Annotated in this window: 104 protein-coding genes, 5 pseudogenes and 1 riboswitch (2 of these 110 only partly in view); of the genes and pseudogenes, 43 read left to right on the forward strand and 66 right to left on the reverse strand. The window is 69.7% G+C overall.

Annotated features, from left to right (window positions below):
* Together OHA88_RS37280 and OHA88_RS37285 are read right to left on the reverse strand one after the other, a co-directional pair.
* Positions 1–16 carry the 5' end (the start) of a hemolysin family protein gene (locus OHA88_RS37280; protein ID WP_328628744.1) on the reverse strand. The gene continues 1,322 nt to the left of window position 1, outside the view, so only the first 16 of its 1,338 coding nucleotides appear in the window; its start codon is at positions 14–16; its stop codon lies beyond the left edge, outside the window.
* 227 nt (positions 17–243) lie between these two features.
* Entirely contained in the window at positions 244–663 is a 420-nt protein-coding gene (locus OHA88_RS37285) for a GNAT family N-acetyltransferase (protein WP_328628745.1), read from the reverse strand.
* A gap of 117 nt (positions 664–780) precedes the next feature.
* Here OHA88_RS37285 and ligD point away from each other — a divergent pair, with 117 nt between their 5' ends.
* Entirely contained in the window at positions 781–1,749 is a 969-nt protein-coding gene (ligD, locus tag OHA88_RS37290; protein WP_328628746.1) for a non-homologous end-joining DNA ligase, read from the forward strand.
* On the opposite strand, the gene OHA88_RS37295 is transcribed toward ligD, so the two are convergent.
* The 3 genes from OHA88_RS37295 to OHA88_RS37305 all read right to left on the reverse strand — a co-directional run bounded on the left by OHA88_RS37295 (position 1,701) and on the right by OHA88_RS37305 (position 3,547).
* A complete protein-coding gene (locus OHA88_RS37295; RefSeq protein WP_328628747.1) occupies positions 1,701–2,042 on the reverse strand; it encodes a hypothetical protein in 342 nt (113 codons plus the stop codon). The two genes, ligD and OHA88_RS37295, sit on opposite strands and share 49 nt — an antisense overlap.
* Positions 2,043–2,253: 211 nt before the next feature.
* Complete coding sequence (locus OHA88_RS37300; protein WP_267006372.1) at positions 2,254–2,478, reverse strand: hypothetical protein; 225 nt, start codon at positions 2,476–2,478, stop codon at positions 2,254–2,256.
* A gap of 187 nt (positions 2,479–2,665) precedes the next feature.
* Complete coding sequence (locus OHA88_RS37305) at positions 2,666–3,547, reverse strand: TIGR03621 family F420-dependent LLM class oxidoreductase (RefSeq protein WP_328628748.1); 882 nt, start codon at positions 3,545–3,547, stop codon at positions 2,666–2,668.
* A 121-nt stretch (positions 3,548–3,668) separates the two neighbouring features.
* Here OHA88_RS37305 and OHA88_RS37310 point away from each other — a divergent pair, with 121 nt between their 5' ends.
* The 3 genes from OHA88_RS37310 (at position 3,669) to OHA88_RS37320 (ending at position 4,826) form a co-directional block, all read left to right on the forward strand.
* Positions 3,669–3,896: a hypothetical protein gene (locus OHA88_RS37310; RefSeq protein WP_030921856.1), complete on the forward strand. Its 228-nt coding sequence runs from the start codon at positions 3,669–3,671 to the stop codon at positions 3,894–3,896.
* Positions 3,893–4,264 (forward strand): fic family toxin-antitoxin system, toxin component, encoded by a 372-nt coding sequence (locus OHA88_RS37315; RefSeq protein WP_267006375.1) that lies wholly within the window; start codon positions 3,893–3,895, stop codon positions 4,262–4,264. Before OHA88_RS37310 ends, OHA88_RS37315 begins: the two co-directional genes overlap by 4 nt.
* A 64-nt stretch (positions 4,265–4,328) precedes the next feature.
* Positions 4,329–4,826 (forward strand): hypothetical protein, encoded by a 498-nt coding sequence (locus OHA88_RS37320; protein WP_328628749.1) that lies wholly within the window; start codon positions 4,329–4,331, stop codon positions 4,824–4,826.
* 4 nt (positions 4,827–4,830) lie between these two features.
* Here OHA88_RS37320 and OHA88_RS37325 read toward each other — a convergent pair whose 3' ends face one another.
* From OHA88_RS37325 to bioB, 4 genes are all read right to left on the reverse strand, one after another.
* Positions 4,831–5,508: a class I SAM-dependent methyltransferase gene (locus OHA88_RS37325; RefSeq protein ID WP_326602325.1), complete on the reverse strand. Its 678-nt coding sequence runs from the start codon at positions 5,506–5,508 to the stop codon at positions 4,831–4,833.
* A 194-nt stretch (positions 5,509–5,702) separates the two neighbouring features.
* Positions 5,703–6,398 (reverse strand): dethiobiotin synthase, encoded by a 696-nt coding sequence (bioD, locus tag OHA88_RS37330; RefSeq protein ID WP_267006378.1) that lies wholly within the window; start codon positions 6,396–6,398, stop codon positions 5,703–5,705.
* Between the two features lies 1 nt (position 6,399).
* Entirely contained in the window at positions 6,400–7,704 is a 1,305-nt protein-coding gene (locus tag OHA88_RS37335; RefSeq protein ID WP_328628750.1) for an adenosylmethionine--8-amino-7-oxononanoate transaminase, read from the reverse strand.
* On the reverse strand, positions 7,697–8,881 hold the full coding sequence (gene bioB, locus OHA88_RS37340; RefSeq protein ID WP_328628751.1) for a biotin synthase BioB: 1,185 nt from the start codon (positions 8,879–8,881) through the stop codon (positions 7,697–7,699). The genes OHA88_RS37335 and bioB overlap by 8 nt, the downstream gene beginning before the upstream one ends.
* A gap of 144 nt (positions 8,882–9,025) precedes the next feature.
* On the opposite strand from bioB, the gene OHA88_RS37345 reads away from it, so the two are divergent.
* Entirely contained in the window at positions 9,026–10,168 is a 1,143-nt protein-coding gene (locus OHA88_RS37345; RefSeq protein WP_328628752.1) for an 8-amino-7-oxononanoate synthase, read from the forward strand.
* Between the two features lie 21 nt (positions 10,169–10,189).
* On the opposite strand, the gene OHA88_RS37350 is transcribed toward OHA88_RS37345, so the two are convergent.
* Positions 10,190–10,396 carry a DUF397 domain-containing protein gene (locus OHA88_RS37350; protein ID WP_267006382.1) on the reverse strand — a complete coding sequence of 69 codons (207 nt, stop codon included), beginning with the start codon at positions 10,394–10,396 and terminating at the stop codon, positions 10,190–10,192.
* Positions 10,397–10,423: 27 nt separating this feature from the next.
* Entirely contained in the window at positions 10,424–11,281 is an 858-nt protein-coding gene (locus OHA88_RS37355; protein WP_326602319.1) for a helix-turn-helix domain-containing protein, read from the reverse strand.
* Positions 11,282–11,485: 204 nt separating this feature from the next.
* Between OHA88_RS37355 and OHA88_RS37360 the strand changes: the two genes are divergently transcribed.
* Both OHA88_RS37360 and OHA88_RS37365 read left to right on the forward strand, forming a co-directional pair.
* A complete protein-coding gene (locus tag OHA88_RS37360; RefSeq protein ID WP_328628753.1) occupies positions 11,486–11,917 on the forward strand; it encodes an ATP-binding protein in 432 nt (143 codons plus the stop codon).
* Positions 11,918–12,085: 168 nt separating this feature from the next.
* Positions 12,086–12,343 (forward strand): annotated as a pseudogene (locus OHA88_RS37365) (LysE family translocator); the annotation flags it as partial.
* Between the two features lie 52 nt (positions 12,344–12,395).
* Here the strand turns inward: OHA88_RS37365 and OHA88_RS37370 are convergent.
* The 3 genes from OHA88_RS37370 to OHA88_RS37380 all read right to left on the reverse strand — a co-directional run bounded on the left by OHA88_RS37370 (position 12,396) and on the right by OHA88_RS37380 (position 14,325).
* Positions 12,396–12,869, reverse strand: coding sequence for a C40 family peptidase (locus OHA88_RS37370; protein WP_328628754.1), 474 nt, complete (start codon positions 12,867–12,869; stop codon positions 12,396–12,398).
* A gap of 3 nt (positions 12,870–12,872) precedes the next feature.
* Positions 12,873–13,045, reverse strand: a riboswitch (cyclic di-AMP (ydaO/yuaA leader).
* A 328-nt stretch (positions 13,046–13,373) separates the two neighbouring features.
* Positions 13,374–13,682, reverse strand: coding sequence for a hypothetical protein (locus tag OHA88_RS37375; protein WP_267006386.1), 309 nt, complete (start codon positions 13,680–13,682; stop codon positions 13,374–13,376).
* A gap of 7 nt (positions 13,683–13,689) precedes the next feature.
* Complete coding sequence (locus tag OHA88_RS37380; RefSeq protein WP_267006387.1) at positions 13,690–14,325, reverse strand: ATP-dependent Clp protease proteolytic subunit; 636 nt, start codon at positions 14,323–14,325, stop codon at positions 13,690–13,692.
* Positions 14,326–14,418: 93 nt separating this feature from the next.
* Between OHA88_RS37380 and OHA88_RS37385 the strand changes: the two genes are divergently transcribed.
* Positions 14,419–14,703: a type II toxin-antitoxin system Phd/YefM family antitoxin gene (locus OHA88_RS37385; protein ID WP_267006388.1), complete on the forward strand. Its 285-nt coding sequence runs from the start codon at positions 14,419–14,421 to the stop codon at positions 14,701–14,703.
* 113 nt (positions 14,704–14,816) lie between these two features.
* Here OHA88_RS37385 and OHA88_RS37390 read toward each other — a convergent pair.
* Positions 14,817–15,179 (reverse strand): annotated as a pseudogene (locus OHA88_RS37390) (ABC transporter permease); the annotation flags it as partial.
* Between OHA88_RS37390 and OHA88_RS37395 the strand changes: the two are divergent.
* From OHA88_RS37395 to OHA88_RS37430, 8 genes and pseudogenes are all read left to right on the forward strand, one after another.
* Positions 15,163–15,584, forward strand: a pseudogene (locus OHA88_RS37395) (TetR/AcrR family transcriptional regulator). The pseudogenes OHA88_RS37390 and OHA88_RS37395 sit on opposite strands and share 17 nt — an antisense overlap.
* A gap of 139 nt (positions 15,585–15,723) precedes the next feature.
* The gene (locus tag OHA88_RS37400; protein WP_176902329.1) at positions 15,724–16,026 is read left to right on the forward strand and encodes an urease subunit gamma; all 303 of its coding nucleotides are present in this window, start codon (positions 15,724–15,726) and stop codon (positions 16,024–16,026) included.
* A 13-nt stretch (positions 16,027–16,039) separates the two neighbouring features.
* Positions 16,040–16,351, forward strand: coding sequence for an urease subunit beta (locus OHA88_RS37405; protein ID WP_267008179.1), 312 nt, complete (start codon positions 16,040–16,042; stop codon positions 16,349–16,351).
* On the forward strand, positions 16,344–18,065 hold the full coding sequence (locus OHA88_RS37410; RefSeq protein WP_328628755.1) for an urease subunit alpha: 1,722 nt from the start codon (positions 16,344–16,346) through the stop codon (positions 18,063–18,065). Before OHA88_RS37405 ends, OHA88_RS37410 begins: the two co-directional genes overlap by 8 nt.
* A 13-nt stretch (positions 18,066–18,078) precedes the next feature.
* Positions 18,079–18,741, forward strand: a complete 663-nt coding sequence (locus OHA88_RS37415; protein WP_328628756.1) for an urease accessory protein UreF — start codon at positions 18,079–18,081, stop codon at positions 18,739–18,741.
* 36 nt (positions 18,742–18,777) lie between these two features.
* On the forward strand, positions 18,778–19,455 hold the full coding sequence (gene ureG / locus OHA88_RS37420) for an urease accessory protein UreG (protein ID WP_267006392.1): 678 nt from the start codon (positions 18,778–18,780) through the stop codon (positions 19,453–19,455).
* Positions 19,452–20,216, forward strand: a complete 765-nt coding sequence (locus tag OHA88_RS37425) for an urease accessory protein UreD (RefSeq protein WP_328628757.1) — start codon at positions 19,452–19,454, stop codon at positions 20,214–20,216. Before ureG ends, OHA88_RS37425 begins: the two co-directional genes overlap by 4 nt.
* A gap of 168 nt (positions 20,217–20,384) precedes the next feature.
* On the forward strand, positions 20,385–21,962 hold the full coding sequence (locus OHA88_RS37430; RefSeq protein WP_328628758.1) for an alpha/beta hydrolase: 1,578 nt from the start codon (positions 20,385–20,387) through the stop codon (positions 21,960–21,962).
* Positions 21,963–22,046: 84 nt separating this feature from the next.
* Here OHA88_RS37430 and OHA88_RS37435 read toward each other — a convergent pair whose 3' ends face one another.
* Entirely contained in the window at positions 22,047–23,105 is a 1,059-nt protein-coding gene (locus OHA88_RS37435; RefSeq protein ID WP_328628759.1) for an NAD-dependent epimerase/dehydratase family protein, read from the reverse strand.
* Positions 23,106–23,170: 65 nt separating this feature from the next.
* The gene (locus OHA88_RS37440; RefSeq protein ID WP_328628760.1) at positions 23,171–23,881 is read right to left on the reverse strand and encodes a lysophospholipid acyltransferase family protein; all 711 of its coding nucleotides are present in this window, start codon (positions 23,879–23,881) and stop codon (positions 23,171–23,173) included.
* 331 nt (positions 23,882–24,212) lie between these two features.
* Between OHA88_RS37440 and OHA88_RS37445 the strand changes: the two genes are divergently transcribed.
* Together OHA88_RS37445 and fusA are read left to right on the forward strand one after the other, a co-directional pair.
* Positions 24,213–25,403, forward strand: a complete 1,191-nt coding sequence (locus OHA88_RS37445; RefSeq protein ID WP_328628761.1) for an SUKH-4 family immunity protein — start codon at positions 24,213–24,215, stop codon at positions 25,401–25,403.
* A gap of 467 nt (positions 25,404–25,870) precedes the next feature.
* Positions 25,871–27,970, forward strand: a complete 2,100-nt coding sequence (fusA, locus tag OHA88_RS37450; protein ID WP_328628762.1) for an elongation factor G — start codon at positions 25,871–25,873, stop codon at positions 27,968–27,970.
* A 117-nt stretch (positions 27,971–28,087) separates the two neighbouring features.
* Here the strand turns inward: fusA and OHA88_RS37455 are convergent, their stop codons facing one another.
* The 5 genes from OHA88_RS37455 to OHA88_RS37475 form a co-directional block, all read right to left on the reverse strand.
* Positions 28,088–28,246, reverse strand: coding sequence for a hypothetical protein (locus OHA88_RS37455; RefSeq protein WP_037822362.1), 159 nt, complete (start codon positions 28,244–28,246; stop codon positions 28,088–28,090).
* A gap of 66 nt (positions 28,247–28,312) precedes the next feature.
* Positions 28,313–29,263 (reverse strand): cytochrome c oxidase assembly protein, encoded by a 951-nt coding sequence (locus tag OHA88_RS37460; protein ID WP_328628763.1) that lies wholly within the window; start codon positions 29,261–29,263, stop codon positions 28,313–28,315.
* Between the two features lie 111 nt (positions 29,264–29,374).
* Positions 29,375–30,400, reverse strand: coding sequence for a 6-phosphofructokinase (locus OHA88_RS37465; protein ID WP_030921961.1), 1,026 nt, complete (start codon positions 30,398–30,400; stop codon positions 29,375–29,377).
* Between the two features lie 140 nt (positions 30,401–30,540).
* Complete coding sequence (locus OHA88_RS37470) at positions 30,541–31,269, reverse strand: type 1 glutamine amidotransferase (RefSeq protein ID WP_267006400.1); 729 nt, start codon at positions 31,267–31,269, stop codon at positions 30,541–30,543.
* A gap of 34 nt (positions 31,270–31,303) precedes the next feature.
* Complete coding sequence (locus tag OHA88_RS37475) at positions 31,304–32,542, reverse strand: Mur ligase family protein (RefSeq protein ID WP_267006401.1); 1,239 nt, start codon at positions 32,540–32,542, stop codon at positions 31,304–31,306.
* Positions 32,543–32,656: 114 nt separating this feature from the next.
* Here OHA88_RS37475 and def point away from each other — a divergent pair, with 114 nt between their 5' ends.
* Entirely contained in the window at positions 32,657–33,202 is a 546-nt protein-coding gene (gene def, locus OHA88_RS37480; RefSeq protein ID WP_328628764.1) for a peptide deformylase, read from the forward strand.
* Positions 33,203–33,241: 39 nt separating this feature from the next.
* Here def and OHA88_RS37485 read toward each other — a convergent pair whose 3' ends face one another.
* Positions 33,242–33,892, reverse strand: coding sequence for a TetR family transcriptional regulator (locus tag OHA88_RS37485; RefSeq protein WP_030976491.1), 651 nt, complete (start codon positions 33,890–33,892; stop codon positions 33,242–33,244).
* A 185-nt stretch (positions 33,893–34,077) separates the two neighbouring features.
* On the opposite strand from OHA88_RS37485, the gene OHA88_RS37490 reads away from it, so the two are divergent.
* Entirely contained in the window at positions 34,078–35,304 is a 1,227-nt protein-coding gene (locus OHA88_RS37490) for an acyl-CoA dehydrogenase family protein (RefSeq protein WP_326602301.1), read from the forward strand.
* A gap of 158 nt (positions 35,305–35,462) precedes the next feature.
* Here the strand turns inward: OHA88_RS37490 and OHA88_RS37495 are convergent, their stop codons facing one another.
* From OHA88_RS37495 to OHA88_RS37505, 3 genes are all read right to left on the reverse strand, one after another.
* On the reverse strand, positions 35,463–35,951 hold the full coding sequence (locus tag OHA88_RS37495) for a glutathione peroxidase (RefSeq protein WP_328628765.1): 489 nt from the start codon (positions 35,949–35,951) through the stop codon (positions 35,463–35,465).
* 67 nt (positions 35,952–36,018) lie between these two features.
* Entirely contained in the window at positions 36,019–36,600 is a 582-nt protein-coding gene (locus OHA88_RS37500; protein ID WP_328628766.1) for a GNAT family N-acetyltransferase, read from the reverse strand.
* Positions 36,601–36,614: 14 nt separating this feature from the next.
* Entirely contained in the window at positions 36,615–37,196 is a 582-nt protein-coding gene (locus OHA88_RS37505; protein ID WP_328628767.1) for a helix-turn-helix domain-containing protein, read from the reverse strand.
* Between the two features lie 150 nt (positions 37,197–37,346).
* Here OHA88_RS37505 and OHA88_RS37510 point away from each other — a divergent pair, with 150 nt between their 5' ends.
* From OHA88_RS37510 to OHA88_RS37520, 3 genes are all read left to right on the forward strand, one after another.
* A complete protein-coding gene (locus tag OHA88_RS37510; protein ID WP_443044322.1) occupies positions 37,347–37,793 on the forward strand; it encodes a DUF7144 family membrane protein in 447 nt (148 codons plus the stop codon).
* 137 nt (positions 37,794–37,930) lie between these two features.
* Positions 37,931–39,415, forward strand: coding sequence for an MFS transporter (locus tag OHA88_RS37515; protein WP_443044390.1), 1,485 nt, complete (start codon positions 37,931–37,933; stop codon positions 39,413–39,415).
* The gene (locus OHA88_RS37520; protein WP_328628769.1) at positions 39,393–40,382 is read left to right on the forward strand and encodes a glutathione S-transferase family protein; all 990 of its coding nucleotides are present in this window, start codon (positions 39,393–39,395) and stop codon (positions 40,380–40,382) included. The genes OHA88_RS37515 and OHA88_RS37520 overlap by 23 nt, the downstream gene beginning before the upstream one ends.
* 60 nt (positions 40,383–40,442) lie before the next feature.
* Here the strand turns inward: OHA88_RS37520 and OHA88_RS37525 are convergent, their stop codons facing one another.
* The 3 genes from OHA88_RS37525 to OHA88_RS37535 form a co-directional block, all read right to left on the reverse strand.
* Positions 40,443–41,033 carry a hypothetical protein gene (locus tag OHA88_RS37525; protein WP_328628770.1) on the reverse strand — a complete coding sequence of 197 codons (591 nt, stop codon included), beginning with the start codon at positions 41,031–41,033 and terminating at the stop codon, positions 40,443–40,445.
* Entirely contained in the window at positions 41,030–42,481 is a 1,452-nt protein-coding gene (locus OHA88_RS37530; protein ID WP_328628771.1) for a sensor histidine kinase, read from the reverse strand. Before OHA88_RS37530 ends, OHA88_RS37525 begins: the two co-directional genes overlap by 4 nt.
* Positions 42,482–42,624: 143 nt before the next feature.
* Positions 42,625–43,314 carry a response regulator transcription factor gene (locus tag OHA88_RS37535; RefSeq protein WP_267006410.1) on the reverse strand — a complete coding sequence of 230 codons (690 nt, stop codon included), beginning with the start codon at positions 43,312–43,314 and terminating at the stop codon, positions 42,625–42,627.
* Between the two features lie 260 nt (positions 43,315–43,574).
* On the opposite strand from OHA88_RS37535, the gene OHA88_RS37540 reads away from it, so the two are divergent.
* Positions 43,575–44,450 (forward strand): DUF3152 domain-containing protein, encoded by an 876-nt coding sequence (locus tag OHA88_RS37540; RefSeq protein WP_328628772.1) that lies wholly within the window; start codon positions 43,575–43,577, stop codon positions 44,448–44,450.
* Between the two features lie 904 nt (positions 44,451–45,354).
* Positions 45,355–46,197 carry a hypothetical protein gene (locus OHA88_RS37545; protein ID WP_328628773.1) on the forward strand — a complete coding sequence of 281 codons (843 nt, stop codon included), beginning with the start codon at positions 45,355–45,357 and terminating at the stop codon, positions 46,195–46,197.
* A 166-nt stretch (positions 46,198–46,363) separates the two neighbouring features.
* Here OHA88_RS37545 and OHA88_RS37550 read toward each other — a convergent pair whose 3' ends face one another.
* From OHA88_RS37550 to OHA88_RS37590, 9 genes are all read right to left on the reverse strand, one after another.
* The gene (locus OHA88_RS37550) at positions 46,364–47,749 is read right to left on the reverse strand and encodes a diacylglycerol/lipid kinase family protein (RefSeq protein ID WP_328629886.1); all 1,386 of its coding nucleotides are present in this window, start codon (positions 47,747–47,749) and stop codon (positions 46,364–46,366) included.
* 266 nt (positions 47,750–48,015) lie between these two features.
* Positions 48,016–48,480 (reverse strand): SHOCT domain-containing protein, encoded by a 465-nt coding sequence (locus OHA88_RS37555; protein WP_267006412.1) that lies wholly within the window; start codon positions 48,478–48,480, stop codon positions 48,016–48,018.
* A gap of 502 nt (positions 48,481–48,982) precedes the next feature.
* Positions 48,983–49,645 carry an HdeD family acid-resistance protein gene (locus tag OHA88_RS37560; protein ID WP_328628774.1) on the reverse strand — a complete coding sequence of 221 codons (663 nt, stop codon included), beginning with the start codon at positions 49,643–49,645 and terminating at the stop codon, positions 48,983–48,985.
* A gap of 385 nt (positions 49,646–50,030) precedes the next feature.
* Positions 50,031–50,228: a hypothetical protein gene (locus OHA88_RS37565; protein ID WP_030980061.1), complete on the reverse strand. Its 198-nt coding sequence runs from the start codon at positions 50,226–50,228 to the stop codon at positions 50,031–50,033.
* Positions 50,229–50,353: 125 nt separating this feature from the next.
* On the reverse strand, positions 50,354–50,875 hold the full coding sequence (locus OHA88_RS37570; protein ID WP_328629887.1) for a hypothetical protein: 522 nt from the start codon (positions 50,873–50,875) through the stop codon (positions 50,354–50,356).
* Between the two features lie 19 nt (positions 50,876–50,894).
* On the reverse strand, positions 50,895–52,532 hold the full coding sequence (locus OHA88_RS37575; protein WP_326602284.1) for an MFS transporter: 1,638 nt from the start codon (positions 52,530–52,532) through the stop codon (positions 50,895–50,897).
* A 222-nt stretch (positions 52,533–52,754) separates the two neighbouring features.
* A complete protein-coding gene (locus tag OHA88_RS37580; RefSeq protein WP_328628775.1) occupies positions 52,755–55,409 on the reverse strand; it encodes a helix-turn-helix transcriptional regulator in 2,655 nt (884 codons plus the stop codon).
* 349 nt (positions 55,410–55,758) lie between these two features.
* Positions 55,759–57,195, reverse strand: a complete 1,437-nt coding sequence (locus OHA88_RS37585; RefSeq protein WP_328628776.1) for a DUF2252 domain-containing protein — start codon at positions 57,193–57,195, stop codon at positions 55,759–55,761.
* Between the two features lie 120 nt (positions 57,196–57,315).
* Positions 57,316–58,002, reverse strand: a complete 687-nt coding sequence (locus tag OHA88_RS37590; protein WP_328628777.1) for a hypothetical protein — start codon at positions 58,000–58,002, stop codon at positions 57,316–57,318.
* A 79-nt stretch (positions 58,003–58,081) separates the two neighbouring features.
* Here OHA88_RS37590 and OHA88_RS37595 point away from each other — a divergent pair, with 79 nt between their 5' ends.
* The gene (locus OHA88_RS37595; protein WP_443044323.1) at positions 58,082–58,312 is read left to right on the forward strand and encodes a DUF6011 domain-containing protein; all 231 of its coding nucleotides are present in this window, start codon (positions 58,082–58,084) and stop codon (positions 58,310–58,312) included.
* 13 nt (positions 58,313–58,325) lie between these two features.
* On the opposite strand, the gene OHA88_RS37600 is transcribed toward OHA88_RS37595, so the two are convergent.
* Positions 58,326–59,198 carry an acyl-CoA thioesterase gene (locus tag OHA88_RS37600; protein ID WP_328628778.1) on the reverse strand — a complete coding sequence of 291 codons (873 nt, stop codon included), beginning with the start codon at positions 59,196–59,198 and terminating at the stop codon, positions 58,326–58,328.
* A gap of 49 nt (positions 59,199–59,247) precedes the next feature.
* Complete coding sequence (locus OHA88_RS37605; RefSeq protein WP_328628779.1) at positions 59,248–61,761, reverse strand: DEAD/DEAH box helicase; 2,514 nt, start codon at positions 61,759–61,761, stop codon at positions 59,248–59,250.
* 138 nt (positions 61,762–61,899) lie between these two features.
* Here OHA88_RS37605 and OHA88_RS37610 point away from each other — a divergent pair, with 138 nt between their 5' ends.
* Complete coding sequence (locus OHA88_RS37610; protein ID WP_267006422.1) at positions 61,900–62,691, forward strand: metal-dependent hydrolase; 792 nt, start codon at positions 61,900–61,902, stop codon at positions 62,689–62,691.
* Positions 62,692–62,864: 173 nt separating this feature from the next.
* Here OHA88_RS37610 and OHA88_RS37615 read toward each other — a convergent pair whose 3' ends face one another.
* The 3 genes from OHA88_RS37615 to OHA88_RS37625 form a co-directional block, all read right to left on the reverse strand.
* Complete coding sequence (locus OHA88_RS37615) at positions 62,865–63,587, reverse strand: N-acyl homoserine lactonase family protein (RefSeq protein ID WP_328628780.1); 723 nt, start codon at positions 63,585–63,587, stop codon at positions 62,865–62,867.
* 92 nt (positions 63,588–63,679) lie between these two features.
* Entirely contained in the window at positions 63,680–65,461 is a 1,782-nt protein-coding gene (locus OHA88_RS37620) for an ABC transporter ATP-binding protein (RefSeq protein WP_328628781.1), read from the reverse strand.
* A complete protein-coding gene (locus tag OHA88_RS37625) occupies positions 65,458–67,308 on the reverse strand; it encodes an ABC transporter ATP-binding protein (RefSeq protein WP_328628782.1) in 1,851 nt (616 codons plus the stop codon). The genes OHA88_RS37620 and OHA88_RS37625 overlap by 4 nt, the downstream gene beginning before the upstream one ends.
* 217 nt (positions 67,309–67,525) lie before the next feature.
* Between OHA88_RS37625 and OHA88_RS37630 the strand changes: the two genes are divergently transcribed.
* Positions 67,526–68,239: a hypothetical protein gene (locus OHA88_RS37630; protein WP_328628783.1), complete on the forward strand. Its 714-nt coding sequence runs from the start codon at positions 67,526–67,528 to the stop codon at positions 68,237–68,239.
* A gap of 85 nt (positions 68,240–68,324) precedes the next feature.
* On the opposite strand, the gene OHA88_RS37635 is transcribed toward OHA88_RS37630, so the two are convergent.
* Together OHA88_RS37635 and OHA88_RS37640 are read right to left on the reverse strand one after the other, a co-directional pair.
* Entirely contained in the window at positions 68,325–71,249 is a 2,925-nt protein-coding gene (locus OHA88_RS37635; RefSeq protein ID WP_328628784.1) for an FAD-binding and (Fe-S)-binding domain-containing protein, read from the reverse strand.
* A 141-nt stretch (positions 71,250–71,390) separates the two neighbouring features.
* Positions 71,391–71,834 (reverse strand): MarR family winged helix-turn-helix transcriptional regulator, encoded by a 444-nt coding sequence (locus OHA88_RS37640; RefSeq protein ID WP_030980048.1) that lies wholly within the window; start codon positions 71,832–71,834, stop codon positions 71,391–71,393.
* A 117-nt stretch (positions 71,835–71,951) separates the two neighbouring features.
* Here OHA88_RS37640 and OHA88_RS37645 point away from each other — a divergent pair, with 117 nt between their 5' ends.
* The 3 genes from OHA88_RS37645 (at position 71,952) to OHA88_RS37655 (ending at position 75,908) form a co-directional block, all read left to right on the forward strand.
* The gene (locus OHA88_RS37645; RefSeq protein WP_328628785.1) at positions 71,952–73,757 is read left to right on the forward strand and encodes an ABC transporter ATP-binding protein; all 1,806 of its coding nucleotides are present in this window, start codon (positions 71,952–71,954) and stop codon (positions 73,755–73,757) included.
* A gap of 68 nt (positions 73,758–73,825) precedes the next feature.
* Entirely contained in the window at positions 73,826–74,434 is a 609-nt protein-coding gene (locus OHA88_RS37650) for a hypothetical protein (protein WP_328628786.1), read from the forward strand.
* 277 nt (positions 74,435–74,711) lie between these two features.
* Positions 74,712–75,908 carry an RNA-guided endonuclease InsQ/TnpB family protein gene (locus tag OHA88_RS37655; RefSeq protein WP_328628787.1) on the forward strand — a complete coding sequence of 399 codons (1,197 nt, stop codon included), beginning with the start codon at positions 74,712–74,714 and terminating at the stop codon, positions 75,906–75,908.
* Positions 75,909–75,970: 62 nt separating this feature from the next.
* Here the strand turns inward: OHA88_RS37655 and OHA88_RS44730 are convergent.
* A pseudogene (locus OHA88_RS44730) lies at positions 75,971–76,099 on the reverse strand (RNA-guided endonuclease TnpB family protein); the annotation flags it as partial.
* Between the two features lie 81 nt (positions 76,100–76,180).
* On the opposite strand from OHA88_RS44730, the gene mltG reads away from it, so the two are divergent.
* Positions 76,181–77,032, forward strand: coding sequence for an endolytic transglycosylase MltG (gene mltG / locus OHA88_RS37660; protein WP_328628788.1), 852 nt, complete (start codon positions 76,181–76,183; stop codon positions 77,030–77,032).
* A 39-nt stretch (positions 77,033–77,071) separates the two neighbouring features.
* Here mltG and OHA88_RS37665 read toward each other — a convergent pair whose 3' ends face one another.
* The 6 genes from OHA88_RS37665 to OHA88_RS44735 all read right to left on the reverse strand — a co-directional run bounded on the left by OHA88_RS37665 (position 77,072) and on the right by OHA88_RS44735 (position 82,471).
* The gene (locus tag OHA88_RS37665) at positions 77,072–78,229 is read right to left on the reverse strand and encodes an NAD(P)-binding domain-containing protein (RefSeq protein WP_328628789.1); all 1,158 of its coding nucleotides are present in this window, start codon (positions 78,227–78,229) and stop codon (positions 77,072–77,074) included.
* A gap of 38 nt (positions 78,230–78,267) precedes the next feature.
* On the reverse strand, positions 78,268–79,476 hold the full coding sequence (locus OHA88_RS37670; RefSeq protein ID WP_328628790.1) for an LLM class flavin-dependent oxidoreductase: 1,209 nt from the start codon (positions 79,474–79,476) through the stop codon (positions 78,268–78,270).
* Entirely contained in the window at positions 79,473–80,501 is a 1,029-nt protein-coding gene (locus OHA88_RS37675) for an ABC transporter substrate-binding protein (RefSeq protein ID WP_328628791.1), read from the reverse strand. The genes OHA88_RS37670 and OHA88_RS37675 overlap by 4 nt, the downstream gene beginning before the upstream one ends.
* Before the next feature lie 62 nt (positions 80,502–80,563).
* The gene (locus tag OHA88_RS37680; RefSeq protein ID WP_328628792.1) at positions 80,564–81,322 is read right to left on the reverse strand and encodes an ABC transporter ATP-binding protein; all 759 of its coding nucleotides are present in this window, start codon (positions 81,320–81,322) and stop codon (positions 80,564–80,566) included.
* Positions 81,295–82,179, reverse strand: coding sequence for an ABC transporter permease (locus OHA88_RS37685; protein ID WP_328628793.1), 885 nt, complete (start codon positions 82,177–82,179; stop codon positions 81,295–81,297). The genes OHA88_RS37680 and OHA88_RS37685 overlap by 28 nt, the downstream gene beginning before the upstream one ends.
* A 208-nt stretch (positions 82,180–82,387) precedes the next feature.
* The gene (locus tag OHA88_RS44735) at positions 82,388–82,471 is read right to left on the reverse strand and encodes a putative leader peptide (protein WP_311307964.1); all 84 of its coding nucleotides are present in this window, start codon (positions 82,469–82,471) and stop codon (positions 82,388–82,390) included.
* Positions 82,472–82,563: 92 nt separating this feature from the next.
* Between OHA88_RS44735 and OHA88_RS37690 the strand changes: the two genes are divergently transcribed.
* The 3 genes from OHA88_RS37690 to qcrB all read left to right on the forward strand — a co-directional run bounded on the left by OHA88_RS37690 (position 82,564) and on the right by qcrB (position 85,714).
* A complete protein-coding gene (locus OHA88_RS37690) occupies positions 82,564–82,986 on the forward strand; it encodes a secondary thiamine-phosphate synthase enzyme YjbQ (protein WP_328628794.1) in 423 nt (140 codons plus the stop codon).
* A gap of 407 nt (positions 82,987–83,393) precedes the next feature.
* A complete protein-coding gene (locus OHA88_RS37695; RefSeq protein ID WP_328628795.1) occupies positions 83,394–83,669 on the forward strand; it encodes a hypothetical protein in 276 nt (91 codons plus the stop codon).
* A 404-nt stretch (positions 83,670–84,073) separates the two neighbouring features.
* Positions 84,074–85,714, forward strand: a complete 1,641-nt coding sequence (gene qcrB / locus OHA88_RS37700) for a cytochrome bc1 complex cytochrome b subunit (RefSeq protein ID WP_328628796.1) — start codon at positions 84,074–84,076, stop codon at positions 85,712–85,714.
* Between the two features lie 9 nt (positions 85,715–85,723).
* On the opposite strand, the gene OHA88_RS37705 is transcribed toward qcrB, so the two are convergent.
* From OHA88_RS37705 to xylA, 8 genes are all read right to left on the reverse strand, one after another.
* A complete protein-coding gene (locus tag OHA88_RS37705) occupies positions 85,724–86,113 on the reverse strand; it encodes a cytochrome c oxidase subunit 4 (protein WP_326602211.1) in 390 nt (129 codons plus the stop codon).
* Positions 86,110–87,819 (reverse strand): aa3-type cytochrome oxidase subunit I, encoded by a 1,710-nt coding sequence (ctaD, locus tag OHA88_RS37710; RefSeq protein ID WP_443044324.1) that lies wholly within the window; start codon positions 87,817–87,819, stop codon positions 86,110–86,112. Before ctaD ends, OHA88_RS37705 begins: the two co-directional genes overlap by 4 nt.
* 222 nt (positions 87,820–88,041) lie before the next feature.
* Positions 88,042–89,535, reverse strand: a complete 1,494-nt coding sequence (locus tag OHA88_RS37715; protein WP_328628797.1) for a hypothetical protein — start codon at positions 89,533–89,535, stop codon at positions 88,042–88,044.
* A 374-nt stretch (positions 89,536–89,909) separates the two neighbouring features.
* Positions 89,910–91,289 carry a GH1 family beta-glucosidase gene (locus OHA88_RS37720; protein WP_328628798.1) on the reverse strand — a complete coding sequence of 460 codons (1,380 nt, stop codon included), beginning with the start codon at positions 91,287–91,289 and terminating at the stop codon, positions 89,910–89,912.
* Positions 91,290–91,297: 8 nt separating this feature from the next.
* Entirely contained in the window at positions 91,298–92,155 is an 858-nt protein-coding gene (locus tag OHA88_RS37725) for a carbohydrate ABC transporter permease (RefSeq protein WP_326602208.1), read from the reverse strand.
* Positions 92,156–92,160: 5 nt separating this feature from the next.
* Complete coding sequence (locus OHA88_RS37730; RefSeq protein WP_267006485.1) at positions 92,161–93,108, reverse strand: carbohydrate ABC transporter permease; 948 nt, start codon at positions 93,106–93,108, stop codon at positions 92,161–92,163.
* Between the two features lie 11 nt (positions 93,109–93,119).
* A complete protein-coding gene (locus OHA88_RS37735; RefSeq protein ID WP_328628799.1) occupies positions 93,120–94,382 on the reverse strand; it encodes a sugar ABC transporter substrate-binding protein in 1,263 nt (420 codons plus the stop codon).
* A gap of 146 nt (positions 94,383–94,528) precedes the next feature.
* A complete protein-coding gene (gene xylA, locus OHA88_RS37740) occupies positions 94,529–95,698 on the reverse strand; it encodes a xylose isomerase (RefSeq protein WP_267006487.1) in 1,170 nt (389 codons plus the stop codon).
* Between the two features lie 609 nt (positions 95,699–96,307).
* On the opposite strand from xylA, the gene yicI reads away from it, so the two are divergent.
* Positions 96,308–98,566 carry an alpha-xylosidase gene (yicI, locus tag OHA88_RS37745; protein WP_328628800.1) on the forward strand — a complete coding sequence of 753 codons (2,259 nt, stop codon included), beginning with the start codon at positions 96,308–96,310 and terminating at the stop codon, positions 98,564–98,566.
* 177 nt (positions 98,567–98,743) lie between these two features.
* Here yicI and OHA88_RS37750 read toward each other — a convergent pair whose 3' ends face one another.
* On the reverse strand, positions 98,744–99,535 hold the full coding sequence (locus OHA88_RS37750) for a hypothetical protein (protein ID WP_328628801.1): 792 nt from the start codon (positions 99,533–99,535) through the stop codon (positions 98,744–98,746).
* Positions 99,536–99,855: 320 nt separating this feature from the next.
* Here OHA88_RS37750 and OHA88_RS37755 point away from each other — a divergent pair, with 320 nt between their 5' ends.
* Both OHA88_RS37755 and OHA88_RS37760 read left to right on the forward strand, forming a co-directional pair.
* A complete protein-coding gene (locus tag OHA88_RS37755) occupies positions 99,856–100,293 on the forward strand; it encodes a cytidine deaminase family protein (protein WP_328628802.1) in 438 nt (145 codons plus the stop codon).
* A gap of 51 nt (positions 100,294–100,344) precedes the next feature.
* Entirely contained in the window at positions 100,345–100,692 is a 348-nt protein-coding gene (locus OHA88_RS37760) for a MazG-like family protein (RefSeq protein WP_328628803.1), read from the forward strand.
* A 239-nt stretch (positions 100,693–100,931) separates the two neighbouring features.
* Here the strand turns inward: OHA88_RS37760 and OHA88_RS37765 are convergent, their stop codons facing one another.
* On the reverse strand, positions 100,932–101,900 hold the full coding sequence (locus OHA88_RS37765; RefSeq protein ID WP_328628804.1) for an alpha/beta hydrolase: 969 nt from the start codon (positions 101,898–101,900) through the stop codon (positions 100,932–100,934).
* Positions 101,901–102,306: 406 nt separating this feature from the next.
* Between OHA88_RS37765 and OHA88_RS37770 the strand changes: the two genes are divergently transcribed.
* Both OHA88_RS37770 and OHA88_RS37775 read left to right on the forward strand, forming a co-directional pair.
* Positions 102,307–102,780: a VOC family protein gene (locus OHA88_RS37770; RefSeq protein ID WP_328628805.1), complete on the forward strand. Its 474-nt coding sequence runs from the start codon at positions 102,307–102,309 to the stop codon at positions 102,778–102,780.
* Positions 102,781–102,962: 182 nt separating this feature from the next.
* Positions 102,963–103,724 (forward strand): SDR family oxidoreductase, encoded by a 762-nt coding sequence (locus OHA88_RS37775; protein ID WP_328628806.1) that lies wholly within the window; start codon positions 102,963–102,965, stop codon positions 103,722–103,724.
* Between the two features lie 56 nt (positions 103,725–103,780).
* Here OHA88_RS37775 and OHA88_RS37780 read toward each other — a convergent pair whose 3' ends face one another.
* From OHA88_RS37780 to OHA88_RS37785, 3 genes and pseudogenes are all read right to left on the reverse strand, one after another.
* Positions 103,781–104,500, reverse strand: a complete 720-nt coding sequence (locus OHA88_RS37780; protein WP_328628807.1) for an SDR family oxidoreductase — start codon at positions 104,498–104,500, stop codon at positions 103,781–103,783.
* 125 nt (positions 104,501–104,625) lie between these two features.
* Positions 104,626–104,751, reverse strand: a pseudogene (locus OHA88_RS44740) (RNA-guided endonuclease TnpB family protein); the annotation flags it as partial.
* A gap of 211 nt (positions 104,752–104,962) precedes the next feature.
* A complete protein-coding gene (locus tag OHA88_RS37785; RefSeq protein ID WP_328628808.1) occupies positions 104,963–106,234 on the reverse strand; it encodes an FAD-dependent oxidoreductase in 1,272 nt (423 codons plus the stop codon).
* Positions 106,235–106,341: 107 nt separating this feature from the next.
* Between OHA88_RS37785 and OHA88_RS37790 the strand changes: the two genes are divergently transcribed.
* Positions 106,342–107,571: a cytochrome P450 family protein gene (locus tag OHA88_RS37790; RefSeq protein ID WP_328628809.1), complete on the forward strand. Its 1,230-nt coding sequence runs from the start codon at positions 106,342–106,344 to the stop codon at positions 107,569–107,571.
* 108 nt (positions 107,572–107,679) lie between these two features.
* Here the strand turns inward: OHA88_RS37790 and OHA88_RS37795 are convergent, their stop codons facing one another.
* Positions 107,680–109,170: a UDP-N-acetylmuramoyl-L-alanyl-D-glutamate--2,6-diaminopimelate ligase gene (locus OHA88_RS37795; protein WP_328628810.1), complete on the reverse strand. Its 1,491-nt coding sequence runs from the start codon at positions 109,168–109,170 to the stop codon at positions 107,680–107,682.
* Positions 109,171–109,927: 757 nt separating this feature from the next.
* Between OHA88_RS37795 and OHA88_RS37800 the strand changes: the two genes are divergently transcribed.
* Together OHA88_RS37800 and OHA88_RS37805 are read left to right on the forward strand one after the other, a co-directional pair.
* Entirely contained in the window at positions 109,928–110,422 is a 495-nt protein-coding gene (locus OHA88_RS37800; protein ID WP_328628811.1) for a lamin tail domain-containing protein, read from the forward strand.
* A 215-nt stretch (positions 110,423–110,637) separates the two neighbouring features.
* Positions 110,638–111,432, forward strand: partial view of a sensor histidine kinase gene (locus OHA88_RS37805; RefSeq protein WP_328628812.1) — the 5' portion only. Its footprint extends 417 nt past the window's final position; the window shows 795 of its 1,212 coding nt (coding positions 1–795); it begins with the start codon at positions 110,638–110,640; the stop codon falls past the right edge of the window.

Raw genomic sequence — 111,432 nt, forward strand, 5'->3', positions numbered from 1 at the left:
GGAGCACTTCGGTCATCGGTTCACCTCCGTCCCATGATCGGGCAGGGAAAGGAGGATCGCTCGATGTCGGCGATGTCGGCTTCTACTGGGAGGCTCGCCCATGGGCGGACGCTCACACCTTTCGGGAGGACGGGTCGACGGTGTACCTATAGTAAAGGGTCGGCAAAGTCGCCTGCCCCGCGGGTCTTCGCCCACCGGCGCTCGGGCTCGCAGGGGCTTGATCCACAACAGTCCTGCCTGTGCCTACAGCGGTTTCACCCAGCGTCGCCAGTGATCCTCGCGGTGGTATCCAGCGGCAGCCCATGTGCGGTGCGCCCGTTCGTTGGCTTCCAGGACCATGGCGTCGACCCGTCGCCCGCCCAGGTCGACGAATCGTTGTTCCGCTGCTTCCAGCAAGGCGGTGGCGATGCCCTGTCGACGGCACTCCGGGTGTACGGCCAGCCGGTAGGCGGAGCATCGCCAACCATCGAAACCGGCTATGACGGTTCCCGCGAGAAGACCGTCACGCTCGGCGAGAAGCAGGGCTTCGGGGTCCCTTGAGATGAGTCGGGCCACCCCGTCGTAGTCGTCGCTGATGCTGGTTCCTTCTGCGGCTTCGCTCCAGAACTGCAGCACGGCGTCGATGTCCGAGAGGCCGGCGCAACGGATGTAGAGATCACTCATTGGGCGAGCCAATCAGAACGCCGGCTCGTTCGGCGAACGTTTTCCGCACTGAGGAATCGAGAGCCGCCGCCCGGACCGGGCCTGCGGAGTCATGTTCGTTGTTCGATCATCGAAGGTATGGCCCCGAATCCCGAGCGCGCCCCTTTCGCGCCTCCGTCGATCGCACCGATGCTGGCCGTGCCGGGTCCGCTGCCGGTGCGCGATGAGGAGTGGGCGTTCGAGGCCAAATGGGATGGTGCCCGCTCCGTCCTGACCAGCGCAGGCGACGGAACCGTGAAGCTGACTTCCCGGGCGGGCAACGACATCACCGTGACCTATCCCGAGCTGCAGGCGCTCGGCGGGATCCTGCGTGGGCGGGGTGTCGTGCTCGACGGTGAGGTCGTGGTCCTGGACGCCCTGGGACGGCCCGACTTCGGCTTGCTCCAGCGCCGGATGGGTGTGGTGAACGCACGCCACGCCACTCGCCTGGCACAGCAGACACCCGTCCAGCTCGTGGTCTTCGACGTGATGTTCCTGGACGGCCGCTCGCTGCTGGCCTCCTCCTACCGCGAGCGCCGCCAGGTCCTGTCAGGACTGGGGCTGGCCGGTCCGCACTGGTCGACGCCGGGATACGTGCACGGACACGGTGCCCGGACGTGGGAAGCCGTGGTGCGCGAGGGCCTGGAAGGCGTGGTCGCCAAGAGGCTTGCCTCCCCGTACACGCCAGGGGCCCGCTCGCCCGACTGGCGCAAGACCAAGAGGGTCGAGACCCTGGACGTGGTCATCGGCGGCTGGACACGGAGGCGGGGCGCGGCGGGGGACGTGCCGGGCGCGGTTCTGGTCGGTGTGGACACGCCGGCCGGCCTGCGGTTCGCGGGATCGGTGGGGTCGGGGATGTCCCAGCGTGAGCTGGCCGAACTTGCCGCGTACCTGGCGGTCATCGCGCGCCCGACGTCACCGTTCACCGGCCCGGTCCGGGTGACTGACGCGCACTGGGTCGAGCCGCGGCTGGTGGCTGAGGTGACCGCCTCGGAGTGGACCGCCGCCGGCCGCCTGCGTCATCCGGTCTGGCAACGGCTAAGGCCGGACCTGACGCGGCTGGACTGAGTACCGGAGGCGACCGATGACGGGGCGCTGTGGCGCCGCTGCCAGGGCAGAGTCGCGTCGACGGCGGCGGCGAGCTCGGGGATCGTGGACCTGGCAGCCGGGTCGGGCCGGAGGCAGCTGTCGATGGCCGCGGCGAGATCGCGAGGGAGGCGTCGGCGGGACCTGGGCGGCGGAGCAGCTTCTTCGAGCTGCGGATACCAATCGTCCTGGCCGCCCGTGCCGTCGCCGTCGTCGGTCCCGTCCATGGTCTCGCCGCTGTCGAACGGCGCGTCGCCGGTGGCGACTTCCGACAAGGGCCCACCGCCTGACCCACCTCACCGGGCTCCCCGATCCGCTCCGATGGCAGGTGGGTTTCGTCATGCCGCTTCGTACAGGTGAGCCCGCCCGCCGATGGCATCGTTGATCGTGACCGCGCGGCCACCGGTCGGTGCACAGCGGTGCGCGACGGTCGGGGGGCTCATCCCCTCGGGATGCGCCCGCCCGGCCGCTCGCGCGTGCCGCGAATCAGGCGGCCTTGTACTGATGCGCTTCGGCGCCCTGCCACTGGACCACGGCTCGGTTGTCGAGGATCCGTTTCGGGTCCGCCAGACCGGCGTCGGCAAGGAACACGATGAGGTCGTGATCGCTGTGCGCGAGTCCGAGTCTCTCGTCGCGATTGTTGACGTGCACGGTTACGGGCCGGGCGCCGGACGGCGTGGGTGCGTGGATGGTGATCGGTGGTGTCGCCATGACTCCAGGGTGGCCCCGCGTGAGGGCGGGCGCATCCGGTCGGCCCGGATATGCGGCCCCGGTCCGGCATGAGGCGCGGAGCGTGACGTTCGGAGTACGTTCGGTGGCCGGCGTCGCACTCGGTCCCGCAGGTGCCTCCCACACCAGGTCGGTCCCGCCCGACCGTCGAACGCACACCGTCATGCGGTCAGCTGCCGGCGAGCTCCTGGACGATCGGGCCGAATGCCTCCATGTTCGGCTCCAGCACCGTCAGGTACGAGAAGCCGTACCGCTCCCGGCGCTCCCTCAGCTGCTCGGCGACCGCCCGCACCGTGCCCATCGCGAGCAGCGGCAGTGCAAGGGCCTGGTCCTCGTCGAGGTGCGGTGTCAGCGGCAGCACCTCGCGCACGGCTGCACGACGGTCGTTGGTCGTCCGGACGAACTGGATGAGCAGATTCAGCTCCGCCGGGCTCTCCCGCGCGGCGGCGAACCGCCGGTAGGCGGCGACGCGCTCGTCGAGCTGCTCGGCGGTGAGGGGCACGAGTCTGCCGGTCCGGACGCTCGCCGCCCCGGTGAACGCCACGATCTCCGCGAAGCGGGCCGCCAGACGCAGGACCCGGTCCCCGTTCCCACCGATCAGCAGTGGTGGCCTGGGGTGCTGCGGGGACCTCGGGACGTGGTTGTCGTCGCGCAGCAGCCGGTCCAGCTCCTCGACCGTACGTCGCAGATGGTCCACCCGTCCGCCGGGGGAGAGGAACTCGATACCCGCCCGGTCGTGCTCCTCGCGTACGTATCCGGCCCCGACCCCCAGCTCCAGGCGCCCCTCGGTCAGCGCATCCGTACCGGCGGCCTCGCGGGCCAGCAGCGTCGGGTTCCAGAAGGCGGCATTGAGCACGAAGGTGCCGACGCGGGGCCGCTCCGTGGCCTCTGCGGCGGCGACCAGTGCCGGGAAGGGGGCCGGCAGGCCCAGGTGGTCGGGGACCAGGATCACGTCGTATCCGAGCTGCTCCGCGCGGCGGCATCGGGTGCGCCAGTCCGTCCCGCCGGCCGGCGTCAGCATGTTCACTCCGAATCGAAACGGCCTTGCCATGGCCTCTCCTCGCGCCGGGTTGGTCGATGGACAGGCCACACACTCTGCCAAGGGAGAGCGTTGTCCGTATGCCGAACCGTCCCCCTTGCCGGTGCTAGCAATCCCGCGCTAGCTTGTTGATGTGCCCAAGACTCAGCTGAACGTACGAGTGGACGAGGCCACCGCCGAGGCCGCGCGGCAGCGCGCGCTGCAGAGGGGGATGAGCGTGAACCGCTACATAGAGGAGCTCGTCAAACAGGATGCGGGCGAAGTCGGACATACTTTTGTCGAAGCCGCTGCCGACTTCATGAAGCAGTACGAGTCGGTCTTCGCCGAGGAGTTCGGCCCGGAGCGCAAAGGCACCCGTTGAACCTCCGGATCGACCTTTCCTGGCTGCTCATGGTCGCCGAGCACAAGACGCCCGGCGATCCACAGGTCGTCGACTGGGGTGCGCTCGTCGCCGCGGTCGCCCGTCATGAGGCGGAGATCTTCGGCAGCCCCGTATACAGCGACCCGCACATCAGGGCCGCCGCACTCCTGCAGTTGCTGCTCCATGTCCCCGCTCTGGAACACTCCAACGCGATGTTCGCCTCCGCCGTCGCCTACGGCTATCTCGTCGCCTCCGGACTGAAGGTCATCACTTCGCCCGAGCAGGTCCGTGACCTGGCCCTGCTGGTGAAGGAGGGCAAGGCCGACGTCCGGGCCATCTCGGACGAGCTCCGCCAATGGAGCCTGTGACTCCTTTTGCGCGGGGTTTCAGGAAGGAGTCCTTCCGCGCTGAACCGTGGCTAATGTCCTGCGCATGACACACGTAGGGAACACGCGTGCGCGACGGATGACAGTGGCGGTTGTCGGCGCTGTGGCCGCCTTGGTGCTCGGCGTCGGCGGGGCGATCGCCGTCGGAGCCCCGGACGACGGCTCGGCCGACCCGACTCCCGTCCCCACCGAAACGTCCGACGGCGGCTCCGTCGGAGGCTCGGGCGGCACGGACGGCGGCACCACCGATGGTGGTGGCACGGGCACGGCCGGGGGCAGCACCGATGGTGGTGGCACGGACGGCGGCAGCGTGAGCGGTTCGGGCGGCGTGGATCCCAGCCCCACCCCGACCGATGCCCCGGACCCCACGGACAGCCCTGACCCCACCGATGGACCCACCCCGTCTCCCACCGGCCCGACGAGCATCGACGACCTGACGAAGCGCATCGACGACCTCGAGAAGAAGGTCGACCAGCTGCCCACGAAGAAGGAGCTGGCCGACGCACTGCGGGCGTTCGCGGACAAGCTGGAGCAGGAGGACTGACGCGTCAGTCCACCACGGTCGTCCGGCGGGCCACGCCCAGCACGCACGCGGAGGTGGGGAGCCGGATCCCCCTCTCCGGCATCTTGACCTTGCGGTACTCCTCCACCACGAACCCGGCCTCCTCGATCGCGGCGAGCGTGTCCCGCGACGTGTGACACCCACCGCACACCAGCGGCCACACCGTCCGGTCCAGTGCCCGCTGGGTCGCCGCCATGGCGCGGTCGTCGGCCCGTACATGCTCGAAGAAGCGCAGCTCCCCGCCGGGGCGCAGCACCCGGAGGATCTCCGCGAGCGACCGTTCCATATTGCGTACGGTGCACAGCACGAGTGACGCGACGGCCCCGTCGAACGCCTCGCTCTTCACCGGCAGCGCCTCCGCGGCAGCCGGTACGACATCCACCGGCATACCGGCACGCAGCGCGGACCGGAGCGCCAACTGTCGTAGGCACCACTCGGGTTCGATCGCCACCACTTCGGACACGGCAGGCGGGTAGTGAGCGAAGTTCAGGCCGTTCCCCGCGCCGATCTCGATGACGCGTCCCGACAGACCCGTGAGCAGATCCGCGCGGATCGCCGCCATGCCGGATCTGGTCTCCGCGGCCACACTCATGCGGGCATAGACCCGGGCGAAGACCGGGTGGTGCACCGCGTCCTTCGGGATCTTCGTGCTCCGCAGGCGCATGACAGACCTCCTCGACAGGACCGGCTCCACCGGGTCGGCTCCACCGGACTGCTCGGCGCGGGCGGGCCGGACCCGCCCGAAACCGACCGGAGGAGCCCGACCGGCACTGTACGGCTACTTAGATTCTCCCCCCGTCCCGCGCCGCTCAGCCGCTCAGTCGGCGGCCGGATTCCCGGCCGGCTCCGCTCCGCGGCTCAGCGGGCGGTCCGGATCCCGCCCAGCTCCGCCGTCAGCCAACTCGTGGCCCGGGCGCGGAAGTCGACCGGCGCCAGCGCCCCCGCCCCGGCGGGCACCACGCCCAGGAGCGGCGCACCCGCCACCACCGGAAGATCGTCGAGATTGCAGCGTGCGGCGAGGTCGGGCTCGGCCGGCATGCTGCCCACCACCACCCCGAGGCACCCGAGCCCCCGCGCCCGCAGGGCCTCCGAGGTGAGCGCGGTCGTGTTGAGCGTGCCGAGCCCGGCAGACGTCACGACCAGAACCGGGGCGGCCAGCAGCCGGGCCGCGTCCGCGAGAGTGGCGCCTTCGTCGTCGAACCGTACGAGCAGCCCGCCCGCACCCTCGACCAGCACCAGATCGTGCTCGGTCGCGAGTTTCTCGGCCGCCTCCGCGATCTGTTCAGGGCGCACGGGCGCCATGCCCGACCGCCGGGCGGCCGTGTCCGGCGCCAACGGTTCGGGGAACCGGCCCAGTTCGAGGCCGGTGACTGCCTCGCCCGCCAGCCGACGCACCTCGAAGACATCGCCCGGTTCTCCCGGCGCGACACCCGTCTGGGCCGGCTTGAGCACGGCCACCGAACGCCCGGCGGCGACCGCCACCGCGGCCACCGCCGCCGTGACGACCGTCTTGCCGATCTCCGTACCCGTGCCGCTCACTACCAGTACCGGCATCTCAGCCCTCCCGCGCTGCGGCGCACACCGCACGGCAGATGCGCGCCAGATCGTCGTCGCCGGTCACATACGGCGGCATCGTGTAGATCAGGTCCCGGAACGGACGCAGCCACACGCCCTCACGGACCGCGGCCTCGGTGGCCGCAGCCATGTTCACGTCGTGATCGAGCTGCACGACGCCGATGGCGCCCAGGACGCGTACGTCCCGCACACCCGCGATCGAACGCGCACCGGCAAGACCGTCCCGCAGCCCCGTCTCCAGGCGCTTGACCTCCTGCTGCCAGTCCTGGCCGAGCAGCAGATCGATCGAGGCAAGGGCCACCGCGGCGGCCAGTGGGTTGCCCATGAACGTCGGCCCGTGCGCCAGCACCGGCACCTCGCCGCGCGAGATGCCGTCCGCCACCCGTGAGGTGCACAGCGTTGCCGCCATCGTGAGGTAGCCGCCGGTCAGCGCCTTGCCGACGCACATGACGTCGGGAGAGATCCCGGCGTGTCCGGCGGCGAACAGCTTCCCCGTACGTCCGAAACCGCTGGCGATCTCGTCGAACACCAGCAGCACGTCATGTGCGTCGCACGCCTCGCGAAGCGCCCGCAGATATGCGGGGGAGTGGAACCGCATCCCGCCCGCACCCTGCACCACCGGCTCCACGATCACCGCGGCCAGCTCATCGGCATGGCGCGCGATCAGGTCCCGGAGATGCTGTACGTACGCCTCGTCCGGCTCCGTGTCGAAACCACCGGGCGGCTCGTCGGCGAAGACCTGCTGGGGCAGCGCGCCCGACCACAGCCCGTGCATGCCGCCCTCGGGGTCGCACACCGACATCGGCTGCCAGGTGTCGCCGTGGTAGCCGCCGCGCCAGGTCAGCAGCCGCTTCTTGGCCGGCCGGCCGGTGGAATGCCAGTACTGCAGGCACATCTTCACCGCGACCTCGACCGACACCGAACCGGAGTCGGCGAGGAAGACATGACGCAGCGGTTCCGGCGTGATCTCGACGAGCCGGGCTGCCAGCCGCACGGCGGGCTCATGGGTGAGGCCGCCGAACATCACATGGCTCATCCGGTCCAGCTGGCCGCGCGCCGCCTCGTTGAGCACCGGATGGTTGTAGCCGTGCACCGCCGACCACCACGACGACATGCCGTCGATCAACTCGTGCTGCCCATGGACGGGTTCGGCGAGACGGAGCCGTACCCCGGACGCGGACTCCACGATCAGCGGCTCCTGCCTGCCCGGCATCGGGCCGTACGGGTGCCAGACGTGGTCCCGGTCCAGGGTCCGCAACTGCGTGGGGGAGAGGGGGTCAGGCATTGGGGGCGAGATCCGTCCCCGCGCCGCGTCGGCGGACCGACACCAGATCCGTGCGCGCGGCCGGAGCCCCGGCGTCGACGGCCGCGGGCTCGTCGACCGCGTCACCACAGGGCCCACAGCCCGCGGAGTGTCCGCCGCAGCCGCCGCCGGTCTCCGGCTCGGCCCCCACCTCTGCACGGTGCCGGGGCAGCGTCGTCGTACCCGCGCCCTCCACCTCGAAACCGGCGTCCGCGATCATGTCCAGATCTGTCTGTCCCGCCTGGCCCTCGCTGGTCAGATAGTCGCCCAGGAAGATCGAGTTGACCAGGTGCAGGGCGAGCGGCTGCATCGAGCGCAGATGCACCTCGCGGCCGCCCGCGAGCCGTACCTCGACATCCGGGCAGACGAACCGGACCATCGCCAGAATGCGCAGGCAGCGCTGCGGGGTGAGGTTCCACTCCTTGGCGAGCGGCGTGCCCTCGAACGGGATCAGGAAGTTCACCGGAACCGAATCCGGGTCCAGCTCGCGCAGCGAGAAGACGACATCGACCAGATCGGTGTCGCTCTCGCCCATCCCGGCGATCAGCCCGGAGCACGCGGAGAGCCCCGCCGCCTGCGCCTGCTGCACGGTCTCCACCCGGTCCGCATAGGTGTGGGTGGTGGTGATGTCCCCATACGTCCCCTCCGACGTATTGAGGTTGTGGTTGTACGCGTCGGCGCCCGCCGATCGCAGCCGGTCGGCCTGCCCCTCGGAGAGCAGACCGAGGCAGGCGCACACCTCGACGCCCTCGTTCTGCTCCTTGATCGCCTCAATCGTCTGCGACACCCGGTCGACGTCCCGGTCGGTCGGACCGCGGCCGCTCGCCACCAGGCACACACGCTTCGCGCCGCCCGCCACCCCGGCGGCGGCGGCCTTCGACGCCTCGTCCGGCTTCAGCCAGGTGTACTTGAGGATCTCGGCCTTCGAGCCGAGCCGCTGCGAGCAGTACGAGCAGTCCTCGGGGCAGAGCCCGGACTTGAGGTTGACCAGATAGTTCAGTTTCACCCGTCGGCCGAACCACTGGCGGCGTACCTTTCCGGCCGCGGCCACCACTTCGAGCAGATCGTCGTCGGAGGTCGCCAGCACGGCGAGCGCTTCTTCTCGGGTCGGCAGCTCGCGCCGCAGCCCCTTGTCCACCAGCGTGTTCAGGAGGTCCATGGCGATGATCCTTGCCTACTCCACCGCCCTCAGCCAAGGAGGAACCGGACAACAGAGCCCGCAGAGGGTGTGTGTATTGCCACACCATGCCCGGCTGCGCCCCCGGTTAGGGTCTGTGAGCTGCCTACAAAAGGGACCGTCGCCATGCCCCTCGCCCCGTTCGACTGGATCGACGACGAGGCCCGCCGCCGTGCGGACGCCGGACTCGTCCGCACGCTCCGCCCCCGGCCCGCCGAACCGGAACTGCTGGACCTCGCGAGCAACGACTACCTGGGCCTCACCCGGCACCCCGAGGTGACCGCGGCCGCCGCCGAGGCCGCGCACCGGTGGGGTGCGGGCGCCACCGGCTCGCGGCTGGTCACCGGCTCCACCGCACTGCACGCCGAACTCGAACGCGAACTGGCCGCATTCTGCGGCTTCGAAGCGGCCCTGGTCCTCTCCTCCGGCTACGCGGCCAATCTCGCCGCGCTCACCGCCCTCACCGGCCGGGGCTCCCTGATCGTCTCCGACGCGGGCAACCACGCCTCCATCGTCGACGGATGCCGGCTCTCCCGGGCCGAGACCGCCGTCGTACCGCATGCCGACCCCGAGGCCGTCGCGAAGGCGCTGTACGCGCACGGCGGTCGCGCCCTGGCCGTCACCGACTCCGTCTTCTCCGTCGACGGTGACGCCGCACCGCTGCCCGAACTGGCCGACGTCTGCCGTGCGCAGGGGGCCGCGCTGCTCGTCGACGACGCGCACGGTCTGGGCGTGCTCGGGGAGGGCGGACGCGGCGCCCTCGCCGCCGCCGGCCTCGCGGGCGGCGAAGGGATCGTCGCCACCGCCACCCTCTCCAAGTCCCTGGGCAGCCAGGGCGGAGCGGTCCTCGGACCGGCCCGGGTGATCGACCATCTGGTCAACGCGGCCCGTACGTTCATCTTCGACACCGGGCTCGCACCGGCCGCTGCGGGCGCCGCCCTCGCGAGCCTGCGTCTGCTGCGCCGCGAGCCGGAACGGGCGGGCAGAGCCGGCGCGGTCGCCACCGCCCTGTACGAACAACTGACCGCCGCGGGGCTGACCGCGGTGCGCCCCGACGCCGCCGTCGTCTCGGTCCGGGCACCTTCGGCGGACGCGGCGGTGCGCTGGGCGACCGACTGCCGCACGGCCGGGATCGCGGTGGGCTGCTTCCGCCCGCCGTCGGTCCCGGACGGCATCTCGCGGCTGCGGCTCACTGCCCGCGCCGATCTGACAGAAGGGGAGATCGCGAACGCGGTGGAGACCGTCCTGCGGACGGCTCCAGCGGCCTGACCGGACCCGCTGACGGGCCGGTCAGCCGGCCGGCCCGTCGGTCAGGGCGGCGACGAACGACTTCCAGGCCGCCGCCGAGAACCGCAGCGGAGGCCTGGACACGTCCTTGGAGTCCCGCACGGCCAGCTGTTCCGGGCCGAACGGCGCTGCTTCCACGCAGTTGTTCATCCCCGTGCTGCGGCTGCTGCGCCGCCACCGTAACGCGTGCTCTGCGAGGCAATCGGACATCGGGCCCCCTCGGGCAGTCTGAGGTTCCTAGCCGTCGCGGTCGATCGCGGCGATCAGGTCCAACGAGTGCTCCGGCGACAGCGCGTGTGCCTGCATGGTGCAGAAGGCCGAGCTGTACGCCTCAAGGTCTTCTTTCCGTTCCAGATAGAGGCTACTCGTCAGGTGGTCGAGAACGACCACATCCAGATCAGAAGTGTTCGGAAAAGAGAAGATAACGAACGGCCCGGTGAGACCCATGTACCCACCCACCGAGAAGGGCAGCAACTGCAGTTCGACGTGCGGCAGTTGGGAGACCCGGATCAGATGGCGCAACTGATTGCGCATCACCCGGCGCCCGCCGACCTCGCGCCGCAGTACCGCCTCGTCGAGCACCGCGGTCAGTCGTAGCGGCGGATCGGTCCGCAGCACCCCCTGCCGGGCGAGCCGCACCTCCACCAGCGAGTCCAGCTGACCGGCGGGCAGTCCGTCCAGTGACGCACGGGTCACCGCACGCGCGTAGTCGGCGGTCTGCAGGAGCCCCGGCACCACGGAGGTCTCCAGCGTGCGAGCGGTTCTGGCCTGGGATTCCAGACTGATGAAGTCCCGGTACTGGGGCGGGATGAGACCGCGATAGGCGTGCCACCAGCCGGTACCGCCGCCGCCCGCCGAGCCCGCGAGCGTCTCCAGGAGCGTCCGTAACTGCGGGTCGTCCAGACCGTAGGCATCCAGCAGTCGGCTCACATCGGCCGGTTTCACACCGCTGGTACCGGTCTCGATCCGGCTCACCTTCGACTGATGCCAGCCGAGCAGCTGTGCCGCGTCACGACTAGTCAGTCCGGACGTGTGGCGCAGACTTCGCAGCTCCTCCCCGAGCTTGCGGCGGCGCACCGCGGGACCGTGCTGCATTCGCGGCCTCCCTCCCTCTCGTGCCGAGGGGCCATCTTGCCGCCCATGTGCGGTATTCCGGGCCAGAGTTCACCGCTTCGAGCGACAGATATATGCATAACTTGGTGGATCGCCGTCACGGAGGGCCGCATCAGTGGCAATCTGGCGCGAAGCGCACCCCGGGCCGATCACGGGTCGGTCCGGGCGGGAAAAGGACGGCTCGCCATGGCAGACCATCAAGAAGCAAGCGTCACTCTGCCGAGCGAGCCGCTCTCGGTCTCCTCGGCCCGGAGATACGTGGCGCGAGTGCTCGCCGACTGGGGTCTCCCCGATGACACGGAGACCGCCGACACCATCCGGCTCATCGTCTCCGAGCTCACCACCAACGCCGTCCAGCACACCTTCGGCCAGTCGCCGACCTTCACCGTGGACCTGCGGCTGGAGCGGGAGGAGCAGCTGCATCTCGGGGTGACGGACAGCCACCCCCGCTGGCCCCAGCGACTGCCCGCCGCCGTGCGGCAGGACAACGGGCGCGGCATGGTGATCATTCGCTGTCTGACCAAGGAGTGCGGCGGACGGCTCACGGTCACGCCGACCGCCGAGGGTGGCAAGACCGTCTGGATCGCGCTCCCCTGGACGCTGCCCGTCCAGACTTGACCACCGTCCTCGCGGACCTGGACTCGGCCCGGCCGGGACGTCGCGTCCCCGGCAGTCGGCAGCCCGTCGCCCCGGTGACTCGCACACCATGGCGGGTGTCGCCCCCGCCTCGACCAGGGCGTTCTTCACCCCCTGGCGCGCCGGCCGCTGATCAGCAGCGCGCCGGTCCATCCGGCGCCCGTGCTCCTTCTCAGCCTGCTGCCGCAGTTCGTTCCGGACGGGCGGCCGCCCGTGCCCAGGCCCCTGCTGCCGGCCACCGTCGTCGTGCTGCTCGCGCTGATCTGGTTCCCGACCGTGGCGCTCCTGGTGGACCGCCCGGGCCGGTGGCTGCGCCGGCCGCGTGCCGCCCGCGCCGTCGCGGGCGGCAGCGGCGCGGAGCTCACCGCGCTGGGGCCGGCGCTGGTCACCGGCCCCCTGCTGCACTGACCGGCGGAGGCGACCGGCAGCCGAAAGGCGGATCAGGTGAAAGAGGCGGAGGTCAGCGGACCCGTCCGTACCAGACGCCCCTCGTCCAGATCCTCTCCAGCCGCACCACGGCACCGCTCTTCGGCGAGTGCCAGATCCTGCCCTTACCGGCGTAGATCCCCACGTGGTAGACGCTGCGCCCCCAGTGGAAGAAGACCAGATCGCCGCGTCGCCGCTGCGAGGCCGAGATGTGCCGGGTCTTGTTGTACTGCTGCTGGGCCGTGCGGGGGAGCTTCTTGCCCACCTTTTTGAAGACGTACATCGTCAGACCCGAACAGTCGAAACGGTGGGGGCCCGTGGCCCCGTACCGGTACGGCGATCCCTTCTTCGACGCGGCGATGTTGAGCGCCTTCGCCGAATGAGCCGCGGCCTGGGCTTCGGCCACAGTGCCGGGGGCGATCACGGAGCCGCCGACGGCGGCGAGCGTCAGAACCGTGGCGGTACCTGCCCGAGTGAGCAGCGACGGGACATGAACCTGCGCAGTCATGCGCAACCCTTCGTCAGCCGCCTGTGAAGGATGACCTGTCGGGTTCGGGCTGGCGAAGTTGCCCGGCCGCACTCGGCGGCTTCACCCCGAGGGTCGACCGGATGTCCGGTCGACCCGTTGTGCTCGGGTCCTCCACTCCTGCCGATCCACTTCTGTCGACCAGGCATCCGGGCGGCGGCAGGACTCGGCGTCCGCCCGGACCGCCCCGCCGCGGTGGCGGGGGCTTGTCGTCCCACGGATCTTGACTCACCGAGTGTCGGATTTCAGAAGATAAAGAGCGATATGGACGATTCATTACGATTGACCCGTACGGGTGGGTGCGGTAGTTCTGTGAACGCGGCCGGTCGGCCCCGACCGGTCCCGTACCAGCGGCGGAATGGCAGACTCCGTTCACCGGCCATGCCGGAAGCGCAAGTTGAACAATCCCTCGCGCGGGGGATCTCCTACGCCGAACGAGCGAGGAATTTTGATCAGCCCGCCGGGCGTGTCGCGGAAGGGGGTTGGTCAACTCGTCTGGGCAGGGGGCACGGTGACCCGTCGGGCCCGCCGCTCCCCGTCCAGCACGCGAAGCGCCCGCGCCAAGGTGGCGGCGTGGATCTGTGCTTCACCGCGCTCGTGCATCAACACGAGTGCGTTCCGCAGGGCGACGGCCCGCGAGGCGAGTGCCTGCGCCGCGCGCAGCGCGCCGTAGGTGTCGCTGCCGTGGGCCGGGTTGATCCGGCCCAACTGGTCGAGCACCTCCAGGTAACAGTCGATGAACTCGCCCTCGGCGCGCGTCAGTGCGGGCAGCGGCGGGAACTCCGGTGACTGCATCGGGTGTTCACCTCGCGCTGTTCGGCGGCAGTGACGTCTTGCGGTTCTCCAGAACGTGGTCCACCAGGCCGTACGCCTTGGCGCCCGGGGCGTCGAGGATGAGATCGCGCTCGATGTCCGCGGCGATCCGTTCGGCAGTTCGCCCGGTGTGACGGGCCAGTAGGCGGGTGAGCTGTTCACGGATGCGGACCAGTTCCCGCGCCTCGATCTCCAGATCGGACGGCTGACCCTGCAGCGGCTCGGGAAGCGCGGGCTGCTGCACGACGACCCTGGCCCCGGGGAGGGCGTGCCGCCGGCCGGGGGCGCCCGCGGCGAGCAGCAGGGCTGCGCTGGAACCGGCCTGTCCGAGGCAGAAGGTCTCCATCTCGCAGGTGAGGTACTCCATCGTGTCGTAGATCGCCGCCATGGCGTCGAACGAGCCGCCGGGGGAGTTGATGTAGAGGGAGATGGGGCGGTCGGGCGCGGCGTGTTCCAGGTACATGAACTGCGCGATCAGATCGGTGGCGGCGGTGTCGTCGACCGGGGTGCCGAGGAAGACGATCCGTTCGGCGAGCAGCTTGGAGTACGGGTCGAGGGTGCGGGTCCCGTCGGTCGTGCGCTCGGTGAACTCGGGCAGTACGTAACGGGCGGCAGGGCGGAACATGGTGAAGCCTCTCCTCCGGTGTCTGCGTCTGTGGGGCCTGCACAAGCATCTGTAAAAAATGTACAGGACGTACAGAAGGTTATGATGGGGACTATGGCCTACGAGATTCCGGTGACGCAAGCCCGAGCTGAGCTCGCCGAACTGATCAACCGCGTCGTCTACGGCGGCGAGCGAGTCGTGGTGACCCGGCACGGCAAGCCGCTGGTGGCGCTCGTTTCGGCCGCTGACCTGGAGCGACTCGAGAAGGAAGAAGCGGCTGCCGAGGAGCAGGTGATCAGCTCGGTCTCCTCGATCGGTTCCGCCGCGTCCGCCACGGGCGAACGGCGACGCTTCGGTATCGCGGCGGAACACCGGGGGCAGACCGACCCGGGCAACTGACGGCCTGTGACCGCGTGGTGAGGTCGCCGGACGCACCGCCGCGACGCCACCGTGTACGCCCGGCCCCGGCGGCGTCACCGCGTCACCGGGCGCTGCCGTGACCCGTAACGCAACCCGGCGGCGACACCCGCGATCGCCGGCGGACGGATGCTCGCGCCGAGCGTGCTGCCGCGCGGATCCCCGGCGGGTGCCGCCACCACATCCGTGGCCTGCACCTGGCTGCCGGCCAGGGCCTGGGTGGTGACGGCCTCGCGGAGCGGCTGGGCCACCATCGGGCTCGCCGCCGAGGCGGTCGGCAGCTGCGGCCCCTTCGGTGTGATCACGACCGTGCCGTATACGACCCGGTCCTCGATGGCGGTACGGGCCGCGGCCTCGTCACCGAAGCGGTGGATCTCGAAGGCGTCCCCGTGCTGCTCGAACCGCTGCTGGAGCCGGTCGGCGGCCGGTGCGGAGCCCGCGATGCCCACGGGGAGGTCCCAGGTACACCTCGACGCCCGCCGCCGGCAGGTCCTCGACGGCGCCGCACGCTGCTTCGCGCGGAACGGCTTCCACGGCACCTCCATGCAGGACGCACTGCACGAGGTCGGGCTCTCGGCGGGTGCGGTCCACCGCTACTTCAGTGGCAAGGACGACCTGATCGCGGCCATCGCCGGAGAGGCGGTCGGCAGTGTCCGGCAGGCGTTCGAGGAGGCGGCCCGGGTCAGCCCGCCACCCACCCCCGATGTGCTGATCGGCCGTGTGACGCGGATGTGGCCCGCACCCTGATCGCCACCGCCCAGGGTTTCATCGTGCAGCCGGCGATGTTCGGGGGCGCCACGCCGGAGGTGCTGGAGAACGGCCTGCGCGGCCTGATGTCCATGGACCTGCAAAAGATCAGTTAACGCGCCGGAAAAACTTCCGCCCTAACGTGCAATACCTCGGAGTGAGACACCGGTTCTGAGTTCAACAGTCTGTTGAGCGCAGTTAATGTCTCGCTGCGCCCAGCACCGGTACTGGGCGGAAAACTGTGAGGTGGAAGCGTTGCAACTGACCCCGCACGAGCAAGAACGCCTGCTCATCCATGTGGCCGCCGACGTGGCGGAGAAGCGTCGGGCGCGTGGACTGCGACTCAACCACCCCGAGGCGGTGGCGCTGATCACCGCGCATCTGCTGGAGGGCGCCCGCGACGGCCGTACGGTCTCCGAACTGATGGCGTCCGGGCGGAAGGTACTCACCCGCGACGACGTCATGGACGGGATCCCCGAGATGATCCACGATGTGCAGGTCGAGGCCACATTCCCGGACGGCACCAAGCTGGTCACCGTCCATGATCCGATCGTCTGACGGGGCGCCGCCGATGATCCCCGGAGAGATCCTCTACGCGGACGGGCCCGTGCCGCTCAACCCGGGCCGCCCGGTCACCCGACTCACCGTCCTCAACGCCGCCGACCGGCCCGTCCAGGTCGGCTCGCACTACCACTTCGCGGAGGCCAACCCAGGCCTCGAATTCGACCGTGCGGCCGCCCACGGCCTGCGGCTGAACATCGCCGCCGGGACCGCGGTCCGCTTCGAGCCCGGCATCCCCGTCGACATCGAACTCGTGCCCCTCGCCGGACGGCGCATCGTCCCGGGCCTGCGCGGCGAAACCGGAGGTGCCCTCGATGGCTGAGCTCAACCGCGCCGTGTACGCGGATCTGTTCGGGCCGACCACCGGCGACCGCGTCCGGCTCGCCGACACCGATCTGCTCGTCGAGATCGAGGAGGACCGTTCCGGCGGCCCCGGACTCGCCGGCGACGAAGCGGTGTTCGGCGGTGGAAAGGTGATCCGCGAATCGATGGGCCAGGCGCGCACCACCCGGGCCGAAGGGGCTCCCGACACCGTCATCACGGGCGCCGTCATCATCGACCACTGGGGCATCGTCAAGGCGGACATCGGCATCCGCGACGGCCGGATCACCGGCATCGGCAAGGCAGGCAACCCGGACACGATGGACGGCGTCCACCTCGATCTCGTCATCGGCCCGGAGACCGAAATCATCGCGGGCAACGGCAAGTTCGTGACGGCAGGCGCCGTCGACGCACACGTCCACTTCATCTCGCCGACCATCGTCGACCAGGCGCTCTCCGCCGGTGTCACCACGCTCGTCGGCGGCGGCACCGGACCGGCCGAGGGTACGAAGGCCACCACGGTCACCCCGGGCGCCTGGCACCTTGCCCGGATGTTCGAGTCGCTGGAGGTCCACCCCGTCAACATCGGACTGCTCGGCAAGGGCAACACGATGTCCGGCGACGCTCTGCGGGCCCAACTGCGCGGCGGAGCACTCGGATTCAAGATCCATGAGGACTGGGGGGCCACTCCGGCCGTCATCGACGCCTGTCTGAACGTGTGTGAGGAGAGCGGCGCTCAGCTCGCCATCCACACGGACACTCTCAACGAGGCCGGCTTCGTCGGCGACACCCTAGCCGCGATCGCCGGGCGCTCCATCCACGCGTACCACACCGAAGGCGCCGGCGGCGGCCACGCGCCCGACATCATCACCGTGGTCTCGGAGCCGTACATCCTGCCCAGTTCCACCAATCCCACCCGGCCGCACACCGTCAACACCATCGAGGAACACCTCGACATGCTGATGGTCTGCCACCACCTCAACCCGGCCGTCCCGGAGGACCTGGCGTTCGCCGAATCGCGGATCCGGCCGTCCACCATCGCCGCCGAGGACATCCTCCACGACCTCGGAGCGATCTCGATCATCTCCTCCGACTCCCAGGCGATGGGCCGCGTCGGCGAGGTCGTCCTGCGCACCTGGCAGACCGCCCATGTGATGAAGAAGCGCCGCGGCCCCCTGCCCGGCGACGGGCGGGCCGACAACCACCGAGTGCGTCGCTATGTCGCCAAATACACCATCAACCCGGCCGTCGCCCAGGGCCTCGACCAGGAGATCGGTTCCGTCGAGACCGGCAAACTCGCGGACCTGGTGCTGTGGGACCCGGCCTTCTTCGGCGTCAAGCCGCAGACCGTCATCAAGGGCGGACAGATCGCATACGCGCAGATGGGCGACGCCAACGCGTCCATCCCCACCCCGCAGCCGGTGATGCCCCGGCCGATGTTCGGCGCACTCGGCCGGGCGCCCGCCGCCAACTCGTTCAACTTCGTGGCGAGTGCTGCCATCGAGGACGGGCTGCCGGAACGCCTCGGACTCGGTAAACGCTTCGTGCCGATCACCAGCACCCGGGGGGTCACCAAGGCGGACATGCGGGAGAACGACGCGCTGCCGCGGGTCCAGGTCGATCCGGACAGCTTCGCGGTGACCATCGACGGCGAACCGGTCGAACCCGCGCCCGCCGCCGAACTCCCCATGGCCCAGCGTTACTTCCTCTTCTGAGACAGGTCATGTGATGAGCCGCGCAGCACTGCTCGTCCTCGCCGACGGCCGGTTCCCCGCCGGGGGGCACGCCCACTCGGGTGGCGCCGAACCGGCCGTCGAGGCAGGACGCATCCGTAACGCCGAGGACCTCGCCGCCTTCTGCCGGGGCCGCCTGCACACCACCGGACTCACCTCCGCCGCGCTCGCCGCGGCGGCCGCCCACGGCCTCGACCCGCTCGCGCTCGACGAGGCCGCCGATGCCCGCACACCGTCACCCGCACTGCGCGCGGTCGCGCGCAAGCTCGGCCGTCAGCTGATGCGGGCCGCCCGTGCCACCTGGCCCAGCCCCGAACTCGCCGTACTCGCGGAGGCCCGGCCGCGCGGCGCCCACCAGCCCGTCGTGCTCGGCCTCACCGCACGCGCGGCGGGTCTGGGACCCGAGGACGCGGCGCACTGCGTCGCGTACGAAACGGTCAGCGGACCGGCCACCGCGGCGGTCCGGCTGCTGTCCCTCAACCCCTTCGAGGCCACCGCAGTCCTCGCCCGCCTCGCGCCCGAGCTCGACCGGGTCGCCGAACAGGCCGCCGCCGCCGTTCACCACGGCATCGACGCGCTGCCCGCAGCCTCCGCGCCTCTGCTCGACATCACCGCCGAAGCGCACGCCGCCTGGCCGGTCCGCCTGTTCGCCTCATAGGACCACCCGCACCACACCCCTCAGGAGCCGCACCCCATGCATCTGGACCACTCCCACGACGGCCCGGCAGCCATCAGTGCCGACGCCGCACGCCCCGACGGCACCCGCCGCGCCCTGCGCATCGGTCTCGGCGGCCCGGTCGGCTCCGGCAAGACGGCGACCGTCGCAGCGCTCTGCCGCACGCTGCGCGACCAGGTGTCCATCGCCGTCGTCACCAATGACATCTACACCCGCGAGGACGCCGCGTTCCTGCTGCGCAACGCCGTGCTGCCGCCCGAGCGCATCCAGGCCGTCGAGACCGGCGCCTGCCCGCACACCGCCATCCGCGACGACATCTCCGCCAACCTGGAAGCCGTCGAGGACCTGGAGGACACCGTCGGCCCTCTCGATCTGATCCTCGTCGAGTCCGGCGGCGACAACCTCACCGCCACCTTCTCCAAAGGTCTGGTCGACGCCCAGATCTTCGTCATCGATGTGGCGGGCGGTGACGACATCCCGCGCAAGGGCGGGCCCGGTGTCACCACCTCCGACCTCCTCGTGATCAACAAGACCGACCTTGCGCCGTACGTCGGCTCCGATCTGGACCGGATGGCCCGGGACGCCGCGGAGCAGCGCGGCACACTCCCCGTCGCCTTCACCTCCCTCACCTCCGGCGAGGGCGTCAAGCCCGTCGCGGACTGGGTACGGGCGCAGCTCGCTGCCTGGACCGCATGAGCGTCCACGCGACCGCCCGGATCACCGCCGTCCCCGACGGCCGTGGCGCCACGGCTCTCCCCGTCCTCGAGAGCGACGGGCCGCTCGCCCTGCGCCGGACCAGGGCCACCGTCGCACCGTGCGCCCGGGTCACCGTCGTGGGCGCGATGAGCGGACCGCTGGGCGGCGACCGGCTCGCCATCGAGGCACGGGTCGAGGCAGGAGCCAGGCTCACCGTGGACTCCGCGGCGGCGACCGTGGCGCTGCCCGGCCCTGGACCGGATGTACAACCCGCCACATACGACATCGAGTTGACGGTGGGAGAGAGAGCCGAGCTCAACTGGCTTCCGGAGCAGCTCATTTCGGCGTGCGGCAGCGAGCTGCGCATGACCACCAGGGTCGAACTCGCCGAGACCGCGAGGCTGGTGCTGCGCGAGGAACAGGTCCTCGGCCGCCACAGCGAGACCACCGGCACTCTCACCAGCCGCCTGACCGTCCACCGCGCCGGGCGCCCGCTTCTCGATCAGCAAGTGGCGTACGGGCCGGGGGCACCCGGTGGCTGGGACGGCGGCGCCGTGCTCGGCGGACATCGTGCGGTCGGCCAGCTCCTCGTCGTGGACCCGGCATTCGAGGACAAGTGCCCCGATACGAGGCTGCTGGGGCCGACCGCCGTCCTCACCCGGCTGGTCGGCCCCGCGGTACTGGTGACCGCCGTGGCCCTCGACGCACGACTGCTGCGCACCGTTCTGGACGATGCACTGGACGAGGTGCTGGCCGGCTGACACGGTTGCGCACCGCTCAGCGGGACACGGGTGTCCGGTTATCGATTCGGTAAAGAAGTGCGTGTACGCCCTGTTCTCAGGAACCCCACAGGCGACAGGATCCGCGGGAGGTCTCGATGTGAACTGCGCTGCCAACCGCGGCGCTTCAGACAATGGGGGAGGTTCCACTTGAGACGCACAGCAGTGCTCGGCTCGGCCGGCACTCTGATCGCGGGCACGCTCATAGCGGGCGCGATAGCCGCACCGACGGCCACAGCCGACGGCCGCCACCACAGCGGTTCGGAGGCGCGCGGCGTCCAGATCGCCGCCGCACGGGCGGCCCACACCGGCATCGACTGGAAGGACTGCCCGGCCGACTGGGCCCTGGCCACTCCGATTCAGTGCGGCTGGGTGACCGTACCGCTCGACTACGCCAAGCCCCACGGCAAGCAGATCAAGCTCGCCGTCGACCGGCACGTCAGCACCGGTACGAAGGCGGAGCGGCAGGGCGCGCTGCTCTACAACCCGGGCGGCCCCGGCGGCTCCGGGCTGCGGTTCCCCACCCGGATCACCAACAAGAACCCGCTGTGGACAAAGGCCGCGAAGGCGTACGACTTCGTCGGCTTCGACCCCCGCGGTGTCGGCCACTCGGCGCCGATCTCCTGCGTCGACCCGCAGGAGTTCGTGAAGGCCCCGAAGGTCGACCCGGTACCCGACAGCGAGGCGGACAAGCGCGCCCAGCGCAAGCTCGCCGCCGAGTACGCGGACGGCTGCGCCGAGCGCAGCGGCGACATGCTGCCCCACATGACGACGCCGAACACCGCACGTGACCTGGATGTCATCCGCGCCGCGCTCGGTGAGAAGAAGCTCAACTTCCTGGGCGTCTCCTACGGCACCTACCTGGGGGCGGTCTACGGCACGCTGTTCCCGGACCACGTCCGGCGCATGATCGTCGACAGCGTGGTCAACCCGGCGAAGGACAACATCTGGTACGAGGCCAACCTCAACCAGGACATCGCCTTCCAGAAGCGCTGGGACGACTGGAAGGCATGGGTCGCCCAGAACGACGCGGCCTTCCACATCGGCACCACCCCTGCCCAGGTGGAGCAGGAGTGGCTGAAGCTGCGTGCCTCGGCCAAGAAGAACCCGATCGGCGGGGTCGTCGGACCCGCCGAGCTCATCGGATTCTTCCAGAACGCGCCGTACTACGACTCCACCTGGGCGCTCGTCGCCCGGACCTGGAGCAACTACCGGGCCGGCGACACCCAGGCGCTGGTCGACGCCGCGGGCCCCGACATGTCGGACCTCGCGGGGAACGCCTCCTCCGAGAACGGCAACGCCGTGTACACGGCCGTCGAGTGTGCGGACGCCAAGTGGCCCACCAGCTGGCAGAAGTGGGACCGCGACAACACCCGGCTGCACAAGGACTACCCGTTCATGACCTGGGCCAACGCCTGGATGAACCTGCCCTGTGCGACCTGGTCGGCCAAGCAGCAGACCCCGCTGGAGGTCAAGACCGGCAAGGGCCTGCCGCCCGTCCTGATCGTGCAGTCCACGCGTGACGCCGCCACCCCGTACGAGGGCGCCGTCGAGCTGCACAAGCGGTTCAAGGGTTCGCGTCTGATCACCGAGAAGGACGCCGGTTCGCACGGCGTCACGGGCCTGGTCAACCCCTGCATCAACGAGCGGGTGGACACCTACCTGCTCACCGGACAGACCGACGGGCAGGACGTGACGTGCACCCCGCACGCCACGCCGAAGCCGTAGTCGGCTGAGCGAGGGGGACGGGCGGCCGGAGGATCATCACCGGCCGCCCGTCTCCCGTACGGGACCCGCTCGCCGACCCCGGCCCTACCGCGTCGGCCGTTCCCGGTCGTACCGCGCCAGCCAGGCGTCCTCCGCCTCATAGTCGAACAGGCCCTCGCCGTACGCCCGCAGCATCGCCGGGAAGGCGTCCCGCCAGTCCCGGCCGTCGAGCTGCCCGACGAGCCACTCGACGGTCTCCGGCAGCGACTCCACGTAGCCCGTCACCGGCCGGTAGCCGAGCTCCTTCCCGGCAGCCGTCATGTCGTACACGATGGGATGGGCACTGCTCCACGGCGTCTCGCCGACCTCCCCCACCGGCGGTGCCCCGTCCACCAGCACCGTCTCCGTCTCCCGGCCGAGCACCCCGTCGATGGCCGACGCGATCTCCACGATCGTGGGCGCATGCGGATCAGCCGCGTTGAGCACCCTCGACCCGGGCTGCCCGGCGGCGAGCCGGATCAGCTCGGCCACGTTGGACACGTGGACCGGATGGAAGCGGCTCGTGCCGTTGTACGCGAGCACCCGTCGTCCGCGCCCGTCCAGCAGCCGCTTCACGAAGTACAGCTCGCGCGGCGAGCGGCAGTGCGGGCCATGGATCGCACCGGCCCGCAGCAGCGTCACCGGCAGGGCGTCACCCGCCGCCAGCAGATCCCGCTCCAGCCGGATCTTCCTGGTCCCGTACGTTGCGTCCCCCGGCGCCACCGTGCGCTGTGTCTCCGGGATCGGCACCGGGTACCGCGGGGCCCCGTCGGGCTCGCCCTGGGTGTCGAAGCTGCGGCCGCGATCGTCCTCGTACACCGCACCGCTGGAGATGACGACCGCCGAACCTATCCGGTCCGCGAGCCCGGTCAGCTGCCGGGCGTGCTGCTCGCCGTACGCCACCATGTCGACGAGCACGTCACAGCCGTCGCCCAGCGCCGCGGCGAGCGCCCCATCCTCGTCCCGGTCGAGGGTCGTCGTCCGTACGCCGTCGGCCCATTGCTCGTCCCGCCCGCCGCCGCGCGAGGCCGCCGTCACCTCCCATCCGTCCTCGACGAGCGCCCGCACCGCGGCCCGCCCGATCTGTCCCGTCGCTCCAAGAATCCATGCGTGCCCTTTGCCCATGCGAGGAACGCTAGGCGGAGGCGGCCCCGTTGGGCCATGCGCGTTCGCCGATCGCGGATTCGCGGTCAGCGTCGCAGCCTCGGGAACTTCTTCGCCTGTTCCGCCTGCGCGGCCTTCACCTTGACCGCGTACTCGTCGACGTACTCCTGACCGGAGAGCCCGAGGATCGCGTACATGATCTCGTCGGTGACTGCCCGGATCGCCGCCTTCTGATTCTCCATCCCGGCATAGCGGGAGAAGTCCATCGGCTCACCGAAGCGGATGGTGACCTGCTTGATCCGCGGGACGACCTTGCCGGGAGGCTGGATCTCGAACGTACCGACCATCGCGCACGGCACCACCGGCACCTGCGCCTTGATCGCCATCACCGCGACACCGACCTTGCCCTTGTAGAGCCGCCCGTCGTGCGAACGGGTCCCCTCCGGATAGATCCCGAGCAGCTCGCCCTTGCTCAGCACCCCGAGCCCTTCACGGATCGCGGCCTGTCCCGCATCCTTGCCGGACCGGTCCACCGGGATCTGCCCGGCGCTGTGGAAGAACGCGGCGGTCAGCCGCCCCTTCAGCCCCGGACCGGTGAAGTACTCCGCCTTGGCGAGGAAGGTGATGCGCCGTTTGATGATCGCGGGCATCAGGAAATGATCGGAGAACGACAGATGGTTGCCGGCGACGATCGCCGCGCCCTCCTCCGGAATGTGCTCCAGTCCCTCGATCCTGGGCCGGAACAGCAACCGCAGCAACGGCCCCAGAATGACGTATTTGAGCACGTAGTAGAACACGGTGGCTCTCCCATCCCTACAGGATCGGCTCCGGGGCAGCGTTCTGCCAGGTCACGGTATGAATCTACCGAGTGAATCGATTTCCATGCCTGTTCGACTGCCGTGGGGGCGACCGGACTCGGGCCGGCTCCGGGTCGGCTCACGTGATGGCCCTTCAGATCAGGCCTCTGCGGCCTGGCGCACGCAGACTGCTGAGACGATCGATCGTAGCCCGATCAGTCGTGGAGGGTCTCGCCCGGAACTCATGCGGCCGGGCGCCCTGTCCGGGCAGCCCTTAGGGTCGGGGAGATGGGAGTGCGGGGATCGTCTGTACGTGAAGTCGGGGGCCGGGATGGGAAATGACGGGGCGGCGGTGTGCCGGCGACTGCGGGAGGCCGACCTGCCGGCAGGACTGATGCACACGGAGAGCCGGGAGTTCCTCGTGGTGCAAGGGTTGCCGGAGTCGGCGGCGTTCCTGGACTTCGCGGGGCTGGGGGCCGGCCCGCCGGCGACCCTGGACATCGGTGAGGGGGCGGTCGGTGCCGGCCCCCTGTTCGTCCTGGGGGAGACGGAGTACTGCGGCAGCTGGGTGGTGCTGGACGGCGTGAGCGGGGAGGTCCACCTCGCCGGGCGGGGCGGCGGTGCGCTGCGGCGCGACCTGCTCGCCTCCGATCTGCCCGCCCTGGCCGGGCTGATCCGCGAGACGGAGGCGGTGGCCCTGGCCGCCGAGCAGCGGGACGCGGGTGACGGGCGCCGCGGTGCCGGGGTGGCCGCCGCCGTGATGGGCATCGCCGAGCGGCGGATGCGAGAGGTCGACCCCGGGTTGTTCCGCGCCGCTGCGGAGAACCCGCCCGCGCACTGGGACACCGCACTGCTGGTCGCCTCGCTGGCCTGGGGCGCGTTGCCCGGCACGGAAGCTGACGGTCTCGCCTACGAGTTCGGGGCCGACCTGGTCGAGGAGCTCGCCGCGCTGACCGATGAGGGGCTGGTACGCCGCTACCGGCCCGAGGAGTTGCCCGCCGCGCTGGTCCACGAGCCGACGAGGCGACTGCTGACGGACGTGGGGCTGCCGCTCGGTGGAGAGATGTTCGGGGTCGAGGAGGAGGCTCCCCTGGTCAGCATGGCGGAGGCACACCCGGACTGCTTCCAGGATGCCGACGAGGGGGAGGAGGAGCGCGGGTACCAGCGCGACTACCTCGCGATCGGCTGGTGGCCCCACGACCTTGCAGTCGCGCTGGACGGCTCGAGCGGCCGTCTGGAGCTGCCGACCTGGTACGACGAGGGCCTGCCCGCCGCCTACCTCAACCGGGACCTGTCCGCGCTGCTGTACGCGCTCTGGGCGTACGAGCGGCTGCGCACCGAGTGGCGGCGCTGGGACAACGGGCGCAGGGCCACCGTCTGGTCGGTGTTCGACCCCCATGTGCTGCTGCTCAGCGTGGTCGACAGGTTGGTGGAGGCGGTCGACCCGGAGGCGTTCGCGACGCCTGCGCACTCCTGGCGAATGCTCGCCGAGGACGGGCACACCGGCGGTCTGCTGGCCTGAGGCTCCCTCATGCCCTCCCGGCGGGCGACGAGAGACGGACGTGCTCGATCTGTTGCGCCGCGCCGGGTACCCCCGGGCGGTCGCCGCCTCCCCACTGCCGGAAAACCCGGTGCCCCGCCTGCACGGGGTTCACTACACTCGCCTCGAACCGCGCGCCACAACAACATTCCGGCGCGCGCCGTGACGAGTGAGGGGAGACCGGCCATGCGTTACCGCATCGCTGTTGTTGTTCCCCCGTCACGGTACGAGGTGATCCTGGTGTCTTCGTGCGCCCGGTTCCGGCTGCGCGGCCGGAACCGGATGTCCGTGACGGACAACTGACCCCTGATCGAACGGTGTTGAGCCGCCCGGCGGCCGACTTCCGGTGCGGTGCGCCGCATCAGGGGCTTCTGCGTGGCCTGACTGCAGGCCAGTTCGTCCGGAGATCGCGCCGCCCCGTTCCGGATCACCCCGAAAGGCCATGGGCCGTGCGTACCGACCTGCACCGTCATCTCACCAGTCCGCTGACCGCCGTTCGCAATCTGGGCATCCTCGCCCACGTCGACGCCGGCAAGACCACCCTCACCGAACGGATCCTCTACCTCACCGGCGCCACCCACAAGCGAGGCGAGGTCCATGACGGGACGACCGTCACCGACTTCGATCCCCAGGAACGCGATCGCGGGATCACCATCTTTGCCGCTGCGGTGAGCTGTGCCTGGGACGGCCACCGGATCAATCTGATCGACACCCCCGGCCACGTGGACTTCTCCGACGAGGTGGAGCGTTCGCTACGGGTGCTCGACGGAGCGATCGCGGTGTTCGACGCTGTCGCAGGAGTCGAACCGCAGAGCGAGTCGGTGTGGCGGCAGGCCGATCGGCACGGGGTCCCACGGATCGCCTTCGTCAACAAGCTGGACCGTGCCGGTGCCGACCTCGACACGGCGGTTGCGTCGATACGGGACCGGTTGCACACGGTCCCGCTGGTGGTCCAGCTGCCGATCGGAAAGGAGGACGGGTTCACCGGGGTGGTGGATCTGCTCCGTATGCGGGCGCTGGTCTGGCCCGACGACGGCGGTACGCCCGAGGAGGGCCGGGTGCCGGACGCCCTGCTGGAAGAAGCGCACCGACGCCGACGACTGCTGGAGGAGACGGTGGCGGAACTTCATCCGGTCGCTTTGGAGGAGTTCTGTGCGGGGTCGAAGGTCTCCGCACAGACGCTGGCCGCCGCGCTGCGCGACCTGACCCGGACCGGTGAGGGCGTGGTGGTGCTGTGCGGGACGGCCTACCGCAACCGCGGGATCGAGCCGCTGCTGGAGGCCGTCGTGGCCTATCTGCCCTCGCCGCTGGATGTGCCGGCAGTCCGCGGCACCCTGGACGGTGCGGTGCAGGAGCGGGTCGCCGATCCGGCGGCGCCCTTCGCCGCGCTGGTGTTCAAGGTGAGCTCGACCGCCACGGGGCGGCTGACCTATCTGAGGGTGTATTCGGGAACGATCGGGAAGGGAGACACGGTGCTGGACGTGGGCGCCCGGCGTAACGAGCGCGTCGGCCGGATCCTGCGGGTGCAGGCCGGGCGGCACTCGGACGTGGAACGGGCGGTGGCCGGGGACATCGTCGCGGTGGTCGGGCTCAAAGCTGCCCGCACCGGTGCCACCCTGTGCACACCCGCGGCACCACTGGTTCTCGAACCGCCTTCCGTGGCGGCTCCGGTCGTCTCCGTAGCGGTCGAGGCCCGCAGGAGCATCGATGCCGGCCGCTTGGTGTCGGCGCTGGTGCGGCTGGTCGAGGAGGACCCTTCGCTGTCGGTCCGGACCGATCCCGAGACCGGCCAGACGGTGCTGTCAGGAATGGGGGAACTGCATCTGGAGGTCGCGGTGGAGAAGATCCGTCGTGCTCACGGGCTGGACGTCGGTGTCGGCCGGCCGCAGGTGGCCTACCGGGAGACGGTCGCCCGAGGGGTGTCCGCACTGGTGTACCGGCACGTGAAGCAGGACGGGGGCGCCGGCCAGTTCGCTCACGTCGTACTCGACACGGAGCCGTTGGAAGCTTCCGGTGACAACGACACGGGCCGCGCGGTGGACTTCGTCTTCCGATCGACCGTCGTCGGTGGACGTGTGCCGCAGGAGTACGTCCGGGCGGTGGAGGCCGGCTGCAGGGACGCTCTGGCCGAGGGCCCCCTCGGCGGTCACCCGGTGACCGGACTGCGGGTCACGCTGACCGACGGAGCCACCCATTCCAAGGACTCCTCGGAGATGGCGTTCCGGACGGCCGGGCGGCTCGCGCTTCGGGAGGCACTGCGCAGCAGCGTGATGGTGCTGCTGGAACCGGTGGTGGAGGTCACGGTCACCGTGCCCGGCGACGCCGTGGGCGGTGTGCTCGGTGACCTGGCGGCACGGCGCGGCCGGGTCTCGGGCTCGACCTCGCGGGCAGGTACGGCGGTGATCACGGCGACCGTGCCGCTGGCCGAGCTGTTCGGCTACGCGACCCGACTGCGCAGCCGGACCCAGGGCCGGGGAACGTTCACCACCCGCGCCACCGGTTACGCCCCGGCGCCGGGCGCGGTGCTCAACCGGACACCGCCCCGGTAGCCCCCGAGGATGGCCCCTGCCCGCACGCGGGCAGGGGCCATCACCACAGTCCGGAGTTCGGTCCCGGCCGCAGCTGCGCCGGGAGCCCGTCCGGTGTACCCGAAAGGGCGTATCCGTTCAGGTGTCGCGCGTGGCGGCCATCCCCAGGGTGATCAGCCCGAGCACCACCCAGCCGAACCAGAGCCAGCCGTTGCTCCCCAGCGCCACTGTGTAGGCGGTGACCGCCACCAGGGCCCCGACGGTGAGCATCCCCATCGTCTTCGTGGAACCGGACATGCGCGCACCCTCCTTGTCGGCCGCGCGGCCGTGGACCCCATCGTCACCCGGAAGGTGCGTCCACCGCTACTGTCCGCGCGCCTGCAACGAGGCGAGGTAGGCGTTGTACGCCTTCAGCTCCTGGTCGCCGTCCCGGTCGGCGGCGCGGTCCGCGCGCCTCGCCGTCCGCTGTTCGGACCGGTACCACTGGAAGACCAGCGCGATCAGCACCAGCACCGAAGGGATCTCACTGAACGCCCAGGCGATGCCGCCCGCCCAGTTCTGGTCGCTCAGCGCGTCGATGCCGAGCGAGGCCGGCGGATGCTTGTACGTCTCCACCATCGGCGAGGTCGCCATCATCAGCGCGATGCCGAAGAACGCGTGGAACGGCATTCCCGCGAACAGCTCCAGCATCCGTATCACATAGCCGGGCCGGTGCGGCCCCGGGTCGACGCCCATGATCGGCCAGAAGAAGACCAGGCCGACCGCGAGGAAGTGCACCATCATCGCGAGGTGCCCGGTCTTCGAACCCATCAGGAAGTCGAACAGCGGGGTGAAGTAGAGCGCGTACAGGCTGGCGATGAAGAGCGGGATGGTGAACACCGGATGCGTGATGATCTTCATGTACGGGCTGTGCAGCAGCATGAGCAGCAGCTCGCGCGGGCCCTTCCGGCCGCGGCCCGCGACGGGCAGCGCACGCAGCGCCAGTGTCACCGGGGCGCCCAGCAGCAACAGGATCGGCGACAGCATGCTGATCACCATGTGCTGCACCATGTGCACGCTGAACATGACCATGCCGTAGTCGTTGAGCCTGGTGCACATGACCAGGGCGATGGTCAGCACGCCGATGACGAAGAAGACCATCCGGCCGACCGGCCAGCTGTCGCCGCGTCTGCGCAGCCGCAGCACGCCGTACCCGTACAGGCCGAGCGCCAGGACGCAGCCGATCAGGAAGAACGGGTCCGCGGAGAATGGGAGCCCACGTCCCAGCGTGAACGGCGGCAGATCCATGTTCATGCCGTGCCCGCTGTGATCCATCTGTTCACTCCCGCTGGGGACGTCCCCGTTTCGTGCCGGTTGTCCCGACCAGAGTAGAACTGCCCCCGGCCGCAGCTGCGGCCGGGGGCAGTCGTCAGGATCCGGTGTTGCTCAGAGCACGCACTCGGCCTCGGCGTACCGCTCGGCCGGCACCGTCTTCAGCGTCTCCACGGCCTGGGCCAGCGGCACCATCGTGATGTCCGTGCCGCGCAGCGCCGTCATCATGCCGAACTCGCCGCGGTGCGCCGCCTCGACCGCGTGCCAGCCGAAGCGGGTCGCCAGGACCCTGTCGTACGCGGTCGGGGTGCCGCCGCGCTGCACATGGCCGAGTATCACCGGGCGGGCCTCCTTGCCGAGGCGCTGCTCCAGCTCGATGGAGAGCTGGGTGGCCACCCCTGCGAACCGCTCGTGGCCGTAGATGTCCTTGGTGCCCTGCTCGAACTCCATGGAGCCGGCGCGCGGCTTGGCGCCCTCGGCGACCACGACGATCGCGAACTTCTTGCCCGCCGAGAAACGCTTGCCGACCAGCTCGGTCAGCTCGTCCATGTCGAAGGGGCGCTCCGGCACGACGATGGCGTGCGCACCGGCCGCCATGCCCGAGTGCAGGGCGATCCAGCCGGTGTGGCGGCCCATGACCTCCACGATCAGCACCCGCTGGTGCGATTCGGCGGTGGTCTTCAGCCGGTCGAGGGCCTCGGTGGCGACACCCACCGCGGTGTCGAAGCCGAAGGTCACATCGGTCGACGCGATGTCGTTGTCGATGGTCTTCGGTACGCCGACGATCGGCAGCCCCGCCTCGGAGAGCAGATTGGCCGCCTTCAGCGTGCCCTCGCCACCGATCGGGATGATCGCGTCGAGACCGAGATCGGCGACATGGCCCTTGGCCTGTTCGACGCCGCCCCGCAGATGCGCGGGCTGGACCCGGGAGGAGCCGAGGATCGTACCGCCGCGGGCGAGAATGCCACCGACCGCGTCGAGGTCGAGCTTGCGGTAGTCGCACTCGAGGAGGCCCTTCCACCCGTCGTGGAAGCCGATGACCTCGTCGCCGTGGTCGACCACCGCGCGGTGCACGACGGAACGGATGACGGCATTGAGGCCGGGGCAGTCGCCGCCGGAGGTGAGCACACCAATTCGCATTGCCCGGGAAACCTTTGCAACGTGGGCCGACGACCGGACCACGTCGTCCGGTTGGATCCCCGCCACCCTACCGGCGCAGGGTGGCGGGACCGAACCAGGCGTCCGCCTGCTGGACTCCGCTCAGTTGAGCGAATGGTCCGTCATGCGGGCTGGGTCGCCGAGGCGATGCGCTCGGCGCGCAGCGCCTCGTACCAACGGTCGTCCGTCGGCGGCAGCGCGTTGACGTCGAGGGCCAGCTTCAGCAGCAGGTCCGCGATCATCGGGTTACGGGCCATCACGGGCCCGTGCATGTACGTACCGAAGACCGTGTCGTTGTACGCGCCCTCGGTGCCGTCACCCGTGCCGTTGCCCCGGCCGAACTGCACCCGGGCGAACGGCCGGGCCGTCGGGCCCAGATGGGTGATGCCCTGGTGGTTCTCGAAACCGGTCAGCGGCGGCAGGCCCAGCTGCGGGTCGATGTCGGCCAGTACGTCACCGACGCACCGGGCCCCCTCGCCGCGGGTGGAGACCACGTCGAGCAGCCCCAGACCGGGCTCGCGCTCACCGAGGTCGTTGATGAACTCGTGGCCGAGGATCTGGTAGCCGGCGCAGACCGAGAAGATGATCGCGCCGTTGGACGCGGCCCGGCTGAGACCGCCGTCGCGGCGCAGCCGCTCCGCGGCGAGCCGCTGCGGCCGGTCCTCACCGCCCCCGATCAGATAGATGTCGCCGGACGTCGGGATCGGCTGGTCGCTGCGCACATCGACGCGCTGCACGTCGAGACCGCGCTGCCGGGCCCGGCGTTCCACGACCAGCGCGTTGCCCTGGTCGCCGTAGGTGCTCAGCAGGTCGGGGTAGACCCAGACCAGACGCAGACCGTTGTTGCTCATGCTTCGTCCTCTCCGGAGGTGGCCGGGGCCGGGATCAGTTGCCGACACGGCGGCGCAGGTCCTGGAAGGCGGTGTAGTTGGCGATGACCTCGATACGGCCGGGCGGGGCCTGCTGCACGGCCTCGTCGAGGTTCTCGCAGACCCGGAAGTCGAGGCCGGCCACTTCGAGGCGGACCGCGAGGTCCAGCTTGCGGTCACCGAGCACGAAGATCGGGTGGCCGGCGAGCTGGGTGTAGTCGACGTCCCACAGCCACGAGGTGTCCGTGCCGTCCGCGCCACGGGCGTTGACGGAGAGGATCACCGGCGTGGGCGGCGGGTCGATGAGGGAAAACGTTTCGAGCCAGCCCGCCGGGTTCTTCGCCAGCAGGAGCCGCAGCTCACGGCCGAGGAAGGTGACCACGTCGTAGCGGCCAGCGACGGCCTGCACCTGATACATGCGCTCCAGCGCGACCTGCGGAGGCACCCCGAAGACGGCGGCGACTGCGGCCGAGCTGGTGGCGTTCGCCTTGTTCGCGCGGCCGGGCAGCTGCAGGTGGATCGGCCATGCCGAACCGTGCGGGTCCAGGACGTAGTCGCCGTGCAGCACCCAGCTCGGCGCGGGGCGGCGGAAACCGCACTCGCCGCAGAACCAGTCGTCGCCGGGGCGCTGCATCACACCGCCGCAGGACGGGCAGGACCAGGCGTCGTCCTTCCACGCCTGACCGGCCGCGACCCACACCACGTTGGGGGAGGAGGACGCCGCCCAGACAATCAGCGGGTCGTCGGCGTTGGCGACGATCACGGCCTTCGAGCCGGACAGTCCCTCACGCCACTTCTCGGCCAGCATCCGGGTCTCCGCGGCGCGGTCCAGCTGGTCGCGCGAGAGGTTGAGCAGCGCGATCACCTTGGGGGTCGTGTCCCGTGCGACACCGGCGAGGTACTTCTCGTCGACCTCGATCACGCCGTACTTCGCGTCCGAGCCACCGGCCAGGGCGGAGGTGATGCCCGCGGGCATGTTGGCGCCGAGCGCGTTCGACACAACCGGGCCCGCGGCCCGCAGCGCCTCGGCGATCAGCCGGGTCGTCGTCGTCTTGCCGTTCGTCGCCGACACGAGGATCACGTCCAGGTGCTGCGCCAGTCGCCCCAGCAGGTCGGGGTCGAGCTTGAGCGCCACCCGGCCGCCGATCACCGATCCGCTGCCGCGCCCCGCAGCGCGCGACACCGCCGCAGCGGCCTTGCCCGCCGTCACCGCCAGCTTGGCGCGCGGCGACAACGGCTCCGTGTTGCCTGCCATCGTCCTAGATCCTCCTTGCATCGGTCCGCGCCCAGCCTATCGATGTCCGGCACGGCGACCGCACCGCGGCACCGCCAGGAACGTGGAGGTCACGTGGAACGTACTCTTACGGCCATGCGAAACCGCCCGATCCCCGGCAGTTCCGGACTCGTCCGTGCCATGACCCTGCTCGGCGACCCGGTGCTCCACGGTGCCTGCGAGGAGGTCACCGACTTCGGGCCCTCGCTCGCCCGGCTGGTCGAGGACATGTTCGCCACGATGTACGCGGCGCAGGGGGTCGGGCTCGCCGCCAACCAGATCGGCGTCCCGCTGCGGGTGTTCGTCTACGACTGTCCGGACGACGAAGACGTCCGTCACCTCGGGCATCTCGTCAACCCGAAACTTGTCGAGGTGGACGGCATCACCGTACGCGGACCGGAGGGCTGTCTCTCGCTGCCCGGCCTGGAGGCCGCCACCCCGCGGTTCGACCATGCGGTGGTCGAGGGCGTGAACGTCGAGGGGGAGCCGGTACGGGTCGACGGCACCGGCTGGTTCGCCCGCTGTCTGCAGCACGAATGCGACCACCTCGAAGGCTCCGTCTACACGGACCGGCTGACCGGGCTGCGCCGGGCGAGGGTGCTGCGCGCGGCCCGCCGGGCGCCGTGGGGGCGTACCGACTGACCGCGACCGAGCGCCTGACAGAATCCCGGCCGGCGGACGTCAGAATCCGGGACCGCCCGGCCGGTCGCCCACGGCGGCCAGCCTGCCCCACAGCAGATCGGCCAGGCTGCGCACCAACTGGGCGCGTGAGCAAGGGCGTTCACTCAGCCACCAGTCGCCTGCGGCGTGCATCATGCCGACGATGCCGTGGCCCCAGATGCGGGCCATCTCCTGGCTGTCCGGCCCCAGGTCCACCCGCTCGGCGATCACCAGGGCAAGCTCCTCGCCCAGCCGGCGCAGCAGTGGGGCGGAGTGCCGCCCGACGTCGAAGCCCTGCTCGGGGGAGGGCGCCGCGTCGTCGGACGGGTGCATCAGGAAGCGGTAGACCTGCGGGCGGGCCTCGATTGCCGCGAGATACGTGTCGAGCGTCGCCTCGACCCGCTGGCGGCGTTCGGCGGGGGCGTCGAGCGCCGCCCGCAGTGCGCTCAGCAAGGCGTCGGTGTGGCGTTTGGCGAGCGCGCGGTAGAGGCCGCCCTTGTCGCCGAAGTGCCGGTACAGGATGGGTTTGGTGATCCCGGCCTCGGCCGCGATGGCGTTCATCGACGCCTTGGGCCCGTCCCTGAGCACCACGCGGTCTGCGGCCTCCAGCAGCTCCCTGCGGCGCTGCTCGGCCGCGGTCCGCTGTCGCTCGGCCTGTCGTGTGGTCTCCATGTCGCCTCTCCCCACCCCTGGCCGTGCATCTGGCCATGCGAGTCCGTTACGCCTGCGCAACGTAACACCCTGCCCAGCGGTGGTGCCGAACGGAGCCTGACCGGTTGACACAGGCTACTAGTCGGTAACAGACTGCCGTTACCGCAAGTAACGACTTGTTTTTACGGTAGTGCATGGAGGGGAACATGGCCGAGTTCACGCTCGAGCTCAACGACGACCAGAAGCAGGTCCGTGACTGGCTTCACGGTTTTGCCGCGGATGTGATCCGCCCGGCCGCTGCGGAGTGGGACGAGCGTGAGGAGACGCCCTGGCCCGTCATCCAGGAGGCGGCCAAGGTCGGCATCTACTCCCTCGACTTCTACGCCCAGCAGTTCTTCGACCCGACGGGGCTCGGCATCCCGATGGCGATGGAGGAGCTGTTCTGGGGCGACGCGGGCATCGCCCTGTCGATCGTCGGTACGGGCTTGGCGGCCGTCGGCGTCCTCGCCAACGGCACCGAGGAACAGATCGGCACCTGGATCCCGCAGATGTACGGCGACGCGAACGATGTGAAGGTCGCCGCCTTCTGTTCGTCCGAGCCGGACGCGGGCTCGGACGTCGGCTCCATGCGGACCCGCGCGGTGTACGACCAGGCCAAGGACGAGTGGGTGCTGAACGGCACCAAGACCTGGGCGACCAACGGCGGCATCGCCAATGTCCATGTCGTCGTCGCCGTGGTCGACGCGGAGCTCGGTTCCAAGGGCCACGCCTCCTTCATCGTGCCGCCGGACACCCCCGGCCTCTCGCAGGGCCAGAAGTTCAAGAAGCACGGCATCCGGGCCTCGCACACGGCGGAGGTCGTTCTGGAGGACGTCCGGGTCCCCGGGCACTGCCTGCTCGGCGGCAAGGAGAAGCTGGACCAGCGCCTGGCGCGGGCCCGTGAGCGCGCGCAGTCCGGCGGCGAGCGTGTGAAGAACGCGGCGATGGCCACGTTCGAGGCGTCCCGCCCGGCGGTCGGCGCGATGGCGGTCGGCACCGCCCGGGCGGCGTACGAGGTCGCGCTCGACTACGCCAAGACCCGTACCCAGTTCGGCCGGCCGATCATCGACAACCAGGGCATCGCGTTCCAGCTCGCGGACATGCGTACGCAGATCGACGCGGCCCGGCTGCTGGTCTGGCGCGCCTCCTGGATGGCGACCACGGGCAAGCCGTTCGAGTCCGCCGAGGGCTCGATGTCCAAGCTGTACGCGAGTGAGACGGCGAAGAAGGTCACCGCGCAGGCGATCCAGATCCTCGGTGGCAACGGCTTCACCCGCGAGTACCCGGTGGAGCGGATGCACCGGGACGCGGCGATCTACACCATTTTCGAGGGCACGAGCGAGATCCAGCGCCTGGTGATCGCGCGCACGCTGTCGGGCATGCCGATTCGCTAGCCGGTGCCGCGTGGGTGGGGTGCGGGGGCGCCGGGATGGTTGCGGTGCCTCCGCCCCCGCTCTGTCCTCGATCACCCGGCGGGCTCGATGCTGCGCCGACGGAGTCGAGATCGTGCCGGGCGGGCCGGCCCTCGGCCCGCCCGGCACCATGCTGCCCGTCAGGCGGGGAGCAGGGCCTCGATCGCCGTCACGAGCTCCGGGGCCTCCGGCTCCGTGCGGGGGCGGATGCGGGCCACCGGCTCGCCGGCCGGGGAGATCAGGAACTTCTCGAAGTTCCACTGGATGTCGCCCGCTTCGCCGTCCGCGTCCGCGAGCTGCGTCAGTTCCGCGTACAGCGGGTGCCGCCCGTCACCGTTAACGTCGACCTTCGCCAGCAGCGGGAAGCTGATCCCGTACGTCGTCGAGCAGAACGTCTGGATCTCCTCCGCGCTCCCCGGCTCCTGGCCCGCGAACTGGTTGCACGGCACACCGAGCACGGTGAAGCCGCGGTCCCCGTACGTCTTCTGAAGCCGCTCCAGGCCTGCGTACTGCGGGGTGAGCCCGCACCGGGAGGCCACGTTCACCAGCAGGACCGCCTGGCCGCGGTACGCGCCAAGGGTGGTCGGCTCGCCGGTCAGTGTGTGGAGGGGAATGTCGTACAGCGTCATGAGGGTCTCCTTGTAAGTGTCTTACTCAGTGCAAGCGGCTTGCCCGGTCATTGTTATGCCCACCGCCTCATCGGCACGAAGTCGATTGCCCGGTTGTCCCGATCGCCTTGTAGTAGATCGTGGTCGGCTTCAGGGCCCCGGCCGGGTCGCGGGCGTAGTCCGGAATGGATCCGCACTCCGTCCAGCCCGCCGAGCGGTAGAGCCGTTCGGCGGGGCTGCCGGTCTCGGTGTCCAGGACCAGCAGTGTCAGACCGGCCTGGGCGGCCGCGCCCTCGGCGACGGCGAGCAGCGCGCGTCCGAGCCCCCGGCCCCGCATCGATGGGCGCACCATCACCTTGGTGACTTCGGCGCGATGACCGGCGTTCGGCAACGAGGTCAGGTTCAGGCCGATGGTTCCCGCCACCCGCTCGCCGTCCCGGGCGATCCAGACGCGCTGGTCGCCCGCGTCGACCGCGGCGGCGCGCCCCCGCCACCAGGCGGCGGCCGCACCGCGGTCGAGCGGCGCCAGGAACCCCACCGAGGCACCGCCGTCCACGGTCTCCACCAGGAGAGCGGCCAGCTCGTCGGCGTACGTGATCAGCTCGGGTCCGGAGACGGAGACGATTTCGATGTGAGGAGTGGATGCGGCGAGGTGAGTGGCTTCGGTCATGACTCGGGTCCTTTTCACGGCAGAACGATCAGCACGGCATAGCGGACCGGGCCCGGGCCCGGGCAGTGGAAGTGCGAAGGGCCGCGCAGCCGGAACCGTAGACAGTCGCCCTCGCGCACGGTGTGCACGGTGTTCTCGACGGTGATCTCCACCGTTCCCTCCAGTACCCAGATGTGCTGTTCCAGACCGGGCACCGGCGACTGCTCGTACGCGACGCCGGCGCCCGTGTCGAGCGTCCCCTCGACGATCTCGGCACGTAGGCCGGCGTGCGGCGGCGAGACCGAGCGGCGCACGAAGCCGGACGCCTCGTCCCGCCACACCGGCTGCCGCTCGGCGCGCACCAGCTGCGGGGGCTCCGCCTCCACCTCCGTCAGCAGCCGTGACATCGTCCGCTCGTAGACCGTGCACAACCGCCCGAGCTGGGCGGCGGTCGGGCTCAGCTCGCCGCGCTCCAGGCGCGACAGCGTCGAGCGGCTGACACCGCTGTGCCGGGACAGCTCGTCCAGGGACCAGCCGCGCTCGGTGCGGAGCTCACCCAGCCGGGCTGCCAGCCGGGCATCGACGGACGTCGGCTCCACCTCTCCGGACTCTCTCACGCCAGAGATCTTATCCCTGATCTGAGAGAGCTCGTGGGTGTGATCGGCCGGAATGCCGAGGGAGGGCCGTCGTGCCACGCTGAGACGGGGGATCGCGCCGGTCCGGCCTGCTCGGCCGGCCGGATGGCTCTGCCGCCCAAGGAGGCCGACATGACCAGTGACGCCACCAAACCCAAAGCGGGAACCGCCGGACCCGCCCCATGGCATGGGCCCACATCCGGTACCACCGTTCTCGCGGCAGCCCTGATGATCTTCGGCGGAGTGATGGCGATCCTCGAGGGGATCGCGGCCATCGCCAGGGACGACCTGTTCGTCACGACGCGTCATTACGTCTTCCAGTTCAGCCTGTCGGGCTGGGGCTGGGTCCACCTCATCCTGGGCATCGTCATCGTCCTCGCCGGCTGCGCCGTGCTCACCGGAGCCCTGTGGGCGCGCTACTTCGGTGTGGTCGTCGCCGGGCTGGGCGCGATCGCCAACTTCCTGTGGCTGCCGTACTACCCCTTGTGGGCCATGACGCTGGTGGCCGTCAACATCTTCATCGTCTGGGCGCTGTGCACGGGCATGCACCGTGAAGCGGGCCAAGGCTCGACGGCCTGACCCGGACGTGCCCGGCGGGGCGACCGTTACGGCAGTCGGCCCTGTCACGGGTGAGGAATCGCGACTCGCCGCCTAGTGTGCGAGTCATGCAGGAGAGCGCAACGTCCCAGGGAGGCGCGGCGGGGCGCGAGAGCGAGATGGCCCCGGCGCTCGACCCCCGCCGCTGGCAGGCACTTGCCGTGTGCCTGGTGGCGGGCTTCATGACGCTGTTGGACGTGTCCATCGTCAACGTCGCCCTGCCGTCGATCCGTAACGACCTGCGGAGTCCGGAATCCGATCTGCAGTGGGTCCTGTCCGGCTACTCCCTCGCCTTCGGGCTCCTCCTCATCCCCGCCGGGCGGCTGGGCGACGCCCGAGGGCGCCGTGAGGTGTTCCTCGCGGGGCTGGCCGTGTTCACGCTGGCTTCGGTGGCCTGCGGAGCCGCCCCGTCCAGCTTCTGGCTGGTGGTCGCCCGGGTGGTTCAGGGCCTCGGCGGAGCCTTGATCTCGCCGCAGATCTCCGCGTTGATCCAGCAGATGTTCTCCGGCCAGGAGCGGGGCCGCGCCTTCGGCATGTTCAGCACGGTGGTCGCTGTCTCGACCGCCGTCGGCCCCCTGCTGGGCGGGCTGCTGATCCAGGCGGCGGGACGGGAGGGGGGCTGGCGTTGGGTGTTCTTCGTCAACCTGCCGCTCGGCCTCGTCTGCTTCCTGCTCGCCCGGCGCCTCCTCCCGGACACACCGGCAGCGGGCCGCGTACGGCCGAGGGACCTCGATCCCGTCGGCGTACTCCTCCTCGGTGCGGGCGTGCTGGCCCTGCTGCTGCCCTTCATCCAGGCACAGCAGTGGCCCGGCGACGGGAAGTGGCTGCTGGTGGCCGTGGCCGTGGTGCTGCTCGGCGTCTTCGCCTGCTGGGAGGCCCGGTGCGGCGGGCGTGGAACCGTGCCCGTCCTGGACATGTCGCTGTTCCGGATGCACTCCTACTGGCTGGGCTGTCTGCTGAGCCTGCTGTACTTCGCCGGATTCACCTCGATCTTCTTCATCAGCACTCTCTACCTTCAGGCAGGACTGCACTGCACCGCCCTCGAGGCCGGACTGGCCATCACACCGTTCGCTCTGGGGGCGGCGGCCGCCGCCGGACCAGGTGGCCGGATGGTAAGCCGCTACGGGCGACCGCTGGTCGCCGTGGGGCTGTCCATGGTGGTCGTCGGACTCGGCGCCACCGTGTTCGCCGTGCACTTGGTCCCGGGCAGCGGCGTCGCCTGGGCGATGGCCGCACCGCTGCTCCTGGCGGGTGTGGGCAGCGGCCTGGTCATCGCCCCGAACCTGACCCTGACCCTGTCCCAGGTGCCGGTGGTCGGCGGCGGGAGCGCCGCGGGCACGCTCCAGACCGGCCAGCGCGTCGGCTCGGCGATCGGGATCGCCGCGGTCGGCTCGGTCTTCTTCGCGCGGCTGCCCTCCGCCGGCTGGAGGACCGCGTTCGACAGCGGGCTCATCGTCTCCGCCGCCTTCGTGCTGGGCGCTCTCGTCCTGGCGGTGACCGATGTGGGGATCTCCCGGCGGAACACGAGACGTGCCCACGGCCTGTCCGGCCCCGGCCCGTCCGACTGGAAGGGAGACCACGATGAGCCCCCCCACCGGCAGTGAGCCGGACGGCAACGCGGCGTACGGACACAAGCCGTTCAAGCGGTCCAGGAGCCACTTCGCCGACCGGATCACTGCCGACGGCCGCGACGGCTGGCCGGTCGAGGCGGGCCGCTACCGGCTGGTCGTCAGCCGTGCCTGCCCCTGGGCGAGCCGGGCACTCGTCTCCCGGCGGCTCCTCGGCCTGGAGGACGCCCTGTCGCTCGCCGTGGCCGACCCGATCCAGGACGACCGCAGCTGGCGCTTCACCCTGGACGAGGGCGGCCGCGACCCGGTGCTCGGTATCGCATATCTCAGCGAGGCGTACGAAGCGCGCGAACCCGGCTACCCCGGCGGTGTCAGCGTGCCCGCGATCGTGGACGTACCCAGCGGGAAGCTCGTCACCAACGACTTCCAGCAGATCACCCTGGATTTCGCGACCGAGTGGACCGCACTGCACCGGCCCGGAGCGCCCGATCTCTACCCCGAACGGCTGCGGGACGAGATCGACGAGGTCATGGGCGGCATCTACCGTGACGTGAACAACGGCGTGTACCGGGCCGGATTCGCCAGCGGTCAGGAGGAGTACGAAGCCGCGTACCACGATGTGTTCCGCAGACTCGACCTGGTATCCGAACGCCTCAGGGACCAGCGCTACCTGGTGGGGGACACGCTCACCGAGGCCGACATCCGGCTGTTCACCACACTCGTGCGCTTCGACGCCGTCTACCACGGGCACTTCAAGTGCAACCGCTCGAAACTGACCGAGAACCCCGTGCTCTGGGCCTACGCCAGGGACCTGTTCCAGACCCGCGGATTCGGCGACACCGTCGACTTCGACCACATCAAGCAGCACTACTACCGGGTGCACACGGGCATCAACCCCACCGGCATCGTGCCCCTGGGCCCCGACCTCTCGGGCTGGCGGACGCCGCACCACCGCGAGCAGCTCGGCGGCCGCCCCTTCGGCGACGGCACCCCACCCACGTAGGGGCCACAGACCGGTCGAACAATGATCTCCACCGGTACCGGGGTCGTGCCCGGACCCCTCCTACGGCTGAAGAGGGTCGGGACACGAGTCGTCCGACTGCGTCATCGTCCATCCGTCACCGAGCACATGGACGCTCGTGTGGGCGGGGGAGCGTTGTGTATGGACGGTAGGAGCCGCAGTGGCGCCGTCTTGATTCGCGTCCCCGGGCAGCGCGGCGGACGGCATGGTCACGTGAGCCACCGTGCACACCAACTGCCGCATGGCCAGGCGGCTGAGGGGAGGGACATCTTTGGGGAGCTGGATGGAGAAGGTCTTGTCGTCGCCGATCGCCACTTTCGGTATACCCGTCAGAGGCGGCAGCTCCGTGGTGGCCGCCACGGCCTCGCTCGTGGTCGGTCCGTCGAACAGCAGGCGCACGACGGCCCCGAAGTCCCCGGCGTCGCCGATCTTGCGGAGATAAGGCGTCAGATCACCCTTGTGCAGGAAATAGAGGGGGATGACGGCCGGCACCGAGGACTTTGGACTGGGAGAGACCATGCCGCTCGCCGGTTCGCCGGCCTGGATGACGTCGGACGGGGGGACTCCGCACGCCGAGAGCGTGAGCGCGGCCGTGAGCCCGGCCAGCAGTCCCGCCACGCGTGAGCCCCTCACCGGGCACTCCCGGTGGCGTCGTCGGCGGCGGCCGCGGAGTCGCGTTGCAGGGGGAGTTCGACCGTGAACACCGCGCCACCCTCGGGCAGGTTCGCCGCACTGACGCGTCCTCCGTGCAGGTACACGTTCTCCGCCGTGATGGCCAGGCCCAGCCCGCTGCTCTCGCTTCTGGTCCGTGTGGTGCTCGCCTTGTAGAAGCGTTCGAAGATGTGCGGCATGGCTTCCTCGGCAATCCCCGGTCCGTTGTCGGTCACCTCGATGACGGCCCACGCCATGTCCGCCGGCTCCTTCCTCACGCCCATGCCCAGCCGCACCGGCGGCGCCCCGTGCCGCAGCGCGTTGCCGACCAGGTTGGCCATCACCACGTCGAGCCGGCGCGGGTCCACACGCGTCCTCAGCACGCCTGGTGGCGGCAGGTGGGTCTCCACCTGGCCCTGCCACCCCCGAGAGGCGAGGGTGTGCTGGACGAAATCGGCCAAGTCGATCTCGTCCAGGTTGAGTTCCGCCGCGCCCGCGTCGAAGCGGGAGATTTCCATCAGGTCTTGCACCAGCACGCTGAGCCGACTGGTCCCCTCACTGATGAGCTGCAACGCCTCGCCGGTCTCCTGGTCCAAGCGCAGCGCCTTCTCGTCCAGCACGTCGGTGACCGCCGACATCGCCGCCAGCGGCGTGCGCAGTTCATGGGAGACGTCCGCGACGAAGCGGCGCGCCTGGGCCTCCAGGCGCCGCAACTCCGCGACCGACTCCTCCAGTGCGGCCGCCGTGTGGTTGAAGGATCGCGAGAGGTCGGCCAGTTCGTCGGAGCCGTTGACGGCCAGCCGGACATCGAGGTGCCCCTCGGCCATCCGACGCGTCGCCCGGCGCAAGGCCCGTACGGGACGGAGGACGCCGCTCGCGGCCAGCAGCGCCAGGACGACGGCGAGGCCCAGCGCCACCAGGGTGGCGTGTTCGATGGCGCTGACCATCGCTTCGACGTAAGCCTGTTCGGTGTTCTGCGGCACCACCAGGTACATCACGAGCCCCGAGAGCTTGGACTCCGTGCCCTCGCCGGAGTTGTACGTGACCGGCAGTCCGACGACGAGATAGGGATGCCCGTCGGTGTTCACCCGCTGGAACACCGCGGCACGTGTGGTTCCCACGGACCGGCGCAGTTCAGGGCTCAGCTTGTTGGAGACGTCACCCGGCGTGTAGGCACGGAGGCTGCGGTACGTGGCCATTACCTGCCACCCTTGTGACTGGTTGGCGCGGAGCACCTGGTCCACCGCCACCTGCAAGTCCGACCGGCTCGGCGCCAGGGGAGTGTAGACAGCCACGGCGTCGACGCTGGTCCGGAACTGCCGGATGACGGCGTCCTGGCTCTGCTGCAGCACCCCCGTACGCGCCTCCCGGAAGGCGAGGGCTCCGGTGCTCAGGGCGCTGGCCACAGCCACCAGGGCGAAGGCCGCCACCAGGCGGGAGCGCAGGCCTCGCAGCGCAAGCGGTACCTGCGCCAGGACCGCCCGAAGGAACCCCGTCGGCCTGGATCCCTGCCCGGCTGCGACGGCCTCGCGTTTCCGTACGCCTTCTCGTGCCCGTACGGATCCCTGGCCACTCACTGGATACCGAAGCGGTAACCGAAGCCGCGAACGGTCTGGATGTACCGGGGATCCCCGCCCAGCTCCCCGAGCTTGCCGCGCAGTCGCTTCACACAGGCGTCCACGAGTCGTATGTCGCCGTGGTAGCTGTGCTCCCAGACCGCTTCCAGCAGCTGCTGGCGGCTGAACACCTGTCGGGGCGAGGCCGACAGGGTCAGCAGCAGCCGAAGCTCGGAGGGGGCGAGGGCGATGGGTTCACCGCGGTGTGTCACCACGAGTCCGGCCCGGTCGATGACCAGCTCACCGTGCGACTCCGCCCTGGGGCGGACAGCGTCGGAGACCGACGCGTCCTGCCTGCGCAGTACGGCCCGTATTCGCGCGTCGAGCACCCGGGCCTGCACGGGCTTGACCACGTAGTCGTCAGCGCCGGCCTCCAGCCCCACGACCACGTCGATGTCGTCCCCCTTGGCGGTCACCATGATGATCGGCACCTGGTCGCGATCCCTGATCCGCCGACATACGTCGAGGCCGGACATGCCGGGCAGCATGAGGTCGAGCACGACGACGTCCGGATGGAAGGGGCGGAGCTGTTCCAATCCCTCTTCACCCGTTCCGGCGGCGCATACGTCGTGCCCCTGATGTCGCAGCGCCAGCTGGACAGCCTTGCGGACATCTGGGTCATCTTCGACAAGTAGGACTCGTGGCACTTTGACAGTATGCACAGATCGTGTTCGGTGACTGTCCTGGAGGAGGGGCCCCTTCGGGAGCTGTTACAGAAAGATCACAACGGATGGGGATGTGCGGGCGGTTTCCGGTCGGCGTGCCGTCGGGCGGACGACCCCGTCGAACCGGCCGACCTGCCGGTAGCCCGGTCCGAAGCGGTGGGAGTCGCCGACAAACCACTCGTTACTCTTTCGTGATCATCCGAACCAATGGCGATCATCTGACATGACGAGTCTCGGCTGCCATGCATTCGGCACGAGAGCGGGAATCCGCACCGCCCACCGGCAGAGCAGTGGCCTCCCACCGCGGTGGCCGTCAGTACCGGTCCTCCCACCGCCGGGGCCGTCCGCGCCACCGGGGCGGACGCTATCTGGTCGGCATACTGGTGGCCGCCGGCCTCCTCGGCTCCGCGGCGTTCTTCCTGGACGGCGGGCGAAGCGACGCGTCGAGCAGTGCACCGCGTCCGCGGAGCACCGCGCACATCACCCCGACGCCCACGCCCACCCCGACGCCCACCCCGACGCCGACTCCCACCAGGATCGACGTCCCCTCGACGGGCACCGGCACGTTCGTCACCGCGCGTGCGAGTGGCGCGAAAGTCGGTCATGGTTCGCATCTGCTCCGCTACGTGGTGCAGGTCGAGACCGGGCTCGACATCTCGCCGGCCCAAGCGGCGAACGAGATCGCCGACATACTTGCCGCTCCCCGGGGCTGGACCCAGAACGGGGTTTCCTCGTTCCAGTTGGTGAGCGCGGGGGAGCCCTACGACCTCAAGGTGCAGATCGCGACACCGGGAACGGCGGACGCCCTGTGCTGGGCGGGCATCCACCAGGACACCCGAGGTGAGTACAACTGCGAGATTCGCAACGGCGTGGTGGTGAACCTCAAGCGCTGGGTCAAGGGCTCGCCCACGTTCAACGGTCCGATCCATGACTACCGGGCGCTGATCATCAACCACGAGATGGGGCACTTCCTGGGCCACACCCATATGACCTGCGCAGGTCCCGGCCAACTGGCCCCCGTGATGATGCAACAGATCAAGGGCCTGCACGGATGCATCGCCAACGCCTGGCCCTACGACAAGAGTGGTCACTTCGTCTCCGGGCCGCACATGCCGTGAACGGGCGGCGACCAGTCGTCTCCCCCGACGTTGCGGGGCCGGCGGGAGATGATCGCGGCTGCTGCGAGCCCCCTCATACGCTCCGTCGGCCGGCAAGCCGTGCCTGGCCCACTGACGGTGCGCACTCGGATCGGGCCGCTTTGCGGCCCGGGTCGGGGCAACACCTGGCGGGCAGCCGCAAACCGGCATTCAGCTCGGTCATAGTCCGAACCAGCGGCCATCACCCGCGGATTCCAGTCTTGGACTCAGTGACAACGCCCTGGTCGTCAAGGTCGGCTCACAGCGCGTGTCTCCGTTGCGAAGACGCGCCGGTGCTGTCGGTTCGAGCAGTGGGCGAGGCACAGGTCCATCAGGTGGCGGACCTTTCTGAGCCGCGTTGCCGTCGAGAAGGAGTTCGCTGCGATCGTCCTACCGTGTCTCTTGGAGGCTACGGGCGGCCACCAGCGCCCGACAGCGGGCGTACTCCACCCAGGGCACCGTGGCAGGCAGCGAGGTTCGCATTCGGGCCTTGTGCCGACCTCCATGCCTTTGGTCACTGTCCCGACATCCCTCGACTGTCGGACTAATACGGATAAACCACTCAGGAAATGAACCCTCTGCTTCGACGGCAACGCCATCACCCAGCCGCTCGTCGTCCTGAGCGTTTACGTCGTCCTCGAAGCCACGCTCGTCATCATCTGCACCTACGGCCGCCTGCTGTGGTGGCGCGGCACTGAGCGACGCCTACCCATCAGCGCGAGGAAGAGGGCCGTATCGCCGCCATCCGGCCCGCATGAGCCGGCCGCGCTCCGCTTCCCGCCGCCGAGGCCGGGTTCCATGCCGCACTCCCGCAGGCTGCAGCGACGGCTCGGCAGGACGGCGTTTCGACCGCTTTCCGATCCTGCCCGACGTCTAGGCTCGGCGCGTGGGGCAGCTTGAGCAGCGCGCCGAGGGCGCGGGACCGTTCACCACCCGGCTCACCTGGCACCTTCCCGGCGGCGGCACCGCTGTGTGGGAGTCCCGGCTCGCGCGGCGGCGCGGAGTACTTGCCGTCCGTCCTCTCGGTGCGGCGGCCACTCGGTATACCCGTGCGGACGCCGTTGCCATCATCCGGCTGCGCCGACTCAACGCCATCGCCGCGATCGCCTTCGTCATTGGCGGGGCACTCTTCGCGGCCGGCGCGGCTGTCGCCCAGATCGGCTCCAGCGACGCCACCGAGTGCGCCTCGGTCTACTTTGCGGGCGGCCTGTTCTTCAACACAGGCGGGTACGTCTCGCTGCTCCAGGTGATCAACGCGCCCCGCCACGTCGGCGGCGGCGATGGGCTGCTGGTCACTCGCCGCTGGCGGTGGTGGAGTTACGAGCCAATGCGGGTGGACTGGCTGAGCACGTTCGCCCTCTTCGCGGGCACACTCGTCTTCGCCGTCAATCTGCTGGACTCCTTTCTGCAGGGCCTGAACGTGCAGCAAGTCAACCGGCTGATCTGGGCGCCCGACGTGATCGGCTGTCTCCTCTTCCTGGTCTCCGGCCACCTGGGCTTCGTCGAGACCTGCCACGGCCGGCCCTGCGTCCGCATGCGCAATCTCGGCTGGTGGATCGTTGCCGTCAACCAGATCGGCTCCGTCCTGTTCATGGCCTCGGCGGTCGCCGCCTTCACCCGCCCCGCCACCGGCAGCCTGGTCAACGCCGACATCGCCACCTGGGGTACCTTCACCGGCGCCCTGTGCTTCTCCCTCGCCGGCCTCCTCCAACTCGGTGAACACCCATAGGCAGGGACGGCTTCAGGATGGAAGAACAACATGCTCCGCTCCTTCCGCGCCCACGTCAGCCACCAGCGCACCGTTCCACACGGCCGAGCCCAGAGGCCGGCAAGAACTGGACCAACGATGGCCAGGTCCATGAAGAGCGGGGTCTGAAGGGCCGAGTCTGCCCGAATCAGCTGTCGCGGCCGCCATGAACCAGCCCCGAGGCGGGAGGCTCGTGCTGTTCCCGGCCCGGGAACAGACGGCCCAGTGCCAGCCGTGCCACGCGCGGCCAGTCGGCCGCCGCCCCCCTGATCCGCGGCGCGTGGGGGCGACGGCGTGGCACGCGGACCCGGAGTGCCCCGGGCGCGCTGCGGCACACGACTGGTGACGGCAGAACGACATGTTCTCCGTCGATGCCGACAGGGAGGGTGTCCGTGTCGGCATCGACGACGACCATGCCGGCGCTCAGCCGGACGAGTCCCCCGGACCGCCGCGGACCGCGCACCATGCGCGCCGCCTGAGCGGTGTTGCCGACCCGCACGCACACGACACCGAGCAGTCCCGAGTCCAGCCGCTCCCTGCGCCCCGGATGGGCCGCGTCGACGGCACGTCCGTAGGGATTGTTGCTCACGAGCAGCGCCTGAAGTGCATCGACGTACGTCCGGTCGGCCCGCGTCCGCAGTCTGGGCGCGTCCTCGCCGGTGAGGAGGCCGGGGAGGGTTCGCAGGGTTGTGCGGGCTTTGGCATCCCGGTACGCGGGGTCGGTGACGACGGACGCGTACGTGCCGAACGAGGCGTTGTTGACGAAGACTCGGTCCGCGGCGTACCCGAGGTCGATGCGGAGTTCGACACCGAGGGTCAGGGCTTCCAGGGCGGCCGCCGGATCGTCACGGTCGAGGCCGAGATCGAGGGCGAAGTGGTTGCGGGTGCCGGCGGGAATCACCACGAACGGCAGGTCGTGGCGCGCCGCGACCTCGGCCACCAGCGCCTGGGTGCCGTCGCCGCCCGCCACCGCCAGCAGATCGGCTCCCTCCGCGACGGCCTGCCGGGCCAGCCCGGCGACATCCTGGCCTGCGTCGAGCAGGGCCACCCGGCAGCCTGCAGCCCGGGCCTTCTCGACCAGGTCGAAACGTCCCACCTTGCCGCCGCCGGAGCGCGGATTCATAAGGACCCAGGGGGCGTGGGGCGCCTCGGCGACAGCCTGTTCGGACGCGGTGTGACCACGTGTCAGGGCCGTCCGTGCCGCCGTGACGGCCAGCAGCCACAGGCTCAGGGACAGCAAGGCCGGCCCCAGCATGCCGAACGTGGCATACAGGGCGAGGACAGCGACCGGCGCGGTCACCGACAGAGCCGCCCCGAGGGCACGGAGCGCACCGGTGTGCGCCAGGGTCCACCACACCCCGACGGCGGCGAGTGCCAGTGCGGCTATGCCGGCCAGCGCCCACAGAACGCTCCGCAGCCCGGCGGCGACGAGCGGCACCAGGATGCTGCCCAGCAGGGCGAGCACGGCGAGGCGGGCGCGTCCGGCGTCGCCCTCGCGCGAGGTCGAGGCCCTTGCCTTTCGCCCCCTTCTGATATCCCCGCTCTGTGGCCCCACTTGTCGGCCCTCCGCTTCCGTCTCACGCCTTGTGCGTCGGACGTTCCTCCGACAGGTCGTGGATGTTGCCGCGCTGAGCCACGCTAAGGGCCCAGATGATGAAGCCCGACATCGCGATCACACGACCGGCCACACCGGGTGGTACGGCAGGGAGAGGAAGTCGGCGATGATCCGTGTGTGCCGGCCGGGTGTGTGTCGAGGTGTGTCGAGGTCATCTCGAGCCTCGATCCGTGGTGTGTGAATGGTCAGTGGCCGGAGGCGGAGGTCGGGCCCGCGTGCTCCGCCGGGCTGCCGTGTCCGGTCAGCACCAGTTCCTTCGCCCTGCGGAACTCCTCGTCCGTGATGCCGCCCCGGTCACGGATCTCCGACAGCCTGGCGAGCTCGTCGACGCTGCTGGACCGGCCGTCGGCCGCCGTCTTCCTGATATAGGCGTTGAACTCCTCCCGCTGCGCTCGCGCGTGCGCAGCCTCCCTGTGGCCCATGTTCCTGCCCCGGGCGATCACGTAGACGAACACGCCCAGGAAGGGCAGGACGATGCAGAGCACCAGCCAGCCGGTCTTGACCCAGCCGCTCATCGTGTCGTCGCGGAAGATGTCGGTGAAGATCCGGAAGAGCAGGACGAACCACATGATCCAAAGGAAGATCCAGAGCATGGTCCAGAAGGCGCCCAGCAGGGGGTAGTCGTACGCGAGGTAGGTCTGCGCGCTCATGTCCGTCCTCCGTTCCGGGCGCGAGCCCGGCAGCCGTTCTCTGGCACCTTCAGCGTGCCCACGGTTCGGTCGGCGCGGCCTCACCCGGCGCGGGTGAGTGCGGACGGCGTCGGCGAGCGAGTCCGTCACCCGCCTTCACGTCCACGCCGGCCACCACGCGGTCCGTGAGCCGGTCGGTCACGGCCTTCTGCACGGCCGGTCCGGACGTCAGCGGTTGCGACGGTCTCCGTGTACCGGCCGGTGTCGGAGACGGTCTCCTGGACCCAGGCCGCGACGACGCCAGGGGTGCGAGCAGCAGGGCCGGCACCAGGAGGCCGGAGGACCCGGCCAGGCGTACCCGCCGGTGGTGTACCGCCGTGTGGCGTCGCAGGCGCTCGTACTCCGCTCGTTCCCCGGCGGTGAAGACGGGTTGCCGGTTCGCGGGTCCGCCGGAGTCCGCCGGAGTCCGGCGGACCAGAGGACGTGGTCGGGGCCATGGCTGCTCCTTCCGCGACCGGTGCGGTCAGGCCGTGGCGGCGGGCGTGCCCGGTCTGCGAGGGGGGCGTGCTCGGCGGAACGCGGCCCGCCAGGCGAGGGCGACCACCGCCTCGGCCAGACCGAGCAGGATCAGCCAGAGGCCGAGCAGCCGGGTCAGGGCCCGGGCCGACTCGGTCGGCAGGGCGAGGACCACGATCCCCGCGACGATGGCGAGCACCGCCGCTCCCAGGACGACGCCGCGGTGCGGCAGGTCCTCGGCCGTGAGGGCCGTGTAGAGGGTGAGGATCCCGGACACGAGCCAGACGACCCCGACGACCAGCGAGAGCGCGGCGATCGTCTGCAGCGGGTTGCGGAGGCAGAGGACCCCGGCCAGGACGTACAGCACCGCCAGCAGGAGCCCGGGCAGCCGTTCGTGCCCCTGACGTGCGAAGACGGCTACGAACCGGAACGCTCCGGTCGCCAGTAGGTACAGGCCGACGAGGACGGCCAGGACGTGCAAGGTCGCCTCTGGCCAGACCATGACCAGGACGCCCGGTACGAGCGTCGCGACAGCCGAGCCCAGGAGCCAGGTCCAGGAACCGCCGAGCCGTGTGAGCGCGTATGCGGTTCCATCCGCCGGACTGGGGACCTCCCCGTCGGGCTGGTGTTCCGGCCCGGTAGGCGATGCCGGGTTACGCGGCATGGTCATGGCTCCTCCTTCCGTGGAACGGCCGGACGCCTTCGCATCCGCCGCCGGGCGGTGTGGGTGGGAATCCAAGCGGTGTGCGGGAACGGCCGCCGGGGCGGTGTGCGTCGGACGCCGGGTGGTGCGCGTGCACGAGAGACGGTGTGCTGTGCGCAGCCTCTCTGGCTTCACTGTCACGCCTGCCACCGGGTGTCGGGGTCACCCGCCACGGGTGATCTGTCGGCGCATCGCGCTGCCCCACGCCGTGGCCTGAAATCGCGCCGTGCGCCGGGCGGGCCGGGCGGGACTCTGCGACGCGGCCCAGGCCCCCCGGATATACGGGGCGGTGGTGGGCGGAGCCGCCCTGAGGCGAGAGGTCGTGCACGACGGCCCGCATCGCCCGCCACTCTCACTCCGGAACCTGTCGCATCTCCATGACGCGCAGACCCAGCGACTGGCAGCGAGTCAGCAGGCCGTACAGATGAGCCTCGTCCACGACCGTGCCGAAAAGGACGGTCTGGCCGGACATCACCACGTGGTCCAGCTCCGGGAACGCGTTGGCCAGCGTCTCCGAGAGGTGTCCCTCGACTCGGATCTCGTAACGCACGAGCGGTCCTCCCACCGGACTTACCTGGACGCTCTTCACCTACTGGCTCGGGACAGGCGGACGGCACCCGTCCCTGCGATCCTCCGCCGCTGCGTACCTCACGGACCTCACCCCGTGCAGGTGACTCAATGAGTCAGAAAGATCTTGAAAGAGATGATCAGCAGGCCCAGCAGCAGGTTGACCGACGCGGTGATGGCCACCAGCCGCCGTGAGGCGCCGGCACGGTGGGCCGCGGCGACGGACCAGCCCACCTGCCCTGCGACGGCTACGGACAGTGCCAGCCAGAGGGCACCGCGTACGTCCAGCCCCAGGAGCGGGCTGACGGCCACCGCGGCGGCCGGCGGGACAGCGGCCTTGACGATCGGCCACTCGGCACGGCACACGAGCAGGATCCCCCGACGGTCCGGAGCGTGCTGGGCGAGCCGTGCTCCGAACAGATGGGCATGTACGTGTGCGATCCAGAACACCACGCCGGTGAGCAGCAGCACCAGGACCAGCTCGACGCGGGGGAACGACCCCAGGGAGCCGACACCGATCACCACGGAGGCCGCGAGCATGGAGCCGTAGACGCCACCCGTGTAGTCGGCGCGTGCCCGGCGTTCGGCACGGCGCGCCTTCCGGTCCGTCGGCCCGCCCTCGGCTCTCATCCTGTGCACCGGTGGCCCCTTACGCTCGGTCCGTGGATCCGTTCGCCCCGGCCGGAGCGGCACCGGAGCCGGGCTCAGGCGGGCGGCCGCTCCGTGCCGTCGGCAGATGCGGTGTGATCAGGAAACTGACGAGCGCGACGCCGCCCGTGGCCAGGATCGCCGCCTTCAGACCGTCGAGCTGCGCCGAGGCATAGGAGTCCGTGACGGCTTCGACTTCGGACGGTGGCAGTCCGGCCCGCTCGGCCGCCGAACGCACCTGGTCGGTGGAGACGAAGGTGATCCCGGCCTCGAGGCGGACACCGACCTGCTCGCGGGTTTCCGCGGACAGCTGCGGTTCGTCCGCGACCTGCGTGGTGAAGGCGTGGGCCAGTGCGCCGACCAGGATCGATCCGATGAGCGCGGTGCCCAGCGCCGAGCCCAGGTTCTGGGCGGTGAACTGGAGTCCTCCCGCCTCGCTGCGTTCCTCCTCGCCGACGCCGGACTGGACGATGTTGCCGAGCTGCGAGGCGAGCAGGCCGATGCCCACACCCAGCAGGGCCATCGCCCCGGCGAACTGCACGTCGTCGATGACCGGGTCGATGGTGGCCAGCAGCCACACGACGGCCGCCGCCAGGATCGCCAGGGCCAGCCGTACCACCCGGCGCGGCCCCATCACCCGCCCCAGCGGGGACGCGCACAGGGAGGTCACCAGCATGGTGGCGGACACCGGGAGCAGGCGCAGGCCCGTCTGGAAGGCGTCGAAACCCTGTACCACCTGCAGGTACAGCGGGATGGCGAAGAACAGTCCCAGCAGGATGAGGTTCTGGCTCAGCAGGGTCATCAGGCCGGCCCGCAGCACGGGTCTTCTCAGCAGGGACAGGTGCACGAGGGGGTCGGTGCCCCGGTCTTCCCGCCGCCGCTCCCAGTGCCGGAAGACGGCCAGGACGGCCACGCCGGCGCCGACGACGAACAGTGTCGGGGCGAAGCCGAAGACGGTGAAAGGGGGGTTGCGGGGCTGCACCCAGCCCCACGTACTGCTCTGCAGCACGCCGAGCACGCCCAGCGCCAGCCCGACCGCGGAGAGCGCCGCGCCGACCCCGTCGAGCCTCGGCCGCGGTCCGGCCTGGGCGGGCGTGGGGATCACCCGGCGGCACAGCAGGACGGCCAGGACGATCACGACCTCGCCGGCGAAGACGAGCCGCCAGGTGAGGTACGTCGTCATCCAGCCGCCCAGCATCGGGCCGACCGCGATCCCGGCGCCGGCGAGACCCCCGATGACCGCATAGGCGACGGCCCGGTCCCGGCCGGGGTACGACTCCGCCACCAGGGCCGCCATGGCCGGCAGCACCATGGCGGCGCCGAGTCCCTCGATGACGGACCAGCCCAGCGTGAGGACCCACAGCGTGGGCGCCACGGCGGTCAGGGCGGATCCCACGCCGTAGACGACCAGCCCCACGAGGAACATGCGGCGCCGCCCCAGGATGTCTCCGAGCCTGCCACCGACGATCATGAATGCCGCCATGACCAGGGCGTACAGGGTGATGACGGCCTGGATGGCGGTGACCTCGGTGTCGAAGTCCTCCACCAGTTGGCTGATGGACACGTTCATGACTGAGGTGTCCAGAACCATCAGGAACTGGGCCGTACCGAGGGCGACCAGGGCCCACCAGTGCTTCACGCTGTCCCACCTCGCCGAATCGGGCCCAGTACGCCGGCGGAGCCGGTCGGCCGGCGACCGGCAGATGTTGCGCGTTCCTGCGATCGCCTCCGACGTACGTTTCTCCATCGCACCCGACGCGGGCACCCCGCGCCTCACCCGTCACGGGGGAGGGCCGCCCCTGGCGCCTGCCTGCGCCGCTACCGGTGGGCGGGGTGCGCACCGAGAGCTTCCCCAGGTCCGTCACAGAAGTCCGAGGTCGCGTGCCCGGCGCACCGCGTCGTTGCGCCGGTTCACGGCCAGCTTCCGGTACACGCTTTTGAGGTGGGTCTTCACCGTGTTGACCGATACGTAGAGATCGGCGGCGATCTCCTCCGTGGACATCATCCGGGCCAGCCGCTGGAGGACGTCCCGCTCGCGTCCGCTCAGCTCGACCGCGACCAGAGGCGGGGGCCCGGGCTCAGACCGGAGCCGTTCACCGCCCCGGCGCGGCGGGCCGGGGCTGAGCCAGCCCTGTGCCAGCTCGTGCAGCGGAGCCGAGGCCAGCAGAGGCCGGATCCACGCTCCGGCCCGGAGGAACGGGCGCCGCAGGCGATCGCGACGTGCGTCGAGGAGCGCCCGCGCGACGAGCTTGCGGGCAGTGACCGCGTCTCCTGCCTCCGCTGCGGCCCGGGCCTTGACCAGTGCCGCCCCCACGGTCACCGCAGGGCCGGACCTGCCACCGGTGCGGAGGTTGTCGAGCAGGTGCACGGCGGCATCGGTGCGTCCTGCCGCGATCTGGATCGCTGCGGCCTCCACGGCGCATACCGCTTGGTCAGCAAAGACGCCTCGGAGCGCCTCGGCCGCGCTGTCCGGCCGTCCGTCGGCGAGATGAGCGGCGGAGGCGACGACGGCCGCATGACTCGCGGCCCAGGGCGAGGCCACGGCGGCGGGGACCGCCAGTTTCGTCGCCTCGACGGCGGCGCACGCTTCTCCTCTGTCCAGGAGCAGCCGGGAAGCGGCGATGGCCCGTGCCGCCGCCGGCACCGGATCGCGTGTTCCCGCAGGCGCCCGGGCAGTTTCCTCCAGGAGGTCCTCGGCTCTGCCCAGTTCGTGACGGTCCACGGCCACAGCGGCCAGGACCAGCCGGCCGATACCGGAACCGTACGGCTGGGGCAGGCCGCCCCGCTCCCCCTCGGAGACCGCGGCCAAGGCCCTGCGCTCCGCCCGGCCGGGCCAGCCGTTCAGATAGTCGATCAGAGCGAGGTGCCCCATAGCCTCCTCCCGGGGCAGTACGGTGGCGGCCCCGCCCGCAGCTGCGGCCGCTTCGGTCAGGGCGGTGCGCGCGTCCTCGTAACGCCCCGCCCACAGACGCGCCGAGCCGAGATGGGTCAGCAGAAGAGCGATCAGTTCGGGGTGCTTGTCCAGCAGACGGGCCGGGATCTCCTGCCGCAGCTCGTCGGCTGCTTCGGCGGCCCTCTCGGCCTGCGGCGTACTACCGGTCAGCCGGGCAGCCAGCGCTTCCAGCAACGCACAGCTCAGCCGGATCTCCGCCAGGTTCGGCGCGTCGTCGGCCAGACGCCCCTCGGCGCGGCGCAAGCGGCCCAGACCGTGATCCAGGTCGTGCCGGGACAGGGCGTGGGCCGCCCGGACGAGGTCGGCCGCCGGGCTTCTCGCTTCGGGCCCCATGCGGGCGAACACATGGGCCGGAGCACCCGAGCGTAGACCCGTGAAGAGCTGGCCGATCGCGAGGTCGTCGACCAGGGCTCCGGCGGCGAGGTCCCAGTCGCCGGCGGCGGCGCCGTGGGCGAGTGTCTCGGACAGAAGCCCGGAACGGCGCAGCCACCGCGCGGCCCGCCTGTGCAGGTCCGGTTCCAGGCCGGGCATGCGTTCGCGCAGGTGGGCCCGGAGGATCTCCCGGAAGAGCGGATGGAGCCGGTACCAGGAGTGCCCGAGCCGCTCGACGAACGCGTTCTCGCGGTGCAGCCCGGCAAGGACGGGTGCGGCGTCGGTCCGCAGGGTCAGCGCGTCGGCCAGCTCGGGGCGGAAACGCTCCAGGACGCTGACGCGCAGCAGGAGGTCCTGCGTCTCGTCCGTTCTTCCCCGCAGGACCTCGGCCAGCAGAAAATCCGCGACCGCGCCGTGGTCCGCCTCGAACTCCTTCAGATAGAGCTCCGGGTCGGCGCTCTCGCACGCGGCCAGGGCTGACAGGCGCAGTCCGGCGGCCCAGCCCCGGGTGCGCTCCACGAGGGCGCGTACGGCGTCGAGCGGAAGGACCAGACCGTGCAGTTCCAGCAGCGTGACGGCCTCCGTGGGAGTGAAGGCCAGCTCGGCGCCACGGATCTCAGTGAGCTCCCCGGCCGCCCGGTAACGGTGCAAAGGCAGCAGAGGCTCGGTGCGGGTGACGAGGACGAGGCGCAGCCCCTGCCCGGCGTGGTGCAGGACGAACTCCAGCTGCTCAGCGACTTCCGGAGCGGTCATCCGGTCGTACTCGTCGAGCACAAGGACCACGGGCCGCTCACGTGCGTTCAACTCGGCGGCGAGTGCTGTCAGCAACCTGCGGTCCACCCCGTCGGCATCCGCGGGCGCCCAGGCCACTCCGGACGCCGGAGCGCCGCAGGCCCGCAGGGACTCGACGACGTACGCCCAGAAGACCCCAGGACGCCGGTCTCCCGCTTCGCCGGTGAGCCAGGCGACGGGCTGGCTCAGACCGGCGGCCCAGTCGGCGGCCAGCAGGGTCTTGCCCGCCCCGGCCGCGCCGTTGACCAGTGTCAACGGCGTTCGGAGAGCCTGATCGAGATGGTCGAGAAGCCGCTTGCGCCGCAGGAACGTGTCGGGTCGCGAGGGAAGGGCGAACCGGGTGCGCAGGAACGGATCCCCCAGGGGATCGGGGCAGGAACCGGCTGGAACGATCGACACGTGCACTCCTCGTTCGTCCCGGTCGGTCCCGGCCACGACGCTCGTCACCCCTGTCAGCCAGGGTCACGCCACGGGTGGAGTCATCCATCGCCAGCATCCCAGCCTCACGCCCGGCGCGCGCGGTGGCGAAGGTGCTGCAACGGCTCGCGGAGTGCGCAGACGGCCGGCCGGCCACTCGCTCACGCTGCCGTACCCGTCAGGGGCCTCAGCGTCGGAGCCCTCAGGCAGGCGCCCGCCCGCGAGCGTTCAGAACGTGACACAACGCGAGGGCGATTCGCCCGGGATGCCGGACCGTAGCCCTGCGGTGAGTACCGCACTTCATCCCCATGGACCCGGTCCGGCGTACCGATCACCGCCGGTCGCCGTCCGGCTCGGACGCGGAGAGCCGGCCCGCGCGTACCGCCTCGCCCAGAGCCCGATGGTCTCGCTCGTTCAGATCGGCGTACTCCTCGGCGAACGTATGGAGCGCGCGGTCGAACGCGTCGCCACGGCCCAGATACGCCGCGATGGCGATGCGGTCGCCGGATCTCGCGTGGGCACGGGCCAGCGTGGTGCCGCAGACCTCGCCGAACGTCCTCAGGCCGACCGGCGTCATCAACTCCGGCTCGAGGCCGCCCTTCCAGTCGCGCAACTGACGTACGTAGAAGTCGCGGCGCCGCCCGTCGATCCCGTCCGCCCGTGTCCAGCCCAGGAAGATGTCGCTCGTGGCCTGCATCACTCGCTGCCCCGCAACCACTCGTTCGCCCTCGCTGCGGTACTCGCCGGCACCGACGTGAGCAGCGAGCACCGATGCGGCGGCCTCCTTGGCCTGCAGGAAGAGCGGGTCCCGGCCGTCCCTGCCGGTCAGGAGGATGATCCAGCATCGGGTGCCGACGCTGCCCACCCCCACCACCTTGCGGGCGGCATCCACGAACCGGAATGTCCCGAGGAGGGAACGCCGGTCCGACTGGAGGCTCCGGGCGTAGCCCCTGAGCAGCCCGCGCAGCCGCTCTTCCAGTGCGTCGCGCTCGACCTCGGGAAGCAGATCCGTGAGCGGTACGAGCAGTGGCGGGTCCGCGGCGATCCGGACCTGCCCGTCGACCGTTTCGGTGAGCTTGGCGAAGGCCTGCAGGCTGTCCCGGGTACGGGCCTTGTCCATGGCCCGGTCCAGGTTCCTTCGGCCGCCATCGGTCAGCTTTCGGGACGCCATGGCCGCAAGGCGGTCCGCGTCGATCCTCGCGTACCAGACACCGAGGTTGGTCATGCCCGCGAACCGGATCATCGCCTCGCGGTACGACCGCACCGCCGCCGGCACGACGCGGGCGCGCTCCCGGTCCGTGAAGCCGTTCGCCCGTCCCGCGACGGCGAGACTGGCCGCCAGCCGCTTCACGTCCCATTCCCAGGGGCCGGGCAGCGACTCGTCGAAGTCGTTGATGTCGAACATCAGCTGCCGTTCCGGGGAGGCGAGCAGTCCGAAGTTCAAGAGGTGCGCGTCTCCGCACAGTTGGACCCTGATCCCGGAGTCCTGGGTGGTGGCCAGGTCGGCCGCCATGATCGCGGCGGCGCCCCGGTAGAAGCGGAACGGCGACTCGGCCATCCGGCTGTAGCGGATCGGGACGAGCTCGGGAACCCTGGTCGCGGACTGGGCGTCGAGGATGCCCAACGGGTCCGGCCGGTCCGACGGCGGTGCGAACCCGGCGTGGCCGGAACGGGGTGTGCGGCGGCGGGCGGCCTTCCCCCGGGCGGCCCGCTCCGCGGGCGTCGGGGGCGGTCCGGCACCGAGCGTCGACGCACTGTACCGGCTCATCGAAGACCCTCCTGACCGCTTCCTTCCCCGATCATCGCGGGTCGTGCAGGTTCCGGCATCATCTGGCGGGCCCGGCCCCGGGCAACTGCGGAGGGCGCAGGGCCGGAGACCTGCCGCAGATCACTTCCGCCTGTCGTCCCAGGGAGTGCCCAGCCAGCTGTCGAAGCTGCGCAGAAGCGCCACCAGCGCCGCGCCCAGCCGCCGGTCGCACCACTGCGCGTGCAGAAAGACGTGATCGTCCTGGAACTCCAGCGGGGTCTCCTTGCCGGTGCGCCAGAAGATCCGGCGCGGCCCGCGGGCGACATCGCCACTACCGCTGACGACGGTGCCCACGGCGATGGCCACCTGGACGGGGAAAAGCAGCCACCACACGAACCACCAGAAGATCCGGCCCTTGTAGCCGACGGCCTCGGGGCAGCCGGTCTGGGTGACCGTCCAACGGGTCCGCAGACCGCTGCCGGAGAGCGCCTTCTCGCGGACGAACGTGCCGAGTGGTTCGCCCTGCGCGCCGAGCACCTGGTACGTCGCCACACCGTCGGCCGCGGACGTGGTCACCAGTGTGGCCAGCCGAGTCCGACGTTGCGGGTCGGCCCACAGGACGAAGGAGCGCGCACCGCCCTTTCGCGCCTCCAGGTACGCCGGTATGCCGCCCGGCGGCAGTTCGCGCTCCGGATACGCGACGTCCCGGGCCGTACCTTCGGGTGAGTCGGCGTACGTGATGACGTGCCCGACCGGATCGATGCCGTCCGGTGCGATGTCCTTCTTCTTGTCCTGGGGGACCGGCTCCATTGTCAGCGCGCTGCTCACCCGCGAACTCCTCCGCTGTCTTCCGCTCTCTGCAGTTCGGAAGTCGCAGACTAGACCGGGGACTTGAGAAGATTGATTCGTGGAGTCTTCTGAACCGTTGCCCGTATCCGACATCGAGCCCCTGCCCGGGGCCGGACGGGCCGCGGGCCGCCGGCTGGTCCGTTGCCGCCTCTGCGGCCGCCCGCTGACCGGTACGGACTCGCGCCGCACCGGTCTGGGCCCTGCCTGCGACGCCAAACTGCACCCCGCCGCACCGGACATCCGCACCCGCCGCCACGAGGTCGAACAGGACCCGCTGCCCGGTACCTGAGCGGCGACGGCGGCTATGTGCCGAGGCGGCGGAACAACCCCTCCTGCACCACGGACACCAGCAGATTGCCGCCGCGGTCATAGATCCGGCCGCGCGCCAGTCCCCGTCCACCCGTCGCGATCGGCGACTCCTGGTCGTACAGGAACCACTCGTCGGCACGGAACAGCCGGTGGAACCACATCGCGTGGTCCAGCGACGCCATGTCGAAGCCGCGCGGCCCCCACAGCGGCTCCACTGGGATGCGGACCGCGTCGAGGAGCGTCATGTCGCTCGCGTACGTCAGCGCGCAGGTGTGCACGAGCGGGTCGTCGCCCAGCGGGCCGACCGCGCGCATCCAGACGGCGCTGCGCGGGTCCGCGTCCTTCGTCTCCTCGTGCGTCCAGCGCAGCCGGTCGACGTACCGGATGTCGAACGGCTGGCGCCGGGCCATCCGCTCCAGCGCGTCCGGCAGCGCCCCGAGGTGCTCGCGGACCTCTTCGGCGACCGTCGGCAGCTGCTCGGGGTCCGGGACGGTCCGGGCGGGCGGCAGCTGGTGCTCGAAGCCCGCCTCCTCCGGCCGGTGGAAGGACGCCGTCAGATTGAAGATCGTCCGGCCCTGCTGGACGGCGGTGACCCGGCGGGTGGTGAACGACAGCCCGTCCCGCACCCGTTCCACCTCGTAGACGATCGGGACCCCGGGCCTGCCCGGCCGCAGGAAGTACGCGTGCAGCGAATGGACCGGCCGGTCCCCGTCGGTGGTGCGGCCGGCCGCCACCAGCGCCTGCCCGGCGACCTGGCCGCCGAAGACCCGCTGCAGGGACTCCTCGGGGCTGCGCCCGCGGAATATGTTGACCTCGATCCGCTCCAGGTCGAGCAGGTCGACCAGGCGCTCGGCGGGGTTCGTCATGCGGTTCGTCTCCACTCTCGCTGCGCTGCCGTGTGTATGGCGAGCGTGATCACAGCTGGCCGACCGAGGTGACCCTGACGACCGCCCGGCCCTCTTCGTCGGAGGCTGCCAGATCGATCTCCGCGCTGATGCCCCAGTCGTGGTCGCCGTTCGGGTCGGCGAACGTCTGCCGCACCCGCCACAGGCCGTGCGCGGCGTCCTCGTCGATCTTCAGCAGCTTCGGCCCACGGGCGTCCGGACCGGTGCCCAGATCCTCGTACTCGTCCCAGTACGCGTCCATCGCCTCGCCCCACGCGTCCTCGTCCCAGCCCGCGTCGCCGTCCAGCTCGCCGAGCTCGGCGACCTTGTCCAGCGCGGCCAGCTCCACCCGGCGGAACATCGCGTTGCGGACCAGCACCCGGAAGGCGCGGGCGTTGGCGGTGACCGGCTTGACCTCGTCGGCCCGCTCCTGCGCCTCCTCGGCGGTCTCCACCTCCGGGTTGGCGAGCTGCTCCCACTCGTCGAGGAGGCTGGAGTCCACCTGCCGCACCATCTCGCCGAGCCAGGCGATCAGATCCTCCAGGTCCTCGGACTTCAGGTCGTCCGGGATGGTGTGCTCAAGAGCCTTGTACGCGCTCGCCAGGTACCGCAGCACGATGCCCTCGGTACGGGCCAGCTCGTAGTTCGAGGTGAACTCCGTGAACGTCATGGCGCGTTCGTACATGTCCCGGATCACGGACTTCGGCGAGACCGGGTGGTCGCCCACCCACGGGTGGCTCTTGCGGTACACGTCGTACGCGTGCCACAGCAACTCGCTCAGCGGCTTCGGGTACGTGACGTCCTGGAGCAGTTCCATCCGCTCCTCGTACTCGACACCGTCCGCCTTCATCTGGCCGACCGCTTCGCCACGCGCCTTGTTCTGCTGGGCGGCCAGGATCTGCCGCGGGTCGTCGAGCGTCGACTCGACGACGGAGACCATGTCCAGCGCGTACGACGGCGACTCGCCGTCCAGCAGGTCGAACGCGGCCAGCGCGAACGTGGACAGCGGCTGGTTCAGCGCGAAGTCCTGCTGGAGATCGACGGTGAGCCGTACGATGCGGCCCTCCGCGTCCGGCTTGTCGAGCTGTTCCACCACGCCGCCGTCCAGCAGCGAGCGGTAGATCGCGATGGCCCGGCGGATGTGGCGCAGCTGCGCCTTGCGCGGCTCGTGGTTGTCCTCCAGCAGATGCCGCATCGCCGCGAAGGCATTGCCGGGACGCGCGATCACGGACAGCAACATCGTGTGCGTGACCCGGAAGCGGGAGTTCAGCGGTTCCGGATCGGACTGGATCAGCTTGTCGAATGTGGTCTCCGACCAGGCGACGAAGCCCTCGGGAGCCTTCTTGCGGACCACCTTGCGCTTCTTCTTGGGGTCGTCGCCCGCCTTCTTGACGGCCTTCTCGTTCTCGATGACGTGCTCCGGCGCCTGCGCGACGACGAAGCCCGCCGTGTCGAAGCCGGCCCGGCCCGCGCGGCCGGCGATCTGGTGGAACTCACGGGCGCGCAGCGTACGGACCCGGGTGCCGTCGTACTTGGTGAGCGCCGTGAAGAGCACCGTACGGATCGGGACGTTGACGCCGACGCCGAGGGTGTCCGTACCGCAGATCACCTTCAGCAGACCGGCCTGGGCGAGCTTCTCCACCAGCCGCCGGTACTTCGGGAGCATGCCCGCGTGATGCACCCCGATGCCGTGCCGCACATAGCGTGAGAGGTTCTGGCCGAACTTCGTGGTGAAGCGGAAGTTGCCGATCAGGTCGGCGATCTTCTCCTTCTCCTCCTTGGTGCACATGTTGATGCTCATCAGCGACTGCGCCCGCTCGACGGCCGCGGCCTGCGTGAAGTGCACGATGTACACCGGCGACTGCCGGGTGTCCAGCAGTTCGGTGAGCGTCTCGGTGATCGGGGTCAGTCGGTACTCGTAGCTCAGGGGGACCGGCCGGGTCGCCGAGCGCACCACGGAGGTGGGACGGCCGGTGCGCCGGGTCAGGTCCTGCTCGAACATCTTGACGTCACCGAGCGTGGCCGACATCAGGATGAACTGGGCCTGCGGCAGCTCCAGGAGCGGGATCTGCCAGGCCCAGCCGCGGTCCTGCTCCGCATAGAAGTGGAACTCGTCCATCACGACCTGGCCGATGTCGGCGTGCTTGCCGTCGCGCAGCGCGATGGACGCGAGCACCTCGGCGGTGCAGCAGATGACCGGGGCGTCCGCGTTGACCGAGGCGTCGCCGGTGAGCATCCCGACGTTCTCCGTACCGAACAGTTTGCACAGGTCGAAGAACTTCTCCGAGACCAGCGCCTTGATCGGTGCGGTGTAGAAGGTGACCTTGTCCTGGGCCAGCGCCGTGAAGTGTGCACCCGCCGCGACCAGGCTCTTTCCGGAGCCGGTGGGGGTGGACAGGATCACGTTCGCCCCGGAGACCACCTCGATCAGCGCCTCCTCCTGAGCAGGGTAGAGGGTGATGCCCTGGGTCTCGGTCCATGACGAGAAGGCCTCGAAGAGGGCGTCCGGGTCGTCGGTCGGGGGCAGCTGATCGATAAGGGTCACGCCCCCATCTTGCCTGCCTTCTGCCCGGATGAGGGAACCGGACGACCGGACGAAGATCACGGACGATACGCTGCCCACTCAACTCGGCCGCATCGCAACGGCGATGGCAGCCGGACAACTTTGGGGGCGGGAAGAACCATGATGGGACCGGCACACTCACTGTCCGGGGCGGCGGCCTGGCTGGGGGTGGGTGCGGCGGCGGCTGCCGCGGGCCACACGATGCCGTGGCCCGTCCTGGTCGTCGGTGCACTGATCACCGCGGGCGCCGCACTCGCCCCGGACCTCGATCACAAGTCCGCGACCATCTCGCGCGCCTTCGGACCGGTCTCCCGCGGACTCTGCGAGATCGTCGACAAACTCTCGCACGCTGTCTACAAGGCGACCCGGGGCCCCGGTGACCCGCGCAGGAACGGCGGCCACCGGACCCTGACGCACACCTGGCTCTGGGCCGTCCTGATCGGTGCCGGGGCCTCCGCCGCGGCGATCGCCGGCGGCCGATGGGCGGTCCTCGCGATCCTCTTCGTCCATCTGGTGCTCGCCGTCGAAGGACTGCTGTGGCGGGCCGCCCGGATGTCCAGCGACGTCCTGGTGTGGCTGCTCGGCGCGACCAGCGCCTGGATCCTGGCGGGCGTCCTGGACAAGCCGGGCAACGGCTCGGACTGGCTCTTCAGCGCGCCCGGCCAGGAGTACCTCTGGCTCGGGCTGCCGATCGTCCTCGGCGCCCTCGTCCACGACATCGGCGACGCGCTGACCGTCTCCGGCTGCCCGATCCTGTGGCCGATCCCGCTGGGCCGCAAGCGCTGGTACCCGGTGGGGCCGCCGAAGGCGATACGGTTCCGGGCCGGCAGCTGGGTGGAGCTGAAGGTGCTGATGCCAGCGTTCATGGTGCTCGGGGGAGCGGGGGCGGCGGCCGCCCTCAACTTCATCTGAACACCGTCCGCGAGCCGATGAACCCCCACTCGATGACCTGCAGTAGTCACAGTTCGCACTGAGTCACCGGGGCGAAGCGCCGGTCCGACGCGACCGGCTGCACTTCGGTCCGGACGAACGCGTCCGGAGCGTTCCGTCGCGGCTCGTGAGCGGGACGTTCGGCCGGGGCGGCGTCAGCAGCTGAAGCCGTCGGCTGCGCGGGACGGTTCCCAGACCGCGCAGTCGTGCGCGAAGAGCACACGCCGCGGGTCGAAGTCGGCGAGTCTCTCCAGCCACGGTCGATAGGCGGGCAGCGGTTGTTCCAGGCCTTCGAGCCCGGCGCGGCGGGCCAGATGATCCGCTGCGAAGTGAGAGGCGAAGTCGTGTGCCTGACCGGCGAGGACGACGGTGCCGTCGCTCTGCCGTACCACCAGCGACTGATGACCGTCGGTGTGGCCAGGAGTGGGGATGATCCATACTCCTGGCCACACCTCGGCTTCTCCGCTGATCTCCTCGTAGGTCGCGTCAGGGAAGTCGACGAGTTCGTCGATGGTGTAGCCGCCCCGGCGCGCGGCGGCCAGCTCCACTTCCTGCACCAGGATCGGCGTGCCGCCCAGCAACCTGTTGCCCCCGCAGTGGTCGAAGTGGAGGTGGCAGTTCACCACCAAGGAGACATCCGAGAGAGAAACTCCGGCGACGGCGAGGGCGCTCTCCAGCCCTCGGCGCCGGGGGCGGTAGTGAGCTTCGGTTCCGGGATCGGCGGCACCGATGCCGGTGTCGAAGAGGATCAGTCCTTCGTCGCGCCGCACCAAGTAGGCGAGTACGGGTTCGACCCGCGGCTGCGGGCCGCCGGTCTCCGACGCCGGTCGGACGAAGTAGCCCAGGTCGAGGCGGTGGATCGCCGTGTTGTTGGCCATCTGGCCATGGTGGCAGTCGGCTGCTCCTCTCCCCTTCATGTTTCGCTGTCCGGAGAAGCCGGGCGATCCGGCGAAGCCGCCGCAGACGCCGATCAGCCGTGCCAGGACCGCCACAGCGCCGCATAGGCGCCGTCCGCCGCCACCAGCTCCTCATGGCTGCCCAGTTCGCTGATCCGGCCGTTCTCCACCACCGCGATCACATCCGCGTCGTGCGCGGTGTGCAGCCGGTGCGCGATCGCCACTACCGTACGGCCGTCCAGCACCCGTGCCAGCGAGCGTTCCAGATGCCGGGCCGCCCGCGGGTCCAGCAGCGAGGTCGCCTCGTCCAGCACCAGTGTGTGCGGATCGGCCAGCACCAGCCGGGCCAGCGCGATCTGCTGCGCCTGCGCCGGGGTCAGTGACAGACCGCCCGAACCGACCTCGGTGTCCAGCCCCCCGTCCAGCGCCTTCGCCCAGCCGTCCGCGTCGACCGCGGCGAGCGACGCCCACAGCTCGGCGTCCTCGGCACCCGTACGGGCCAGCAGCAGATTGTCGCGCAGCGAACCGACGAACACATGGTGTTCCTGGTTGACCAGTGCCACATGCGTACGTACCCGCTCCGCCGTCATCCGGGACAACTCCGCACCGCCCAGCGTGACTTCACCGGTGCGTGGGGCGTAGATCCCGGCCAGCAGCCGACCGAGCGTGGACTTGCCCGCACCGGACGGGCCGACCAGCGCCAGGCGCGTGCCCGGGGCGACGTCCAGCGACACCTTGTGCAGGACGTCGACCCCCTCGCGGTAGCCGAAGTGCACATCACCCGCCCGGACGTCCCGGCCGTCCGGGGTGACCTCGGTGTCGCCCGCGTCCGGCTCGATGTCCCGGACGCCGACCAGCCGGGCCAGTGACACCTGCGCTACCTGCAACTCGTCGTACCAGCGCAGGATCAGACCGATCGGGTCGACCATCATCTGCGCGAGCAGCGCACCGGTCGTCAGCTGTCCGACGGTGAGCCATCCCTCGATGACGAACCAGCCGCCGAGCATCAGGACCGCGCCGAGGATCGTCACGTACGTGACGTTGATGACCGGGAACAGCACCGAACGCAGGAACAGCGTGTACCGCTCCCACGCCGTCCACTCCTTGATCCGCCGGTCCGACAGTGCCACCCGGCGTGCGCCGAGGCGGTGCGCCTCCACCGTCCGCCCCGCGTCCACGGTCTCCGCGAGCATCGCCGCGACCGCCGCGTATCCGGCGGCCTCCGAGCGGTACGCGGACGGCGCCCGGCGAAAGTACCAGCGGCAGCCGAGGACCAGCACCGGCAGCGCCAGCAGCACGGAGAGCGCCAGCGGCGGAGCCGTCACGGTGAGCGCACCGAGCAGCAGACCCGCCCACACCACACCGATCGCCAGCTGCGGCACCGCCTCACGCATCGCGTTGGCCAGCCGGTCGATGTCCGTGGTGATCCGGGACAGCAGATCACCGGTCCCGGCCCGCTCCAGCACCCCCGGCGGCAGTCCGACCGACCGGACGAGGAAGTCCTCGCGCAGATCGGCCAGCATCTCCTCGCCGAGCATGGCGCTGCGCAGCCGCATCATCCGTGTGAACACGGTCTGTACCACCAGCGCGATCGCGAACACCGCGGCGGTGCGCTCCAGATGGAGGTCGGCGACCCCGTTCGACAGGTCCTCGACCAGCCCGCCCAGCAGATACGGCCCGACGATCGAGGCGATCACCGCGACTGCGTTGACCGAGATGAGCACGGCGAACGGCTTGCGGTGGCGCCGCATCAGCTCCCGTACATAGGCCCGTACGGTGGCGGGGGTGCCGACCGGAAGGGTCGTCGCCGACTCCGGGGCGGCCGGGTCGTACGCCGGTTGTGCGACGCCGATCATGCCCTCTCCTCGATTTCTTCGATCGATTCGATCTCGTCGATCTCGTCCAGTGCGGTCAGGGCCGCGATTTCGTCTTCGGTCTCACGGGTGACCACTGCCCGGTACCGCGGTTCGGTCTGCAGCAGCTCGCGGTGCGCACCGACCGCGACGACTGTGCCGTCGTGCAGCAGCACCACCCGGTCCGCGAGGTCGAGCAGCAGAGGCGACGAAGCGAACGCCACCGTCGTACGCCCGGTGCGCAGCGCCTTGATGCCGGCGGCGACCCGGGCCTCGGTGTGCGAGTCGACGGCGGATGTCGGCTCGTCCAGAACCAGCGCCTCAGGGTCGGTGACCAGCGAACGGGCCAGTGCGAGCCGCTGGCGCTGGCCGCCGGAGAGCGACCGGCCGCGCTCGGTGATCCTGGTGGTCATCGGGTCGCCGTCGGTGGCGACCGAGGCCTGCGCCAGCGCGTCCAGCACATCACCGCACTGGGCGGCGGACAGCGCGTCCTCGGCGGTCACCAGACCGGACGACGGCACATCGAGCAGCTCCCGCAGTGTCCCGGAGAGCAGCACCGGGTCCTTGTCCTGGACCAGCACCGCGGTCCGGGCGGCCGCCAGCGGAAGCTCGTCCAGCGGCACGCCACCGAGCAGGACGGACGGGGTCTTGTCCGGCGGGCCCTCGGGGGCGTCGTCCGCCGTGTCCGGTTCCGCGCACACCTCGGCGTGTCCGCCGAGCCGTTCGGCCAGCCGGCCCGCCTCGTCCGGATCGCCGCAGACCACCGCGGTGAACAGACCCGACGGTGCCATCAGCCCGGTGACCGGGTCGTACAGGTCACCGGCCGGCACCGCGTCGACGGTCGAGGGCTCGGCGGTGCGGTGCAGCGAAAGCACCCGGACGGCCCGCTGCGCGGACGGCCGCGAGAAGGAGTACGCCATCGCGATCTCCTCGAAGTGCCGCAGCGGGAACAGCATCAGTGTCGCCGCGCTGTACACCGTGACCAGCTGACCGACCTCGATCCGGCCGTCGTGGGCCAGCGTCGCCCCGTACACGACCAGCGAGATCAGCAGCATGCCCGGCAGCAGCACCTGGATCGCCGAGATCAGCGACCACATCTGCGCGCTGCGTACCGCAGCCTTGCGGACCTCTTGCGAGGCGCTCCGGTAGCGGCCGAGAAACAGCTCCTCGCCGCCGATGCCGCGCAGCACCCGCAGCCCGGCGACGGTGTCCGACGCCAGCTCGGTGGCCTTGCCGGCCTTCTCACGCTGGAGGTCGGCGCGCCGGGTGGCGCGGGGGAGCAGCGGCAGTACCGCCAGTGCCAGGAGCGGCATGGCGAGCACCACCAGGACGCCCAGCGACGGCAGATAGAGGACGAGCCCGACGCAGATCAGTACGAGAGCGGCGGCTGCGGCGGCGAAGCGGGAGAGCGCCTCGACGAACCAGCCGATCTTCTCGACGTCGCCGGTGGACACTGCGACGACCTCGCCCGCGGCGACCCGGCGGGTCAGCGCGGCGCCGAGCTCCGCCGTCTTACGGGCCAGCAGCTGCTGGACGCGGGCGGCGGCAGTGATCCAGTTGGTGACGGCGGTCCGGTGGAGCATGGTGTCGCCGATCGCGATCAGCACACCGAGGACCGCGATGAGCCCGCCCGCCAGCGCAAGCCGGCTGCCCGAACGGTCGACCACCGCCTGCACGGCGAAGCCGACGGCCAGCGGCAGCCCGGCGATGGAGCACTGGTGCAGCAGGCCCCAGGACATGGACTTGAGCTGGCCACGGATCTGGTTGCGGCCGAGCCAGAGCAGGAAGCGTGGGCCTGACCGGACATCAGGATCGCCAGGATCTGAATACGGAAGATCGCGAATCTGCATGACGTCCCATGGTTCGGAAGGGCGGAGATCTGTCGAAGACCTCGAGGAACGGGTGGGGGGACCAAACAAGGTTCGCGTCCTGCCAGGGTCCGAGGCAAACGGTTTTTCGCTCGACGGTAAAGATTCGGCTCGTATTCGCGGCGGGTCACAGGCGGTGAGTCCGGCCGCTCGACCATGGTGCGAATATGGGCGGATGCGAATAACCCGTCCGGTACGAATGGCTGTCGCGGCAGCGGCCTGCGGTCTCATGCTCACTCCTCTGACCGCGTGCGGCAGCTCGCACGCGGGGCAGCAGGACGACACGAAATCCGGCAGCGCGACGAACCGGAAGGCGCCGACCGCCGACCTGAAGCGCATTCCCGACGTGGGCGACCGGCTGTACGCGCAGATACCCGAGAACTCGCGTCAGGTCGTCGCGGTCTACGGCGTGGGCAAGCACTCGGCCGACTCCACCGTCGTGCTGTACACGAAGCACGGCGCCACCTGGGACACCACCGGCAGCTGGAAGGCCCACAACGGCAGGAAGGGCTGGACCACCGACCATCACGAGGACGACAAGCGCAGTCCGGTCGGCGTATTCACACTGACCGACGCGGGCGGTGCCCTGGCCGACCCGGGCGCCCTCCTCCCGTACACACAGTCGGCGTCGATCCAGGCACCGCGCTACTGGTCGAAGCCGTACTGGCACGACTTCGACTACGTCATCGCCATCGACTACAACCGCGTCAAGGGCACTGCGCCCAACGACCCCACGCGCCCGCTGGGACAGTCGAAGGGTGGCAGTATCTGGCTCCACATGGACCACGGCAGCGGTACGTCGGCCTGTGTGAGCCTGCCCAAATCGGCCATGCAGCTGCTGCTGCGCACCCTCGACCCGAAGCAGCACCCGGTCGTGGTGATGGGTGACAAGGCCACGCTCCGGGCGGCCTGATCACGCCACCCCTCTCGCCCGGCCACTCCTGCGAGAGGGCGCGGATCGCCGTGGGCGTGGGCATGTGCGCTCGTGCGGGGAGGCGTCAGGGCCGCGTCGCCCGCTCCAGCTCCATCAGGACCGAGTGGTACTCGCGCCCCGTGGCCCGGTCCATGCCGATCTCGCACATCCGGTTGGCAGAGAGATACGCGTCGTACTTGCGGGAGTTCACCTCGGTGGCCTCCTTCGCCGTCGCCGATGCCGTGAGTTCCTTGAGCAGCATCCCGCGGTCGCCCGCGAACGCGCAGCACCCGGCGTCGTCCGGGACGACGACCTCCTCCGCGCACGCCTCGGCGACCGTACGCAACTGCTCCACGTCACCCAGGTGCTGCATCGAACACGTCGGGTGCAGGACTGCCGAACCGGTCCTGCGCAGGATCGTCAGCTCCGGCAGCAGCTCGTCGGCCGCCCAGACGAGGGAGTCGACGACGGTCAGCTCCCGGTGCAGCTCCCGGTTGTCCTCGGTGAGGTACGGCACCACCTCATGGGCGATACCCAGCGTGCACGACGAGGCGTCGACGACCAGCGGAAGCTTGCCGCCCGCCGTCCAGCCCCAGGCGGCCTCGACGATGCGGTTGGCCATCACCGCATTGCCCTCGTCGTACCCCTTGGAGTGCCAGATCGTCGCGCAGCAGGTTCCCGCGACATCCTCCGGGATCCACACCGGCTTTCCGGCACGGGCCGAGACGGAGACGACGGCCTGCGGCAGCGAAGGGCCGCGATGGCCGTCGGGGCCGCCGAAGATCCGGTTCACGCAGGCCGGGTAGTAGACGGCGCTCGCTCCGACCCGCGAGGTGCGGGGCAGCTTGCGAGCGGCGGCGCCGGGGATCTCCGGAAGCCACTCGGGTACCAGATCGGGGCGTACGGCCTTGCGGGCGAGCCCGGTGACGGTCTCCAGCAGCCGGTCGCCGATCCTGTCCGCTGCGGCGACCGCCAGCCGCGCCGAGGCCTCCACCGCCTTGAAGTTCTTCGCTGTGAGCGCCGCGATCCGCTCCTCGCGCGGCGAGTGCCGCTGGTGGCGGAAGTCCTTCATCATGGCGCCGGTGTCGATGCCGACCGGACAGGCGAGCTTGCAGGTGGAGTCGCCCGCGCAGGTGTCGACGGCGTCGTACCCGTACGCGTCGAGCAGTGCGGTCTCCACCGGCGAATCGTTCGGCTGCCGCATCATCTCCCGCCGCAGCACGATCCGCTGGCGCGGAGTGGTGGTCAAGTCCTCGCTGGGACAGGTCGGTTCGCAGAAGCCGCACTCGATGCACGGATCGGCGATCAGCTCGACCTCGGGGATGGTCTTCAGTCCGCGCAGATGCGCCTTCGGGTCGCGGTCGAGGACGATCCGGGGCGCCAGTACCCCGTCGGGGTCGATGACCTGCTTCGTGCGCCACATCAGCTCGGTCGCCTTGGGGCCCCACTCCAGCTCCAGGAACGGAGCGATGTTGCGACCGGTGGCGTGCTCCGCCTTGAGCGAGCCGTCGAAGCGCTCCACGGTCAGTCGGCAGAAGTCGTCCATGAACGCGGCGTACCGGTCGACGTCGGACTGCTTCGCCGCGTCGAAGGCGAGCAGGAAGTGCAGATTGCCGTGTGCGGCGTGACCCGCGACGGCGGCCTCGAAGCCGTGCTCCGCCTGGAGCCGGAGGAGGGATTCGCAGGCGTCGGCGAGCAACGACGGCGGGACCGCGAAGTCCTCCGTGATCAGCGTCGTACCCGACGGGCGGGAGCCGCCGACTGCGGTGACGAAGGCTTTGCGGGCCTTCCAGTAACCGGAGATGGCCTTGGCCTCGCGGGTGAACTCATTGGTCACCGAGGCGACCGGTGCGACAAGATCCAGCCCCTCGACGGCCGCGGCCGCCGCACGCTCGTACGCCTCCTGCCCCGGCTCGTCCGGAGCCCGGAACTCCACCAGCAGCGCCGCGGTCTCCTTGGGCAGTTCGGCCCAGTCGGCCGGCACGCCCTGGACGCTCACCGAGGCGCGCAGCGTATTGCCGTCCATCAGCTCGACGGCGATCGCCCCCGCCTCGTTGAAGCGGGGCACGGCAGCCGCCGCGGCGGTCAGCGAGGGGAAGAAGAGCAGCGCGCTGGAGACCTTCCGGTCCAGCGGCAGGGTGTCGAAGACGACCTCGGAGATGAACCCGAAGGTGCCTTCCGAGCCGACCATCAGCCCGCGCAGGATCTGTACGGGCGTCGAGCCGTCCAGGAAGGCGTCGAGCCGATACCCGTTGGTGTTCTTGATCTCGTACTTGGCGCGGATCCGGGCAGTGAGCTCCGCATCCGCCTCGATCTCCGCCTTGAGGGCCAGCAGCCCCTCGCACAGCCGCGGCTCGGCATGCGCCAGCAGCTCGTCCGCCGCCGGATCGGCTGTGTCGACGACCGTGCCGCTCGGCAGCACAAAGGTGAGCGAGGAAACGGTGCGGTACGAATTACGGGTGGTGCCGGCGGTCATCCCGGAGGCGTTGTTGGCGACGACCCCGCCGATCGTGCACGCGATGGCGCTGGCCGGGTCGGGGCCCAGCAGCCTGCCGTAACGGGCGAGGGTGGCATTGGCGCGCATGACCGTGGTCCCGGGGCGGATACGGGCCTGCGCGCCGTCGTCCAGGACTTCGATGCCCGTCCAGTGATGGCGGACGTCGACAAGGATGTCCTCGCCCTGCGCCTGGCCGTTCAGACTGGTGCCGGCGGCCCGGAAGACGACTTCGCGACCCTTGCCGTGCGCGTACGACAGGATCGCCGAGATGTCGTCGATGTCTTCGGGGACCACGACGACCTGCGGGACGAACCGGTAAGGGCTGGCATCGGAGGCGTACTTCACCAGGTCGGAGATCTTCCACAACACCTTCTCCGGCCCCAGCAGCTCGGTCAGCTCGCCGCGCAGCGGTTCGGGTGTGCCCGCCGCCCGGCCGTCGAGGACCCGATCGTGGGACGCGGAGCGCGCCGCACCGGGACGGAGGGCTTCGGGCTTCGGCTCCAGCAGCGGCATGGCGATGGTCCCCTCGGCGGATCGACGCGGTACTCCCACCTTTCTACCAGCGAAGATCCGCACCGCTCACGCGCGGTTCATGATCGATGCGACGATCGGTAAGGCTCGCAGACATCGGTGGGCCCGCAACCATCGGTGCGGTCAGCAGCGGCGCTCCGGCATTCCGGCGACGAGAGCGGACAGCAGTCCGCCCAGCACCTCGCGCTGATCGGCCGTCAATGGAGCCAGGATCTCCTCTGCGGCGGCCCGGCGCGCGTCGCGCAGCGACCGGAGCGTGGCACGGCCCTCGTCGGTGAGTTCGATCCGGACCACCCGTCGGCTGTCCGGATCAGGGGTGCGGCGCACCCGGCCGCTCGCCTCCAGCGCATCGACCAGGCTCGTGACGGCGCGCGGCACGACATCCAGGCGCTGCGCCAGATCCGCCATCCGGGGCGGTCCGTCGTAGTGGGCGACCGTGCGCAGCAGCCGGAACTGGGCCGGGGTGATGCCTATCGGCTCCAGCTGGCGGCTCTGGATGCGGTGCAGCCGACGGGTCAGCCGCAGCAGCTGCTCGGCCAGCAGGCCGTCGGAGTCGGGGGAGTCCATACGGGAACAATATCAGGACTCCGCTCATTGTGAGTATAGGTAACAATGAGCTATGCTCTCAAAAGTTTGACTGCTGCCCGCGGCCGTCTTCCTCTGTCACGCCTGTCGAAGGAGCCCATGAAACCCGACGAACCCACGTGGACGCCCCCGCCCAAGGACGGCACGCAGCCGCCCGCCGAGCTGCGCCGGATCTTCCGCCTCTTCCACCCGTACCGCGGCCGGCTCACGCTGGTCGGACTGCTCGTCGGCGCCTCGTCACTGGTCTCGGTGGCCTCGCCGTTCCTGCTGCGGGAGATTCTCGACACCGCCATCCCCCAAGGGCGTACGGGACTGCTGTCGCTGCTCGCCCTCGGCATGATCCTCACCGCCGTGATGAACAGCGTCTTCGGCGTCCTGCAGACGCTGATCTCGACCACGGTCGGCCAGCGCGTCATGCACGACCTGCGCACGGCGGTCTACGCCCAGCTGCAGCGGATGCCCCTCGCCTTCTTCACCAGGACGCGCACGGGCGAGGTGCAGTCCCGCATCGCCAACGACATCGGCGGGATGCAGGCGACCGTGACCTCCACCGCCACCTCGCTGGTCTCCAACCTCACGGCGGTCATCGCCACTGTCGTCGCGATGCTGGCGCTCGACTGGCGGCTCACCCTGGTCTCGCTGGCACTGCTGCCGGTCTTCGTCTGGATCAGCCGCCGGGTCGGCCGGGAGCGCAAGAAGATCACCACCCAGCGCCAGAAGCAGATGGCCGCCATGGCGGCGACGGTCACCGAGTCCCTCTCCGTCAGCGGCATCCTGCTCGGCCGGACCATGGGCCGGGCGGACTCCCTCACCGAGGGCTTCGCCGAGGAGTCCGAGCGCCTGGTCGACCTCGAAGTGCGCTCCAGCATGGCCGGTCGGTGGCGGATGTCGACGATCGGCATCGTCATGGCCGCCATGCCCGCCGTCATCTACTGGGCCGCGGGCCTCGCCCTGCAGTCCGGCGGCCCCGCCGTCTCCATCGGAACGCTCGTCGCCTTCGTCTCGCTCCAGCAGGGCCTCTTCCGGCCCGCCGTGAGCCTGCTCTCCACCGGAGTGCAGATGCAGACATCCCTCGCGCTCTTCCAGCGGATCTTCGAGTACCTCGACCTCAGGGTGGACATCACCGAGCCCGAGAATCCCGTGCGGCTGGAGAAGATCCGCGGCGAGATCCGCTTCGAGGACGTCGACTTCAGCTACGACGAGAAGAGCGGTCCGACCCTCAGCGGTGTCGATGTCGTCGTGCCGGCCGGCGGCAGCCTCGCCGTCGTCGGACCCACCGGCTCCGGCAAGTCCACGCTCAGCTACCTGGTACCGCGGCTCTACGACGTCACCGGCGGCCGGGTCACACTCGACGGCGTCGATGTACGCGACCTGGACTTCGACACGCTCGCCCGGGCCGTCGGCGTGGTCTCCCAGGAGACATACCTCTTCCACGCCTCGGTCGCCGAGAACCTGCGCTTCGCCAAGCCGGACGCGACCGACGCCGAGATCGAGGCAGCCGCCCGCGCGGCACAGATCCACGACCACATCGCCTCGCTGCCCGACGGCTACGACACCCTCGTCGGCGAGCGCGGCTACCGCTTCTCGGGCGGTGAGAAACAGCGCCTTGCCATCGCCCGCACGATTCTGCGCGACCCGCCCGTCCTCGTTCTCGACGAGGCGACCAGCGCCCTCGACACCCGCACCGAGTTCGCCGTGCAGGAGGCGATCGACGCACTGTCCGCCGGGCGCACCACCATCACGATCGCGCACCGCCTCTCCACCGTGCGCGACGCGGACCAGATCGTCGTCCTGGACGGCGGCCGGACCGCCGAGCGCGGCAGCCACGAGGAATTGCTCCAGCTGGACGGCCGCTATGCGGCGCTCCTCCGCCGGGACACCCAACTCGCCCCCGTAGCAAGCTGATCGGGAGTTCCGGACGCACTCCACCCAGGGGTGCGGGGCCGGCTCTCCGTACGGCATGATCCCCGCGCATGAGAGCTCTGATCGGGGTGGAACCCCCCGGCTACCGGCCCGTGGACGTCGACACATGGGCGAACGACGACGGCGATGTCCTGTCGGTGCACTTCTTCGAGCTGCCGCCGGATCTGCCGGCCGGGCTCGACGACGGGCCGACGCTGCGCCACACCCTCACCCACTACACAGCACAGGCGGGCGGCGGGGTGATCGAGGCATCGGTGAAGACCCTGGGCGGGCTGCCCGCGCTGCGTCAGATACTCAAGCTGCCGCTGCCCGGCCGGCCGAACGGGCAGGCGTTCATCGGTAGTTTCACCGTGCCGCGCGCCGGGTGCAGCACCGTGGTGAAGATCCAGGCGGCCGAGCACGGCATGACGGGGATGCGGGAAGCGGTGGTACTTGCGAAGGTCGGCGTGGAGCAGTACTTCAGGCCGCACCCCTACGCCCCCGACGTCCAGGGCGGACTGCCGTTCCATGCGGCGGACCACGAACGGTGGGACGCGGAGTTCCCCGACCACCCCCTGACCCGGGTCAGCCGCACCCTCGGCGCGCTCGCGGAAGCGGTCGGTGTGGTACCCGACTTCGCCGCGCTGCCTGCTTTCGTAGGACCGGGGCGCCGGGGTTGACGCCGAGCACACGACGGCGCCGCCGCTCCCGTGGGACGGGGAGCGACGGCGCCGGTGGAGCAATGGTCAGACGAGCCAACCCACGAAGTGGACGATGCCGGCGAGCAGGTTGGTGATGAGGTTCATCTGATTCCTCCGTGGATACTCTGCCTTTCAGGGCCGAGAGGAAACGGACTCCTGCGGAGCAGGGCAAGGGCTGCGATTCGCCGCCAGGGCGGATCACAGTGGTCTGACCCGCAGGTTTGATCTTTACCTGCGGTCGCATTAGTTTGTGAGCGTGACCGCGAACCATGTGAAGCGGGCGTTCAAGTACCGCTTCTATCCGACGGATGCGCAGGCAGCTGAGCTGTCGCGCACGTTCGGATGCGTGCGGAGGGTCTACAACCTGGCGCTTGCGGCCCGCACGGAGGCGTGGACGCGGCAGGAGCGGGTCAACTACAACCAGACCTCGGCCCTGCTGACGGCGTGGAAGAAAACCGAGGAACTGGCCTTCCTCAACGACGTGTCGTCGGTGCCGTTGCAGCAGACGCTGCGGCACTTGCAGACCGCGTTCACCAACTTCTTCAGCAAGCGGGCGAAGTACCCGCGCTTCAAGTCCCGCAAGAAGTCCCGCAAGTCCGCCGAGTACACCACCAGCGGCTTCCGCTTCCGGGACGGCAGGCTGACTCTCGCGAAGATGGCCGAGCCGCTGGACATCGTGTGGTCGCGCCCGCTCCCGGAGGGGGCGAAGCCGTCCACTGTGACGGTCTCCCAGGACAGCGCCGGTCGCTGGTTCGTCTCTATGCTGTGCGACGACCTCACCGTCAGGCCGCTCTCCGCCACGGATGCGGCGGTCGGTGTCGATGTCGGTCTGAACCACCTCCTGACGCTCTCCACCGGTGAGAAGATCGCTAACCCGCGGCATGAGCGCACGGACCGTGCCCGGCTCGCGAGGGCCCAACGCACCCTTGCGCGCAAGGCCAAGGGGGACGGCGCCAACCGCAGGAAGGCCCGGCTGAAGGTCGCGAAGATCCACGCTCGGATCGCCGACCGGCGCCGTGACGGCCTGCACAAGCTGACCACTCGGCTCGTTCGTGAAAACCAAACGATCGTGATCGAGGACCTGACCGTGCGAAACATGGTCAAGAGCCGGAGCCTGGCCCGCGCCATCAGCGACGCGGCATGGGCCGAGTTCCGCAGCCTGCTGGAGTACAAAGCCCAGTGGTACGGGCGGGAAGTGATCGCGGTCGACCGCTTCTTCCCCTCGTCCAAGCTGTGCTCCGTCTGCGGCACCTTGCAGGGCAAGATGCCGCTGCACGTCCGCAGCTGGACGTGCGCCTGCGGCGCGACCCACGACCGGGACGTGAACGCCGCACGCAACCTGCTGGCCGCCGGACGGGCGGTGTCGGCCTGTGGAGCTGGTGTAAGACCTCAACGGAGAACTCCGGGCGGGCAGTCGGCGATGAAACAGGAAGTCTCACGGCGCGAGCCGTAAGAATCTCCCTCCTTCAGGAGGGAGAGCGTCAATCGGTGTTTCTCCTCGTACGTACGTGTACGTGCATCCCGCCGTTCCTGTAACGCCCCGTGGTACAGGGAGCAGTGATCCCGCAGCATCTCACCGAGCGCGATTGTCTGGCCCACGGTGGGCCGCAAGAGAAACTTGTATGCACGAAGCGAACATCCGATCCCCTGTTCGTGTGTTCTGTGGCGCCGTACGGGGACCGTGTCGTCCGCGCCGGGGCGCCGGCGCCCGGATACCGTGCCCGCATGGTGAACGAGTCCCCGGACACCCGGCGCCGCCACCGGAGCCGACCGACCCGGCGCGGGCGTCCGGCGCTGCTCGCAGGGGTCGTCCTCGTCCTCGGTATCGCGGCAGCCGTCCTCGTACTGTTACTGACCAGGGAGGGGATGGTCGGCCCGCCGCCAGGCACCCTCGTCATCCCCGAGGGCCGGCGGGCCTCCCAGGTGTACGCGGCCGTTGACAGGTCCCTCGGTGTGCCGCCCGGTACGACCGAGAAGGCCGCCGGTACGGCGGACCTCGCACTGCCGCCCGAGGTGAAGGGCAACCCCGAGGGCTATCTGTTTCCGGCGACGTACCCCCTCACCTCCGGCACCACTCCGACGAGCCTGCTGACGTACATGGTCGACACGGCGCGGCATCGATTCGGCGCGGACCACATCGCCGCAGGGGCCAGGCGCCATCACGTATCCGTCCATCAGGCCGTGACGATCGCCAGCATCGTGCAGGCCGAGGCGGGCACCACAGCCGACATGGGCAAGGTGTCCCGTGTCATTTACAACCGGCTGTCCAGGGGCATGCCGCTCCAGATGGACTCCATGCTCAACTACGCGCTGAAACGCAGCACTCTGGACACCACCGCCGACGACACCACGATCGACAGCGCGTACAACAGCTATGAGCACAAGGGTCTGCCGCCCACTCCCATCGGTAACCCGGGGGAGCAGGCGATGGAAGCGGCGATCACGCCGACGCCGGGCCGATGGCTGTACTTCGTGACCGTCGCGCCCGGGGACACCCGGTTCACCGACAGCTATGCCGAGCATCAGCGGAACGTCCAGGAATTCAACCGCAACCGGATTGAGGCAAGCGGCAGTTGAAGGGCGTCCGGCATCCCCGCGGCGGCACGCGGGTCAGTGTCACGCCGGCGTGGCGGCGGGTTCGCCGCCACGCTCCACAACCCTGTCCGCGGATGTCCTGTCCGCTGTGGTCCTGTCCTCGGGGGCCTTGAGCAGGCGGGTGATCGCGCGCACCGCTGCCCGTCCCGCCCGGTTGGCCCCGATGGTGCTCGCGGAGGGCCCGTACCCGACGAGGTGGATGCGTGCGTCCCGTACGGCCTGTGTGCCCTCGACCCGGATACCGCCGCCGGGCTCGCGCAGCCTCAACGGTGCGAGATGGTCGATGGCGGCCCGGAACCCGGTTGCCCAGAGGATGACATCGGCCTCCACCGTCCGGCCGTCGTCCCAGGTCACCCCGGTCGGAGTGATCCGGTCGAACATCGGCAACCGGTCGAGCACCCCCTCCGCGCGGGCCCGCCGGACGGCGTCGGTGAGCGGCAGTCCGGTCACACTCACCACGCTCTGCGGCGGCAGCCCCCGTCGTACGCGCTCCTCCACCATGGCCACGGCGGCCCGTCCCTGATCCTCGCCGAACGGCCCCTCCCGGAAGACCGGCGGCCGGCGCGTCACCCAGAAGGTCTCTGCCGCCACCTCGGCGATCTCCATCAGATGCTGCGTGCCGGAGGCCCCGCCGCCGACCACGATCACCCTCTGCCCGGCGAACTCCTGCGGACCCGGGTAGTTCGCGGTGTGCAGCTGGCGGCCCCGGAAGGTTTCCTGGCCCGGGTAGCGCGGCCAGAACGGCCGGTCCCAGGTGCCCGTGGCATTGATCAGGGTGCGGGTGGCGTACGTACCCTCGGATGTCTCGACCGACAACCGCCCGCCCTCGCCCTCGCGCACGGCGCTCACCTCGACCGGCCGGTGGACCCGCAGGCCGAAGGTGCGCTCGTAGGCGTCGAAGTACTCGCCGATCACCTCGGACGAAGGCCGGCTGTCATCGGCGCCGGTCAGTTCCATGCCGGGGAGCGCGTGCATCCCGTGGACCTTGCCGTATGTCAGTGACGGCCACCGGAACTGCCATGCGCCGCCGGGCCGGGGTGCGTGGTCGAGCACGACGAAGTCGCGGTGCGGCTCCAGACCGACGCGCCGCAGATGGTAGGCGCCGGACAGGCCTGCCTGTCCGGCGCCGATCACGACCACATCCACTTCGCGTGCTTCACCGGCCCCAGAGTTGTTCACGCTTCTACCAACTGCGCGGGGGGCCGGGATCTTCCCGGTCAGCGACCCCCGGCGATCAGCAGCGGTGCCCCGCCCGGCGCGGACGCCGGGCGCCCGTTCGCGGCAGGTACCCCTAGCAGCGGCGAAGCCGGAACGGTGGACAGCAGTCCGCGCGCCGCCAGCTCCGGCGTGACCCCCTCACCGAACCAGTACGCCTCCTCCAGGTGCGGGTAGCCGGAGAGCACGAAGTGCTCCACACCCAGCGCGTGGTACTCCTCGATCCGGTCCGCGACATCTGCATGACTGCCGACCAGTGCCGTGCCCGCACCGCCCCGCACCAGACCGACACCCGCCCATAGGTTCGGCGAGATCTCCAGCTTGTCGCGCGAGCCGCCGTGCAGGGCCAGCATCCGCTGCTGTCCCACCGACTCGCTCCGTCCCAGCGCCTGCTGTGCGGCGGCGATCGTCTCCGGATCGAGATCGCCGAGCAGTCGGTCCGCCGTCGCCCACGCCTCCTTCGCCGAGTCGCGCGAGATGGTGTGCAGCCGGATCCCGAACCGGACATCGCGACCCTGCTCCTCCGCGAGCCCGCGGATCCAGTCGATCTTCTGCTTCACATCCGCCGGCGGCTCGCCCCAGGTCAGATACGCATCGGCGTGTGCGGCGGCCACGGGCCCGGCCGCCGCCGATGACCCGCCGAAGAAGATCTCCGGCAGCGGGTCCGGCGGCAGCGCCGTCAGTCCGCCCTCCACCTGATAGTGCTCACCGTCGAAGTCGTACGGCTGCCCGCTCCACACACCCCGGACCACCGAGAGGAACTCGGCGGTCCGCGCGTATCGCCGGTCGTGGTCCAGATGGTCGCCGAACCGCCGCTGCTCGGTCGAGTCGCCGCCCGTCACCACATTGAGCAGCAGCCGGCCCCGGGTGATCCGCTGATACGTCGCGGCCATCTGCGCCGCGAGCACCGGCGAGATCACGCCCGGCCGGAAGGCCACCAGGAACTTCAGCCGCTCGGTGTGCTGTGCCAGCGCCACCGTCGTCAGCCAGGCGTCCTCGCACCAGGTGCCGGTCGGCGTCAGCACCGCCTCGAAGCCCAGTTGCTCGGCCGCCTTGGCGATCTGTGCCAGATACTCGATGTCGGGCGCCCGGACCCCGCTCACCGGAGTGATTCGGTCCCGTTTGATCCCGCCGTCGGTGTACGCGTGGCGGTCGACGAGTGTGCGGCCGTCGCCGCCCGTGGGCAGGAACCAGTGCAGATGAACGTTCATGACGTGGCCTTTCCGTACGAGCGGGGGGCTGCCGAGGACGCGGGCAGATCGCGGTTGAACCGGGTGTCGACGTAGTCCTTGAAGGTGAACCGGCGAGGAATGAGTTTCAGATCGGCGAAGGTGTCGGCGATCGCCTGCTCGGACGCGATCGCCGCCGGGTCGACGGCAACGGGCACCCGCGTCCCGTAACTGCGCTTCACGGCGTCCAGAGCGACGGCGTACGGCAGCCCGGTCTCCTTCGCCCAGACCTTTGCCCACGCCTCCGGATGCTTGAACACCCAGCTCTGCGCGCGCTCCAGACGGACCAGCAGGTCACCGATCGCCTTGGACTTCTTGGTGTCCTTCAGGGCCGCGGGAGAGGCGACCTGGAAGCTCAGGCCGTTGACGACCCCCTCGCCCGTGGTCAGCACCCGCGCCTGTCCAGTGCGCAGGATCTGCGAGGTGTACGGATCCCAGATCGCCCAGGCATCGACCTTGCCCCGGTTGAACGCGGCCAGCGCATCGGCCGGCTGAAGGAAGTTCAGCTTTACGTCCGAGAGGCTCAGCCCCGCCTTCTTCAGCGAGGCGACGAGCTGGAAGTGGGCGGAGCTTCCCTGGGCCACCGCAATGGACTTGCCCTTCAGCTGCGCGGGCGTCTTCAGCTCGGAGCCCTTCGGCACCACGATTGCCTCGCCCGCCGACGATCCATGGGAGGCGCCCACCACCACGATCTTCGAGTCGGAACCCGCGGCGAAGACCGGCGGTGTGTTGCCGACACCGCCGATGTCCACGGCCTTGGCGTTCACCGCCTCCAGGAGTGGCGGTCCGGAGGTGAAGGTCGACCATTTGATCCGGTAGTCGAGGTTGTCGAGCTCTCCCGAGGCCCGCAGGATTGCCTCGTAACCTCCTTTCTGGTCACCGACGTTGAGCGTCACGCCGCCCTGGCCGTCGGTGCTGTCCGTGGTGGACGCGGACGAGGCACCACCGCAGGCGGTGAGCAGCAGGGCGAGCGGCAGAAGCAGAGCGGGCAGGGTACGGCGTCTCATGACATGTCTCTTTCCGAAGGTCGAACGCATAGGGAAGGTGTGCTGGTCAGCGGCCGGCCCGGTCAGGCGGCCTTGGCCGGAGCGGCGTCCTCCGCGACACCCAGCTCGGTCAGCAGCCGGGAGCGCAGCGCGGCGAACTCGGGACTGCTCACGGTGCGCGGCCGGTCCAGGTCAACGGGTGTCTCGTACGCGATGGCGCCGTCCCGCATCACCAGCGCACGGTCGGCGAGCAGCAGCGCCTCGTCCACGTCATGTGTGACGAGCAGCACCGCGCAGCCGCGCCGCTGCCAGAGTTCGGCGACCAGTTGCTGCGCCTTGATCCGGGTCAGCGCGTCGAGCGCGCCGAACGGCTCGTCGAGCAGCAGCAGATCGGGTTCGCGCACCAGGGCCCGTGCCAGCGAAGCCCGCTGCGCCTCACCACCTGAGAGCGTCTTGGGCCAGGCCCCGGCTCGCTCAGCGAGCCCGACCTCCTCCAACGCCCGCTCGGCCACGGCCCGGTCGGGCTTGTCTGGCAACCCGAGCAAGACATTGCGCCAGACCCGTTTCCACGGCATCAGTCGAGGCGCCTGGAAGGCAACAGCCCGTCGCTTGGGCACCAGTACCGTGCCCGTGATGTCGCGGTCGAGCCCGGCCAGCACCCGCAGCAGAGTCGACTTCCCGCAGCCGCTGCGTCCGAGCAGCGCGGTGAACTCCCCGGCGCGCAGGGTGAGATCGAGCCCGTCGACGACGGCCCGTCCGTCGAAGGAACGGGTCAGTCCCTCCACCCGCACGGCGGTGTCGTAGGGCCGGGCGCTCACTGGCCCGTGAAGGTCGGTCGCCATTGCAGCAGCAGCCTTTCGAGTGTCCGGACGATGACATCGGCGGTGAGACCGAGGAATGCGTAGACGACCAGGCAGACGACGATGACGTCGGTACGGAAGAACTCCCGGGCCTGGTTCATCAGGAAGCCGATCCCGGCGTCGGCGTTGACGGACTCGCCGAAGACCAGCGCCAGCCAGGCGGTGGCGAGCGAATAGCGCAGCCCCGTCATGGCTCCGGGGAGGGCGCCCGGCAGCACCACATGCCGGATGAGCCCCCAACGCCCGAGTCCCAACGACTGTCCTGCTTCGATGAGTTGCTCGTCGACGCCCCGGATGCCGGCGTACACATTGAGGTAGAGATGGAAGGCCACGCCGAGCGCGATCAGCGCCACCTTCGGGGCCTCACCGATCCCCAGCCAGATGATGAACAGCGGGATCAGCCCTACCCAGGGGACGGTCCGCAGCATCTGCACGGTCGCGTCCACAAGATCCTCGCCGAGCCGGGACAGTCCGGACACCAACGCCAGCGCGGTCCCGACGACGCCACCGAGGACCAGGCCCACGGCAACCCGCTGGAGCGAGATCCCCATCGCGGACGGCAGGGTCCCGTCGGCGATCAGATCCGATCCGGCCCGGGCTATGGTTCCGGGCGACGCGAGCACATCGGGATGCAGGACGCCCGTCGCACTGAGCACCTGCCACAGCGCGAGAAGCAGCACCGGACCGATGGTTCGCCGCAGTGGTCGGGGTACGGGCCGCAGCCGTGAGCCGCGGGCGGACTCCGGCACGACGGGCTCGAGTTCGACTGCCGTTTGAGGATCGGGTGTATCGATTTCCTCTGATATATCCGGCGGGGCGAGGGCGTGGCCAAGGGTCATGAAAGCTCCACGAGCAGTCCACGGACGGGGAGAACGCACGCCTCGACGGCCCGGTGCCCCGACGGCGGACCCGCTACGGCGCGGGAGCTACGACAGGGGCGGGGTGAGACGGCGTACGACGAGGCGCTTACGGCAACAGAGGGGTGCGCAAGCCAGGTGTGGGCCGAAAGACCCCTTGTTCACCTGCGGAATACGTGCTGAAGGAACGTCAGCAACCGCGACAACACGCGGCAGAGGCCACCCGCAGCAGGTCGATGTGACCGCGCGAAGTGAGCAGAGCTGAACGGAACATGTCGCCGAACGTAGCGACGCAGCTCGGAACCGGTCAATGCCGTCTCGGCACGTGGACGCACCATCTCGCGCCAGGAGCGAGAAGATGGGGGCATGCCCGATGCCTTCACCACCAGCGTTCTGCACCTCACGACCGGTGACACAGAGACGGTCACCGACCTGACGAACGACTGCGAACGGTTCCTCACCCGCGCCGCCGTCGGCCGGGACGGCCTCCTCAACATCTTCGTGCCCCACGCAACCGCCGGAATCGCCATCCTGGAAACCGGCGCAGGAAGCGACGACGACCTCCTCGCCACCCTCCACACACTGCTGCCCGCGGACGACCGCTACCAACACCGCCACGGCAGCCCCGGCCACGGCCGCGACCACGTGCTGCCGGCCCTCATCGCGCCACACGCCACTCTGCCGGTGATCGGCGGACGGCTGGAACTGGGGACGTGGCAGTCGGTGTGCCTGGTCGACACGAACAAGGACAACCCCAGCCGTCAGGTTCGGCTGAGCTTCTTGGGCTGATCGAGATCGCTCGCGGAGCTCCTGCCGCCGACGAGAACGGCCCCTACGACTGCCTCGTCGCCGCCGTGGTGGACCGACTCGGCCAGTGGGCAAGCAATCGGTCGGCCGGCGAGGACGCCGCGCGCATCTCCAGGACCGCCCGCGTTGACCCGTCGGAGTGAAGTTGACCGGCACTCCCGAGCACGCCAGAACTCTCTGGATGAAGGGGAGATGAGAGAAATTCACCCGCCATGCCGACGTGTGGTCCCCTTCGGGTCAACTCTTCTCAGAGGATCCTCATCCTGGGCGCCCGGATGCAGTACCGACGGGGCGGCACGCCGCGACTCCTGGCAAGACCGCTCTGAACGAGGGCCCGGGACATCGTGATTCCGCGCCGGAACGCCCGGCACGGAAGGGACGAACGAACAATGAATCTCACCATCAAGCGCGCCGTCGTCACCGCGGTCGCCGCGATCTCGGTACTCGCGGGATCGGCGACCGTCGCGAGCGCCGCCTCCCCGCACGACGGCCCGAAGCATCACTGCAAGCACGGGAAGTTCACCCAGCACGGGAATTCCACCCGGCACGGGAAGTTCACCAAGATCCGCCACGACGGCCGGCACCACCACACGATGCACCTGAAGGGCCACCGCCTGCCCGTCAAGATCCTCCTGACGAAGCGGCTCGCGAACAGGTCGCATTGATTCCGGCCCTCACGGCGCCCCTGTGCGAGCCACGCACGGGGGCGCCGCCGTGTCCGATGTGGCATGTGGTGACAGCTTTGAAGGGTGTCTGCCATGTCCTCGCCAGGGCCGTGTTGGAGGACGGGAGCCGGCCGGCTCTTGAGGTGTGCGATGCCGTGCTCAACACGGATACGGCGCGAGGAGTGGGCCCAGCGCCGTGAACCAGCGGTGCGGTGGAGTCATCACACGCCCGGCCGTCCGGGCGACCAGCCCCTGGTGGCCACCGGCATCGTCAAGGACTTCGGCCGATCAGGTGCCGATACCGCGATTCTGCGTAATCCCTTCGAGTAATGCGTTACTCGTAAAGGGCGAACCGGAACAATAAGGGACGGGTGACGGAAGGGAGACCGACGGGAGAGTGGTACATGCCCCTGCGGAAACGTAAGGCGCAGCTGAGGACCCGGGCCGGGAAGGCGGCCGTCGGTGGATACGGTGCGATGGATGCGCGCCTGCCCGTCAGCGAGCTGGGCGGACAGTTGCTGCGCAAGGCCTTTCCCGACCACTGGTCCTTTCTCCTCGGCGAGATCGCCCTCTACTCGTTCGTGGTTCTGCTCCTGACCGGCGTGTACCTCACCCTGTTCTTCGACCCGAGCATGATGGAGACCGTCTACACCGGTTCCTATGCGCCCCTTCAGGGCGTGAGGATGACGCAGGCCTACACCACCACCCTCAACATCAGTTTTGACGTGCGCGGAGGCCTGCTGATCCGTCAGATCCACCACTGGGCGGCACTGGTGTTCGTCGCCGCGATCGCCGTCCATTTGCTGCGGATCTTCTTCACCGGCGCCTTCCGTAAGCCGCGGGAGGCCAACTGGGTCGTGGGCGTGACACTGTTCGTACTCGCGCTCCTCGAAGGATTCGCGGGCTACTCGCTGCCCGACGATCTGCTGTCCGGTACGGGTCTGAGGACGGCGGCCACCATTGTGGGGTCGATCCCCGTCGTCGGAACGTACGTGGAGCTGTTCGTCTTCGGCGGACAGTTCCCGGGCAATGACGTGATCCCTCGTCTGTACGCCGTGCACATCCTGCTCGTGCCCGGCCTGATCGTGGCGCTGATCACCGTTCATCTCATGCTGGTGGTCCACCTCAAGCACACCCACTGGGCGGCGCAGGGGAAGACCAACAAGAACGCCGTCGGCTCACCGGCGTTCCCGCAATTCACCGCGAAGACCACAGGCTTCTTCCTCATGGTGTTCGGCGTACTGGCCCTGCTGGGCGGGCTCGCCCAGATCAACCCCGTATGGAACTACGGCCCCTACCGCGCCGACCAGGTTTCCGGTAACGCACAGCCGGACTGGTATGTCGGGTTCCTGGAGGGCGCGCTCCGGCTGATGCCGCCATGGGAGACCGACATCGCGGGTCACACCATCATGTGGAATGTGTTCATTCCGACGCTCGTGCTGCCGGGCGTGGTCTTCATGGTGCTGTTTCTCTATCCCTTCTTCGAGAAGTGGGTGACGGGTGACCGCAGGGAACACCATCTGTGCGACCGGCCGCGCAACCGGTCGACCCGCACCGGGCTCGGCGTGGCGGCCATCGTCTTCTACGCCGTTCTCCTGGTCGCCGGCGGCAACGACGTCGTCGCCTACTCGTTCAGGGTTTCGATCGAGGTCATGACCTGGATCCTCAGGATCGCGCTGATCGCCGCCCCGCTCCTGGCGTTCGCGCTGACCAAACGCCTCTGCCTCGCCCTGCAGATGCGGGACCGCCGCCGGCTGACCGAGGGTGAGGAGACCGGCCAGGTGACCCAATCGGTGAGCGGCGACCTCTCGGAGAGCCACCGCGGCCTGAGCCCGACGGACCGCTACCGCATCCTGATGCGTGATGTCCCGACGCCCCTGGAGCTCCCCGCGGAGGGCCCGGTCTCGCGTCGGCGACGGCTTCGGACCGTGCTGAGCGGGTGGTACTACAGGGACCTCGTGGACCTGCCCGTCACGGACGAGCAACGGTCCCGGATCGCCGAGCGGACGTCGCCGCCGGAGCGGGTTCGCGAGCCCGAGGACTGAGAGCCGCCGTCAGCCCTGCACACGCGCGTACTGGAAGACCATTCCGAACACCCCCGCCAGGACCACGCCCAGGCCGATCAGGAAGAGCCACAGACCGAACACCACACCGAGAGCGAGCAGGGCCATCCCGGCGGCTGTCAGCGACGGCCAGATGCTGTGCGGCGAAAAGAAGTCCACCGGACCGGACCGATCCTGGATCTGCCCGTCCCCGCGGTCCTCGGGGCGCAGCCCCTTCCTCCGGTAGTTGGTGGCGAAGAAGAACGTGACCAGCAGCGCCATGAGGAACGAGATGGTGAGCGCCGCCGTGCCTGTCGGATCCCGGGACCACACGGCGTAGAGAACATCGGTCACGAGAAAGAACCCCGCGACTCCGGCGAAGAGAATGGCCTCGGTCTTCATTCGCCGGACTCCTCATCGGCGCCCGAAATGGAGTGGGACCCGCCTCGGCCGAGGCCCGCCTTCTCCTTCAGGGGGTGGTGCAGGTCGAAGGCCGGTGAGTCGGAACGTACGCGGGGCAATGCCCGGAAATTGTGCCTCGGGGGTGGACAGGAGGTCGCCCACTCCAGGGAACGGCCGAACCCCCACGGGTCGTCCAGTTCGACCTTCGGTGCGTAACGGCTGGTGTGCCACACGTTGTACAGGAACGGCAGTGTCGACAGGCCGAGCACAAAGGAGCCGATGGACGAGACCGTATTGAGCACGGTGAAGCCGTCCGCTGCGAGATAGTCGGCGTAACGGCGGGGCATTCCGGCCTCCCCCAGCCAGTGCTGGACCAGGAAAGTCAGCTGAAAGCCGACGAACAAGGTCCAGAAATGGATACGCCCGATGCGTTCATCCAGCATGCGTCCGGTGAACTTGGGCCACCAGAAGTAGAAACCGCCGAACATCGCGAAGACCACTGTTCCGAAGAGCACGTAATGGAGGTGGGCGACGATGAAGTATGAATCGGTGAGGTGGAAGTCCAGTGGGGGCGAGGCGATCAGCACCCCGCTGAGGCCGCCGAGGAGAAATGTCACGAGGAAGCCGATCGCCCAGAGCATGGGTGTCTCGAACGTGATACTGCCGTGCCACATGGTGCCGATCCAGTTGAAGAACTTGACACCGGTGGGCACGGCGATGATGAACGACATGGCGGAGAAGAACGGCAGGAGAACGGCTCCCGTGGCGAACATGTGATGGGCCCAGACAACCGCCGAGAGCATGGTGATGCTGATCGTGGCCATGACCATTCCGAAATACCCGAACATCGGCTTCCGGCTGAACGCGGGAATGATTTCGCTCACCACTCCGAAGAAGGGCAACGCGACAATGTAGACCTCGGGATGGCCGAAGAACCAGAACAGGTGCTGCCACAGCAGTGCCCCGCCGTTGGCGGAGTCGAAGACATGCGCCCCGAACTTCCGATCGGCTTCGAGGGCGAGCAGCGTGGCAGCGAGCACCGGAAACGCGAGCAGCGCGAGGATCGAGGTGAACAGAACGTTCCAGGTGAAGATCGGCATCCGGAACATGGTCATACCGGGGGCACGCAGACAGACGATCGTGGTGATGAAATTGACCGATGCCAGGGTCGTACTGATCCCCGACAGCACCAGGCCCATGGTCCAGAGGTCTCCGCCGGCACCGGGGGAGAAGACGGCACTGTTCAGCGGGGCGTAGGCGAACCAGCCGAAGTGTGCCGCGCCGCCGGGCACCACGAATCCGGACACCACGATGATTCCGCCGAACAGGAAGAGCCAGTAGGTGAGCGCGTTCAGGCGAGGGAAGGCGACGTCGGGCGCGCCGATCTGCAGCGGCATGATGGCGTTCGCGAAGCCGCCGAACATAGGCGTGGCGAACAGCAGCATCATGACGGTGCCGTGGATCGTGAACAGCTGGTTGTACTGTTCCGCGCTGACGATCTGAAGTCCTGGCCGGGCCAGCTCCGCCCGCATGAGCATGGCCAACACTCCGCCCAGCAGGAAGAACCCGAACGCGGTGACCATGTAGAGATTGCCGATGACCTTGTGGTCCGTGGTCGTCAGCCACCCCATGAGTCTCACACCGGCACTGATGCGCTTGTTGACCACCGGCTCGGCCGGCGCGGCTTCCTGCAGGTCCTGCGCCATCGGTTCTCCGTCCCTCCCGGTTGACTCGATGGTGGAGCCTGCCGGCAAGGACGGCCGTACGACTGGCGGTGTCACCCTCGAATTTCACCGGATCACCGGTGAAATTCGAGGGTGTGCCCCGGGGCACCCGCCGGATGCCCGCCGTCGACCGGGCCAGGGCCGATGCGGCACGCGCAACTGATCGGTGGCGGTCTCATTCCGCTCGTCCGGCGCCGCAGGGACTCATTGTCCGGGGGACGCCACATAGACGGCGAGGTCCGTGCCCCCGCGCAGCGGTGGCAGGGATTCGGGGCGCCAGGCGCGGGCGTAGGCGGGTGGCTTGTGCCCGGGAGCCACGATCACCGCGACAGGGGTGCGACGGGCTGCCGCGCGCAGACCGTCGGTGGTGATGCTCCCGTCGTGGCCGCCGACCTGTCGCGACGCGCAGCCGGCGTAGTAGCCGATCGGCACCGCGTCGAAACCGGTGACCACACAGGGTGGGCGCACCCCCAGAAGGTGCAGCCGGTCGGCGATCGCCGTGTACTCCTGCCGCGCCACGCGGCTGCGGGCGACGACATGGCCGAGTACCCAGTACTGGACGGCGAAGTGACCGGCCAGGGCGTACGCGAGCAACACGGCGACCGACGGCCGCCACCCGGGGCGGACGGAGGTGAACAGACCGCGCAGGCACTCGGCGACGGGAAGCGCCAGCAGAGCGTAGGTGGGGAGCAGGAACCGGGGGGCAGCGTAGTCGATCATGAACAGGTAGGGCGTCGCCATGGACGCCGCGACCACGGTCGCGAGGACGGCGGCAGGGCGGCGCGGGCCGGCGGCGACGATGCCGCCCGCTGTGAGCAGCGGCAGCGCGAACCACCATGCCGCGGTGACCGGGTGCTTCCAGGGCACCTCGCACGGGCGGCACAGAGTCCGCCCGTCCAAGGCTCGAATCTGATCGTCGACGGCCAGATGTCGGCCCAGGCCGCCTTGGATCTCGCTGGCGCGGTGCAACCGGGCGGCCACGCCGCCGTAGTGCAGCTGGGCTTCGATGATCCATGGTGCCAAGCCGAGGAGAAGGGCGGCGACGAGCACGGCCGGCACGGCCGGGCGCCGCCAGCCCGGTACCGCCGGAGCTGCCACGACCAGAGGCAGGACCAGGTAGCAGGCATCCGAGGGCCGCATGAGGGCGACCAGAACCACACCGGCGCCGAGGCCGGCGAGCGCCTTGCCGTCGGTCGTTTCCCTGACTGCTCGGAGGAAGCAGCCCACGGCGGCCAGCGACCCCAGGGCGCACCACAGGTTGGGCATCGCCATCGGGCCGTAGTACAGGGTGATCCATAGCCCGGCGAACATCGCGCCCGCCGCGGCGAGAACCGCGGGTGGCAGAAGGCGACGCCAGACCCACAGGGCGACGAAGAGCCCGAATCCGGAGCACAGCGCCAGATACACGTGCAGCGCGGCCGTGGAGGAGGTCAGCGCGGCCACGGGTGCGACCAGGTACGAAATTCCCCGCGCTCGGGGCGCACTGAAGAACGCGGCCGGAACATCCCGGCTGACCTGGCTGACGTAGACGGTCTCGTCCCAGCCGAGTCCCGAGCCGGGCACCACCAGCACCAGCTGAACGAAAGTGAAGGCGGCGGCGACGGCCGCCAGCCAGGGAAACGGGCGGCCGTACGTGTTGTCGGCACGGGAGAGCCGCATCTGCGCCACTCGCGGGCCGACGGCCAGTCGGTCGGGCATGGATCAGTCCTCCACGGCAACGGAGAGCGGGCCGGGCTCTGTGCGCAACTCTGCGAGTGCCGGGCGCAACTGACCATCGTTGATCGGCCATGTGGGGCACGCGCCGTGCCGGGCGTGCGGTGGAGGAGAGGCGAATGGCAGGCGGCTCACCCGGCGATCACGGGGTCAGCCGGCGGGAGACGAGACGGGTCCCGTGCTTTTCTGGGCGGTGAACCTGTTCGACCCGGAGGCGGTCGCCCTGGGCGGGCCGTTCCGAGGGCTGATGCCGTGGCGCGGTGCGCCCTCGGACGCCCGGCTCACCGCCCGGGTGGTGCACGAGGACTCGATCGCAGGACGGGCCGGATTCAGGCCCGTCCTGCGATCGAGGACATTGTTTACGGCCGGTGCGCGGCGATCAGCTGCTGATACCAGCGGTAGCTGTCCTTCGGGGTCCGCTCCTGGGTGTCGTAGTCGACCCGGATGATCCCGAACCGCTTCGCATAGCCGAGCGCCCACTCGAAGTTGTCCAGCAGCGACCAGACGTAGTAGCCGCGTACGTCGACACCGGCGTCCATCGCCGCCTTCAGAGCGGTCAGGTGACTCTGCAGGTAGCTCACCCGGTCGGCGTCGTGGACGGCACCGTCCGGGCCGACGGTGTCGAACTCGGCCGAGCCGTTCTCGGTGATGTGCACCGGCGGCAGGGCGTCACCGTACGTCCGCTTCAGCGCGGTCAGCAGATCGGTGAAGGACTCGGGGACGACCGGCCAGCCCATCGCTGTGCGCCGGACGCCCGGGTACTCCGTCTCGGTGTACCGGTTGTCCGTGGCGACGCGCAGCGCCGGGTCGGCCTCGCGGTGAGGGGCGGCGGCGACCACGATGGGCCGGTAGTAGTTGATGCCCAGGAAGTCCAGGGGCTGGGAGATCAGCTCCAGATCACCCTCACGGCGGAAGTCCTGCGCGGTGATCAGCTCGCCCCAGGTCTCCTCATCGGTCGCCGGGTAGCGGCCCGCGAGGATCGGCTCGGTCCACACCAGGTTGTGCTGGGTGTCGGCGCGGACGACGGCGGCGAGGTCGGCGTCCGATTCGGTGGCCGGGACGTTGCGGTCCAGGTTGAGCGTGATCCCCGCCTCGCGGACACCCGCGGCGCGCAGCGCCTTCATCGCCAGGCCGTGACCGACGAGCAGATGATGCGCGGCGGCCAGCGCCCCGGTGCCCTCCTTGGCACCCGGCGCGTGCCGGCCCACGGAGTAGCCGAGGAAGGCGCTGCACCACGGCTCGTTGAGCGTGATCCAGCGCGGCACCCGGTCGCCGAGGTGCTCGGCGACGATCGACGTGTACTCGCCGAACCGCTCCGCGGTCTCCCGCACCCGCCAGCCGCCTCGGTCCTCCAGGGCCTGGGGCAGGTCCCAGTGGTAGAGGGTGGCGGCCGGTTCGATGCCCGCTTCGAGCAGTGAGTCGACGAGCCGGGAGTAGAAGTCCAGGCCCTTCTGGTTGGCCGGCCCGCCGCCGTCGGGCTGGATCCGCGGCCAGGCGATGGAGAAGCGGTACGACTCCACGCCCAGGTCGCGAAGGAGCGCGATGTCCTCGGGGTAGCGGTGGTAGTGGTCGCAGGCCACGTCACCTGTGTCGCCGCCGTCCGTCTTACCGGGCGTGTGGCTGTAGGTGTCCCAGATGGAGGGGCCGCGGCCGTCCTCCTGCGCGGCGCCCTCGATCTGGTACGAAGCCGTTGCCGCGCCGAAGACGAATCCGGGCGGGAAGGCGGGGAACTCACTCATCACGGACCTTACTTGACGGAGCCACCGGAGATACCGGCAGCGATGTACTTCTGGGCGAGGACGAGCAGGATCGCCGCGGGGATCGCGGACAGCACGGCCGCGGCCATGACCGAACCCCAGTCACCGACGTGCGCGCCTATGTACTGGTAGATGCCCAGAGTGATCGGCTTGACGTCGTCGGTGGTGTTCAGCGTGAGGGCGAACATGAAGTCGCTCCACGCGTACAGGAACGAGAACAGACCGGCGGTGATCAGCGAGTTGCGGCTCATCGGCAGCACGACCTGGACGAAGGTACGGAAGCGTCCCGCACCGTCGACCTCGGCGGCTTCGATGACCTCGCGCGGGATGGCCACCATGAACGAGCGCATCAGCACGATCGCGAACGGGATGCCCAGCGAGGCATCCGCCAGCATCAGGCCGAAGTACGAGTTGACCAGCCCGAGGTCCACGTAAGCGCTGTACAGGGCGTTGGCGATGACGATGCCCGGGACCATCTGGGTGATGAGCGTGCCGAAGACGATCACCTTGGTGCCCGGCAGCTTGAACTGGGCAAGCGCGTAGGCGGCGGGCGCGGAGATGGCCAGACAGATGGCGACGGCGCCGAGTGCGACGGCCAGCGAGGTCAGCAGATTGGTGCCCTGCTCGCTGATGGCCGAGCTGAAGCCGGACAGGTCCAGACTGTGCGGGATCGCGTCCACTTCCAGCAGCCCGGACTCGGGCTGCAGCGCGGTGTTGATCATCCAGTAGAGCGGGAAGAGCATCACGCAGAGGATGACGAGGCCCGCGATCATGGAGCCCCAGCGGCGCTTCGGCCTGTTCCGGTCGGCCTGCGACGGGACAGCGGGGGTGTGGGTGATGGTCGCCATGCCGGTCACTTCCCCTCGTTGCGGTTGGCCCGCAGGTAGAACACCGCGAAGACGGCGGATATAAGGATCAGGATGTTGCCGACCACGGCACCGGCTCCGAAGTCCAGCGAGACGAAGGAGTTCTGGTACGTCAGGGTGCCCAGGGTCTGCGTGGAGTCGGCGGGTCCGCCGTCGGTGAGGGCCAGGATCAGGTCGAGGATCTTGACGGTCGACATGAAGCCGAGCACCAGGACCACGGTGATGACGGGCTTGAGCAGCGGCAGGGTGATGGACCGGAAGGTGCGCCACGCGGAGGCACCGTCGAGCGCGGCGGCCTCGTACAGCTCCTTGGGGACCTCTTGGAGTCCGCCGTAGAGGATCACCATGTTGAACGGGATGCCGATCCAGATGTTCACCAGGACGACGGAGACCAGGGCCATGCTCGTGCTGGTCAGCCACGGGGTGTCACCGACGCCGAAGATGCCGAGGAAGGAGTTGAGGACACCGGTGTCCTGGTCGAGGATGCGGCGCCAGACGATGCCGGAGACGACCATCGGGACCAGCCACGGCAGCAGGATCAGTGAGCGGAGCACGCCGTTGAGCGGGAACCGCTTGGTGAAGAACACCGCCAGCGCCAGGCCGATGCAGAACTGGCCGATCAGCGAACCGATGGTGAAGAGGATGGTCTGCAGGAGAGCTTTGCCGAACAGGTCGTTCTGGAAGACGTTCTTCCAGTTGTCGAACCCGTTGAACGGGGCCTTACCGGTGAAGAAGGTGGACGGCGAGTAGTCCTGGAAGCTCATCACGACGTTGCGGACGAGCGGGTAGCCGAAGAACAGCAGCATGAAGACGACCGCGGGGGCCAGGAAGCCCCATTGGGCGAGCTTCCTGCGGCGCTTGGCCCTCAGCGGGTCAGGAGTCTTCGTGCTCGTGACGATCGGCGCGACGGGCGCGGGAGCAGTGGTGGTCGACATGTTCAGTTACCTCAGTTCCCGCTCTCGACACGCTGCTGTGCGTGCTTGAGGACGCTCTCGCTGGACTGGCCGGTGAGAGCGGCCTGGAAGGCGCTCTGCAGAGCGAGCGACACCGAGGACCAGCCCGCGCCGAGCTTGGCGGTGCGCGACCGGGCGGTGGCCACCTGGTCGGCCAGCGAGCTCAGCTCGGGAACCTTCTTGCGCCAGGTGTCGGCGGCCTTCTGGTTGGCCGGGATCATCCAGCTGTTCAGCGCGTAGGTGATCTCTTCCTGCTCGCTGGTCATGCAGTTGATGATGCGGGCGGAGGTCTTCTCCCGGACGGTGTCACCGATGTCGGGGATGGTCAGCATGCCGCCGCCCAGCGGACCGACCGAGTCGTCGCCGGCCTCGGGGACGGGGATCTGCGCGATGCCCCAGTTGAGCCCCTTCTTGGTGTTGAGGGTCTCGACCTGCCAGGGACCGTTGATCATCATGGCGGCGTTGCCGGCCATGAACTGGTCGTTGACGTCCGCCTGGGTCCAGTTGACCGTGGACTTGGACAGCGAGCCGTCCTTGAGCAGCGCCTTCCAGTAGTCCAGCGCCTCGACGACCTGCTTGCTGCCGAGGTCGGTCTCGCTTCCGCCGTTGGACCACATGAACGGCGTGAACTGGTAGACGCCGTCCTCCGCGCCGCCCGCGCTCAGGGCGACGCCGTACCGGCTGCCCTGGGTGAGCTTCTTCGCGCTCTCCTGCATCTCGGACCAGGTGGTGGGCACCTCCAGGCCGGCCTTGTTCAGGATGTCCTTGTTGTAGAACAGCGCGAGGGTGTTCACCGTGCGCGCCGCGCCGTAATAAGTGCCCTTGTACGAGCCGTAGTCCAAGATGCCCCGGGGTATGTCGTCGGTGGCGACGCCCAGCTTCTCGAGGTCCTTCAGCCCGCCGGTCTCGGCGAACGTCGGCATCTCGGAGCCGTCGAACTGGATGATGTCCGGGAGCGACTTCGAGGAGGCCATCCGCAGCGACTTCGTCATGACCTGAGCGGCCGGAACGCTCTGCTGCTCGATGGTGACGCCGAGCTTCTTGCTGCAGCGCGACAGGGTCGCGGCGTCCCAGCCGTGGTACGAGTCGTCGGTCGAGGAGTTCAGGACGGTGTACACATTGTCGTCCCGCTGCTGGCCACAACCCGAGAGAGCTGTGCCGGCGACGATCGCGGAGACAACGGTGAGCGGGACGATGACCCGCCGATTGCGACGACGGCGCCGATGGCGCAGGCCGTCCGGAGAAGATGCTGTCACGTGCGTGCCCTTGCATGAGAGGGGTGCCGGCCCGGTGGGACCTCTCTGTCCCGGCCAGGAGATGCATACGCCTCGGTACGGGTCGGCAGGTCCGTACCGGCAAGGCGGGGGTGTCCGGCGGTCCGTCGCCGGACACCCCGGAGGGGTCAGCGGACGCCGAGGAGGTGTTCCATGGCGAGCTGGTCGAGGGCTTCGAAGGCCATCGAGCGTTCGGCGGCGGCCGTGGCGTCGAACTCCTCGTATGCGGAGGTGTCGGCGAGGAGGCTCTTGAGGCCGTCCTCGGCGGTGGGCTGTGCGAGTTCGTGGAGGCGGGAGGCGGTCAGTGCTTCCTGCACGGCGGGGTCGGCGCGGAAGGCGAGGGCGCGCTCCTTGAGGATCAGGTAGTTGCGCATGCAGTTCTTCGCGGACTCCCAGACTCCGTCGATGCCGTCGGTGCGTACCGGCTTGAAGTCGAAGTGGCGCGGGCCGTTGTAGTCGGAGGTCTCGAGGAGGTCGACGAGCCAGAAGGCCTGGCGCAGGTCGCCGGCGCCGAAGCGGAGGTCCTGGTCGTACTTGATGCCGGACTGGCCGTTGAGGTCGATGTGGTAGAGCTTGCCGGCCCACAGGGCCTGGGCGATGCCGTGCGGGAAGTTCAGTCCGGCCATCTGCTCGTGGCCGACCTCGGGGTTGACGCCGTACATCTCGGGGCGCTCGAGGCGCTCGATGAATGCGAGGGCGTGGCCGACGGTGGGCAGCAGGATGTCGCCGCGCGGCTCGTTCGGCTTCGGCTCGATCGCGAACCGCAGGTCGTAGCCCTGTTCGACGACGTACTCGCCGAGCAGGTCGAAGGCCTCCTTCATCCGGTCCAGGGCCACCCGCACGTCCTTGGCGCCACCGGACTCGGCGCCCTCGCGGCCGCCCCAGGCCACGTAGGTCTCGGCGCCGAGCTCGACAGCGAGGTCGATGTTGCGGATGACCTTGCGCAGCGCGTAGCGGCGCACGTCGCGGTCGTTGGAGGTGAAGCCGCCGTCCTTGAACACCGGGTGGGTGAACAGGTTCGTCGTCGCCATCGGGACCTTCAGACCGGTGCGGTCCAGGGCGTCCTTGAAGCGCGTGATGATCGCGGCCCGCTCGCTGTCCGAGGAGCCGAACGGGATCAGGTCGTCGTCGTGGAACGTCACGCCGTGCGCACCGAGCTCCGCCAGTCGCTCGACGGACTCGACCGGGTCGAGCGCGGGACGGGTGGCGTCACCGAAGGGGTCGTTGCCGCGCCAGCCGACGGTCCAGAGACCGAAGGTGAACTTGTCCGCGGAGGTGGGAGTGAAGCGCTTCGACATGGTCTGCCTCTTGTACAAGGGCTCGGGCGGCTGCTCTGCCGACCGATCGATTTGTTGGCTGGCAGTACTAATACGGCATCTTGGCGTTTGTTTCTAGAGCATCCATGTGACACACACGTCACATACAGACAATCTGACCGCTGCTCGCGGGGGCTCTGTGCGCGATCGGGGCGGGTGAGGAGCGTGTTGGCGCGCTGTCGAAGCGCTTCGACAAAAAATTTGTTTTGTGTACGATCAAAATCGGGATTCATAGGAACGAGGTACGTCATGCCGTCGCGACCAGCCACGAAAGCGGCCACCGCACCGGTATCGGCCGTCCTCGGAGTGGACATCTCCGCCCGGTCCACCAAGGCCGCGGCCGTCGACGCGACGACCGGCCGGCTGCTCGCGGCGGGCCGAGCCTCGCACACCGTGACCGGTCGCTACGGTGCCCGCGAGAGCGATCCCGAGACCCGATCGCCCCGGCCATCGCGTGGGGCACCGGCCGGTACCGCAGACTGCCCACCGCACCGTGGGACACGGCCACCTGGCACGGAGTGACCTCCGACCACGACCGCGCCACCCCGTCACTTCTGAACACGCACTCCTGACCGGCTAAGGAAGACCCCCATGAAGTTCACCGACGGCTTCTGGCAGATGCGAGACGGTGTGCACGCCTCGTACGCCACCGAAATCCGCGACCTCCAGCTCGGCGCCGACCGCCTCACCGCCTACGCCGCCGTCAAGCGCGTCGAACGGCGCGGTGACACGCTCAACGCGCCCCTGATCACGGTGGAGGCGTACGCGCCCGCCGAAGGCGTCATCGGTGTGCGCGTCACCCACCTCGCGGGCAAGCGGCACCCCGGGCCCGATTTCGCACTGCCGGGCGCGACCGAGACGCCGACCGCCACCACCACCCGTACGGATGGGCGGGTCGCCGAACTGACCAGCGGCCCCCTCACCCTGCGGCTGCCCACTGACGGCACCTTCGGCCTGGAATTCCTGGATGCGGACGGCCACCTGCTGACCTCCGTCGGACACAAGGGCACCGCCTTCGCCACCGTCCAGGACGGCGGCCACCACATGTTCGCCCAGCTCGCCCTCGGAGTCGGCGAAACCATTCACGGCCTGGGCGAGCGCTTCACTCCGTACGTCAAGAACGGCCAGGTCGTCGACATGTGGCAGGCGGACGGAGGGACCAGCAGCGAGCAGGCGTACAAGAACATCCCGTTCTATCTCTCCTCGCGCGGCTACGGCGTCTTCGTCAACCACCCCGGCAAGGTCTCCTTCGAGGTCGGCTCCGAGGCCGTGGGCCAGGTGCAGTTCAGCGTCGAGGACCAGACGCTGGAGTACTTCGTCGTCGCAGGCCCCAGCCCCAAGGACGTCCTCACCCGCTACACCGCACTCACCGGCCGTCCGGCCCTGCCCCCGGCCTGGTCGTTCGGCCTCTGGCTGACCACCTCGTTCACCACCTCCTACGACGAGGCGACCGTCACCTCCTTCGTGGACGGCATGGCCGATCGCGGCATCCCGCTGTCGGTGTTCCACTTCGACTGCTTCTGGATGCGCGAGTACCAGTGGTGCGACTTCGAATGGGACCCGGAGACCTTCCCCGACCCGGTCGGCATGCTCGCCCGGCTCAAGGAGAAGGGGCTGAAGATCTGCGTGTGGATCAACCCCTACATCGCGCAGAAGAGCCCCCTCTACGCGGAGGGTGCGGCGAAGGGCTACTTCGTGCACACCCCCGGGGGAGACATCTGGCAGTGGGACCGCTGGCAGGCCGGCATGGCGCTGGTGGACTTCACCAACCCCGAGGCGACCGCTTGGTTCCAGAGCAAGCTGAAGGTCCTCCTCGACCAGGGTGTCGACGGCTTCAAGACCGACTTCGGCGAGCGCATCCCCACCGACGTCGTATGGCACGACAACTCCGACCCGGAGCGGATGCACAACTACTACACGCACCTCTACAACAAGGCCGTCTTCGAACTCCTGGAGAAGGAACGCGGCCAGGGCGACGCGGTGCTCTTCGCCCGCTCGGCCACCGCCGGCGGCCAGCAGTTCCCCGTCCACTGGGGCGGCGACTGCTGGTCCTCCTTCGGTGCGATGGCCGAGTCCCTGCGCGGCGGGCTCTCACTGTCCCTGTCCGGCTTCGGCTTCTGGAGCCACGACATCGGAGGCTTCGAGGGCACCCCCGACCCGGCCGTCTTCAAGCGCTGGCTCGCCTTCGGCCTGCTCTCGTCGCACAGCCGACTGCACGGTTCCTCGTCCTACCGGGTGCCGTGGGAGTTCGGCGACGAGGCGGTCGAGGTCGCCAAGCAGTTCACCGAGCTGAAGCACCGCCTCATGCCGTACCTGTACGGTGCGGCCGTCGAGGCCCATCGCACCGGTGTCCCGACGATGCGCCCCATGCTCCTGGAATTCCCTGACGACCCGGCGACCCGCACTGTGGACCGTCAGTACCTGCTGGGCCCGGACCTCCTGGTGGCCCCGGTCTTCAGCGAGGGCGGCCAGGTCGAGTACTACGTCCCGGAAGGCACCTGGACCCACCTGCTCTCCGGTGAGACCGTCACCGGCCCGGCCTGGCGCCACGAGATCCACGGCTTCGACAGCCTCCCGCTGCTGGTCCGCCCGGGTGCGGTCCTGGCCCTGGGTGCGGACACCTCCCGGCCCGACGGCGACTGGCTGAACAACCTGGAGCTGCGGGTCCACGTCCCCGAGGGGATCGGCGATTTCACCCGCACGGTGACAGTCCCCGATCTCACGGGCGCGCCCGCCGCGACGTACGAGGTGGTCCGCGAGGGCAACACGGTCCGTGTCACGGCGGACACGGACCGACCGTACGAGGTGACGGTCGTGGGTGAGAGCGGCCTGAAGGTCGTGAAGGCCTGACGCCGCCGTCCGACGGTTTGGTCCGGCCCTCAACCGTGCGGGGAGCCGGATCGAACCCGGCACACACGGTGAGGGCCGGGGCCGCCCGCCCGAGGAGCGTGCGGGCCGTGCCGAGCCGTCAAAGCCCGGGACTCCCGTCTGTGCCCCGGGCCGCAAGGGATATGGCGGCCTCCGGGGTCACCTCGCCCGCCTCCACCACCTTCCGGGGGCAGTTGCCGGAGTGTCGGATGTTGTGGACGACGGCGGATCGGGCAACTCCCGCACGGCGGAACGGATCCCGTCGAATGTGGCGACCGGATGCCGTGAGCCGACCGCGGGCAGGACGACACCGAGGCAGACCAGCTTGAACCGCTGATCGCCGAGCGGAACCCCGACGAAGACAGGCGCCCCGACGCACCCCACGGGAACCGTGCCGTTCCACCACACCCGCCCGTCGTCCGCGCCCCGCACGACGTCCCCGACGACGACGGCCTGCGGCCGGTCCGTCCGGTCCGGCCCGACGTCGTGCCCCAGGACATACGCGGGCACCGGCGAGGCCCCGACGGCGGCGACGTCCTCCGCCCTCGCCGCCAGCCCGTCGGTGATCTCGTCGGTCGCCCACTCCCACCGCTTGCGGCGGGCGAGCGCGTGCAGCCCGCCGGTGGGCATCACCGCGACACCGGAGTCACCGAGAGGGGTCCACTCCTGCTCGAACTTGATCATCGCGATGGCGTGGGCGCTCATGGCCGACTCGGACAGCTCGGGCCGCAGCCGCACCTCGGCGATGTCGTACTGCGTCATCGCCCCGGCGGTCACCAGGTACTGCCGGACCGTCTCCGTGTCGCCCTGCTTGTCGACGAGATCGTTGAACCAGAACGCCGTACCGAAGTCCTCCCCACGGTGGGCCTGTTGGTACGGGAGCGTGGAGCGGCGTGCGCTGCCGAGTATGGACTCGATGATCGCGTCGTGAAAGACGGGGGCTTCGGACATGAGGCCGGACCCTAGCCGAGCGCCCTGGTCCGGGCACCTCATATCCCTGGCCCCAGTGCCGAGTCCGCGTGGAGCGTGAGGTGCGCCGGCGTGGAGGGGGTGCGTCGGTCCGCGGCTCCCTGGTGCCGGGATGACGGGCGCAGCGTGAGAGGCGCCTCACGCCTCCACTGATCTGCAGACGGGTACGGTGACCGGCGGCGAAGTGGTAGGCGGCGGTTGCCCGTCGACTTCACGTCGGAGGACATCAGCGTGCCGGTGCCCGCCTCCGTACCATCCTCACCCGGCCCAACGCCGTCTGAAACCACCTGAAGGCAGAGAAGATGACCACGCAGACAGACCGTGTCGACGACGAACTGATCCGGGCTGCGGCTCACATCGCCGGAACGCGCTGCCGGGGCGACAACCACACGATGGCGGCTGCGGCCCGCGCCCGAGACGGCCGGATCGTCACCGCGGTGAACGTCTATCACTTCACCGGAGGCCCCTGCGCGGAGCTGGTCCTCATCGGCACGGCTGCCACCCAGGGCGTCTACGACCTGGAAACCATCGTCGCCGTGGGCGACCGCGACCGAGGCGTCGTGCCCCCGTGCGGCCGCTGCCGCCAGGTCCTCGTCGACTACTTCCCGGCCCTCAAGGTCATCGTCGGCACAAGCAACAGCCACAAAACCATCTCCATCACCGACCTGCTTCCCGAAAGCTACATCTGGGCGGACCACCAGCTCGACACCGAGGAAAGCGCACCCCTGAGCGCGAACTGATACCCAGGCGGTTGCAGGGCAAATATGTACGGACGATCCGAGGGGAACCCGATGCAGGACGAAGCATGGAACCGTGTGGAGCGGCTGCGGACCTGGCTGGACGAGAACGCCGTCCAGGCGTCGGACAGCGATGTGCGGCTGCTGCGCGTACTCAAGATCGGCGAGGAGTTCGGTGAGGTCGCCGAGGCGTTGCACGGCGCGATGGGTGCCAACCCTCGCAAGGGGGCGTCCCATACGTGGGACGACGTCAACAACGAGCTGTGCGACGTCATCGTGACGGGCATGGTCGCGCTCGCGTCGTGCACGCCGGACGCGCGCAAGCTCCTGGACGAGCGGCTGCAACACCTGGTGGACCGTGTGCTGCCTCCGAGCGATGGGACCGGGGCCGACGTGGCGTGAGCGGACATGGGTGACCCCGGCCCACTGATCACCGGGTCCGTATCCGGAGCGTCGACCTGGCGAGGCCCTGGGGCCACGACCTCTCCAGGTCGTGACTGAACGCCCTGGATCCGGCGCAATCCGTCAGCTGCTGACAGTCCGGCCCGATCCACCTCCGGGGGAGCGGGGACCGGTCGGTGACGCGCAGGCGATGAGGGCCCGGCTCTTCTCCGAGCCCTCTTCACACACCTCTGCCGTCGTCAGGCGGCGACGCTCGTGCGCAGGGCGTCGATGGCGAGGTGGCGCGCGACGTTGGTGGCGTTGCAGTCGCGGAGACTGTCGAGCATGAGGAAGTCGTGCACCATGCCCTCGACGCGCACTGCGGTGACGTCCACGCCTGCTTCTCGCAGTTTCGCGGCGTAGGCCTCACCCTCATCGCGCAGGGGGTCCGCCTCGTCGGTGATGACCAGGGTGGGCGGCAGGCCCTTCAACTGATCCAGGCTTGCCTGCAGGGGGGCGGCGTAGGGCTCCTTTCGCTGGTTGGAGTCCGCGTACTGGTCCCAGAACCACATCATGCCGTCGCGTGTGAGGTAGTAGCCGTCGGCGAACTGCAGATAGGACGCCGTGTTGAAGTCGGCGTCCGTGACGGGATACAGAAGCACCTGGCCCTTGACGTCGATCTCTCCGCGGTCCTTGGCCATGAGGGCGAAGACGGCGGCCATGTCACCGCCGACCGAGTCGCCGCTCACAGTCAGGCGTGAGGCGTCCAGGCCATGCTCGGCGCCGTGCTGGACGATCCAGGAGCCCACCGCGTAGTTCTGCTCGATCTGGGTCGGATACTTCGATTCCGGTGCCCGGTCATAGACCGGGAACACGCAGGCCATGTCTGCGCCTGTCGCCAGTTCGCGGACCAAGCGGTCGTGCGTGTTCTCGTCTCCGAGCACCCAGCCTGCGCCGTGGATGTAGAGCATGACAGGCAGCGGTTCGGTCGCCCCGGCCGGCTTGATGATGCGAGTACGCACCTGTCCGTACCGGCCGGCGTCGATGGTCACCCATTCTTCGTCGATGTTGGGCTTCTCGACCCCTTCTCCGGTCTGGAGGCCGGCAAGGATGTCACGTCCCTGCTCGGGCGGGACCTCGTAGATGCGCGGGTGGGGGCTGGTCGCGTCGGCCAGTTCCTGGGCAGCCGACTCGAGACGGGGAGGGGGAGGATTAGGCAGGTCAACCATGGAAGTGCCTCCAGGTCGGACTCGCAGAAACGAATCCATTCGCTCGTTGCCTACTCATCCGTGTTCTCACGGAAGAGCCCGGTGTGCAACGGGATCTTCTGGCGGACACATAAGGACAGCAGGCGCCACGGCCAGTAGTTGGCTCACGGGCGAGATGAGCAGCACCCGCGTGAAGATCGCGTGCGCGGACGGTTCCCGCTTGGTGATCAGGACCGTGCAGTCCGCCACCGGGCCGGGTGCAGCGGTGGTCGGTACCGCACGTCGGTGGGCGTGGTGCGTGGACGCGGTGGTCGGATCGGCGGGTCGGGACGGCCGTCGGCGCTGCCTCATGTGAGGATCGCCGCACGTCGAACCGGCGACGCACGGGGTGCGGGATTCACCGACGTCAAGAAGGAAAGACATCCGCATGGATCTGAAACTCGAAGTCATCGTGCTGCCCGTCTCCGACGTCGATCGGGCCAAGAGTTTTTACCAGGCGGCGGGCTTCCGGCTGGACATCGACCTCGTCGCCGGTGAGGACTACCGGGTGGTGCAGTTCACGCCGCCCGGCTCCGAGTGTTCGATCATCCTGGGCAAGGGAGTCACTTCCGCCGCGCCCGGCTCGTTCCAGGGCCTGTACCTCATCGTCTTCGACATCGAGGAGGCCCGCGCGGAGCTCATCGGCCGCGGCGTCGAAGTGGGCGAGGTGTTCCACGATGCCGGAGGGATTTTCGACCACGGTCACGATGCCGGAGAGGTCACCTACGGGGCCGGGGACGAGGGACGGGTGAGCGGTCCGCACCCCGCTCGTGCCGACTACGGCTCCTACGCCACCTTCCGCGACCCGGATGGCAACGGCTGGGTGCTCCAGGAGGTGAAGAAGCGGGGCCCTGGCCGCTGACACCACGTCAGTCAACCAGGGGGCGACGGGCATGGAGTGCAGCCAGCCGGTTTGACAGGCAGGCGATCGGCGGCCTGAAGCGCGACCACAGGAACCAGAGACCGATACCCGGAGGCACGGATGACGGACAGCAGACCGAACTACGGCTGTGGCGTGACGGTCCTCGGCGGCGGTGGTTCGTCATGACTGCCGCACCCAGTGATCCCGGCACCCGACGCCGGCCCGAGCTCGCCGACCAGACCGTCGTGGTGATCGGCGCCAGCGCGGGTATCGGACTGGAAACCGCCCGCCAGGTACGCGCACACGGCGGCCAGGTCGTCCTGGTCGGCCGCAACCCCGAACGGCTGCAGCAGGCTGCGCTCGAGCTCCATCCTGTTGGCACAGCAGCGTTCGACGCCACCGACACCGACCGTCTCAAGCAGTTCTTCCAGGATCTGCCCGGCCCGGTCGACCATGTGATGGTCACAGCCGGCAGCCCCTCCTACATGCCCTTGGAGGGCATGGACCTCACTGCCGCCCGCCGCGCCTTCGACGAGCGCCTCGCCATGACACTCGCGGTCGCCCTCTACAGCCGTGACAGGGTCCGAGCCGGAGGTACGCTGCTGTTCGTCGGCGGCACCGGTGGTCGACGCCCCGGGGTCGGCATGGCCGTCATGTCCGCTGTCACCGCGGCTCTGCCCGCCCTCACCGCGAACCTGGCGCTCGAACTGGCTCCGATCCGGGTCAATCTCATCGCTGCCGGATTCGTCGACACGCCCCTGTCGGCCTCGCTCCTGGGCGATCAGCTCGATGCCCGGCGCGAGGAGCTGCGCGCCACGCTTCCCATCCGACGGGTCGTCGTCCCGGCTGACGTGGCAGCTCTGGCCGTACACATCATGTGCAACGACGCACTCACCGGCGGAACGTACGACGTCGACGGCGGCCAGCAGCTCGTCTCCCACTGACTGCAAGGGAGGAGCATCTCCGGGACGGCAGGCGAAATGACCCGTGGACGTGGAGATCAGATCAGTGCCGGGCGGCCGGCGAGTTGCGGATACAGCGCCTCCGGGCCCAAGGGCAGCACTGCCCGGACCTGCTTGCTGACGTCGTCGGCGAGCACCTCGTACACGCCGGCCTCGACACCGTCGAGGGTCGCGCGGGCCACCATGACGGGATCGGCCTTCGGACCGGTCAGATGCGCGACCATGTCCGTCGCCATGTAGCTGACGTGCAGGGCGGTGACCTGCGTGCCCTGTTCCGCAAGAGCCACCCGCAAGGCGTTGGTCACCGACCATTCGGCGGCCTTGGCCGCGGCATATCCGGCGCTGGCCGGGATCGATATCCAGGACAGCACGGACAGAACATTGACCAGCGCGCCGCCGCCGTTGCGTCCGAGAACGGGGGCGAAGGCCCTACTCATGGCGAGGGTGCCGACAACGTGCGTCTCGAATTCCTTCCGGAACGCGTCCAGGTCGGACTCGAGCACGTCCGCCCGGGTCGTCGAACCGGCGTTGTTGACGAGGAGCGTCACGTCCTGGGCCTGCGCGGCTGCCGCGCGCACGGATTCGTGGTCGGTGATGTCGACTGCGACCGGGACGGCCCCGGGCACGGTGACCTTTCCGGGGTCGCGGGATCCCGCGTAGACCTTGGCCGCTCCGGCATCGAAGAGCGCCCGCACGAATTGCTCACCGAGTCCGCGGTTTGCTCCGGTGACGAAAGCGACAGACCCTTGGACCTTCATGGGAGAACCTCCCCGGCATTGGGCTGCAGGGCCGAAGACCGGCCGTTGGGACGGCGCGGCGCCACCCGCTCCGAACGTATATCGCCCGGGTGTCCGTCACCACCCGAACCGCGGGCGGCCGGTGCGGCGGGTTTGACGCGACGAGCGCGCCTGACGACTGCCCTCCCGGCAGCCGGGATGAGCGCGAGGCCCATCCGGTACAGGTGCAGGACGATCCGGGCTGCGTTGTGGTCGGCGTTGCCCGACCATCCGCCGCCGACCGCGGCGCCCGCAGCAGCAGCAGCAAGGGCTCGCGCCTGACGTCTCGGCGGGGCCGGTCGGCCGACCGGCCAGGTGTGAACGGGCGTGTCGGAATGCAGGTGCTCGATGTGTCGGCGGGGCATCAGGCGCAGTCCTTCACGGCCGCGTGCGGGAGCCGGGGTGGGTGTGGTGTCGGTCCCGCCCACGCAAGGTGCCCCCCGCTCAGCGCACCGACGCGGCCGGCGGGCGTTCGCGCAGGGCGCCGTAGGCGAGGAAGTACGCCGGCAGGCGGTTCAGCCACCGCGAGGTCGTGATGAGCTCACTCAGTCGCTGGGCGCGCTTCCGGCTGCCGAACGGCGGGCGGCCCGACAGGACCGGTTCGAGGACGTTCGTGTGGGCGAAGCGCTGCAGGGCCTGCGTCGCGGCGGTGGTCGGCCAGCGGCGGCACTGGACGCGGCGGACGGTCCGCAGGCCGACCGCGCCCGCGCGCAGCGGTTCGACGAGATACCGGGCGGCGGCCACCGCGTCCTCGACGGCGAGGTTGATGCCGATGCCGAAGACGGGTGACATCGCGTGTGCCGCGTCGCCGATGCACAGCAGTCCCGGGCGGTGCCAGCGCCGTAGCCGGTCGAGCCGTACGTCGAGCAGCTTCACGTCGTCCCACGACCCGAGCGCGTGCACCCGGTCCGCGAGCCAGGGGACGGCAGTCGTGAATTCGCCCATGAAGCGGTCGAGACCGGCGGCGCGACGCCGGGTGTCGGTTCCCTTGGGGATCAGTGCGGCGCACTGCCAGTAGTCCCCGCGGTCGATCATGGCGCTGAAGAACCGGTCGCCGACACCTCCCACCAGCCCGTGCGGGTCGTCCTCCCGCCGCGGCAGCCGGAACCACCAGGCGTCCATCGGGCAGGTGAACTTCCGCAGTCCCAGTTCGGGCAACGCCCTGGCCAGCGAGGACCGGCCGTCGCAGGCCACGGTGAGGGTGGCCCGCAGCTCACCGGTACGGCCGTCGGACGTGCGGTAGCGGACCCCCGTGACCCTGCCCCGAGCTCTCGGCCTCGCTCGACCAGGGGGGACCTCCGTGCGGTCCATGAGGAAGGCGGTCGCCTCGGTGTTCATCCGCACGGTGAAGGACGGCTCCCGCCCGGCCTCGTCCGCGAGGAGGTTGAGCAGATCCCACTGGGGCACCATCGCGATGTAGTTGTACTTGCCCCGCAGCGCGCCGATGTTTCCGACGGTGACCAGCGAACGGTCCGGGCCGAGCGGCAGCTGGACTGTCGTCAACCGCCGCTGGGGCAGCCGGCCGAATTGCCCGGCCAGCCCCAGGTCGTCCAGCAGCGCCAGGGTGGACGGATGAACAGTGTCACCGCGGAAGTCCCGCAGGAAGTCGCCGTGCTTCTCCAGGACCGTGACCGCCACCCCCGCCCGGGCCAGCAGCAGCCCGAGGACCATACCGGCGGGGCCGCCCCCCACCACGCAGCACGTGGTCCGCTCCATCGCCACTGCTCCCTTCGGTGAAATCCTCGGGTCGGTCATATCGGTAGATATACCCTCAGTCCTGACGAGTCCCCACTAAAGGGTCGCAATGTATCCCTGGAGGCATCATGAGTCAGCAGCAGCCGGTCCCTCTGCCCTACGCCGACCCGGCCTTCGTCGCGGATCCCTTCCCGCTCTTCCGGCAGTTGCGCGAGGAGGGCCCGGTGCGCCGTGCCGTGATCGCGGGCGGCCTGGAGGCCTGGCTGGTCACGCGGTACGACGACGGTCTCGCGGCCCTGGCGGACCCCCGGTTGAGCAGCGACGTCCGCGACGCCTCGGATCCCCGGCTGCTGCGGCAGCTGCCCGTGACGGAACGCGAGTCGATGATCAGCAACATGCTCCGCTCCGACCCACCCGACCACACCCGCCTGCGCCGTCTGGTCTCCAGGGCGTTCACGGCGCGCAGGGTGGCCGAGATGCGGCCCCGTATCCAGGAGATCAGCGACCGGCTGCTCGACGCGGTCGCGCCGGCCGGCCGGGCCGAACTCGTCGCGGACTTCGCGCTTCCGCTGCCGGTCACCGTGATCAGCGAACTGCTCGGCGTGCCCGTGGAGGACCGGTACGACTTCCAGCGGTGGACGGACGACATGCTCCTGCGAGGGGCGGAGCCCCCGGACCCGGCACTCGTGGACGAGTCATGGCAGCGGATGCACGCGTACCTGACCAAGCTCCTGGAAGCCAAACGGGCCCGGCCCGGGGACGATCTGCTCGGCGCGCTGATCACCGCCAGGGACGAGGAGCAGCAGCTGAACGAGGACGAGCTGATCGCCATGTCGTTCCTGCTGCTGGTGGCGGGATACATCACCACCGTCAACCTGATCGGCGGCGGTATCGCGGCGCTGCTCGCCAACCCCCGTCAGCTCGAGATGCTGCGGGACGACCCGGCGCTGCTGCCGGGCGCGATCGAGGAATTCCTGCGTTACGACGGACCGGTCAACCCCGGCATCGCCCGGTTCGCGCGCGAGGACGTCGAGATCGCGGGCGTGAACATCCCGTGCGGCGCGACCGTGCTGATCGCCTCCGCCATCGCGGACCGCGACCCGGCACGGTTCTCCGATCCGGACCGGTTGGACATCACCCGGCGGGACACCGCCCACCTTGCGTTCGGGCACGGCATCCACTACTGCCTGGGGGCACCGCTGGCCAGACTGGAGGGTCAGATCGCCATCGGAACCGCCCTGCGCCGCCTCCCGGACCTCGCGCTGGCCGTGCCGCCGGGCGAGCTGCGCTGGCGACCGGGCGGGCTGCGTGGCCCCGAGCGTCTGCCTGTCACCTTCACCTCCGGCGGCGCCGGCTGAGAGCGCCGGAATCCAAGAGCGTCCCGGCGCCCAAGCCCTCCGCCGCTCTCTCGGCACCACCTCAGCAGCGGCATGGTGCGAGCGAGGGTGACCGGCGACGGCCGCCTGTTACTCCTGCGCGGCTGCGAGTTCGCGCACCGTGGCCATGTCGCTGAACGGAATCAGCTGTTCGCCGACGATCTGGTACGGCTCACTGCCCTTCCCCGCAACCAGGACGATGTCATCCGGACCGGCGGCGGACAGGGCGAAGGCGATGGCCCGGCGGCGGTCTGCGAACCTCTCGAACCGGGTGCCGGTGGCCACGAGCCCCGGCGTGATCTGGTCCATGATCGCCTCGGGGTCCTCGTTCCGTGGGTTGTCCGAGGTGAGGACACACAGATCGGAGTGGGTTCCGGCGATCTCGCCCATCTGCGCGCGCTTGGTGGCGTCCCGGTCGCCCCCGCAGCCGAACACGGTGACGACCCGGCCCGGCGCGAAGTCCCGGATGGCGCAGAGCACCTTGTCCAGGGAGTCGGGTGAGTGGGCGTAGTCCACGATCACGGACGAACCGTGGGGGGTCTCGAAGCGTTCGAGCCGCCCGGGGACCGGGGGCATCCGGTCGAGTGCGGCCACCAGACCCGCCAGGTCGTGCCCCAGGAGGTGGCAGGCCGCGACGGCGGCCAGCGCATTGGCCACCGAGAACCGGCCGGGCACCGGGATCGCCGCGGGGTATTTGCTTCCCGCATGGTGGAGGGTGAAGCGCGTACCGAAGGCGTTCATGCTCAGGTCCGTCGCCCGGTAGTCGGCCTCCGCGTCGATGCCGTACGTGGTGACCGCGCCCGGCATGATCCGCCCGATCCCGGCCCCCACGGAGTCGTCGGCGTTGACCACCGCGAGCCGGCAAAGCCCTTGGAAGAGGCGGAGCTTGGCGTCGCGGTAGTTCTCCATGGTGCCGTGGTCGTCCAGGTGGTCCTGCGTGAGGTTGGTGAAGATCCCCACGTCGATGAACGCATGGTCCACCCGGTGGTTCAGCAGGCCCATCGAGGTGGCCTCCAGGACGACGGTGCCCACCTCGTGGTCGCGCATGTGTCCCAACAGGTACTGGAAGTCCGGCGATTCCGGTGTAGTCAGCACCGAGCGGGGCATCGGGATCACTTCGTCGCCGATGCGGCTGCCCGATGTCCCGATCACGCCCACCTTCGCGCCTTCGGCGATCCTCAGGACGGACTCGACCATGTACGACACCGAGGTCTTCCCGTTGGTGCCGGTCACGGCCACCATGTCCATGTCCTGACCGGGTTCGCCGTAGTAGCGCGAGGTGACGACCGCCGCTGCCACCCGGGTGTCCGGCACACGGACGACGCATGCGTCGCCTGCCGATGCCCATACTGCCGCGGGGAGATCGGGCGCTGCCCTGTCGACGAGTACCGCCACAGCGCCACGCGCCAGTGCCGAGCCGACGGCCTCGGGCCCCCCTTCCCGATGACCGGGCACGGCGATGAACAGCGAACCCGGTGAAACGCGATGGGCGTCGAAACAGGCTCCTGCGCTGATCCTCGTATCCGGATCGCCCAGGAGGACCTCGTGATCGTGACCGGCCAGCAACTCCCTCAACTTCATACAGGGTCCTCTCGAAAATGCGGCACGCCCCTTCGGTTGTCGCCGAAGGGGATGCCGACGGCACGCCGAGGAGCTGCGCGAGTGTGGGGTGCTGCGGAACGCACAGCGAAGGGGGTGGAGAAGCGCTCCATGTGCGGAGCGGAAGCGATGGGAGGAGATGCGGATCAGACGATCGGCACCGAAACCTCGAAGACCGTGAGTGCCTGGCTAGCCGTGACCGTGCAGCGCACGGCAGCGCGCCTCGGGCGCAACAGGGCTCAGCACGTGAGGGGCCTGTCGCAGGCACTCCCTCACTGCATGTGTGTTGCCCATGGGTGGAGTGTACGTCCCACGGAGCGGCCCTGAATCCGCTTCGCTCGCCTCGACCGGCCGGTTCGCGGTCGCGGCTGCCTCGCCGCAGTTCGGTGCGCAGCTCGGGCTGATCTCACACGCGTTGCGCGCCCGACGAAGCGGTGGCACCGCTCAGCAGGATGTCGTCGATGCGGGTCTTTCGCCGGGCGCCCGCTGCGGCGGTGCCGGGCGGCATGGCGCAATCCCGGGCGACGAACGCGGACTCGCGAGAGGCGCTGGTCGGTGGCTTCGGCTCGGCCGACCTGGTCTGCCGGGTCTGTCAACTCGTCAGCTGTGCCTTGCGCTTGAGCGACTCCTGGCAGGCGCTGCGCAACTGCCTTCACATTTTCATCACTCTTTCGACACCTAGTCATCACAGATTGTGTATGCTCCAGGCGCTCTATCCGCACCACTGGGGGGATTCCTCATGCGCATACGCCATGCCATATCCACTGTCGCCGCTGCCGGAGTCATCGCGGTCGTTGCCGTCGCTCCGGCACAGGCAGCCGAGTACTCGTCGGCGCTGAAGGTCAAGGGTGTCCAGTACGACGCGCCCGGCTCGGACTCCAACAAGTGCTCCACCGGGAACACCAAGGACGAGTACCTGACGATCAAGAACTACTCGTCGACGGCGACCATCAACCTCAAGGGCTACGTGGTCAAGGACGCCACCGGCAATCGCTTCACCTTCTCGGCCGCCCACTACCTCCAGCCCGGCGACTACGTGAAGCTGCGGGGCGGCCACGGCACCGACTCCGACGCCAAGAACGTCGTCTACCGCCAGAACTGCAACTTCATCTGGAACAACGACAAGGACACCATCTACCTGTACAAGCCGTCAGGAAGCCGGGCGGACGTCCATTCCTACACCAAGACCGGCTCCGACCCCGACCGCAACGGCTACATCACCTACCACGGCTGACGCACTGCTGCTGTCCACCGATGGGAACGGCGGCAGAGGGCGAGAGCTCTGCCGCCGGTTTCCCGGCGGGACGCCCCGCTGTCATCCTGCGCTCCGGTCAGCGGACGGCGGCGCTCTTCTCACATCGTCCACCGCGGATCGAGCGGTGTGCTCAGGCGGCGGCACTGCCGCGTCGAGACGATGCCCGGCACGGTCACCGCGCTTACGGTGGTGAGATGGCAGTGATCAACGGTTGGAGGCGGGAAGCACGAGCCCGGCCCGGCGCGGTGGACGCGCTGGTGTCGGCCGTGCTGTTCGGGCTGTCGGTTGTGGCTTCTGCTGTTGTGCCGGACGAGCACCGGATCTCGTTCCGGTGGCCAGGCGTGGTGCTGGCGGCGGTCGGTTGCGCGGCGTTGATGTGGCGACGTCGCCACCCGTTCGGCGTACTGGCTGTCGCGGTCGGCTGCGGGGTGGCTTTTCAGGTACTCGGGTTCCGGGAGAGTCCGCTGGTGTCCAGTCCGGTCGTGGTGTCCCTCTACACCGTGGCCGTGCGGACCGACCGGCGCACCACCTGGACCACGGCAGCGGCCACGGCTGCCGTCCTGGTGGGCGCGGCTCTGGTGTTCGCCCCGGGATCATGGCTGGAGCCGGAGAAGGCGGTGATGCTGGCATGGACGGCTCTGGCGGCCGCCATCGGCGACGCCGTACGGTCACGCCACGCCTATGTGGCGGCTGTGGAGGAACGGGCGGAGCACGCGGAACGTACCCGTGAGCAGGAGGCGCAGCAGCGGGTGGCGGCCGAGCGGGTCCGGATCGCGCGCGAGCTGCATGATGTCGTCGCGCACCACATCGCCCTGATCAACGCTCAGGCAGGCGTCGCCGTCCATATTGCGGAGCGGCAGCCGGAGCAGACACTCGCCGCCCTGGAGAACATCCGGGACACCAGCCGGTCGGCGCTGGACGAACTGCGTGCGACCGTGGGCCTGTTGCGGCAGACCGGTGACCCGGCGGCGCCACGCGATCCGATGCCG

Source organism: Streptomyces sp. NBC_00353, assembly GCF_036108815.1.
In the GTDB taxonomy this organism is placed as follows: domain Bacteria; phylum Actinomycetota; class Actinomycetes; order Streptomycetales; family Streptomycetaceae; genus Streptomyces.

What these genes read in the sequence shown, in the direction of transcription:
- OHA88_RS37285 (WP_328628745.1), bottom strand. Translation starts at nt 663, where the DNA reads ATGAGTGATCTCTACATCCGTTGCGCCGGCCTCTCGGACATCGACGCC.
- ligD (WP_328628746.1), top strand. Translation starts at nt 781, where the DNA reads ATGGCCCCGAATCCCGAGCGCGCCCCTTTCGCGCCTCCGTCGATCGCA.
- OHA88_RS37300 (WP_267006372.1), bottom strand. Translation starts at nt 2,478, where the DNA reads ATGGCGACACCACCGATCACCATCCACGCACCCACGCCGTCCGGCGCC.
- OHA88_RS37305 (WP_328628748.1), bottom strand. Translation starts at nt 3,547, where the DNA reads ATGGCAAGGCCGTTTCGATTCGGAGTGAACATGCTGACGCCGGCCGGC.
- OHA88_RS37320 (WP_328628749.1), top strand. Translation starts at nt 4,329, where the DNA reads ATGACACACGTAGGGAACACGCGTGCGCGACGGATGACAGTGGCGGTT.
- OHA88_RS37325 (WP_326602325.1), bottom strand. Translation starts at nt 5,508, where the DNA reads ATGCGCCTGCGGAGCACGAAGATCCCGAAGGACGCGGTGCACCACCCG.
- bioD (WP_267006378.1), bottom strand. Translation starts at nt 6,398, where the DNA reads ATGCCGGTACTGGTAGTGAGCGGCACGGGTACGGAGATCGGCAAGACG.
- OHA88_RS37335 (WP_328628750.1), bottom strand. Translation starts at nt 7,704, where the DNA reads ATGCCTGACCCCCTCTCCCCCACGCAGTTGCGGACCCTGGACCGGGAC.
- bioB (WP_328628751.1), bottom strand. Translation starts at nt 8,881, where the DNA reads ATGGACCTCCTGAACACGCTGGTGGACAAGGGGCTGCGGCGCGAGCTG.
- OHA88_RS37345 (WP_328628752.1), top strand. Translation starts at nt 9,026, where the DNA reads ATGCCCCTCGCCCCGTTCGACTGGATCGACGACGAGGCCCGCCGCCGT.
- OHA88_RS37350 (WP_267006382.1), bottom strand. Translation starts at nt 10,396, where the DNA reads ATGTCCGATTGCCTCGCAGAGCACGCGTTACGGTGGCGGCGCAGCAGC.
- OHA88_RS37355 (WP_326602319.1), bottom strand. Translation starts at nt 11,281, where the DNA reads ATGCAGCACGGTCCCGCGGTGCGCCGCCGCAAGCTCGGGGAGGAGCTG.
- OHA88_RS37360 (WP_328628753.1), top strand. Translation starts at nt 11,486, where the DNA reads ATGGCAGACCATCAAGAAGCAAGCGTCACTCTGCCGAGCGAGCCGCTC.
- OHA88_RS37370 (WP_328628754.1), bottom strand. Translation starts at nt 12,869, where the DNA reads ATGACTGCGCAGGTTCATGTCCCGTCGCTGCTCACTCGGGCAGGTACC.
- OHA88_RS37375 (WP_267006386.1), bottom strand. Translation starts at nt 13,682, where the DNA reads ATGCAGTCACCGGAGTTCCCGCCGCTGCCCGCACTGACGCGCGCCGAG.
- OHA88_RS37380 (WP_267006387.1), bottom strand. Translation starts at nt 14,325, where the DNA reads ATGTTCCGCCCTGCCGCCCGTTACGTACTGCCCGAGTTCACCGAGCGC.
- OHA88_RS37385 (WP_267006388.1), top strand. Translation starts at nt 14,419, where the DNA reads ATGGCCTACGAGATTCCGGTGACGCAAGCCCGAGCTGAGCTCGCCGAA.
- OHA88_RS37405 (WP_267008179.1), top strand. Translation starts at nt 16,040, where the DNA reads ATGATCCCCGGAGAGATCCTCTACGCGGACGGGCCCGTGCCGCTCAAC.
- OHA88_RS37410 (WP_328628755.1), top strand. Translation starts at nt 16,344, where the DNA reads ATGGCTGAGCTCAACCGCGCCGTGTACGCGGATCTGTTCGGGCCGACC.
- OHA88_RS37415 (WP_328628756.1), top strand. Translation starts at nt 18,079, where the DNA reads ATGAGCCGCGCAGCACTGCTCGTCCTCGCCGACGGCCGGTTCCCCGCC.
- ureG (WP_267006392.1), top strand. Translation starts at nt 18,778, where the DNA reads ATGCATCTGGACCACTCCCACGACGGCCCGGCAGCCATCAGTGCCGAC.
- OHA88_RS37425 (WP_328628757.1), top strand. Translation starts at nt 19,452, where the DNA reads ATGAGCGTCCACGCGACCGCCCGGATCACCGCCGTCCCCGACGGCCGT.
- OHA88_RS37435 (WP_328628759.1), bottom strand. Translation starts at nt 23,105, where the DNA reads ATGGGCAAAGGGCACGCATGGATTCTTGGAGCGACGGGACAGATCGGG.
- OHA88_RS37445 (WP_328628761.1), top strand. Translation starts at nt 24,213, where the DNA reads ATGGGAAATGACGGGGCGGCGGTGTGCCGGCGACTGCGGGAGGCCGAC.
- OHA88_RS37455 (WP_037822362.1), bottom strand. Translation starts at nt 28,246, where the DNA reads ATGTCCGGTTCCACGAAGACGATGGGGATGCTCACCGTCGGGGCCCTG.
- OHA88_RS37460 (WP_328628763.1), bottom strand. Translation starts at nt 29,263, where the DNA reads ATGGATCACAGCGGGCACGGCATGAACATGGATCTGCCGCCGTTCACG.
- OHA88_RS37465 (WP_030921961.1), bottom strand. Translation starts at nt 30,400, where the DNA reads ATGCGAATTGGTGTGCTCACCTCCGGCGGCGACTGCCCCGGCCTCAAT.
- OHA88_RS37470 (WP_267006400.1), bottom strand. Translation starts at nt 31,269, where the DNA reads ATGAGCAACAACGGTCTGCGTCTGGTCTGGGTCTACCCCGACCTGCTG.
- OHA88_RS37475 (WP_267006401.1), bottom strand. Translation starts at nt 32,542, where the DNA reads ATGGCAGGCAACACGGAGCCGTTGTCGCCGCGCGCCAAGCTGGCGGTG.
- def (WP_328628764.1), top strand. Translation starts at nt 32,657, where the DNA reads ATGCGAAACCGCCCGATCCCCGGCAGTTCCGGACTCGTCCGTGCCATG.
- OHA88_RS37485 (WP_030976491.1), bottom strand. Translation starts at nt 33,892, where the DNA reads ATGGAGACCACACGACAGGCCGAGCGACAGCGGACCGCGGCCGAGCAG.
- OHA88_RS37490 (WP_326602301.1), top strand. Translation starts at nt 34,078, where the DNA reads ATGGCCGAGTTCACGCTCGAGCTCAACGACGACCAGAAGCAGGTCCGT.
- OHA88_RS37495 (WP_328628765.1), bottom strand. Translation starts at nt 35,951, where the DNA reads ATGACGCTGTACGACATTCCCCTCCACACACTGACCGGCGAGCCGACC.
- OHA88_RS37500 (WP_328628766.1), bottom strand. Translation starts at nt 36,600, where the DNA reads ATGACCGAAGCCACTCACCTCGCCGCATCCACTCCTCACATCGAAATC.
- OHA88_RS37510 (WP_443044322.1), top strand. Translation starts at nt 37,347, where the DNA reads ATGACCAGTGACGCCACCAAACCCAAAGCGGGAACCGCCGGACCCGCC.
- OHA88_RS37515 (WP_443044390.1), top strand. Translation starts at nt 37,931, where the DNA reads ATGGCCCCGGCGCTCGACCCCCGCCGCTGGCAGGCACTTGCCGTGTGC.
- OHA88_RS37520 (WP_328628769.1), top strand. Translation starts at nt 39,393, where the DNA reads ATGAGCCCCCCCACCGGCAGTGAGCCGGACGGCAACGCGGCGTACGGA.
- OHA88_RS37540 (WP_328628772.1), top strand. Translation starts at nt 43,575, where the DNA reads ATGCATTCGGCACGAGAGCGGGAATCCGCACCGCCCACCGGCAGAGCA.
- OHA88_RS37555 (WP_267006412.1), bottom strand. Translation starts at nt 48,480, where the DNA reads ATGAGCGCGCAGACCTACCTCGCGTACGACTACCCCCTGCTGGGCGCC.
- OHA88_RS37560 (WP_328628774.1), bottom strand. Translation starts at nt 49,645, where the DNA reads ATGACCATGCCGCGTAACCCGGCATCGCCTACCGGGCCGGAACACCAG.
- OHA88_RS37570 (WP_328629887.1), bottom strand. Translation starts at nt 50,875, where the DNA reads ATGAGAGCCGAGGGCGGGCCGACGGACCGGAAGGCGCGCCGTGCCGAA.
- OHA88_RS37585 (WP_328628776.1), bottom strand. Translation starts at nt 57,195, where the DNA reads ATGAGCCGGTACAGTGCGTCGACGCTCGGTGCCGGACCGCCCCCGACG.
- OHA88_RS37600 (WP_328628778.1), bottom strand. Translation starts at nt 59,198, where the DNA reads ATGACGAACCCCGCCGAGCGCCTGGTCGACCTGCTCGACCTGGAGCGG.
- OHA88_RS37610 (WP_267006422.1), top strand. Translation starts at nt 61,900, where the DNA reads ATGATGGGACCGGCACACTCACTGTCCGGGGCGGCGGCCTGGCTGGGG.
- OHA88_RS37615 (WP_328628780.1), bottom strand. Translation starts at nt 63,587, where the DNA reads ATGGCCAACAACACGGCGATCCACCGCCTCGACCTGGGCTACTTCGTC.
- OHA88_RS37620 (WP_328628781.1), bottom strand. Translation starts at nt 65,461, where the DNA reads ATGATCGGCGTCGCACAACCGGCGTACGACCCGGCCGCCCCGGAGTCG.
- OHA88_RS37625 (WP_328628782.1), bottom strand. Translation starts at nt 67,308, where the DNA reads ATGCAGATTCGCGATCTTCCGTATTCAGATCCTGGCGATCCTGATGTC.
- OHA88_RS37630 (WP_328628783.1), top strand. Translation starts at nt 67,526, where the DNA reads ATGGCTGTCGCGGCAGCGGCCTGCGGTCTCATGCTCACTCCTCTGACC.
- OHA88_RS37635 (WP_328628784.1), bottom strand. Translation starts at nt 71,249, where the DNA reads ATGCCGCTGCTGGAGCCGAAGCCCGAAGCCCTCCGTCCCGGTGCGGCG.
- OHA88_RS37640 (WP_030980048.1), bottom strand. Translation starts at nt 71,834, where the DNA reads ATGGACTCCCCCGACTCCGACGGCCTGCTGGCCGAGCAGCTGCTGCGG.
- OHA88_RS37645 (WP_328628785.1), top strand. Translation starts at nt 71,952, where the DNA reads ATGAAACCCGACGAACCCACGTGGACGCCCCCGCCCAAGGACGGCACG.
- OHA88_RS37650 (WP_328628786.1), top strand. Translation starts at nt 73,826, where the DNA reads ATGAGAGCTCTGATCGGGGTGGAACCCCCCGGCTACCGGCCCGTGGAC.
- mltG (WP_328628788.1), top strand. Translation starts at nt 76,181, where the DNA reads ATGGTGAACGAGTCCCCGGACACCCGGCGCCGCCACCGGAGCCGACCG.
- OHA88_RS37670 (WP_328628790.1), bottom strand. Translation starts at nt 79,476, where the DNA reads ATGAACGTTCATCTGCACTGGTTCCTGCCCACGGGCGGCGACGGCCGC.
- OHA88_RS37675 (WP_328628791.1), bottom strand. Translation starts at nt 80,501, where the DNA reads ATGAGACGCCGTACCCTGCCCGCTCTGCTTCTGCCGCTCGCCCTGCTG.
- OHA88_RS37680 (WP_328628792.1), bottom strand. Translation starts at nt 81,322, where the DNA reads ATGGCGACCGACCTTCACGGGCCAGTGAGCGCCCGGCCCTACGACACC.
- OHA88_RS37685 (WP_328628793.1), bottom strand. Translation starts at nt 82,179, where the DNA reads ATGACCCTTGGCCACGCCCTCGCCCCGCCGGATATATCAGAGGAAATC.
- OHA88_RS44735 (WP_311307964.1), bottom strand. Translation starts at nt 82,471, where the DNA reads ATGTTCCGTTCAGCTCTGCTCACTTCGCGCGGTCACATCGACCTGCTG.
- OHA88_RS37690 (WP_328628794.1), top strand. Translation starts at nt 82,564, where the DNA reads ATGCCCGATGCCTTCACCACCAGCGTTCTGCACCTCACGACCGGTGAC.
- OHA88_RS37695 (WP_328628795.1), top strand. Translation starts at nt 83,394, where the DNA reads ATGAATCTCACCATCAAGCGCGCCGTCGTCACCGCGGTCGCCGCGATC.
- qcrB (WP_328628796.1), top strand. Translation starts at nt 84,074, where the DNA reads ATGCCCCTGCGGAAACGTAAGGCGCAGCTGAGGACCCGGGCCGGGAAG.
- OHA88_RS37705 (WP_326602211.1), bottom strand. Translation starts at nt 86,113, where the DNA reads ATGAAGACCGAGGCCATTCTCTTCGCCGGAGTCGCGGGGTTCTTTCTC.
- ctaD (WP_443044324.1), bottom strand. Translation starts at nt 87,819, where the DNA reads ATGGCGCAGGACCTGCAGGAAGCCGCGCCGGCCGAGCCGGTGGTCAAC.
- OHA88_RS37715 (WP_328628797.1), bottom strand. Translation starts at nt 89,535, where the DNA reads ATGCCCGACCGACTGGCCGTCGGCCCGCGAGTGGCGCAGATGCGGCTC.
- OHA88_RS37720 (WP_328628798.1), bottom strand. Translation starts at nt 91,289, where the DNA reads ATGAGTGAGTTCCCCGCCTTCCCGCCCGGATTCGTCTTCGGCGCGGCA.
- OHA88_RS37725 (WP_326602208.1), bottom strand. Translation starts at nt 92,155, where the DNA reads ATGGCGACCATCACCCACACCCCCGCTGTCCCGTCGCAGGCCGACCGG.
- OHA88_RS37730 (WP_267006485.1), bottom strand. Translation starts at nt 93,108, where the DNA reads ATGTCGACCACCACTGCTCCCGCGCCCGTCGCGCCGATCGTCACGAGC.
- xylA (WP_267006487.1), bottom strand. Translation starts at nt 95,698, where the DNA reads ATGTCGAAGCGCTTCACTCCCACCTCCGCGGACAAGTTCACCTTCGGT.
- yicI (WP_328628800.1), top strand. Translation starts at nt 96,308, where the DNA reads ATGAAGTTCACCGACGGCTTCTGGCAGATGCGAGACGGTGTGCACGCC.
- OHA88_RS37750 (WP_328628801.1), bottom strand. Translation starts at nt 99,535, where the DNA reads ATGTCCGAAGCCCCCGTCTTTCACGACGCGATCATCGAGTCCATACTC.
- OHA88_RS37755 (WP_328628802.1), top strand. Translation starts at nt 99,856, where the DNA reads ATGACCACGCAGACAGACCGTGTCGACGACGAACTGATCCGGGCTGCG.
- OHA88_RS37760 (WP_328628803.1), top strand. Translation starts at nt 100,345, where the DNA reads ATGCAGGACGAAGCATGGAACCGTGTGGAGCGGCTGCGGACCTGGCTG.
- OHA88_RS37765 (WP_328628804.1), bottom strand. Translation starts at nt 101,900, where the DNA reads ATGGTTGACCTGCCTAATCCTCCCCCTCCCCGTCTCGAGTCGGCTGCC.
- OHA88_RS37770 (WP_328628805.1), top strand. Translation starts at nt 102,307, where the DNA reads ATGGATCTGAAACTCGAAGTCATCGTGCTGCCCGTCTCCGACGTCGAT.
- OHA88_RS37775 (WP_328628806.1), top strand. Translation starts at nt 102,963, where the DNA reads ATGACTGCCGCACCCAGTGATCCCGGCACCCGACGCCGGCCCGAGCTC.
- OHA88_RS37780 (WP_328628807.1), bottom strand. Translation starts at nt 104,500, where the DNA reads ATGAAGGTCCAAGGGTCTGTCGCTTTCGTCACCGGAGCAAACCGCGGA.
- OHA88_RS37785 (WP_328628808.1), bottom strand. Translation starts at nt 106,234, where the DNA reads ATGGAGCGGACCACGTGCTGCGTGGTGGGGGGCGGCCCCGCCGGTATG.
- OHA88_RS37790 (WP_328628809.1), top strand. Translation starts at nt 106,342, where the DNA reads ATGAGTCAGCAGCAGCCGGTCCCTCTGCCCTACGCCGACCCGGCCTTC.
- OHA88_RS37795 (WP_328628810.1), bottom strand. Translation starts at nt 109,170, where the DNA reads ATGAAGTTGAGGGAGTTGCTGGCCGGTCACGATCACGAGGTCCTCCTG.
- OHA88_RS37800 (WP_328628811.1), top strand. Translation starts at nt 109,928, where the DNA reads ATGCGCATACGCCATGCCATATCCACTGTCGCCGCTGCCGGAGTCATC.